103 protein-coding genes (1 of these 103 only partly in view) are annotated in these 114459 nt (G+C 51.5%); 53 read left to right on the top strand and 50 right to left on the bottom strand.

What is annotated here, in order from left to right; translation table 11 throughout:
* Together serA and prmA are read left to right on the top strand one after the other, a co-directional pair.
* Positions 1-250, top strand: partial view of a phosphoglycerate dehydrogenase gene (serA, locus tag C7B82_RS14700; protein WP_106257030.1) — the 3' end only. It extends 1331 nt beyond the left edge of the window; 250 of the gene's 1581 nt are visible here — the last part of the coding sequence; its start codon lies beyond the left edge, outside the window; the stop codon is at positions 248-250.
* 109 nt (positions 251-359) lie between these two features.
* Entirely contained in the window at positions 360-1250 is an 891-nt protein-coding gene (prmA, locus tag C7B82_RS14705) for a 50S ribosomal protein L11 methyltransferase (protein ID WP_106257031.1), read from the top strand.
* A 110-nt stretch (positions 1251-1360) separates the two neighbouring features.
* Here prmA and C7B82_RS14710 read toward each other — a convergent pair whose 3' ends face one another.
* Complete coding sequence (locus C7B82_RS14710) at positions 1361-2650, bottom strand: S-layer homology domain-containing protein (protein ID WP_106257032.1); 1290 nt, start codon at positions 2648-2650, stop codon at positions 1361-1363.
* A 935-nt stretch (positions 2651-3585) separates the two neighbouring features.
* On the opposite strand from C7B82_RS14710, the gene C7B82_RS14715 reads away from it, so the two are divergent.
* Complete coding sequence (locus C7B82_RS14715) at positions 3586-5736, top strand: NACHT domain-containing protein (RefSeq protein ID WP_106257033.1); 2151 nt, start codon at positions 3586-3588, stop codon at positions 5734-5736.
* A 13-nt stretch (positions 5737-5749) separates the two neighbouring features.
* Here the strand turns inward: C7B82_RS14715 and C7B82_RS14720 are convergent, their stop codons facing one another.
* On the bottom strand, positions 5750-6205 hold the full coding sequence (locus tag C7B82_RS14720) for a ribonuclease III domain-containing protein (RefSeq protein ID WP_106257034.1): 456 nt from the start codon (positions 6203-6205) through the stop codon (positions 5750-5752).
* 206 nt (positions 6206-6411) lie between these two features.
* Here C7B82_RS14720 and C7B82_RS14725 point away from each other — a divergent pair, with 206 nt between their 5' ends.
* Positions 6412-7224, top strand: a complete 813-nt coding sequence (locus C7B82_RS14725; RefSeq protein WP_106257035.1) for a creatininase family protein — start codon at positions 6412-6414, stop codon at positions 7222-7224.
* Between the two features lie 29 nt (positions 7225-7253).
* Here the strand turns inward: C7B82_RS14725 and C7B82_RS14730 are convergent, their stop codons facing one another.
* Positions 7254-7763, bottom strand: a complete 510-nt coding sequence (locus C7B82_RS14730) for a TIGR02652 family protein (RefSeq protein ID WP_106257036.1) — start codon at positions 7761-7763, stop codon at positions 7254-7256.
* Positions 7764-8079: 316 nt separating this feature from the next.
* Here C7B82_RS14730 and C7B82_RS14735 point away from each other — a divergent pair, with 316 nt between their 5' ends.
* Entirely contained in the window at positions 8080-8625 is a 546-nt protein-coding gene (locus C7B82_RS14735; RefSeq protein WP_106257037.1) for a gamma carbonic anhydrase family protein, read from the top strand.
* Between the two features lie 73 nt (positions 8626-8698).
* Positions 8699-8818, top strand: coding sequence for a photosystem II protein Y (locus C7B82_RS14740; RefSeq protein WP_106257038.1), 120 nt, complete (start codon positions 8699-8701; stop codon positions 8816-8818).
* A 748-nt stretch (positions 8819-9566) separates the two neighbouring features.
* Here the strand turns inward: C7B82_RS14740 and C7B82_RS14750 are convergent.
* The 3 genes from C7B82_RS14750 to C7B82_RS14760 form a co-directional block, all read right to left on the bottom strand.
* A complete protein-coding gene (locus tag C7B82_RS14750; RefSeq protein WP_106257039.1) occupies positions 9567-11321 on the bottom strand; it encodes a tetratricopeptide repeat protein in 1755 nt (584 codons plus the stop codon).
* Positions 11322-12617 (bottom strand): P-loop NTPase fold protein, encoded by a 1296-nt coding sequence (locus tag C7B82_RS14755; protein WP_106257040.1) that lies wholly within the window; start codon positions 12615-12617, stop codon positions 11322-11324.
* 289 nt (positions 12618-12906) lie between these two features.
* Positions 12907-15057 carry a polyribonucleotide nucleotidyltransferase gene (locus tag C7B82_RS14760; protein WP_106257041.1) on the bottom strand — a complete coding sequence of 717 codons (2151 nt, stop codon included), beginning with the start codon at positions 15055-15057 and terminating at the stop codon, positions 12907-12909.
* A gap of 794 nt (positions 15058-15851) precedes the next feature.
* On the opposite strand from C7B82_RS14760, the gene C7B82_RS14765 reads away from it, so the two are divergent.
* Together C7B82_RS14765 and C7B82_RS14770 are read left to right on the top strand one after the other, a co-directional pair.
* Complete coding sequence (locus C7B82_RS14765) at positions 15852-19403, top strand: DEAD/DEAH box helicase (protein ID WP_106257042.1); 3552 nt, start codon at positions 15852-15854, stop codon at positions 19401-19403.
* 369 nt (positions 19404-19772) lie between these two features.
* Entirely contained in the window at positions 19773-20537 is a 765-nt protein-coding gene (locus tag C7B82_RS14770; protein ID WP_146141160.1) for a glycosyltransferase family 25 protein, read from the top strand.
* A gap of 127 nt (positions 20538-20664) precedes the next feature.
* On the opposite strand, the gene C7B82_RS14775 is transcribed toward C7B82_RS14770, so the two are convergent.
* The 3 genes from C7B82_RS14775 to C7B82_RS14785 form a co-directional block, all read right to left on the bottom strand.
* Positions 20665-23430 (bottom strand): WD40 domain-containing protein, encoded by a 2766-nt coding sequence (locus C7B82_RS14775; protein ID WP_106257044.1) that lies wholly within the window; start codon positions 23428-23430, stop codon positions 20665-20667.
* Positions 23431-23629: 199 nt separating this feature from the next.
* Entirely contained in the window at positions 23630-24631 is a 1002-nt protein-coding gene (gene galE / locus C7B82_RS14780; protein WP_106257045.1) for a UDP-glucose 4-epimerase GalE, read from the bottom strand.
* A 131-nt stretch (positions 24632-24762) separates the two neighbouring features.
* A complete protein-coding gene (locus C7B82_RS14785; protein ID WP_106257046.1) occupies positions 24763-25854 on the bottom strand; it encodes a Gfo/Idh/MocA family protein in 1092 nt (363 codons plus the stop codon).
* Positions 25855-26039: 185 nt separating this feature from the next.
* On the opposite strand from C7B82_RS14785, the gene C7B82_RS14790 reads away from it, so the two are divergent.
* The 7 genes from C7B82_RS14790 (at position 26040) to C7B82_RS14820 (ending at position 33764) form a co-directional block, all read left to right on the top strand.
* Positions 26040-26810: a Uma2 family endonuclease gene (locus C7B82_RS14790; RefSeq protein ID WP_106257047.1), complete on the top strand. Its 771-nt coding sequence runs from the start codon at positions 26040-26042 to the stop codon at positions 26808-26810.
* A gap of 12 nt (positions 26811-26822) precedes the next feature.
* Positions 26823-28340 (top strand): DEAD/DEAH box helicase, encoded by a 1518-nt coding sequence (locus C7B82_RS14795; RefSeq protein WP_106257048.1) that lies wholly within the window; start codon positions 26823-26825, stop codon positions 28338-28340.
* Between the two features lie 733 nt (positions 28341-29073).
* Positions 29074-29592, top strand: coding sequence for a low amplitude/bright protein LabA (gene labA, locus C7B82_RS14800; protein WP_106257049.1), 519 nt, complete (start codon positions 29074-29076; stop codon positions 29590-29592).
* Positions 29593-29752: 160 nt separating this feature from the next.
* Positions 29753-31396 carry a 2-isopropylmalate synthase gene (locus tag C7B82_RS14805; RefSeq protein ID WP_106257050.1) on the top strand — a complete coding sequence of 548 codons (1644 nt, stop codon included), beginning with the start codon at positions 29753-29755 and terminating at the stop codon, positions 31394-31396.
* A gap of 96 nt (positions 31397-31492) precedes the next feature.
* Positions 31493-32020, top strand: a complete 528-nt coding sequence (locus C7B82_RS14810) for a GNAT family N-acetyltransferase (protein ID WP_106257051.1) — start codon at positions 31493-31495, stop codon at positions 32018-32020.
* Positions 32021-32118: 98 nt separating this feature from the next.
* Positions 32119-32919, top strand: a complete 801-nt coding sequence (locus C7B82_RS14815; protein WP_106257052.1) for a class I SAM-dependent methyltransferase — start codon at positions 32119-32121, stop codon at positions 32917-32919.
* Positions 32920-32927: 8 nt separating this feature from the next.
* Entirely contained in the window at positions 32928-33764 is an 837-nt protein-coding gene (locus C7B82_RS14820; protein WP_106257053.1) for a carbohydrate ABC transporter permease, read from the top strand.
* 3 nt (positions 33765-33767) lie between these two features.
* Here the strand turns inward: C7B82_RS14820 and C7B82_RS14825 are convergent, their stop codons facing one another.
* Together C7B82_RS14825 and C7B82_RS14830 are read right to left on the bottom strand one after the other, a co-directional pair.
* Complete coding sequence (locus tag C7B82_RS14825; protein WP_245939903.1) at positions 33768-36323, bottom strand: HD family phosphohydrolase; 2556 nt, start codon at positions 36321-36323, stop codon at positions 33768-33770.
* Between the two features lie 175 nt (positions 36324-36498).
* Positions 36499-37545: an ADP-ribosylglycohydrolase family protein gene (locus tag C7B82_RS14830; protein WP_106257054.1), complete on the bottom strand. Its 1047-nt coding sequence runs from the start codon at positions 37543-37545 to the stop codon at positions 36499-36501.
* Positions 37546-37945: 400 nt separating this feature from the next.
* Here C7B82_RS14830 and C7B82_RS14835 point away from each other — a divergent pair, with 400 nt between their 5' ends.
* Together C7B82_RS14835 and C7B82_RS14840 are read left to right on the top strand one after the other, a co-directional pair.
* A complete protein-coding gene (locus C7B82_RS14835) occupies positions 37946-38815 on the top strand; it encodes a peptidoglycan-binding domain-containing protein (RefSeq protein ID WP_106257055.1) in 870 nt (289 codons plus the stop codon).
* A gap of 258 nt (positions 38816-39073) precedes the next feature.
* Entirely contained in the window at positions 39074-39628 is a 555-nt protein-coding gene (locus tag C7B82_RS14840) for a sensor histidine kinase (RefSeq protein ID WP_106257056.1), read from the top strand.
* Between the two features lie 123 nt (positions 39629-39751).
* Here the strand turns inward: C7B82_RS14840 and C7B82_RS14845 are convergent, their stop codons facing one another.
* Both C7B82_RS14845 and codB read right to left on the bottom strand, forming a co-directional pair.
* On the bottom strand, positions 39752-41008 hold the full coding sequence (locus C7B82_RS14845; protein ID WP_106257057.1) for an amidohydrolase family protein: 1257 nt from the start codon (positions 41006-41008) through the stop codon (positions 39752-39754).
* A gap of 339 nt (positions 41009-41347) precedes the next feature.
* Complete coding sequence (codB, locus tag C7B82_RS14850; RefSeq protein WP_106257058.1) at positions 41348-42640, bottom strand: cytosine permease; 1293 nt, start codon at positions 42638-42640, stop codon at positions 41348-41350.
* A gap of 297 nt (positions 42641-42937) precedes the next feature.
* Here codB and C7B82_RS14855 point away from each other — a divergent pair, with 297 nt between their 5' ends.
* Positions 42938-43444 carry an Lrp/AsnC family transcriptional regulator gene (locus C7B82_RS14855; RefSeq protein ID WP_106257059.1) on the top strand — a complete coding sequence of 169 codons (507 nt, stop codon included), beginning with the start codon at positions 42938-42940 and terminating at the stop codon, positions 43442-43444.
* 84 nt (positions 43445-43528) lie between these two features.
* On the opposite strand, the gene C7B82_RS14860 is transcribed toward C7B82_RS14855, so the two are convergent.
* The 4 genes from C7B82_RS14860 to C7B82_RS14870 are packed head-to-tail and all read right to left on the bottom strand — an operon-like array spanning position 43529 to position 46038.
* Positions 43529-43990 (bottom strand): HAD family hydrolase, encoded by a 462-nt coding sequence (locus tag C7B82_RS14860; protein WP_219904445.1) that lies wholly within the window; start codon positions 43988-43990, stop codon positions 43529-43531.
* A 26-nt stretch (positions 43991-44016) separates the two neighbouring features.
* Complete coding sequence (locus C7B82_RS35130) at positions 44017-44193, bottom strand: HAD family hydrolase (RefSeq protein WP_219904405.1); 177 nt, start codon at positions 44191-44193, stop codon at positions 44017-44019.
* 41 nt (positions 44194-44234) lie between these two features.
* Complete coding sequence (locus tag C7B82_RS14865) at positions 44235-45293, bottom strand: 1-acyl-sn-glycerol-3-phosphate acyltransferase (protein WP_106257060.1); 1059 nt, start codon at positions 45291-45293, stop codon at positions 44235-44237.
* Between the two features lie 4 nt (positions 45294-45297).
* On the bottom strand, positions 45298-46038 hold the full coding sequence (locus C7B82_RS14870; protein WP_106257061.1) for a response regulator transcription factor: 741 nt from the start codon (positions 46036-46038) through the stop codon (positions 45298-45300).
* A 641-nt stretch (positions 46039-46679) separates the two neighbouring features.
* Here C7B82_RS14870 and C7B82_RS14875 point away from each other — a divergent pair.
* The 4 genes from C7B82_RS14875 to C7B82_RS14890 all read left to right on the top strand — a co-directional run bounded on the left by C7B82_RS14875 (position 46680) and on the right by C7B82_RS14890 (position 51212).
* The gene (locus tag C7B82_RS14875) at positions 46680-47915 is read left to right on the top strand and encodes a glycosyltransferase family 2 protein (protein ID WP_245939904.1); all 1236 of its coding nucleotides are present in this window, start codon (positions 46680-46682) and stop codon (positions 47913-47915) included.
* Between the two features lie 127 nt (positions 47916-48042).
* Positions 48043-50238 carry a cation:proton antiporter gene (locus C7B82_RS14880; protein ID WP_106257063.1) on the top strand — a complete coding sequence of 732 codons (2196 nt, stop codon included), beginning with the start codon at positions 48043-48045 and terminating at the stop codon, positions 50236-50238.
* Between the two features lie 96 nt (positions 50239-50334).
* Complete coding sequence (locus C7B82_RS14885) at positions 50335-50820, top strand: hypothetical protein (protein ID WP_106257064.1); 486 nt, start codon at positions 50335-50337, stop codon at positions 50818-50820.
* Between the two features lie 110 nt (positions 50821-50930).
* A complete protein-coding gene (locus C7B82_RS14890; RefSeq protein ID WP_106257065.1) occupies positions 50931-51212 on the top strand; it encodes an antibiotic biosynthesis monooxygenase in 282 nt (93 codons plus the stop codon).
* Here C7B82_RS14890 and C7B82_RS14895 read toward each other — a convergent pair.
* A complete protein-coding gene (locus C7B82_RS14895) occupies positions 51188-51898 on the bottom strand; it encodes a helix-turn-helix domain-containing protein (protein ID WP_106257066.1) in 711 nt (236 codons plus the stop codon). The genes C7B82_RS14890 and C7B82_RS14895 overlap by 25 nt on opposite strands.
* A 95-nt stretch (positions 51899-51993) precedes the next feature.
* On the opposite strand from C7B82_RS14895, the gene C7B82_RS14900 reads away from it, so the two are divergent.
* Positions 51994-52419 (top strand): MAPEG family protein, encoded by a 426-nt coding sequence (locus C7B82_RS14900; RefSeq protein ID WP_106257067.1) that lies wholly within the window; start codon positions 51994-51996, stop codon positions 52417-52419.
* Between the two features lie 13 nt (positions 52420-52432).
* Here the strand turns inward: C7B82_RS14900 and C7B82_RS14905 are convergent, their stop codons facing one another.
* The 4 genes from C7B82_RS14905 to C7B82_RS32340 all read right to left on the bottom strand — a co-directional run bounded on the left by C7B82_RS14905 (position 52433) and on the right by C7B82_RS32340 (position 56934).
* Entirely contained in the window at positions 52433-53275 is an 843-nt protein-coding gene (locus tag C7B82_RS14905) for a Tab2/Atab2 family RNA-binding protein (protein ID WP_106257068.1), read from the bottom strand.
* 311 nt (positions 53276-53586) lie between these two features.
* Positions 53587-54978, bottom strand: coding sequence for a bifunctional UDP-N-acetylglucosamine diphosphorylase/glucosamine-1-phosphate N-acetyltransferase GlmU (glmU, locus tag C7B82_RS14910; RefSeq protein ID WP_425443615.1), 1392 nt, complete (start codon positions 54976-54978; stop codon positions 53587-53589).
* A gap of 417 nt (positions 54979-55395) precedes the next feature.
* Positions 55396-56415 carry a response regulator gene (locus tag C7B82_RS14915; RefSeq protein WP_106257070.1) on the bottom strand — a complete coding sequence of 340 codons (1020 nt, stop codon included), beginning with the start codon at positions 56413-56415 and terminating at the stop codon, positions 55396-55398.
* Between the two features lie 288 nt (positions 56416-56703).
* The gene (locus C7B82_RS32340) at positions 56704-56934 is read right to left on the bottom strand and encodes a hypothetical protein (protein ID WP_181357505.1); all 231 of its coding nucleotides are present in this window, start codon (positions 56932-56934) and stop codon (positions 56704-56706) included.
* Between the two features lie 358 nt (positions 56935-57292).
* Here C7B82_RS32340 and C7B82_RS14920 point away from each other — a divergent pair, with 358 nt between their 5' ends.
* The 3 genes from C7B82_RS14920 (at position 57293) to C7B82_RS14930 (ending at position 59114) form a co-directional block, all read left to right on the top strand.
* Positions 57293-57586 (top strand): hypothetical protein, encoded by a 294-nt coding sequence (locus C7B82_RS14920; protein WP_106257071.1) that lies wholly within the window; start codon positions 57293-57295, stop codon positions 57584-57586.
* Positions 57587-58042: 456 nt separating this feature from the next.
* Complete coding sequence (gene crcB / locus C7B82_RS14925) at positions 58043-58498, top strand: fluoride efflux transporter CrcB (RefSeq protein WP_106257072.1); 456 nt, start codon at positions 58043-58045, stop codon at positions 58496-58498.
* 415 nt (positions 58499-58913) lie between these two features.
* On the top strand, positions 58914-59114 hold the full coding sequence (locus C7B82_RS14930) for a hypothetical protein (RefSeq protein ID WP_106257073.1): 201 nt from the start codon (positions 58914-58916) through the stop codon (positions 59112-59114).
* 54 nt (positions 59115-59168) lie between these two features.
* On the opposite strand, the gene C7B82_RS14935 is transcribed toward C7B82_RS14930, so the two are convergent.
* Both C7B82_RS14935 and C7B82_RS14940 read right to left on the bottom strand, forming a co-directional pair.
* A complete protein-coding gene (locus C7B82_RS14935) occupies positions 59169-60392 on the bottom strand; it encodes a methyltransferase domain-containing protein (RefSeq protein WP_106257074.1) in 1224 nt (407 codons plus the stop codon).
* 245 nt (positions 60393-60637) lie between these two features.
* Positions 60638-61855, bottom strand: a complete 1218-nt coding sequence (locus tag C7B82_RS14940) for a chromate transporter (RefSeq protein ID WP_245939905.1) — start codon at positions 61853-61855, stop codon at positions 60638-60640.
* Between the two features lie 133 nt (positions 61856-61988).
* On the opposite strand from C7B82_RS14940, the gene C7B82_RS14945 reads away from it, so the two are divergent.
* Positions 61989-62348 (top strand): DUF760 domain-containing protein, encoded by a 360-nt coding sequence (locus C7B82_RS14945; RefSeq protein WP_106257075.1) that lies wholly within the window; start codon positions 61989-61991, stop codon positions 62346-62348.
* 5 nt (positions 62349-62353) lie between these two features.
* Positions 62354-63544, top strand: coding sequence for a tocopherol cyclase family protein (locus C7B82_RS14950; protein WP_181357506.1), 1191 nt, complete (start codon positions 62354-62356; stop codon positions 63542-63544).
* A gap of 153 nt (positions 63545-63697) precedes the next feature.
* On the opposite strand, the gene C7B82_RS14955 is transcribed toward C7B82_RS14950, so the two are convergent.
* Positions 63698-64474, bottom strand: a complete 777-nt coding sequence (locus C7B82_RS14955; RefSeq protein WP_106257076.1) for an SDR family NAD(P)-dependent oxidoreductase — start codon at positions 64472-64474, stop codon at positions 63698-63700.
* A 154-nt stretch (positions 64475-64628) separates the two neighbouring features.
* Between C7B82_RS14955 and C7B82_RS14960 the strand changes: the two genes are divergently transcribed.
* On the top strand, positions 64629-65027 hold the full coding sequence (locus C7B82_RS14960) for a winged helix-turn-helix transcriptional regulator (RefSeq protein WP_219904407.1): 399 nt from the start codon (positions 64629-64631) through the stop codon (positions 65025-65027).
* A 7-nt stretch (positions 65028-65034) separates the two neighbouring features.
* The gene (locus tag C7B82_RS14965) at positions 65035-65592 is read left to right on the top strand and encodes an NADPH-dependent FMN reductase (protein WP_245939906.1); all 558 of its coding nucleotides are present in this window, start codon (positions 65035-65037) and stop codon (positions 65590-65592) included.
* 37 nt (positions 65593-65629) lie between these two features.
* Here C7B82_RS14965 and C7B82_RS14970 read toward each other — a convergent pair whose 3' ends face one another.
* A complete protein-coding gene (locus C7B82_RS14970; protein WP_339375192.1) occupies positions 65630-66601 on the bottom strand; it encodes an RluA family pseudouridine synthase in 972 nt (323 codons plus the stop codon).
* Between the two features lie 181 nt (positions 66602-66782).
* On the opposite strand from C7B82_RS14970, the gene C7B82_RS14975 reads away from it, so the two are divergent.
* Positions 66783-67247, top strand: coding sequence for a DUF29 domain-containing protein (locus tag C7B82_RS14975; RefSeq protein WP_106257078.1), 465 nt, complete (start codon positions 66783-66785; stop codon positions 67245-67247).
* Here the strand turns inward: C7B82_RS14975 and cobA are convergent.
* From cobA to C7B82_RS14990, 3 genes are all read right to left on the bottom strand, one after another.
* A complete protein-coding gene (gene cobA, locus C7B82_RS14980) occupies positions 67232-68017 on the bottom strand; it encodes a uroporphyrinogen-III C-methyltransferase (RefSeq protein WP_106257079.1) in 786 nt (261 codons plus the stop codon). The two genes, C7B82_RS14975 and cobA, sit on opposite strands and share 16 nt — an antisense overlap.
* A gap of 96 nt (positions 68018-68113) precedes the next feature.
* Positions 68114-68983 (bottom strand): sirohydrochlorin chelatase, encoded by an 870-nt coding sequence (locus C7B82_RS14985; protein ID WP_219904408.1) that lies wholly within the window; start codon positions 68981-68983, stop codon positions 68114-68116.
* Positions 68984-69089: 106 nt separating this feature from the next.
* The gene (locus tag C7B82_RS14990) at positions 69090-69341 is read right to left on the bottom strand and encodes a hypothetical protein (protein ID WP_106257081.1); all 252 of its coding nucleotides are present in this window, start codon (positions 69339-69341) and stop codon (positions 69090-69092) included.
* A gap of 295 nt (positions 69342-69636) precedes the next feature.
* Here C7B82_RS14990 and C7B82_RS15000 point away from each other — a divergent pair, with 295 nt between their 5' ends.
* Positions 69637-69855, top strand: a complete 219-nt coding sequence (locus C7B82_RS15000) for a hypothetical protein (protein ID WP_106257083.1) — start codon at positions 69637-69639, stop codon at positions 69853-69855.
* A gap of 75 nt (positions 69856-69930) precedes the next feature.
* Here C7B82_RS15000 and ald read toward each other — a convergent pair whose 3' ends face one another.
* The 3 genes from ald to thiS form a co-directional block, all read right to left on the bottom strand.
* Entirely contained in the window at positions 69931-71019 is a 1089-nt protein-coding gene (gene ald, locus C7B82_RS15005) for an alanine dehydrogenase (RefSeq protein WP_106257084.1), read from the bottom strand.
* Between the two features lie 26 nt (positions 71020-71045).
* Complete coding sequence (locus C7B82_RS15010) at positions 71046-71348, bottom strand: hypothetical protein (RefSeq protein ID WP_146141161.1); 303 nt, start codon at positions 71346-71348, stop codon at positions 71046-71048.
* Positions 71349-71443: 95 nt separating this feature from the next.
* The gene (gene thiS / locus C7B82_RS15015; protein ID WP_106257086.1) at positions 71444-71656 is read right to left on the bottom strand and encodes a sulfur carrier protein ThiS; all 213 of its coding nucleotides are present in this window, start codon (positions 71654-71656) and stop codon (positions 71444-71446) included.
* 199 nt (positions 71657-71855) lie between these two features.
* Between thiS and C7B82_RS15020 the strand changes: the two genes are divergently transcribed.
* Positions 71856-73118: a GNAT family N-acetyltransferase gene (locus C7B82_RS15020; protein ID WP_106257087.1), complete on the top strand. Its 1263-nt coding sequence runs from the start codon at positions 71856-71858 to the stop codon at positions 73116-73118.
* Between the two features lie 287 nt (positions 73119-73405).
* Here the strand turns inward: C7B82_RS15020 and C7B82_RS15025 are convergent, their stop codons facing one another.
* Positions 73406-74059 (bottom strand): nitrogen regulation protein NR(II), encoded by a 654-nt coding sequence (locus tag C7B82_RS15025; protein ID WP_106257088.1) that lies wholly within the window; start codon positions 74057-74059, stop codon positions 73406-73408.
* 504 nt (positions 74060-74563) lie between these two features.
* Here C7B82_RS15025 and C7B82_RS15030 point away from each other — a divergent pair.
* Together C7B82_RS15030 and gatC are read left to right on the top strand one after the other, a co-directional pair.
* Complete coding sequence (locus C7B82_RS15030; RefSeq protein WP_106257089.1) at positions 74564-75085, top strand: photosystem I assembly protein Ycf3; 522 nt, start codon at positions 74564-74566, stop codon at positions 75083-75085.
* A gap of 137 nt (positions 75086-75222) precedes the next feature.
* Positions 75223-75513: an Asp-tRNA(Asn)/Glu-tRNA(Gln) amidotransferase subunit GatC gene (gatC, locus tag C7B82_RS15035; protein WP_106257090.1), complete on the top strand. Its 291-nt coding sequence runs from the start codon at positions 75223-75225 to the stop codon at positions 75511-75513.
* A gap of 57 nt (positions 75514-75570) precedes the next feature.
* Here the strand turns inward: gatC and C7B82_RS15040 are convergent, their stop codons facing one another.
* Complete coding sequence (locus C7B82_RS15040; protein ID WP_146141162.1) at positions 75571-76065, bottom strand: hypothetical protein; 495 nt, start codon at positions 76063-76065, stop codon at positions 75571-75573.
* 236 nt (positions 76066-76301) lie between these two features.
* On the bottom strand, positions 76302-77156 hold the full coding sequence (locus tag C7B82_RS15045) for a DUF2267 domain-containing protein (protein WP_106257092.1): 855 nt from the start codon (positions 77154-77156) through the stop codon (positions 76302-76304).
* A gap of 559 nt (positions 77157-77715) precedes the next feature.
* Between C7B82_RS15045 and C7B82_RS15050 the strand changes: the two genes are divergently transcribed.
* Positions 77716-78735 carry a hypothetical protein gene (locus tag C7B82_RS15050; protein ID WP_106257093.1) on the top strand — a complete coding sequence of 340 codons (1020 nt, stop codon included), beginning with the start codon at positions 77716-77718 and terminating at the stop codon, positions 78733-78735.
* 58 nt (positions 78736-78793) lie between these two features.
* Here the strand turns inward: C7B82_RS15050 and C7B82_RS15055 are convergent, their stop codons facing one another.
* Together C7B82_RS15055 and C7B82_RS15060 are read right to left on the bottom strand one after the other, a co-directional pair.
* Positions 78794-80356: a sensor histidine kinase gene (locus C7B82_RS15055; protein ID WP_106257094.1), complete on the bottom strand. Its 1563-nt coding sequence runs from the start codon at positions 80354-80356 to the stop codon at positions 78794-78796.
* 196 nt (positions 80357-80552) lie between these two features.
* Entirely contained in the window at positions 80553-80870 is a 318-nt protein-coding gene (locus tag C7B82_RS15060) for a DUF3067 family protein (RefSeq protein ID WP_106257095.1), read from the bottom strand.
* 355 nt (positions 80871-81225) lie between these two features.
* On the opposite strand from C7B82_RS15060, the gene petC reads away from it, so the two are divergent.
* The 3 genes from petC (at position 81226) to ftsH3 (ending at position 84994) form a co-directional block, all read left to right on the top strand.
* The gene (gene petC / locus C7B82_RS15065; RefSeq protein ID WP_106257138.1) at positions 81226-81765 is read left to right on the top strand and encodes a cytochrome b6-f complex iron-sulfur subunit; all 540 of its coding nucleotides are present in this window, start codon (positions 81226-81228) and stop codon (positions 81763-81765) included.
* Between the two features lie 117 nt (positions 81766-81882).
* A complete protein-coding gene (gene petA, locus C7B82_RS15070) occupies positions 81883-82830 on the top strand; it encodes a cytochrome f (RefSeq protein ID WP_219904418.1) in 948 nt (315 codons plus the stop codon).
* A gap of 328 nt (positions 82831-83158) precedes the next feature.
* Positions 83159-84994, top strand: coding sequence for an ATP-dependent zinc metalloprotease FtsH3 (gene ftsH3 / locus C7B82_RS15075; RefSeq protein ID WP_106257097.1), 1836 nt, complete (start codon positions 83159-83161; stop codon positions 84992-84994).
* A 111-nt stretch (positions 84995-85105) separates the two neighbouring features.
* Here ftsH3 and C7B82_RS15080 read toward each other — a convergent pair whose 3' ends face one another.
* Positions 85106-85753, bottom strand: coding sequence for a hypothetical protein (locus C7B82_RS15080; RefSeq protein WP_106257098.1), 648 nt, complete (start codon positions 85751-85753; stop codon positions 85106-85108).
* Between the two features lie 360 nt (positions 85754-86113).
* On the opposite strand from C7B82_RS15080, the gene C7B82_RS15085 reads away from it, so the two are divergent.
* The 3 genes from C7B82_RS15085 (at position 86114) to C7B82_RS15095 (ending at position 88374) form a co-directional block, all read left to right on the top strand.
* Positions 86114-86767: a bifunctional 4-hydroxy-2-oxoglutarate aldolase/2-dehydro-3-deoxy-phosphogluconate aldolase gene (locus C7B82_RS15085; protein ID WP_106257099.1), complete on the top strand. Its 654-nt coding sequence runs from the start codon at positions 86114-86116 to the stop codon at positions 86765-86767.
* 133 nt (positions 86768-86900) lie between these two features.
* Positions 86901-87425 carry a L,D-transpeptidase gene (locus C7B82_RS15090; protein ID WP_106257100.1) on the top strand — a complete coding sequence of 175 codons (525 nt, stop codon included), beginning with the start codon at positions 86901-86903 and terminating at the stop codon, positions 87423-87425.
* A gap of 58 nt (positions 87426-87483) precedes the next feature.
* Positions 87484-88374 carry an alpha/beta fold hydrolase gene (locus C7B82_RS15095; RefSeq protein ID WP_106257101.1) on the top strand — a complete coding sequence of 297 codons (891 nt, stop codon included), beginning with the start codon at positions 87484-87486 and terminating at the stop codon, positions 88372-88374.
* 27 nt (positions 88375-88401) lie between these two features.
* On the opposite strand, the gene C7B82_RS15100 is transcribed toward C7B82_RS15095, so the two are convergent.
* Positions 88402-88917, bottom strand: coding sequence for a DUF4330 domain-containing protein (locus tag C7B82_RS15100; RefSeq protein ID WP_106257102.1), 516 nt, complete (start codon positions 88915-88917; stop codon positions 88402-88404).
* Positions 88918-89257: 340 nt separating this feature from the next.
* On the opposite strand from C7B82_RS15100, the gene C7B82_RS15105 reads away from it, so the two are divergent.
* The 3 genes from C7B82_RS15105 (at position 89258) to C7B82_RS15115 (ending at position 90956) form a co-directional block, all read left to right on the top strand.
* Positions 89258-89485, top strand: a complete 228-nt coding sequence (locus C7B82_RS15105; RefSeq protein ID WP_106257103.1) for a hypothetical protein — start codon at positions 89258-89260, stop codon at positions 89483-89485.
* A complete protein-coding gene (locus C7B82_RS15110; RefSeq protein WP_219904433.1) occupies positions 89482-89709 on the top strand; it encodes a type II toxin-antitoxin system RelE/ParE family toxin in 228 nt (75 codons plus the stop codon). Before C7B82_RS15105 ends, C7B82_RS15110 begins: the two co-directional genes overlap by 4 nt.
* 122 nt (positions 89710-89831) lie before the next feature.
* The gene (locus C7B82_RS15115; RefSeq protein WP_106257104.1) at positions 89832-90956 is read left to right on the top strand and encodes an ABC transporter ATP-binding protein; all 1125 of its coding nucleotides are present in this window, start codon (positions 89832-89834) and stop codon (positions 90954-90956) included.
* Between the two features lie 73 nt (positions 90957-91029).
* Here the strand turns inward: C7B82_RS15115 and C7B82_RS15120 are convergent, their stop codons facing one another.
* Complete coding sequence (locus tag C7B82_RS15120) at positions 91030-93345, bottom strand: hypothetical protein (protein WP_106257105.1); 2316 nt, start codon at positions 93343-93345, stop codon at positions 91030-91032.
* Between the two features lie 145 nt (positions 93346-93490).
* Between C7B82_RS15120 and C7B82_RS15125 the strand changes: the two genes are divergently transcribed.
* A complete protein-coding gene (locus C7B82_RS15125) occupies positions 93491-94978 on the top strand; it encodes a proton extrusion protein PcxA (RefSeq protein WP_106257106.1) in 1488 nt (495 codons plus the stop codon).
* A gap of 233 nt (positions 94979-95211) precedes the next feature.
* Here the strand turns inward: C7B82_RS15125 and C7B82_RS15130 are convergent, their stop codons facing one another.
* A complete protein-coding gene (locus tag C7B82_RS15130; protein WP_106257107.1) occupies positions 95212-95919 on the bottom strand; it encodes a hypothetical protein in 708 nt (235 codons plus the stop codon).
* A gap of 147 nt (positions 95920-96066) precedes the next feature.
* Between C7B82_RS15130 and dxs the strand changes: the two genes are divergently transcribed.
* The 4 genes from dxs (at position 96067) to C7B82_RS15150 (ending at position 102134) form a co-directional block, all read left to right on the top strand.
* Positions 96067-97971 (top strand): 1-deoxy-D-xylulose-5-phosphate synthase, encoded by a 1905-nt coding sequence (gene dxs, locus C7B82_RS15135; RefSeq protein ID WP_106257108.1) that lies wholly within the window; start codon positions 96067-96069, stop codon positions 97969-97971.
* 159 nt (positions 97972-98130) lie between these two features.
* The gene (locus C7B82_RS15140; RefSeq protein WP_106257109.1) at positions 98131-98730 is read left to right on the top strand and encodes a TIGR02466 family protein; all 600 of its coding nucleotides are present in this window, start codon (positions 98131-98133) and stop codon (positions 98728-98730) included.
* Between the two features lie 343 nt (positions 98731-99073).
* Positions 99074-101245, top strand: coding sequence for a prolyl oligopeptidase family serine peptidase (locus C7B82_RS15145; protein ID WP_339375193.1), 2172 nt, complete (start codon positions 99074-99076; stop codon positions 101243-101245).
* A 124-nt stretch (positions 101246-101369) separates the two neighbouring features.
* Complete coding sequence (locus tag C7B82_RS15150) at positions 101370-102134, top strand: Uma2 family endonuclease (RefSeq protein WP_106257110.1); 765 nt, start codon at positions 101370-101372, stop codon at positions 102132-102134.
* 190 nt (positions 102135-102324) lie between these two features.
* On the opposite strand, the gene C7B82_RS15155 is transcribed toward C7B82_RS15150, so the two are convergent.
* Entirely contained in the window at positions 102325-103224 is a 900-nt protein-coding gene (locus C7B82_RS15155) for a hypothetical protein (protein WP_106257111.1), read from the bottom strand.
* Positions 103225-103425: 201 nt separating this feature from the next.
* Between C7B82_RS15155 and C7B82_RS32345 the strand changes: the two genes are divergently transcribed.
* Genes C7B82_RS32345 through C7B82_RS15165 form a run of 3 tightly spaced genes read left to right on the top strand, consistent with a single transcriptional unit; the run spans position 103426 to position 104148 of the window.
* Entirely contained in the window at positions 103426-103581 is a 156-nt protein-coding gene (locus tag C7B82_RS32345; RefSeq protein WP_181357507.1) for a hypothetical protein, read from the top strand.
* 47 nt (positions 103582-103628) lie between these two features.
* Positions 103629-103856, top strand: coding sequence for an addiction module protein (locus tag C7B82_RS15160; protein ID WP_106257140.1), 228 nt, complete (start codon positions 103629-103631; stop codon positions 103854-103856).
* On the top strand, positions 103846-104148 hold the full coding sequence (locus C7B82_RS15165; protein WP_245939907.1) for a type II toxin-antitoxin system RelE/ParE family toxin: 303 nt from the start codon (positions 103846-103848) through the stop codon (positions 104146-104148). The genes C7B82_RS15160 and C7B82_RS15165 overlap by 11 nt, the downstream gene beginning before the upstream one ends.
* Positions 104149-104202: 54 nt before the next feature.
* On the opposite strand, the gene C7B82_RS15170 is transcribed toward C7B82_RS15165, so the two are convergent.
* From C7B82_RS15170 to uvrA, 8 genes are all read right to left on the bottom strand, one after another.
* Complete coding sequence (locus tag C7B82_RS15170; protein WP_245939908.1) at positions 104203-104739, bottom strand: DUF4334 domain-containing protein; 537 nt, start codon at positions 104737-104739, stop codon at positions 104203-104205.
* Positions 104740-104979: 240 nt separating this feature from the next.
* A complete protein-coding gene (locus C7B82_RS15175; protein ID WP_106257112.1) occupies positions 104980-106641 on the bottom strand; it encodes an FG-GAP repeat domain-containing protein in 1662 nt (553 codons plus the stop codon).
* Positions 106642-107022: 381 nt separating this feature from the next.
* Positions 107023-107865, bottom strand: a complete 843-nt coding sequence (locus C7B82_RS15185; protein WP_106257114.1) for a M56 family metallopeptidase — start codon at positions 107863-107865, stop codon at positions 107023-107025.
* Positions 107865-108284 (bottom strand): BlaI/MecI/CopY family transcriptional regulator, encoded by a 420-nt coding sequence (locus tag C7B82_RS15190; protein WP_106257115.1) that lies wholly within the window; start codon positions 108282-108284, stop codon positions 107865-107867. Before C7B82_RS15190 ends, C7B82_RS15185 begins: the two co-directional genes overlap by 1 nt.
* A gap of 152 nt (positions 108285-108436) precedes the next feature.
* Positions 108437-108880: a type II 3-dehydroquinate dehydratase gene (aroQ, locus tag C7B82_RS15195; RefSeq protein WP_106257116.1), complete on the bottom strand. Its 444-nt coding sequence runs from the start codon at positions 108878-108880 to the stop codon at positions 108437-108439.
* 239 nt (positions 108881-109119) lie between these two features.
* Positions 109120-109254, bottom strand: a complete 135-nt coding sequence (locus C7B82_RS34300) for a hypothetical protein (protein WP_281258983.1) — start codon at positions 109252-109254, stop codon at positions 109120-109122.
* 211 nt (positions 109255-109465) lie between these two features.
* Positions 109466-110725, bottom strand: a complete 1260-nt coding sequence (locus C7B82_RS15200; RefSeq protein ID WP_106257117.1) for a competence/damage-inducible protein A — start codon at positions 110723-110725, stop codon at positions 109466-109468.
* Between the two features lie 380 nt (positions 110726-111105).
* Positions 111106-114165 (bottom strand): excinuclease ABC subunit UvrA, encoded by a 3060-nt coding sequence (gene uvrA, locus C7B82_RS15205; RefSeq protein ID WP_106257118.1) that lies wholly within the window; start codon positions 114163-114165, stop codon positions 111106-111108.
* Positions 114166-114459: the final 294 nt, after the last annotated feature.

The following is a 114459-nucleotide window of genomic DNA, read 5'->3' on the forward strand; positions in this document are numbered from 1 at the left end:
TCCGGTTAACGTGCCACCAAACCGCTATATGCTGTTTACGCTGCACCGCGATATGCCAGGCATCATCGGCAAAATTGGCTCTTTGTTAGGCAGTTTCAACGTCAACATTGCCAGTATGCAGGTCGGGCGCAAGATTGTGCGCGGTGATGCGGTGATGGTACTAAGCATTGACGATCCCCTACCAGAACGGATTCTGGAGGAGATTTTGAAGGTGCCAGGTATTCGCGATGCCTATACGGTAACGTTGTAGCTAGTAGCTGTCAGCGATCGGCTGTCAGTCCCCTGTATCTATGGCATGGGTGACAAGATGAAGATGTCAAGACAAGCTGATGGCTAATCGCTGAACGCTGAACGCTTTTATGGCTAATAGCTGGTGGGAAATTCAGATTCTTTGTGACTCGGCGCTAGAGGAAACAATCTTTTGGCGGCTGGAGGTGTTTGGCTGTCGCGGGATGTCTAGCGAAGTCAAAGGCTACTCCTCTCTGGTGGGTGCCTATTTGCCACAGGAGCAGGCGCATGTGCTGGATCTGGCAGCATTGGCGTTGGCTCTACGCCAGGACGCTCTGTGCGTGGGGATGCCAATTCCAGCCGTACAGTGGGATTTGATTGATGAAGAAGATTGGTCAATCACCTGGAAAGAACACTGGCAACCACAGGAAATTGGCGATCGCTTCCTGATTAATCCTGCCTGGTTACCCATCCCAGAGCACACCGATCGCATCGTACTTCAGCTTGAACCAGGCGTTGCCTTTGGTACGGGTGATCATGCCACGACGCAGCTTTGCCTGGAATCGCTCGAAATGCGGTTGGGTAACAATGAGGCTGATTTAATCATTGCTGATGTCGGTTGTGGATCGGGCATTCTCTCGATCGGTGCCATTCTGCTGGGTGCCAAAAAAGCGTACGCGGTGGACATCGATCCATTGGCGGTGAAGGCAGCACGTGAGAGCCGTGACCTTAACGGCATTGCGGCAGAACGGCTGACCGTAGAACAAGGCAGCGTCGATCGTGTTGCCGAACTCATTGATGCGCCGGTGGATGGCATTGTCTGCAATATTCTTGCAGAGGTGATTATTGACCTGATCCCACAGATGACCGCGATCGCCAAACCAGAAACCTGGGGCGTGTTCAGCGGCATTCTGCTTGATCAAGCAAAACCCGTCGCCGATACCCTCGAAGAAAATGGCTGGGTGGTCGCTGCCCTGTGGAAACGGCAAGACTGGTGTTGCATGAACGTGCGGCGAACCTAGAAGGCGATCGCCCATTTCGTCAGTTGAATAGACCAGCAAAAACCCAACATCAATCGATGTTGGGTCATACATTCAATCCAATTGAAAGAGCCAGAGCGCACGACTGCCAATTATGGATTGGCGTAAAAATCGTTGCTGACTGTCAACCGCAGGTCGGCTGATGGGTCAATCAAAATGACGTTTTGGGGTGTTTGCGATTGGGGGGTAGCTTGTCCACCCGTAGCACCAGCCAGAATCGTACCCAGATCAATCTTTTGTCCCAAAATAGTTGCCAGTACAGCGCTTGTTGCCGCAGAGGTCGCCGCATCTTTGAGCGAACCGGGGCTGGTGTTTTGGGTCACAGGTTGTCCGCTAACCACCTGCGATCGTGCACTGAAAGGATACGACTGACTGCCGATCGTCACCCGTTGGGCAATAAATTGTGTGCCCAGAACCTGACCGTTGCTGGTTACTGGAATCAGTTGGCCAACAATCTCGCTGTCTCTGGGAACAACGACTTGACCTTGAGGATTCTTGAGGTCATCAACCACCCGTAGCGTCAGGTTATTGATGGTTTCGCCGGGAGTCACCACAATTTTTTGCGAACCGAGGTAGCGAATGCTAAACGATGTTCCTTGAGGCACCAGATAACGGGGATTCAGAGCTGTTTGGTTGTTCGTCGGTGTCGGATTGCTGCCTGTGGTTGGCGTACTGCCGTTGAGTCGAGCAATGTAGTTGTTGGCGCCTTCACTGGCGGCGATCGGTGCAAGCTTGCCTTGATTCACCAGCGTTTGATAAATATAAGCCGCAACATCCGCACGAGTCGCCGTTTCATTGGGGTTGAGAAAGCTGACGTTGGGGTAATTGACCACCACATTCCGCTCTGCCGCTGCCGCAACGCCACTTTTCGCATAGGCAGGGATTTCGCCGCCGTCTCTAAATGTCGCCAGAGTGGTATCGGCAGCGCGGGCGGGCGCGAAGTTCAAGCCACTGGAAAGGGCGACCAAGACCTGCACTTTCGGAATTTGCTGTTCTGGTTTGAAGGCACCATCAGGATAGCCGCTCATGAAGCCCGTTTCGTACGCTTTGCCGATCGCGGTTGCTGCCCAGTACGAGTTAGGAACATCCCCAAAGCCACGCGAAACGCGCACTGCACTGTTACTGAACGCATTTTTGACGATCGCCGCAAACTGAGCACGGGTCACGGGTGCATCGGGCTTGAACGTGCCATCGGGAAAGCCTGCAATAATTTGTCTGTCAGCCAACGTATCGATGAAGGGACGCGCCCAGTGAGAGCGGGTATCGGAAAAGTTGGCGGCACTTGCGGGCGCGGAAACCACAAACGGCGCAATGGCGCTGGAGGTGACACCTAATGCCAGCAGCACTGCACCGGTTGAAGACCAAGGACGAACATGAGACATAAAAAAACTCCGTAAACGCTGAAGCGATACTGACGAATGACACGTATTGAGCGATAGCAAAAAATCGGTTCTCCCTTGAGCGGTTGTCTAACGCTCAACGAGAATGGGTGATGCAACCGTGGCGTGTGTGTAACCTGATGACTCGGTTGCGATGGCAACGCCATTAAGCAATTAGGTATATTGACCGCAAAACGGTGACTTTGTTCCCAGAACGTTTGATTCATCTAGACTGAACCTGCCCTAAGATTCCCAATAAAAGGCAAAAAGCGATATGACACCAGTGATTGCTTGGGGGAGTCATGGGGTTGGGAGGTGGGGGGTAGGGTATCGGGTGTTGTGAATGCGAAGGCAAACGGCTGTAGGTTCTCGCGATCGCATTCTCAATGTTCTCAATGTAGACGGTTGCACTACTATCTTTTCGTGGCGCGTTCTGAAGGCAAGCAGTCGTGCCCAGAACTCGGAACGCCGAGCCTGGAACTCGACACTTGCACCTTTGACCTCGAAATATCGAGCTTAAACCTCGGAACGCCGAGCTTGGAACTCGACGGTTGCAGTTCAACACTCGAAACGCCGAGCCTGGAAGTCGATGGTTGCAGTTTAGAACTCGGAACATCGAGCTTAAATCTCGGAACGCCGAGTCTGGAACTCGATACGTGCGGTTAAGAACTCGACGCATCTTGACTCAAGCAAAAAAATTGGTGTTTAAAGTGCGATCGTTCTCCCTCGAAACAGAACGGTTCCCACTGAAAATAGGAACTATCTCGTTCAAAACAAAAATAGCCTCACTTGAAACAGAACGGTTCTTGTTTAAAGCGAGAACAGTCTCACTCAGAATAGAATCATTGCGACTTGAAAGGGCAAAGGATGCTTAAATCGTCTCCCATCAACAAAAAATAACGGTTAGTCTGGTGTTATGCCGTTGCTGTTAGCCGCTTATGACTGGATTTGAGCCACTCCTCCTGGAAGCCGCCAAGGGTTTAGCAGGACTGGTGCTGAAAACCGCCTGGGAGATGGGCAACAAACCCATTGATGAGCCGATCAAGCAGCTAATCTTTAATGCCTCGCATCGATACATTGAGAACTACGAGAAGCGGCACGGCAACCTGAAGATTGTCTGCGTGCGGATGGATGCTCCAGTTCGGCTGGATGAGGTTTACACGGCAGTTCAGCTTTTGGAACGCGCCGATGTTCGCTACTTTGAGTCGGCTGAGACGCTGCAAGACCTGTTTCGCCAGAGTGGGCGCGGGTTTGAGTTCAAAAATGCGGTACGTCAGGATGGCATTGCCGTTGCCAATCAGCATCAGTATTTGATGGTGCTGGGTGGTCCTGGTGTGGGGAAATCAACGTTCCTCCGCAAAGTGGGACTGGAGGCACTGAAACGGAAAAACGGCGCGTTTCAGCATGATTGTGTGCCCGTGTTTTTGAAATTGCAGGACTTTAAATCGAAGGAGATTGCGATCGTCGATCTCATTGTCAAAGAATTTGAGACCTGCGGCTTCCCAGAACCCAAGAAATTCACCGATGCAGCACTGGAGAAAGGTAAGCTCCTGATTCTGCTGGATGGTCTGGATGAAGTGCCGACGGAGAATTTGGATCACGCCATTGCTGAAATTGGGAATCTGGTCGATCGCTACAGCAAAAACCGCTTCATTGCCTCCTGTCGCATTGCTGCTTACAAAGGCGGTTTCCAGCGCTTCAAAGATGTGGCGATGGCTGCCTTCGACGATGCCCAAATCGAAGAATTCATCCGTCACTGGTTTCGCGCCGAGCCAGAAATCGCCACCCAATGCTGGGATTTGCTGAAGCAGTCCGAGTACGCTGCTGCTAAGGAATTGACGCAAACGCCGCTATTGCTGACTCTGCTTTGCGTTGTCTACGACGAATCGCAAGACTTCCCCAAAAATCGTGCGGCACTCCACGGCGAAGCTCTGGATGTGCTCCTCAAAAAGTGGTCAGCCGAGAAACGCCTGAAACGCGACCCTATTTACAAAGAACTCAGCCCCGAATTGGAACAATTGCTGCTGGCAGATCTTGCCCACACCACGTTTTTAGGCGATGAACTCTTCTTTTCCAAGACGTCTGCCATCTTTCACATCCGCGCGTTTCTGATGGACAACCTCAACGCACCCAAACATCTGGATGGCGAAGCGGTACTGAATGCCATTGAAGTGCAGCAGGGTATTTTAGTCGAACGAGCGAGGGATATTTACTCCTTCTCTCATCTGACCTTGCAAGAATATCTGGTGGCAAAATACATCAGCGAAGACTACCGTAGGATTGAGAAATTGGTGACAGCCCATCTCACTGATGAACGCTGGCGCGAAGTTTTCTTACTCGTTGCCGGGTTAATGGGTCGTGCCGATGATCTTCTAGAGCAGATGCAAACCCACGCCGCCATCCTCATTAACACAGATAACCTCACCACCTTAATTGCTTGGGCTGACCAAGCAACCACTGACTCAGAAAGCGCCTTTAAGCCTGTTGTCAGACGGGTAGCCGCGATTTTTCTAGCCCGTTCTCTGTTTCACTTCCTTGCTTGTGCCCTTGCCATAGCCGTTTCTCCCACCCGTTCTCTTGCCCCCTCTCCCTCCCTTGCCCTTGCTCGGTCGCTCGCCTTTTCTCTCGATCTCGCTTTTTCCTTCAAATTGGACTTCGACTTTGCCCTCGATCTTGAACGTCTCTTCGACATCGACCTTGCCCTCGACCGACTCTTCTCCGTTGCCCTCTCTGTTATCACCCAATGGGAACACATGGGAATTCTTAAAAGCGCGAATTTTTCGGTCTTAATTGCTAGTTTCAGAGTTTCCAAAGCGCAGATCTCTCATAACAATCAGAAGCCCGAAGCTGATCAAGAATTTGCCAGATGTGTTTATCAAACCGGACTGGAAGCGCTCCATCTCCAATCAGAGTGGATTGATTTGTCTGAGGAAGAAGAGAAGGCGTTAGAAAATTACTTGTATGCCAATGAACTCATGGTGCGGTGTAAGGAAGCGGCGGTGAGGGTGTCGCGGGAGACGTGGGAGGCGATCGAAGCCAGAATGTTAACGGTTCAGACCTCCGAGGTCTCTAAGACCTCGGAGGTCTAGTGCTGGCCGAACGTTATTCGATCGGAAACACATCCTTAAACAACCGTCGAATGGTTTCTCTCGCCGCGCTGAAGCCACCATCGAAGTAGATGCCACCAATCACCGCTTCCAGGCTTTCGGCAAGCACATAGGGTTGGTCGTAGGCACGCTGCTGCTTTTCGCCAATGCCCAGTTTCAGCACATAGCCAATGCCTAACGCCAAGCTAATTCTGGCGAGATTTTCTTCACGTTCCAGCTCAATTTTTCTTACTGTGATATCCTGCCGCGTCGCAGAGCCTGACCGAATCAGCAGTTCTGTCAGCACGGTCTTGAGGACAGCATCACCCAGCGTGCGATAAATTTCCTGGTCGTCGCACTCCTGGTTTTTTTGACGTTGCTCTAACGCATATGCTTTGCGAGTCAGTGCTCGTGTCAGAATGCGTTTATCGAAAAAGAAATAACCCAGTTGTTCTTCAAGTGCGGTAGACATGTTGGTTGAAGGGATAAAGGCTGAAGGATAAAGGATAAAAGTTTAGTTAGTGGTCAGCGATTAGTAGTCAGGGGGCAAAATTAACTCAAAACTCTCTAGCGCGGCAGCACGCATGCTACTCAAAACTCTCTTTCCGCTATTCTCATCCTTTAGCCTTCATACCTTATCCTTTATCCTTCAGCCTTTATCCTTTAGCCTTTCCCCCCATGCTTCACGGCTTCATTCCGCCCGATCGCTTCTTTGCGTACCTGACCTGGACAGACATTCAGGCTATGCCAGACAAAGACAATGTGGTGATTCTTCAACCTGTGGGGGCGATCGAGCAGCATGGGCCCCATTTGCCGTTGGTGGTGGATGCGGCGATCGGGCAAGCGGTCATTGGCAAGGCACTGCAACAGCTACCTGCTAGTGTGCCCGCTTATGCGCTGCCCTCACTGTACTATGGCAAGTCAAACGAACACTGGCATTTTCCAGGCACCATAACGCTAAGCGCCCAAACCTTAATCGCCACGCTGATGGAAGTGGGCGACAGCCTTTATCGATCGGGCTTCCGCAAGCTGGCGTTTGTCAATGCCCACGGTGGACAACCTCAAATCATTGAAATTGTGGCGAGAGATCTCCGTCAACGTTACGACGATTTCATTGTCTTGCCGCTGTTTACCTGGCGAGTGCCAAACATTGCGAGTGAGCTACTGACGGAAAAGGAACAGACGCTAGGCATTCATGCAGGCGATGCGGAAACCAGTCTGCTGCTGTCGATCTTGCCCGATCAGGTGAAGATGGATCGAGCCGTCGCGTCCTATCCCCAAGGTTTGCCAGATGACAGCCTGCTGAGTATGGAAGGAAACCTGCCGTTTGCCTGGATGACGCGAGATCTCAGCCCCAACGGGGTACTGGGCGATCCAACCACCGCTACAAAGGAGAAGGGCGATCGTATTTTGGCATCGCTGGCTGACGGCTGGGTGCAGACCATTAAAGATATCCATCGCTTCCAACAACCGCAGGCATGGAAGACGTGAGACCAAGAAACCGGGTTTCTGCACCAAAATTATTCAAACAGCCGGAAATAGGGATACTGGACGGGCGCACCGGGTTCTTTATCCAGATCAAAGTTGATGACGTCCCAGCAAGGATCATCTTTCGGATCAGGGCTAAATTCGACAGGCAGACCGTAAAGACGGGGACGTTGCGTATCAGACTGTCCACGCCAAGGAGTGCTGCGCTCCAGATAGGTGCTCACCAGGTCTTGATAGCGGCGGGCGATAATCACGCGCGTGGCTCGATAGCCCTGCGTATAGAGACGATCGAGGGCTTCGTGAATCTCAAACCGGATGCCATCAGGATGGGTATGTTGGCGATACCATTCATTTTCCCACCGTCGCCAGTGCCGTCCAGACTGAAGATGCACCAGTTCGCCGGTCTTAGGATCTGACTCAAAGGCACCATGTCGCTGGCACAGATAGGTATCAGTGAGCGTCAAAGCCGGAATGGTTTGGCGGCAGTGAGGGCACTGAATCTCCGGCCCAAAGATTGGGTATTGCAAGCCAAGGTTAGTCATCAAGGGCGGATATGCCTGTTCGTATCGTCACTGCCAGTGGCTTTATTATACTCTTTAGGCAATTACCTCCCCTATAGGCAATGCCACATCATTTATTTGGTGCTGCTGCGCTGGGGGAGAAAGCGGAGGCAAAGTGCAAGGAAGTGTTGAGCTTCCTGCGTTGCAGCAAGGCTATTAGGACTTACGCATTTGCCCCCAACCCCCAATTCTGGGGGCTTTAAGAGGCTCGGCCCCCCAGAATTGGGGGCTAAGAGGGCCAAATCTGACAGCTTTTGCGTCAGTCCTGACCATTCATTCTTTATAGTCATCACTCACCGTGACCAACCAACCGCAGCAGCACCCGCCTTTTTGGGCACCACCCGATCGTTCGCAAGCCGCCTTTGTTGCAGCCAACGCCACCGTGATCGGACGAGTGACGATCGCCACTGGAGCCAGCATCTGGTACGGAGCCGTTGTGCGCGGTGATGTGGAGCAGATCATCATTGGCGAGTGTACCAATATCCAGGATGGCGCGATCTTACATGGCGATCCAGGCAAGCCAACCGTTTTAGAGGATTACGTCACGGTAGGGCATCGTGCGGTGATTCATAGCGCCCACGTGGAGCGCGGTTGCCTGATTGGGATCGGTGCCATTGTGTTGGATGGCGTACGGGTTGGTGCAGGCAGCATTGTGGGTGCAGGAGCCGTCGTGACGAAAGATGTGCCCGCGCGATCGCTTGTCGTTGGCATTCCTGGAAAAATCGTACGGCAGCTTACAGACGATGAAGCTGCAGACCTGATTGACCATGCCAAACGTTACGAAACGTTAGCGCTGGTTCATGCGGGCAAAGGCACTGATTTGGGATTTACGCCTGAGGGCTAGGAAAACTTGACCATTTGAGTTAAAAATAGAATATGAGAATCATTCAAAAATCTTTAAATGAGAGGCTCCGGACATGGACATTGATCTACGCATAGCTGTCGTTCTACTTCCTCTTGCTGCTGCTGCTGGTTGGGCCTTCTTCAACATTGGTCAGGCCGCGATTAAGCAATTCCAGGGTTTCAACTCCAAATAGCCTCAAGCCTCACGGCTGCAAGGTTTGACTGAGAGCGATCGCCTTCTTTAAAAGGCGATCGCTTTTGTTTAGGGAAGGAATCATTGAAACGAGGTAAAGGCGTCCTTCATCAGGTTTCTAGTCCCTTTCGTGGACGTTGCGCAGTGAGACCGTGCGTTTCAATCACGTGCAGGATGGCAATGGAGCGGCGAGAATTTGGACACCAAACATCTTACGATCGAAGGCTCGCGCGTGAGGCTCCGAACCTCGCTGACGAGCCTTTGGAACCCAACAATGAGTCTTTGAACCTCGCTGACGAGTCTTTAGGACTCGATAATGGGTGTTGAAGGCTCACTGACGAGTGTTGGAGACTCGCTAATGAGTCTTTAGGACTCACTGACGAGTATTGGAGAGTCAACGACGAGTGTTTGGCACTCAATCACGAGTATTAGAGACTGGCTGACGAGGATCAGAAACTCATTCACGAGTATCAGAGACTCATTCACGAGTATCAGAGACTCGCTGACGAGTGTTGAAGACTCATTCACGAGTATCAGAGACTCATTCGCGAGTGTCTGAGGTGCGTGCGTGCGGTGTGCAGGTGCGGCGAGGAGGGTTTGCAGGTGGCTGGCGAGGAGGAGAGAAACCGGGTTTCTAAGCCTGGTCTGGAGGCTCAACGGCATTGCTTCGTAGAGAAACCCGGTTCTGACCCCACTAATGCTACAGGCTACCGAGAGAGGAACCGCCATAGTTTTTGGAGCCGATTTTCTTAGTTGCTGTTCTCAGATGCAAGTTTCGATCGCAACCCTTCAAGGTTTTCACGCCGACTAAGCGTTTTAGGGTGGTTCTCACCCAGTAGCCGATTACCCATTTCCAGCGCCTGTACATATAGCGGTTCGGCTTCGCTGTAGCGTCCCTGTGACTCATAGAGATATGCCAGGTTGTTAAGGCGTGTTGCCACTTTGGGATGGTCTTCTCCCAGCAGCCGTTTGTCCATTTCCAGCGCCTGCAGGCAAAGCGGTTCGGCTTCGCTGTAGCGTCCCTGTGACTCATAGAGATATGCCAGGTTGTTGAGACTGGTTGCCACATCGGGATGGTCTTCTCCCAGCAGCCGTTTACTCATCTCCAGCGCCTGCAGGCAAAGCGGTTCGGCTTCGCTGTAGCGTCCCTGCGATGCGTAGAGATTTGCCAGGTTGTTAAGGCGTGTTGCCACTTTGGGATGGTCTTCTCCCAGCAGCCGTTTGTCCATTTCCAGCGCTTGCAGGTAGAGCGGTTCAGCTTCGCTGTAGCGTCCCTGCGATTCGTAGAGGGATGCCAGGTTGTTAAGGCGTGTTGCCACATCGGGATGGTCGTCACCCAGCAGCCATTTGCTCATTTCCAGCGCCTGCACGTACAGCGGTTCGGCTTCGCTATAGCGTCCCTGCGAGTCGTAGAGAGATGCCAGGTTGTTGAGGTCGGTTGCCACAGCAGGATGGTCTTCTCCCAGCAAACGTTTGTTCATTTCCAGCGCTTGCAGGTACAGCGGTTCGGCTTCGCTATAGCGTCCCTGCGATTCGTAGAGTAATGCCAGGTTGTTGAGACTGATTGCCACATCGGGGTGGTCTTCACCCAGCAGTCGTTTCCTCATGTCTAACGTTCGTAAGTAGAGCGCTTCGGCTTTGCTGTAGTTGCCCTGATCCTTGTAGAGTAGACCGAGCCAACCCAGGCTATCTGCCAGGTCTATCTCCTGTCCCAGTTCGGTTTGTAAGTCTGCGGCTTTTTGGAAGTAGCCGATCGCTTCTCCCATCTCCTGCTGATAGTCGATCGCCTCTCCTCGTTGCAGCCTGCCTGCATAGATTTGTCCCATCTGGCTATACAGGTTTGCCAGCAGGGGGTCTTTAGGCTGGTTTGCCTCCGTTTGGGCAATCAGCGCTTTCAGATCTTCCAGGGGCAGCAGGTGATCGTCGTCTGCCGATAAGTTCAAGTCGTCGAGGACGGGACGGATTGCCTCAATCTGGCTGCTTCGCACCGCACCCGATTTCCGCGAGGTGAAGCGAAACACGCCTTTGCGCCAGCTCCAGAAGTCGGGGGCATGGCGTGCCAACTGTCCCAAAAGCTGGTGCGTCACCCAGAGGACGATGGGGAAGTGAAAGTCGCGCAATGCCTCCCGCGTCCACTGGAGGTAGCCGAAGAAAATCTCTTGCTCGGAGCGTTCCTCGCCCAGCTTGAGGAAGAAAAGCTGCTCGGTTCCGGTGATGGTGACAACCGCTCTACCGCCATTGCGGAGATACTCGTCGTCCTGGACTTTCGCTCGGATGGTCTGGGTGAGGCTGGGTTCGACACGCTGAATCGGTAAGCGATAGTTGCGGATGTCAGGGGCGAGTTCGGCTTCGTAGCGGCTGATGATGTCGTCCCGCAGGCGGCTGTCATCGCAGACGGCAAGCAGCAGGCTCAAGGTGCCTTCGCCAGCTTCAATGCTGACGATCAACTCGTCGTAAGCCTCTTCGTTTTGCTCGTCGGGGTCTACCCGGTTTGCCCCAGTCATCTAGATTAAGTCCCGATCGCTCAACAGTTCCACAACGATCGGATGCACGTCGTACCAGACCTTGCGGTTACGATACTCCAGCACATGGAGTCCGTGTAGTAAGTCCAAAAATTCTTTCTGAGTCGGGTCATCGGGCAGGAATTCGGTGTAAACCTGCTGGAGAATGGCGTAGTCCAACTTGCCGAGCCGTAGCGCAAAATCGTTTCGCAGCTTATTCACTGCTTCGTCGAGAACCTTCTCATCAATGGTGATCGCTTGGCGGGTGGGTTCGCGCCGAATTTGCAGGAGACAGCGCCGACAGGATTCGGTAGCAATGCGAATGAGTTCGCGCAGTACGCCACCACTGTAGAAAATGAGCGTTTCAGCAACGGCGCGATCGAGCAACTGATCGGGAATGCGTTTGTGCAGAATGGCACACAAAAGATCCAGCACCTCTGGCTTGGGTTTGGCGTGAGGATTGTGTGCCTCTGCCTGGGGCAGCAGCTTCAACACAGGCATATTCACGATGCGGTTATTCATCTCCGACTCCACCATCGGTAGAATCTCTTTGTCCCGTAGTGCTGCGATCGGAATGGTGTAGATGATGTGGAACGCAGGCAAACACAGCGCTTTGATATTGTCCTTAAAGATGGGTTTGACGACGGCTAAATCCAGCTTATCCAGATCATCAATGATCACCAGGATGGTTTCTTTTTTTGCCGCTGTTCTCAACGCCGCCGCAATGATGTTGAGCTGTGCAACGAGTTCAGAGGCGTTCCGTTCAAACTTCTGCTTGATTTCTTTGCGCGTACCTGCGTTCGTCAGCAGCTTGAGTTGAATGACTTCTAACAGATTGACGTTGACGGAGGCTTCCCCTTTGAGTTCTTTTACATCGGTTTGGGTTTGCTCTGCCAGCCAGCGATGGATCACCGCTTGCGTCGATTTTGGAATCGGAATCTGACTCGTTTCAGCGGCAAGCATTAGCTTCACGGCGATCGCAAACAGGATATTCACATGATCGATATCCGAGTTCTCGACCGTATCTGCGATGGAAAACATCACGACCACATAGCGATCGGCGAGTTCTGGGCTGCGGCTCAATGCCGACAGCAGTGTTGATTTGCCACAGCCCCGGTGCCCCGAAAAGACAACCTTGCTGTCAGCCGTATCGCTATCCACAATCAGTTGCACTAACTGATCCAGAATGTCCTCGCTGTAGTCCACATGGAAGCGAGCCAGAGACTCCGGGTCAAGCAATGGTCCCAGTTCGAGATTGCGGTAGGCGGTTTGAAACGCGGTCAGTAGTGGTTCAGCCATGAATAGGTGCGATCGGGATGCATACTCTATCATCCTCTATGCTTCAGAGGGTATCGCACTTTGCCTCAAAAGATTTGCCCCAAAACAGCTGTAGGGACGGTCCATGGAACGTCCCTACAAAAGGAATCTGGCAATTAGATTAGGTTTAGGACTTACGCACTTGCCCCCTTAAATCCCCCAATTCTGGGGGACTTTGATGTTCTTGCTCCCCCAGAATTGCGGGTTGGGGGGCGAATTCTGATTCATCTGCGTAAGTCCTGAGATTGTGTCTAACAACCAACAACCATCCCTATCCCACAGCGGCGGCTTCCCGTGCTGCTGCTGCCTCATCGGGGTGAATGCCCAGACGAGTGAGGTTCACACGTCCCCGGTTGTCGATTTCGCGCACCTTAACGATCACTTCATCGCCAAGATTTACTTCATCTTCCACCTTGCCCACGCGGTAGTCAGCCAGTTGCGAGATGTGGATCATGCCTTCTTTGCCGGGAAGGAACTCAACAAACGCGCCGATCGGAATGACCCGTGTCACTCTACCAACATACACATCACCCTGGTTGAGCTTGCGCGTCATGCCCTGGATGATGCTGCGTGCCTTCTTCGCCGATTCGCCATCGACCGACGAAATCGTGACAATACCAGTGTCTTCGATGTCGATCTTCGCGCCCGTTTCCTCGGTAATCCCTTTGATGGTCTTACCACCAGGCCCAATGATCATGCCGATCATGTCAGGATCGATTTTAATGGTCAGCAGGCGAGGTGCAAACAGCGACATCTCGGCACGTGGCTGGTTGATTGCCTCCAGCATCTTCGACAGGATGTGCAGTCGGGCAGGCTTGGCTTCGTTGATTGCTTGCGCGATAACCGCTAACGGTAGACCGTTGAGCTTCATGTCAAGCTGGAGTGCTGTGATACCTGTATCCGTACCTGCCACTTTGAAGTCCATGTCGCCAAGGAAGTCTTCAATGCCCTGAATGTCTGTCAGGATGCGGATTTCTTCGCCTTCTTTGATCAGACCCATCGCCGCCCCGCTCACCGGCTTGGTAATGGGCACGCCTGCATCCATCAGCGCCAGGGTGGAGCCAGACACCGAACCCATTGAGGTCGAGCCATTAGACGACAGCACTTCGGAGACGACCCGCAGCACGTAGGGGAAGTCTTCTTTCGTTGGCAGGACGGGAATGAGTGCACGTTCTGCCAGGGCACCGTGACCCACTTCACGGCGACCGGGGGTTCGCATGGGGCGTGTTTCACCCACGGAATAGGGTGGGAAGTTGTAGTGGTGCAGGTAGCGCTTCTTCTCATCGGGATGGAGGTCATCCATTTCCTGCGCATCACCAGGCGTACCTAGTGTCACAACCGACAAGACTTGCGTTAGTCCCCGGTTAAACAAGCCACTGCCATGTACGCGTGGTGGTAAGACACCGACCCGACAGGAAATCGGACGCACTTCATCCAGCTTGCGACCGTCTACTCGAATTTTGTCTTCGATCACCTGACGTCGCATGAGCGTTTTGGTGACTTCTTTGAAGGTGTTGCTCAACGCTTTGGGCGCTTTTGCAGCTGCCAGTTTGACCGGATCTTCAGCGGGAAGTTCGGCGATCGCGGCTACAACCGATGCCTTGATTTCGTCCAGCGCCGTATCCCGCACTGCCTTATCTTTCTCAAAGCGACCCAACACTTCTTTCACTGGTTGTGTGACGCGCTCTTTGATGAAATTTTCGAGCGTCAAATCAACTTCGGGCGGTTCTTCTTTGACCTGTTCAATGCCCAGTTCCTTCAGCAAGTCCAACTGTGCCTGAATCAAATCGCGCACGGCTTCGTAGCCAAAGTCGATCGCCTCAATGATGTCTTGCTCTGGCAACTGGTTTGCGCCCGCTTCAACCATGATCACACCATCGGGCGTGCCTGCTACAACGAGATCTAAATCACCCGCTTCGATTTCACTGAAGGTAGGGTTGATGACGAAATCATCGCCGACCAAGCCAACGCGTACGGCTGCCATGGGCCCGTTAAACGGTAGCTTTGCCAGCAAGACGGCGATCGAGGCTCCGGTCACTGCGAGCACATCGGGGGGCACCCGATCGTCCATCGACATCGTGGTTGCAACCACTTGAATATCATCCCGCAACCAGCCTGGAAACAGAGGACGCAAGGGGCGATCGATCAAACGACTGGTCAATGTAGCGCGTTCTGGCGGACGACCTTCACGTCTTAAAAAGCCACCGGGAATACGCCCAGCCGCATACAAGCGTTCTTCGTAATCAACTAACAACGGGAGGAAATCAATCCCTTCTCTTCCAGCAGCGCGCGTTGCAGTGACCAAAACAGCAGTGTCTTCCGATTCAATGAGGACGGTTCCTCCTGCCTGTGGAGCGAGTAAACCAACCTTCAGCCGGATATCCCTACCATCAAAGGATATCGACTTCTCAAACTCTTTCATGTATTGTGTTATCCTTCTTTGTCGCTCTTTTTGTTTTCTTTCGCAATCGTAGCATTGATATTCATATACGGCTTTTAATGCGGGCGATCGCCCAAAAGGAGCTGTTTAGACTGTTAAAAAAATGGAAAAAGCGGCTGAGCAGGCATAGCAAGCCACACACTGAAAGCTATGGCTAAGGCGTGTTTTGAGCGTTGAGTGCCTTGCCAGAGGCAATCCTTAAGACATCAAACAACCAGATAAGACTGCAGTGCCCTTACTTCAGGTTTCAGGTTGTACAATAAGAGTGATTATGCAATTGCGAATCGCGCAGCTATAGCCGATAAAGCCTACTTTTAGGATCTCGCTATGATCGGGTTTTGCGTGTAGTGGCTTTCTACCCTGAGTTAACATTGCAGCGAAGCTCTGTAATGAAATGTATAGAAACGCTTTACCCCAGCTGATGTTGTCAACGATCGAACTGGGTCTTTAACAACATTAGTTAATACGATTCTCTTTGTTTTTGAGTCATCAAGATTGGGCTGAAACATTGCCACATTGATTCGCTACGACACGCCTCTATTCCTGCTATGTTGGCGGATAGGGCGGATAACCGTGTTGACCATACGAAAGTTTTGCCAGCCAACCAGATCGCAGCCAGTAAACGGTTCTTTGGGGTGCTGCTAGAAGTGAAATTGTTCGTTTTCACCAAGAGTTGCTACCGTCGTGATTCATCACTGCATCTCAGCTACCGCCTTCCCAATGCTCCATCACACTCAACGTTCCCCTTCAGCGCAGTCTGAATTCCTTTAACGCGCATGGCAATTTTACACGGTAGCTGGTTAATCCATTCTCAAGCGGATGCAGAAACGCAAGCACATCAAGCGGCGGGAACAGTTTCCAGCGATCGCTCTACACCCTTTCAAGGCTCTCTTTTTTTGTGGGGAGAAGTCTGGCGCAGAATTGAGCCAGAGATGTTGCATGCTGGACAGTCTGACGTAGTAGTGGAAAGGCATCCGTTTGCGATGCCCCCGCTTGAGCTACTGGCTTTTTTGCGATCGCGCCAGCAGTCCGGCAAACTTCGCCTTCCAACCTCACTTCTGGAGTCGGTAGCAGAACCACCTACTGAAACGACCGTGAACGCAAAACGTGGGCGCTCCAAGCAGGGGACGACGACAGTAGTCGAGGCGGCGGCACTATCCGGTCAATGGCAGACTCGGACACTAGCCATCCCGTCTCACGTCGCGGATGATGAATGGGAGCTACCAGCAGGCACGATTGTCCCACAACATTCTGCTGCCAACGACGATCGCGATTGTTTTCTGCATCCCTGGAACGTTGAAGGGCTTCACCTGAATGCGATAGAGGCCTTAGCGTTTCTGAACTCCTTACCCTTGGGCACCGTGGATGCTGACGACCCGTTGCTCGGTGGTGATTTGCGTTTCTGGTCTCATACTGCCCGCTGGAGTTTGGATCTATTAGCGCGATCGAAGTTTTTGCCGGGACTGGAGAGGGCAGAGGAGAGAGGGAAGCAAGGGGAGCAAGAAGAGAGAGGGGAGAGGAGTATTGGATGGGCGCGGTGGCAACCGTTGCTGGATAGTGCCGTTGATCAGGTGCGGTGGAAGCATTTTGTCGATCGGATGCCCCTGGCATGTCGGATGTCTGAGGAGGAGGGCAGGAAGGCAGAAGAGCAAGAGGAGCAAAACTCAAAACTCTCTAGCTTGTCGGCGCAGAGCGCTACTCAAAACTCAAAACTCAAAACTCAAAACTCCCCCCTCGCTCTCCCCCTCCCCCTCTCTCCCCAAACGCTCCTCCAAGCCTTCATCAGCAGCACGCTGGATGCTCAGATCAGGCTACTGGCGCAGCGTCATTTTGCGGCAGCGCCTGAGAAAGCCGCTTTGGGTGTTGTGAAGGTGGCGATCGCATCACCCGTGCGGGAGTGGCTACAGGCGTTGGGGCAAGCGACGGCAAGCGTTGACGCTGCGGGACTGGATTCTCTGGAAGCCGCACTCACCAACTGGACGGCTCCGTTACAGTACAACGGAGCGCAGCAGAATCTCTTTCGCACCTGTCTGTATCTGCATCCACCGCAAGCAAGTCAGAATCAGTGGTTGCTGGAATACTTTCTACAGTCAGCAGATGACGATGATTTTCTGGTGAGTGCACTCACGATTTGGGGCAATCCTGTCGAGCAGTTGCACTATCGGGGGCGGACGATCGATCGACCACAAGAAACCCTGTTGATGGGCTTGGGGCTTGCCTCTCGTCTCTATGCACCGATCGAGCCAAGTTTACAGGAAGCACGACCCCAGTTCTGTTCGCTCACGGCACTGCAGGCTTACGATTTTTTGAAAGTCACCGCATGGCGCTTGCAGGATAGTGGTTTGGGTGTAGTGCTGCCGCCTAGCCTCGCCAATCAGAGCGGCTGGGCGAATCGTCTGGGTCTGAAAATTCAAGCGCAGTCGGCAAAACTCAACAAAGGGCAGGTACGCTTGGGGCTCCAAAGCCTGCTCAACTTTCGTTGGGAACTGTCGATTGGGGGACAAAGCCTGTCCAAAGCGGAGTTCGATCGCCTCGTTGCCCTCAACGCACCCCTGGTCGAAATCAATGGCGAATGGGTCGAACTGCGTCCACAAGACATTCGCGCGGCCCAAACCTTTTTTGCCAGTCGCAAAGACCAGACGGCACTTTCGCTAGAAGATGCCTTGCGGATTAGCACGGGTGATACACAGACGATCGAGAAATTGCCCGTCGTCAGCTTCGAGGCATCGGGGCCCTTACAAGAATTGATCACCACTCTCAGCGGCAATCGGCAAATCGAAGCACTGCCCACGCCTAAAAACTTCCGGGGTACACTGCGTCCATACCAGTCACGCGGGGTCGGCTGGCTGGCCTTTCTGGAACAATGGGGTTTGGGTGCCTGCCTTGCCGACGACATGGGCTTGGGCAAAACCATTCAGCTCATCGCCTTTCTGCTGCACCTGAAAGAGCAGAAAACCTTGGAGTATCCAACATTACTGGTTTGCCCAACCTCCGTGCTGGGCAACTGGGAGCGTGAGGTGAAAAAGTTTGGGCCGACGTTGACCGCCTTTTTGTACCACGGCGATAAGCGACCGCAAGGGAAAGCCTTTGCCAAGGCAGTGCAGGGCAAGGATCTCGTGATTACCAGCTATGCGCTCATTCATCGCGATATCAAAAGTTTGCAGCCGATCGCGTGGCAAGGCGTGGTGCTAGACGAAGCGCAGAATGTCAAAAATCCGGACGCCAAGCAATCTCAAGCAGTGCGAGAGCTTGACGCTCAGTTTCGCATTGCGCTGACGGGCACGCCTGTCGAAAATCGCCTGTCCGAACTCTGGTCGATCCTGGATTTCCTGAATCCTGGCTACCTGGGACCCAAAAACTTCTTCCAGCGCCGCTTTGCTACCCCAATCGAGCGCTATGGTGATACGGCCTCCTTGGCAACCTTGCGATCGCTCGTCCAACCCTTCTTGCTGCGTCGCCTCAAGACCGATCGTGACATTATCCAGGACTTGCCCGAAAAGCAGGAAATGACGGTTTTCTGTGGGCTTTCCTCCGAGCAAGCCTCCCTCTACCAGCACACCGTCGAGCAATCGCTGAAAGACATCGAAGCCGCTGAAGGCATCCAGCGCAAGGGCATCATTCTCGCGCTGTTGGTCAAGCTGAAGCAAATCTGTAATCACCCAGCGCTTTTCTTGAAGGAAGACGGCGGGGAAGGAAAGGATAAAGGCTCAAGGATAAAGGATAAAAATAGTGACAATGATTTAGCCGTTAGCCTTTATACTTCAGCCTTCCTCACCCGCTCTGGCAAGCTTCAGCGTTTAGAGGAAATGCTCGAAGAAGTTGTGGCAGAAGGCGATCGTGCCCTCATCTTTACTCAATTTGCAGAGTGGGGAAAACTGCTGAAAGCGCATCTAGAACGGCAACTGGGACGCGAAACCCTCTTTCTCTATGGCAGCACATCGAAGAAACAACGGGAAGAAATGGTCGATCGCTTCCAGCACGACCCTCAAGGCCCACGTATCTTTATCCTGTCGCTCAAAGCCGGTGGTGTTGGCTTAAACCTGACTCGCGCCAATCACGTCTTCCACTTTGATCGCTGGTGGAATCCCGCAGTTGAAAACCAGGCAACCGATCGGGTCTTTCGCATTGGGCAAACTCGCAACGTGCAAGTCCACAAATTCGTTTGCAACGGCACGCTTGAAGAGAAAGTACACGAACTCATTGAAAGCAAAAAAGCGCTGGCTGAGAACGTCATTGGTACTGGCGAAAATTGGCTCACAGAGCTAGACACAAATAGCTTGAGAGACTTGCTGTTGCTCGATCGCAGCGCTATCATTGGCGAAGAATGACGGCTGTCACCAGAACCCTTTGACCTTGGTTGGATAGCTGGCAATTTGTGCTCTTTACATTTTCGTTCTTTGCATAAGAAAAGCTCGATCGTGCTGCCAGCCATATTGCGGTCTATGACCATTTCTCCTTGAGTCAATGACAAGGCAGTGTATTAAAAACACGTGAAGATCAGCGAAAACACTGGTAACGCACGCAGCAAATAATTAAACTTAATCCAATCATCAACCAAATAAACTGTCAATATAGACTGATTTAGAGCCTCGTTATCCCAAACAGTAGATTGTTGTAGGCAGTCCAACCCCTCGAAAGGTTACTATTAGGGGCTGCTCGATTCTATAAGGTTAAGTCCGACTGGGTGCAGTAAGCGAATGCCTCAGTGCCACCTACCAGGCGATCATCCAATGCGACTCATTGATTATTTCGAACGTCTATACATTATTCACTTACCTGAGCGCACCGATCGATACCAGGCTCTGAGTCGCGAACTCGCTGCCATTGGTGTTGATATCAAGGGGCCAAAGGTACATTTACCACCACCACCGCGTCCACTGGAGGCAAATGGCTTTCCGTCGATCGGTGTCTACAGTAACTTTATTAGGCACCTCGGAATTCTTAAAGAGTGCTTACAGGACGGGGTCGAGCGCGTTTGGATACTGGAGGATGATGCCATTTTTCGTCGTCGACTTCGACAAGAGGTCGAGCAGGACAAGCTGATCCAACGACTGGAAAAAAACGACTGGGATTTATGCTATCTGGGGCACGCGATCGAGCAGAAGGCTTTAAGCGCTTACCCAACCGGGCTTGTACCGTTCAATGGGGAATTTATCTGGGCGCACTGCTATTGTGTTCACGCTCGGGTGCTGCCTCAGCTAGTGCAATATTTTGAAGAAACGCTGCTCAACCCTCCGGGGCATCCTCGAGGTGGACGGCTCTACATTGATGGCGCGTTTACCCTTTTTCGCCGCCTTCACCCAGACGTGGTTTGTCTGGTAAGCAACCCTAATTTATCCAGCCAAAAGGGCTCACCCAGCAGTCTGGCGCATCGAAACTGGTACGATCGAATCGCTGCTACTAAACCTCTTGTGACAGCGAGTCGATTAATTCGTGATGAGCTATGGCGGTTAAATAGCTAAGGATCTCTCTAGCAAACAAAACACCCATAGGGGCACAAGGTGAACGGGTTAAAAGGCAAGACTCTGGCAAAACATGCCTGCACCCAATGGTAATTTTTTCTTGGACATCTCCTCAGTGAAACAGGGTCTAGAGGCACGCTGCGCGATCGCGTTGGCTGACGCTTGGATTGGTGGTGAGGTAATCGTGCAACCAGGTGCAGCCACGCGTCAGTAGATCATTGAGATTCAGGTTCCAGAGAATCACCGTACCGTCCTGGCTGGCCGAAGCAAGGGTCTTCCCATCAGGACTAAAGCTGACGCTCCTGACCCAATTGGTGTGATCACTAAACGTCTCTAGCTGCTGTCCGTCGAGGCTCCAAAGCCGAACAGTCTTGTCAGCACTGGCAGTCGCGATCGTTGAACCATCGGGGCTAAAGGTCAGTCCCATAATGAAACCACCATGACCTCTCAGCGTGTATAGCTGATCGCCACCCCGATTCCAAAGCTTCACAGTGCCATCGTCACTACCGGTTGCAAGTATTTGGCTATCGGGGCTAAAGCTAACTGAGCCAATGGGACCACTTTGCCCTTTCAGCGTCGTAATCAAGTCTCCACTTACGCTCCAAAGATTGGCAGTGGCATCGTCATTGCCAGAGATCAGGAAGCGACCATCGGGGCTTAAGGCAAGGCTCAGAATGGCTCCGTTATGACCTTGTAGCGTTTTGAGTAGCTGTCCCTTAAGGCTCCAGAGCTTAAGAGTGCCATCTTCGCTGGCAGAGGCGATCATTTGCCCGTCGGGACTGAAAGCCACGCTCCACACGGTTCCTTGATGACTTTTGAGTGTTTGTAGGATCTGTCCCTTGAGGTTCCAGAGTTTAACGGTGCGATCTTCGCTAGTAGAGGCGATCGTTTGCCCATCAGGACTAAACGCCACGCTGAGAACCCGTTTTTGGTGACCTTTAAGCGTCACTCGTTCTTGACCATTGCGGTTCCAGAGCTTCACCGTATTGTCGCTGCTGCCTGTGACTAGTGTTTGTCCATCGGGGCTAAAGCGAACACTGTTCACCATGTCGCGATGCCCACTCAGCATCACAAGTGGTTGTGATTCGACCGCCCAGAGTTTGACCGTGCGATCGCCACTGGCAGAGACCAGCGTTTTGCCATCGGGGCTGAAGTTGACGCTGTTGACCCAATTGCTATGTCCTCGCAGGGTTTTGATTGTTTCACCATTCAGATTCCAGAGCTTGATGGTGTTATCTGTGCTGGCCGAAGCTAGCAGCTGACCATCGGGGCTAAAGCTCAAACTTTTGACTGCGTCGGTATGTCCAGTGAGTGTCTGTAGTGCTTGTCCAAACGCTTGTGGCGCGGTTCGATCGACTGACCACAGTTTAATGGTCTGATCTTCACTAGCAGAGGCAAGGGTTTTACCATCCGGACTGAAGCGGACGCTGATGACCGAGTCGGTGTGCCCTGTCAGCGTTTTGAGCGGCTGTCCGCTGCTTGTCCAAAGTCGCACACTGAAATCGCCATTAGCTGTTGCGATCGTTTGCCCATCGGGGCTGAACTGAACGCTAGAGACAGCAAAATCCAACGCTCTGAAGGTTTTCACCGCCTTCCCGTTTAGACCCCACAGCTTGACGTTACCATCTTCATCAGACGAGGCAATGAGTTTACTGTCGGGGCTAAAACTCACGCTCAAGACTTTAGCAGTATGCCCTTTCAGCGTTCGCAGTAGCTGTCCTTCACGGCTCCACAGGTTGACCGTACGATCGTCACTGGCAGAGGCGATCGTTTTGCCATCGGGGCTAAAGCTGACGCTGTTGACGCGATCGCGATGACCAGTGAGTGTTGCCAAGTGTTGCCCCTCACGGCTCCAGAGTTTAACAGTTTTGTCAGCACTAGCGGAGACGATCCTTTGACCATCAGGGCTGAAACTGGCACTCATCACGTAGCCCAGATGTCCCTGTAGAGTGTTTCGCGCATTCATGCCATAAACGACGTGCCGCAACGCTGCAATGACCTGTAGCTGGGTAGCGGGTGTCAAAAACCAGCCAATGTGCTTGAGCTGCTGTCCGGCTTGTAAGCCTTGAACCAGGGCATCTAGCTCCAACCCCGAAGCCAGGAGGTGCTCCGCACCAGCACTTTGGGCGATCACTTCGACTTTGTTTTTTTGCTTGAAGGCAAAGCCTGCTAAACCCAAAGCGACCACGAAAAAAGCACTGACAACACCTGTTAAAAACTGCTGACGGATGACATCAGCCTTGTGTCGGTTGGTCTCAGCTTTGCGGCTGGTGTTGATAAAAGCGCCTTGCAGTTCGCTAGGCTGTGGCTTTTTCCCCGCTGCCTTTGTCAGCCATAGCTCTGCGTCTTCCAGGTCGCTACCGCGCAAGAGAAAGCTGTCGTCCCTGATTTTTTGATCCCATTCGATCGCCCGCATTTGTAAGCGAGTGTGGGCACGAACATACTCTAAATCAGTTTCTAGTGCCGTTGTTAGGATTTGGAGGGTGCGATCGGGGTCATCGCTTTCGCGAAAAAAAAGCCAGTTATGTGTTGCTAACGCAGGATGCACATCTGCCGCATCGAAGCCTTCACGCCGCACGATCGGTACCAACCGTTTATGGTTCGCAACCGCGTGCTCAAGCTCCTGACGGCAGACTTTTGATGCCACTGAATCTGGGCTCAGCACAAAGAGGAAACTATTGGCGGCTTCAATGCCTGTCTGGATCGCTGCCCACCAGTCTTCGGTCGGCTGGATGTCTTCCCAGTCAACCCAGGGATCGTAGCCGAACTGCCGCAGCGACGCATCTAATGTCTGAACAAAGTCCTTGTCTTTACGCGAGTAAGAAATAAAGATGCCGTTACTTTGTCGATCGCTGGCGCTGCCTTGAACTGTTGTTATGCCCGTACCAGCCATGCAGTCCTCTCAAATGCCAACCTACCACCACAGCACTAATGCTCCCCATTCTCAGTATGAGAGTTAATGTGCTCTCAACGTGACAAAAGAATGTGTTCGTAATGATGAGTCAGCAGCTGTCAGCGGTTGGCTTCCTAACAGCTATCTACTGACTACTAACTACCGACCACTAACCACTAACCATTCATCTACCGCCCAATCAGTGAGCGTGCCGCTTTTGGTGCCAACTCCAGGCATGAGACAGAATCGTTTGCAGATCGGCGTATTGGGGATTCCAGCCCAGAATGCTACGGGCACGATCGCCGCTACCAACCAGCGCTGGAGGATCACCAGGACGACGCTCGTGCTCGATCGCTGTAATCTCTCGTCCTGTAATCTGGCGTGCCGTATCAATCACTTCGCGAACCGAAAAGCCATTGCCGTTACCCAGGTTAAAGATGGTCGTATTGCCACCGTTGAGCAGGTAGGACAGACCCAAGACATGCGCCTGTGCTAAGTCCGTCACGTGGATGTAATCGCGAATGCAGGTGCCATCAGGCGTGGGATAGTCGGTACCGAAAATGGCGATCGAGTCGCGTAGCCCCAACGCCGTTTGTAAAACTAGTGGAATGAGATGCGTTTCGGGGTTATGGTCTTCTCCCAAGCGTCCTTCGGGATCGGCACCGGCTGCGTTGAAGTAGCGAAAGCAAACCGATTTAAAGTCATAGGCTTTGTCAAAATCGGTCAAGACTCGCTCCACCATCAGCTTCGTCGCCCCATAAGGATTGATCGGGTTCTGGGGGTGATCTTCAGGAATGGGAGTGGTCTTGGGGACACCGTATGTGGCACAGGTAGACGAAAACACAAAGTGCTTCACTGAGGCTGCCAACATGGCTTCCAGTAGCGTGAGGGTGCCAACAAAATTATTTTGGTAGTACTTTGCAGGGTCAGTGACGGATTCACCCACGTAAGCATAGGCGGCAAAATGCATGACAGCGCTGATGTTACGGGTCGCAAACAGGTTATCGAGTAGGGCACGATCGCTGGTATCGCCTTCAATCAATTCAACCTTGAGCACCGTTTCAGCAATGTCTCGATGCCCGTAGACCAGGTTATCGAGCACGATGACGTGATAACCCGCTTGCTGGAGTGCCAGGACGGCATGGGAACCGATGTAACCTGCGCCGCCTGTAACAAGGATGGTTGCTTGACTCTGTGACATGCTGAATCGCCCGCTGCTTGATGTTCATTTATTTCTGGACTCAGTCTAATCCAAGTTTTGTGAAGACCCAGTAAATTACGTGAGTCCTCAGCCGTCAGACTATGAGGTAGTGATTTAGTTTTTTCGCGTCCCTAAACGACAACCCACCGTCCACTCTTGTGGGACTCGTGCGCCAGATCCATTAAGCGCTGCGAGTAGAGCCCATCCTCCAACGAAGGCGCGATCGCCCGTCCTGCATCAATGCCCTGTACCCAGCGATCGACAATCCGCATAAACGGTGCAATCCGACCATCCTGAAACGTTTCAGCAAATTCCAACCGTTGGGGAATCTCTAACTCTGTTAAGGGTTCGCCCAACTGACTGCCCCAGAGTTTGAAGCCGTGGACGTAATCTTTCTGATTGTCGCTGCCGAGGACGAGCGTGCCGCGATCGCTATACACTTCTAGCCAGTGTCCACGTCCCTGATACGCTGCTGCACTCAAGCACATCTGGCAGGGCGTGCCATCTGCCAACTCCAGCAAAATTGTGCAGACATCATCCGCATCGACGGGTTTTAATTGACCGCTTTCGGGATCGGGACGGGCTGGTACAGAGACACTCAAACGAGCACAGAGTTGCTTCACAGGACCAAACAACCACGCAATATAATCGAAGGCGTGGGAGCCGATCGCGCCCAGCGCCCCACCACCCTGATCCTTCCGTGCGTACCAGTTCCACGGGCGAGAAGCATCCGCGCGACTGGAGACGAGCCAGTCCACTTTAAGCAAGCGTGGTTTGCCAACGTAGCCCTCTGCCAGCAGTTCTGCCAGTCGCAGCCATGCCGGAATACAGCGAAACTCAAAATTGAGGTTAGCGACCACTCCCTTTGCGATCGCTAGTTGCTGCAAGGTTGCTGCTTCTGTGGCTGTCAGCGTCGTTGGTTTCTCGAGCAGTAGATGTTTGCCCGCATTCAGCACGATCGCTGCCTGCTCGTAGTGCAGAAAGGGGGGCGTCGAGAGACTCACACCCTGAACATCAGGCAAGGCGACAACGGCCTCGATCGTCTCACACGCATGAGGAATCTGATAGTGCTGAGCGATCGCCTCCGCTTTGGCGCGATCGCGGTGATAGACCGCCACAATCTGCGTTCGAGGATGGGCCTGAAAGCCTGGAATATGTACCTTTTGCCCAAACCCTGTACCGACGATCGCCACTCCAAGAGTGGACTGAGTAGAAGAAAGCATGTGGAATGGAGATGTTGGTTGTTAGAAAGAGTCACTGGTCAGTGGTCAGTAGCTAGTAGTCAACTCAAAACTCAAAACTCAAAACTCAAAACTCAAAACTTCCCCCTTCACCTCTCCCCCTCCCTCTTTCTTCAACCCTACACCCAATTTCCGCTACTATTGCAGGTAGCACGAGAGGAACCGCGATGTCTCCAGAAGTGGCAATAGAAACTGACTTGTCGCCGGATATAAGCAAGCTGGCGATCGAGGACGATACCCCTGTGGACAATCTCATTTCTGAAAAACAGCAACGCTTTCTGACTGAACCACTCTATAGCAATGCTTCAGCACTGGGTGGGAGAACCTTCTTGTTGGCAGCCAATGTCGGTGTGTTTTATGCCGTGCGTCAGCCGCCACTCGTCCCCGATGTGTTTCTCAGCCTTGATGTTGAAGTACCTCAAGCTTGGCGCGAAAAGAAAAACCGCACTTATTTTGTTTGGGAATTTGGCAAGCCACCCGATGTCGTGATCGAAATTGTCTCCAACAAAGAAGGTAATGAGTTAGGCAGTAAGCTGCATGATTACGCCCGGATGGGTGTGGCATACTATATAGTCTTTGACCCACTCCAGCAGTTAGGGAATGAGCCGTTGCGATCGTTTGAGCAACGAGCAGGACGCTATCAGGAAATGTCCACGTTCTGGTTAGAGGCGATCAGCATCGGTTTAACGCTTTGGGATGGCACCTTTGAAGGCAAAGATGATCGCTGGTTACGCTGGTGCAATGCTGAGGGTGTGGCGATCCCCACAGGAGCCGAAAACGCGGAACAAGAACGCCAACGAGCGGAACAAGAACGCCAACGAGCGGAACAAGAACGCCAACGGGCGGAACAAGAACGCCAACGAGCGGAACAAGCCGAAGCGAAAGCAGCACAATTGGCAGAGCGACTGAGAGCAATGGGCATCGACCCCGACGCTTAGGTAAAAAATTTCATGGCTCGGACTCCAACGCTGTCGTACGATCGCGGTACACTCATCCTCCATCCACCGCCGCGCGGCAAAGATTGGCTGGACTTTGCGACCTGGGACGATCGCGTCGAGCGGTTTCGTGTGCCAGCGATGCAGTACCGTAACCTCGTGTTGGCATTACGAGCAGCGGGAACGGAACTAGATGATCGCGCCAAAGCCTTTTATGATGTTGAACTGATCCCAAAGCTGGAGATGGAACCCTACCCGCACCAGCAGGAGGCTCTAGAGGCATGGATCGAGGCCGGACGAATGGGGTTGGTGGTCTTACCGACCGCCGCTGGAAAAACGTATCTCGCCCAGATGGCGATGCAGGCAACCAAGCGTAGCACGCTCATCATGGTGCCGACGTTAGACCTGATGCATCAGTGGTATGCTCATCTTGTGGCCGCGTTTCCGGATGTCGAGGTTGGTTTGCTGGGCGGTGGCTCCAGAGACCGAACACCGATTCTTGTTTCAACGTATGACAGTGCAGCGATCAATGCTGAAACATTAGGAAATCAATATGCGCTGCTGATCTTTGATGAATGTCACCACTTACCCAGTGACTTTAATCGTGTGATTGCTGAGTATGCGATCGCGCCCTACCGCTTAGGACTCACTGCCACGCCCGATCGCACTGATGGTAGACACGCAGATTTAAACACGCTCATTGGGCCAGAAGTGTATCGCAAAAGTGCTGAAGAACTGGCGGGTACAACGCTTGCCAAACACAAAGCAGTACAGATTAAGGTGCGATTGTCGGAGAACGAGCGTGATCTCTATGATGAACTGATCCAGGTGCGGAATCAGTTTTTGCAAGAGGCCAAAATTTTTCTGGGTTCCGTTCAAGGCTGGCAGCGGTTTGTGCAGGCAAGCGCTGGTTCTAAAGCGGGACGACGAGCCATGCTGGCACACCGAGAAGCACGCGCGATCGCCTTTGGCACTGAAGGCAAGCTGCGTGTGCTGGCAGACCTGCTGGCGACTCACTATCCCGAACGCACCCTCATTTTCACGGATGATAATGCGACGGTCTATCGCATTTCTCAGGCGTTCCTGATTCCAGCCATTACCCATCAGACAGGCGTGAAGGAACGGCATGATATTTTGACGAGTTTCAAGGCAGGAGACTATCGCACTCTGGTTGCTTCACGGGTGCTGAACGAAGGTGTGGATGTGCCCGAAGCCAGTGTCGCGATCGTCCTTTCAGGTACTGGCTCTACCCGCGAGTATATTCAGCGCTTAGGACGAGTGCTGCGTAAGGGCAAAACCCCTGACAAGCTTGCCTTACTCTATGAGGTCGTTGCAGAAGACACCAATGAAGAAAATGTTGCCCGTCGGCGTCGAGGAGAGCCATCCCGAACACAGCCGCAGCAGCTAGAATTAGTGCCGTCCCCACCGCTCTATCCCGTCAAGCCTATAGTAGTACCCCATGCGGCTGAGCCGCTCTCAGAGTGGACTGCAATACCTGTGAACCCGCCGCTAACACCGTCTGATCATGAGTAAGTAAGCTTGCTGCATTCGCATTCATGCATAATGAGATTTCACCATTTTCTCCTCATCATGCTCAAGGTAACTCCATTCGGGTTCGTTCTGGCATAGCCCTTCTCGGTTAAGCTCTAGCGAATGACATGCTTCAGCAACGGTAATAAAGGATGCCGCTAGAATTTAAACTGCTGCTTAGTTTGACTTTCAGGTTTAGTGTCTTATCGCCCTTTGATCGTGACTCTACTAGTGCCTTGGTCGCCGTAGTTCCTAACCACACTCACCCCAAAATACTAGTTTTTGATGAAGCAGGATTTGAAATTTTTTGCAATAATAAGGTCACTTAGTTGGCGTAAATTTTATCACTCTATCTTTCAGGCGTAGAAATACGATGTCAATTCCGGGTAAAGCTTCTCAAAGGCTCGGCTATTACTTTTATCTTCACCAACCTATAGTCTTAATGTTCACAGACAATCACGCATTTTATAAGTGTCTTAATTAATACATCCTCCTATAGGGGGATGTATTTAATCCATAAGTCTCTCATTGATGAACAGCTATTTAATTGAAACAGTAGCGAAGCAAAGTATCGCTAGCGCTTGCAGAGAGACCCACTTCCTGGCTTCTGCCTTTTTACGTCAACCAAGTCATTGCTTCATGACCGTAGCGTCTTTTGGGTGGCGACTTTAAGGCAAGTTGTTAGAATTGGTTATTCATTCATTTATTTCCTACAAATCTTAGGTCTTTAGTTTCTATGACTTATGCAACGAGCCGTCTTTCTATTTTTGTGGACGGGAACAATATGTTTTATGCTCAGCAAAAAAACGGTTGGTTTTTTGATCCAAAACGAGTGTTAGAGTACTTTACCAATGACCCGGACGTCAGCTTGATTAATGCCTTTTGGTATACAGGGCTGAAAGATCCCCAGGATCAGAGGGGTTTTAGAGATGCCTTGATTAGTTTGGGCTATACGGTTAGAACCAAAATTCTCAAGGAGTACTATGACGACAACTCCGGTCGTTACTCGCAGAAAGCAAATCTGGATATTGAGATTGTGGTGGATATGTTCAACACAGTTGAGCAGTATAACCGGGTCATTCTTTTTAGCGGTGACGGGGATTTTGAGCGCGCGATCGAACTCTTGCGTTCCAAAAATACCCACATTACCGTTGTCTCTACGGAGGGCATGATTGCCCGTGAACTTCGAAACGTCACCGATCGCTACATCGACCTGAATGCCATTCGCAAAGAGATTGAGAAAGCAGACTACTGAAAGGAAAAGGATGCAGGCAATCGGCTCAAGGTCAAACTGAATCTCTAAGTTTGGGACGTTAAGTTTAAGGCTCTAAGCGTCAGGCGGTTCTCCACTCCCTCTAGCCTGTACCTCTAGAATGGTGATATTGTCGCTTGCATGACAGCAGGAATCTCTACTTATGGAAACTCAACCCAATCACGATCGCGTCATTATTTTCGACACCACCCTTCGGGATGGCGAACAGGCTCCTGGTGCGGCGCTTAACATCGACGAAAAACTGACGATCGCGCGCCAACTTGCACGACTGGGTGTGGATGTGATTGAGGCGGGGTTTCCGTACTCCAGCCCTGGTGATTTTGAGGCAGTGCAAAAAATTGCTGAGGTCGTAGGCGCTGAAGGTGGCCCCATCATCTGTGGCTTGGCGCGGACGACGCACAACGACATCAAAGCGGCGGCGGATGCATTGAAACCTGCTGCACGTTCGCGCATTCATACCTTCATTGCCACGTCAGACATTCACTTGCAGTACAAGCTGAAGAAGTCGCGGGCTGAAGTGCTGTCGATCGCAGGTGAAATGGTCGCTTATGCCAAGTCCTTCGTTAACGATGTGGAATTTTCACCGGAAGATGCGGGACGCTCTGATCCAGAATTCCTCTATCAAGTGTTGGAACGCGCGATCGCGGCAGGTGCCACCACGGTCAATATCCCCGACACGGTTGGCTATACCACTCCCGCTGAATTTGGTGCGTTGACTCGCGGCATCAAGGAGAATGTGCCCAACATCGATCGGGCAGTCATTTCCGTTCACGGTCACAACGACTTGGGGCTTGCCGTCGCCAACTTCCTGGAAGCGGTGAAAAACGGCGCACGACAGCTCGAGTGCACCATCAACGGCATTGGCGAACGGGCAGGAAACGCGGCGCTAGAAGAATTGGTGATGGGTCTGCACGTCCGGCGGCAGTACTTCAATCCGTTCCTGGGTCGTCCGGTCGATTCCGAAGCGCCACTCACTAATATTGATACGCGCCAGATTTATAAAACGTCGCGCTTAGTGTCGAACCTGACGGGAATGCTGGTGCAGCCAAACAAGGCGATCGTCGGTGCCAATGCCTTTGCCCATGAATCTGGCATTCACCAGGATGGTGTGCTGAAAAATCGGTTGACCTACGAAATCATGGATGCTCAATCTATTGGTCTCACCGACAACCAGATTGTGTTGGGCAAACTATCGGGACGCAACGCCTTCCGATCTCGCCTCAAAGAGTTGGGCTTTGACCTCGCTGATCAAGAACTCAACAAAGCCTTTGTTCGCTTCAAAGAACTGGCAGACAAGAAAAAAGACGTGACGGATTGGGATCTGGAGGCGATCGTCAATGACGAAATCCAGCAGGCTCCCGAACTGTTTCGCCTCGAACTGGTGCAGGTTTCCTGTGGCGATCGCGCCCACCCTACCGCCACGATCGCCATCCGCACACCCGATGGTCAGGAACTCACCGATGCCGCGACGGGTACGGGTCCTGTGGATGCAGTCTACAAAGCCATCAACCGCGTGGTGAATGTGCCCAACGAACTGATCGAGTTCTCGGTGCAATCCGTCACCGCTGGCATCGACGCGATCGGCGAAGTCACCATCCGCCTTCGTCAAGGCGATCGCATTTTCGCGGGTCATTCTGCCAACACTGACATCATCGTGGCCTCGGCTCAGGCATACGTTAACGCACTGAATCGACTCTATGCGTCCTTGCAGCGCTCAGAAGAATCGGCAGAGAAGGTCGCGCTTGAGTTAAAGCCCAGGGAAGCAGCGATCGCGCTTGAAAGCTAGACTATGGCAGAAGCTTGACATCGCAGAGAGTACAGAAACTGGGCTCTGTGATGTCACAATTGTGGTGCCAACGGTGAAAGAGTCAAGCACTAATCGATGATTGAAATTATTGAAGCCGATCTCGGTGTATCAGCTCATGCGGTTGCCCTAGTTCAATTAATGGACGAGTACGCGCTGGACCTCATGGGTGGTGGTGAAGGTCTGTCCAACTATGTTAGAGCTAATCTCGCAACAGAGCTTGCACAGAGAAAAACGGCTCATGCCATTCTCGCGCTTGTCGAGGCTGAACCTGCGGGGCTGCTTATCTGCTTTGAAGGGTTTTCGACGTTTGCGTGTAAGCCATTGCTCAATATCCACGATGTCATCGTTGCTGCCCCCCACCGTGGCAAAGGATTGTCCAAATTGCTGCTACAGAAAGCGGAAGCGATCGCGTTGGCTTTGGGCTGCTGCAAACTCACACTAGAGGTACTGGAAGGAAACCACATTGCTCAATCAGCCTACAGGTCTTTCGGCTTTAATGGCTATGAGCTGAGTCCCCAGATGGGCAAGGCCTTATTTTGGGAGAAGAAACTGAGCGGTGGATGGATCGAAAAGCCCAGGCAGTTGAGCGATAATTGCGGTTGAACAACCCCGTTGGAGTGCATGTGCCGAGTCTCTTCGTCAGTGTTTAAATTTTCTTATCGACGTTCCATTGGCATGATCTCTGTCGCAAGTAGACTATGATGCAAGACGAAATTCTCCAGAAAGAACAGCAGTTTCATGACCAGTGGGCGGCGGTCATCGATGTCGATGGTATTCGTGTGGCTGACTATTTTGAAGCCTGTACCGCACCCGAAAATCGCTTTATTTTGAAGCAGCTTGGCAATCTGAGCGGCAAACATTTGCTCGATTTGGGTTGTGGAGCGGGTGAAAATAGCGTTTATTTTGCGACGAAAGGGGCACGCTGTGTGGCGGCGGATTATTCGCCGGGAATGGTGGATGTCGCGCTCAAGCTAGCGGCTGCGAATCACGTTGAAGTGGAAGGGAGGGTCGTGAATGCGATGGCGATCGATTTCCCTGACAACACCTTTGATATCGTGTATGCCTCCAATCTGCTGCATCACATCCCCGATCCGCGCCTTGCGATTCAGGAGATGCATCGGATTCTAAAACCAGGCGGCAAAGCGTGTTTTTGGGACCCGCTCAGACATAATCCAGTGATCAACGTTTATCGTCGCATTGCCACTGAGGTACGGACAGAAGACGAGACGCCGCTGGAGATTGGCATTGTCAACTTTGTGCGATCGCGCTTCTCCCAAGTCCAGTACGATACCTTCTGGCTGGCAACTCTGTGGATTTTTCTGCGCTTCTACCTGATTGAGAAGGTGAATCCAAACAAGGAGCGCTACTGGAAGAAGATTATTCTGGAACACGAGCGGTTAAAACCAGACTATCAGCGCTTGGAAGCGCTCGATCGGGTGCTCAAACAACTGCCACTGATGAAACGGTTTGCCTGGAATCTTGCCGTTGTTGCTACTAAGTAGGACGTGATATGACGCAACAACGATCACGGTTCTGGCAAAGAGTCTGGATCTATAGTCTCCTGGTGGCGATCGCGATCGTGATGCTTATCCCCCTGGTTTGGCTTCTTAGCACCTCGCTCAAGTCACCTACGGAAGATATTTTTCAGTTCCCGCCGCAGCTTTTTCCCAGCCAGCCAACGTTCCAGAATTTTGTAACAGTATGGAACGCTAATCCGTTTGGGCGTTACCTGTTCAACAGTACGTTAGTGGCAGTGCTGACGGTTGGGCTGAACCTGCTGTTTTGTGCGCTGGCAGCCTACCCTCTGGCGCGGCTCAACTTTCGCGGACGGGAAGTCTTCTTCACGCTGATTGTCGCCACGATCATGATCCCGTTTCAGATTGTGATGATTCCGCTCTATGTGCTGGCAGTGCAGTTGGGGTTACGGAATAGCTACCTGGGCGTCATTTTCCCCGCGATCGCCTCTGCCTTTGGGATTTTTCTGCTGCGACAAGCCTTTCAAGGTGTGCCCAAAGAATTAGAAGAAGCGGGACGGATGGATGGCTGCTCAGAACTGGGGATCTGGTGGTACGTGATGATCCCCGCGATTCGTCCGGCACTGGTGACGCTGGCAATCTTCGTCTTCATTGGCTCCTGGAGCGATTTTCTGTGGCCGCTGATTGTGCTCGATCGCCCAGAATATTACACGCTCCCTTTGGGGGTGGCGACCTTAGCAGGCACGTTTTCGCTCGACTGGCGTTTGATTGCGGCGGGTTCTGTCATTTCGATCGCCCCCATTCTGCTGTTTTTCATTGCCATGCAGCACTACATCGTGCCCACCGAATCTGGCAGCGGTGTAAAAGGCTAATCACTAAACCTTGCTGGCTGAGCTTTGAATGCTCACTGGCTTTGATGGATAAGCAATGCGCTGATGATTCGATTGTTGCCAGACTTCGACAAAGACCGCAGCGATTTGGGACATCTCCTCGCGGGTGAGACCAGACTCAATTAACTGCTTGTCTTGCCAACGGGCACGCAGAATTTTATTGATCATCGACAGCGCTTCTTTAGGAGTGGCGTCTTTGAGCGATCGCAGTGCCGCCTCGCACGAATCTGCCAACATCACAATGCCTGTTTCTCGTGATTGAGGCGCAGGTCCGTCATATTGGAACTCTGCCTCTTTGATCGGCGGCATCGACTTGCCCTGAGCGAGTCCATCTTGTACTCGTTGCTGTGCCTGATGGTAGAAGTAGGCGATCATCATCGTGCCCTGATGCTCCGGAATAAATGACTGCACGGCCTTGGGTAAGCGGTACTTCCGTGCCATGACGATGCCCTCGGACACGTGCTTTTTGATAATTTCAGCGCTTTTCCAGGGATTGTCAATCAGGTCATGCTTGTTGGGGCCACCCATCTGATTCTCGATAAAGCCCAACGGATCGTGCATCTTGCCGATGTCATGGTAAAGCGTGCCCGCTCTTACAAGCTCGACATTACAGCCGAGCGATCGCGCGGCGGCTTCTGCCAGAGTGGCAACAAACAGCGTGTGTTGGAAGGTCCCAGGAGTCTTGGCGGCAAGTTGTTTGAGCAAGGGGCGATTGGGGTTTGCCAGTTCAACGAGACGAATGGTCGTCACCAGGTCAAACAGTTGCTCCAGGTAGGGGCTAATCCCGATCGCCACAATGCTCCAGGCAAGCCCAATCAGACCATGAATCACTGTTGAACCAAGGAGTGTATAGAGGCCTGCGCCTGAAACTACATTGAACAGCAAGTAGAGCACGCCTTGAACAACACCCACCCCCGCTCCCAACAGCGCCAGTTCTTCACGCGATCGCAGCCGTCCTGCCATGAAACCACAGAGAATGCCGCCCACTGTACTAGACAGCAGGTGGCTGACGGGCAACACAGTGCCAATCGGTAAGCAGAACGTTAACAAGACCGCGACTGCAACACCCAGCGGCGAGCCGTAAAAGCTACCCACTAGCAATCCAACGGCTGGCAGATTCGTTGAAGGAACATGCAGTGCTAACAGCACGGGTGTACTTAAGGTGAGTAGCACAATCAGCACGCGATCGCGGCAACGCATCCCCGGATGAAACCGACGCTCTAAGAGCCAGTAGACGCCAACAGCGCCACCTATTACGATCCCAAAGCCCATCAAGCCAACCCAGTCCACACCACGACGGCTCAGCTTAAAGTCATCCAGTAGCGCAAAGTCAGCCGTGGTAATCGTCTCGCCAGCATGCACAATGGCCTCACCTTGACGAATAGACACCATCTCCGGCTTGACATCCTGCGCCGCTCGCTCTGCCATTAGCCGCGTCTGAATTTCATCCCTTACCAGGTTCGGCTGGAGTGATGCCAGCAACATATTGGTCGCGATCGTCTCTGCTTCGGCTGGCACCCAATCCTTCACCTGCAGTTTGACGGCCTCATCGAGAATAGACTGTGGCAACCCCGTAGGAATACCTTGTGCCAGAATCCGGTCGGCAGCTTGAAGGGTACGTGTTTGCGTTTGCCGCCATTCTGGATCAGTCAGGTTGAGTAGTGACGCATTGTAAACGGGTTTTCCCACTGGATTTATTGTCTCTGGCGCGGGTGCTTGGGGCAGAGATTTGAACGCCACAACATACCGCGATCGCGCTCGAGTAATCGCCTCCACCAGGGTGCTGTAGCCAGTAGCATCAACCGTACGACGATACGATCGCAGTTCGGTAAACGCTTTTTGCTGGTTTGCGTCCAGACCGACCGTTTTGGGTTCACGTCTAGCCGCAGCTATTTCCAGACGGGTCGGTACTCGGTTTGCCGCCGTGGCAATCTGGTTCCAATCTTGTGCAGACGCTTGCCGCAAATACGTTTGCACAGGGAGAGACAAAATCGCCGTTTTAGCGAAGGGAAAGGAACCTGCCAGTTGTCTCAGTTCATTGCCCTGGTTTAAATGCTGCTGAATCGTTTGCTCAATCCGCTCGTTGATTAACGGATCGAGCATCAGCACAGAGGTTGCCTCTTTGCGAGCAACCTTGCGTTTTTCCTCTGTGGCTTTGGTATCTTCGACAGTAGTGGCGGCGGGGGCAAAGATGGTTTGAGGCGCGGCCTTACCAACATCCAATTTGGGCGCATTGTAAAAGCGATGACCGATGACGCTGGTCAGTGAGGCAACCGTGACAGCCACCAGCAAATAAGAGCGAGAGGCACTGCCTGGAGACATTTTTAGCTTGGACACGGTTTGTCCATTCGGTTGCCCAGAAGAGCCGTTTGAACTCACTGTTAACGGTTGAGATGATCGCGTTGAAGGCAGAAGCTTGCGCAAACTTGGGTGACTGCTTGACATCTGATGCAACCGTGTCTTCCAATGTGTCCAAAGTTGCTTACTGCCCTGTAGGCTCGGTACACCCAGCGGTTGCGTCAGGCGATGAAGCAACTTCATAATGGCACCTGGTCGCCCTGTCGGCGGCAGCGACTGTAGATAGGACAGCGTGACTGAGAGAGAACGATTGCCATAACCCTTCCATTATAGAAAGCCGTTTTACCTTGAAGTAAAGCCGTATCACCACATATAGCTCTGTTAGACGCTCGATCAAGTTAGACGCATAATCAAGGTCTTACCGGGGACGAATCACCCCAGGAGCGGCGATCGCAAATCGGTTTGTTGCAGTTGCCGTATCGTAAACACCTGACCAGACAGCAAACAGATGAGCCACTAATTGATTCATCTCCTGATCCGACAGCCCCCACAGCAACGGCATTGGGCTGCCCGCACTCCATGCCAACGGCAACCCGTTGAGACTGTTGTAGGCACCGCTTAGAGCACCCGTCAAGGCACATACAACGGGCGCAATGACACCGCTACGCGCTGCTCGCAGCAGTGACAACGTTAGATCGTTGGGTGTACTGAGAAAACAGTAGAATGCCAGCGCAATCGCCCTGCTGTCCAAGTGAGTGGCCCGAGCCCGTAGCTGCTCGATCGCCATATGAAGCCCAGCACCCTGTTGGAGGAGGGTTTGAGCCTGCTCCAATGTGTGCATCAAATCTAGCAGGAGAGCCGTTGGATTGGCAGTACTCTGTTTCAGGTAGGCCACAGTTTGGGGCACTAATGCCAGGCGATCGAGGCGGTCTTGAAGCAACTGGGCGATCGCATAGCTGAATGCCAGCGCCCCAGCTTCAGTGCCAGGAGGACAGCGCCAAAGGTTGGCCGTTTGAACCAGTCGCTGCTGTTGGCTAGGTTCGTTGTCGTGAAAAAATAAGGTAACAGGAAGCATCGCCAGTGCGCTTTCAGCAGCGATGAAGGCGATAGGTGAGTGTGGTCGATCCAGCACAGCACTCATTGCCATTCTGTCAGCCGCAAGGCGAACACCGATCGCTGCCATTTCAAGTTCGTTCCAACGCCCCGCTTGAACAAGCACACGAGCACAACTGATGGCGGCATTGCCCCAAGGAGTTGAAGGCGTAGAGGACGCGCTGCCTCCAGGCATGATCCCAGGGTGCCAAGCGGCAAGATTAACTGGAGCCAGCGGCGACGCCTCTTGATTGGAGGCACTAACACCCTCTGGTTTCAAAGGTTGCCTTAACCGACTGTAAGCCCCCAGCGCATCCCCCAGCGCCGCTGCCAGCAATGTTCCCTGAAAACGGCTCAATAGCGAATAGCGCATCGATCGTCGATCGCTCCTGTTACGTCTTGCTTAAAGTGGACATCCTTGCGAGAACCATCCTGCACTGGGCGATCGTCGCAATGCGTGTGATCATCACAACAAAACGGACATTACAACAGGATCAAACCTCATGGCGCTTACCCGTTTGATGTCCTACTTCGTTTCGATCGGCCTCGCGCATTCTTTTAGAGACTCAGCCTCACTTATTGAAGCTGAGATTTAAGAAACTCTCTAGTTGCATTCGATCCTGACTCACCTATAGTAGCTCTAGGGTAAAGTCACTGGAACGAAACCGCTCCAATGAGCGTCTTTCCTCTACCCAAGATCGGCTGATCAAACACTACTTTCACCGACTAGCATCCTTAAACATCTTTCCATTCTTTACAGAAGGATTCCAGCAATGGGCAATACGCGGGCAACTTCATCTAAGCTTCAAACGTTGACTTTTGGGCTGCTTCGCCGCACAGCCTTAAGTTTACTGGCAGTGAGCTTAGGCTATACCGCACTCGTTCACGTAACGACAGCCAGTGCTTTCAGCCAAGTCACTGGTGCCGCAACCACCGACACTACTGGAACCGCCCCTACTAGTGACCTGATCCGTCCAACGTTGAAACCTGGCAGTCGAGGAGCAGAGGTGACTGAACTGCAAGCCGCTCTCAAGCTGTTGGGATACTACGGTGGTACCGTTGATGGGTTCTATGGTCAGAGCACCGTTTCGGCTGTTTCCCAGTTTCAGCAAGCGGCTGGTTTGGGTGCCGATGGCATTACGGGACCCGCCACGTGGAATCGTCTTTTTCCAGCAGCAGCAGAAATCCCAAGTACATTACCCACAGCGACGGCTACAGTTCCTAATCCAGCCGTCAACACCGTGGCACCAGCCGTGAGTGGCTCAGCATCATTCCCGGTGCCAGCGGGAGCCAGTCCAACGCCTTCCAGCAGTAAACCGACCAGCAGTTCACGCCCCGCCGCGAAGCCGGCTCCTGTCAAAGTGTCTCCAACACCAACCAAACCAGCAGCTGAAGCCCGTCCAGTCACAGCGAATACACCCACCACTGCATCCGTAACCTTGCCGACCTTAAAGCAAGGGATGAAAGGATCAGCTGTGCTGGCACTCCAAGAGCGGCTACGATCGCTCGGTCTCTTCAAAGGCACAGGTGATGGTGTGTTTGGTGCCGAAACGTTGACCGCTGTGAAAGCCGCCCAACGCCGCTTCAAGCTTGAGCCGGATGGAGTGGTTGGTGCAGCGACCTGGAGTGCGCTACTCCGATAGTACCGAGATTGCAGTTGAAAGATGGCCTGAGATTCAGTAGATTTCGCGTAGCTACAAGGTCTGTTCTGTCCATAGACTGAGTAAGCGATCGCACCCCGCCCGTTGTTGCACGGGTGACTTTGGCAACCGTCAGCAAATCTGCCAATTGAGCGCAGCTGTTGCACGGTTTTGACATCCGCTGTCAGGCAACTGTTGGCAGCTAACGGTGAGTACTGGCACTGAGCAACGGTCTGGCAGTCTTGAAGTCTTGAAGCATTTATGGCTAAGCGACAGCGATCGGCACTAGCAAAGCAAAGCCTCACTCAAGAGCTAGAGTCTGAAAAGCAACTCTCTGAAGAGGCTAACACAGCCAAAAGTGAGTTTCTTGCCAACATGAGCCATGAATTACGAACCCCTCTGACGGGCATTTTGGGCTTTTCTAGCTTGCTGCTCAAGCAAATCTTTGGGCCTCTGAACACAAAACAGCAACAGTACGTCGAGAATACTGCGGCTTGTGGCGAACACTTAGGGACGGTGACGCTGACGGTTGAAAAGACTGACGGCAGAAGGCTAAAGGATAAAAACACCTTTTTCATCTGCTTTCATGTTGCTGATACAGGGATTGGTATTGCACAACAGGATATCCCCATACTGTTTCAGCCCTTTCAACAGCTTGATAGCGGGCTCGATAAAAAATACCAGGGCATTGGTATAGGGCTGGCACTTGCCCGTAAATTGGCTCAACAGCACGGTGGCGACTTGACTGTGACGTCCGAGCCTGGGCGTGGTAGGTGCTTTAGCCTGAGTTTGCCACTGGAAGACGGTGTTTCATAGCAGGCATTGGAAAATAGCTGACAACGGTTTTAGGAGCATGGATTAAATAAAAGCGGTAAATTGTCTGCCGGTAGGGGCGTTTCGCGAAGCGCCCCTACGATCGTTAATCGCCCTGAAGCCAGTTTAGATTGGCATTATTTCTGAGTGGCTAGTTTGCAGTACAGTCGCTTTCTCTGCTTGCCACAAAACCTTGCCCTGGTAAACCGTTGCCAACACATCTTCTGGCGTCACCCGCGTCACGATCGAGGCTGGGATGTGTTGACTCGATCGCAGATGGGGCTGATGAAAATTCAGCACAGTATAATCAGCCGGCAAGCCAGTAGCCAAATAGCCATAGGTATCGCCCCCCAACACAGGACGAATATTGCTAGTCACCATTTTGAGTATGGCCTGTGGCGCGGGTTCTTTGGCATTCCCAAACTGACTCTTTGCCACCTTGTAGGTAAAATCTAACTCGGCCAATAAGTTAGGGCTGTTGAGCAAGCCGTTATCCGTCCCTAAAAGCAGATTGGCGTTGCTTTGCAGCAATGGTGCAATGGGAGGCAGCGGTAAACCAAGATTGGCATTTGCCCGTGGGTTAAGGACAACATTCACCTGCTGCTGTGAAAGTAAGGCAATGTCGTCTGCGTTGGCGACGGTTGCATGGATCACCAGGTGCGGCTGATAGAGCTCTAACGCTCGTTCGAGGTCGCCGCGGCCTGTTAGCGCCAGACTCACGTCCCGATAGCCCTCGTTCTCTAAGCAGTGGATGGCACGCAACTGCTGCTGCTGGGCGGTGAGCTGATAAATTTCGAGCCATGCTGCATCGGTCAGATCGTTCATGGTGCTTTCGGAAAACCCGTCTGCGATCGCCAAGACAGCTTTCAGTTCCGCGATCGCCTCCTTGGTCAGCCCCACCTGGTTTTGCTGTAGCTCAGCGGCTGTAAACGGCAGTTGGTTGAATTGCCCCAAAATGATCGATCGCACTCCCGTTGCCTCAGAGGCACGCCGAAGCAATTGCGAGCCGTACACGCCTTGTTCCCGAAAATCAAGATGCCCGATCGTGCCCGTACGAGCCATGTAGTGCAGATGGTTTGTCATCTGCCTGAGATGGTCTGCCTCTGGCTGTTGAGCCAAGCGACGATACTTGTAGCCATCGGGCCGAAAGAAGCCCTGCTCCAGGGTCATCCCCGTCGCGCCGTCAGGAGCAATCGCATCTCCTAGATGGGTATGGCTGTTGTACATCCCCGGCAGAATGACCAGGGCGCCCTGGTCGATCGTCTGACAGGGCGCACCGAGCACAATGGCTGCGATCGTGTCACCTTTGACCGTAAAGCGGTGACAGTGATGCGGTTCTAAGTCAGGACCGTGCAAAATAATACAGTTGGTCAGTTCTAACATAGAGCCGTTTTTGGTGAGGACTGGCTAAAAAACAACGGCAAAGTTTGGATTAGCGTTCAGCGTTTAGCGTTCAGCATTTAGGAACAAGCATTTAATCACTCCGGCATTTCCCGTAGGGGCGCACGCCCGTGCGCCCCTAACTGCAAAGAATTTGTCGATTTTATTTCATCCACGATCCTTAGAGAAAAGCTGATGGCTGACGGCTGATAGCTTAAACCCATGACGTTATTTCTTGACAGCGCCTAAGGCCGAAATGAAACGGTTTGTAGTGGATGAAAAGGCCTCAAGAGAGACGATCGCAGTGGAGGCTGGGATGTGGCTACTCCCGTGTGGAACTGCTTACCGGAGCGATCGTTCAGGCATCACCTTAACCAGGAGTGCATACAAAGCAGCCGCAACAATAATGCCATTAATGGGCGGTACACCAAAGGACAATTGACCGGAAACGAACGCAGTCGTAGCAGCGACAACGTAGGCGATAATGCCCGCCCAGTTAAACGCAGGCAGCGGCGACTCCAAAGACGGAAATTCGCTCCGATGTTTGAGCCAGAAATCAACCATGATGATGCCGCCGACGGGTGGAATCACCGATCCCAGGAAGATCAGATAGGGAATGACCTGGCTGTAAATCCCGCTGAGTGCCAGAAAGTAAGCAAAGGTTGAACCACCCAAGACAAAAAGAGTCCGCTTTGTGGTGCGAAAGAAGTTAGCACCCGCCATAGAAAACGCGTAAATGGTGTTGTCTTGAGTCGTCCAAACGTTGAGAATCAGCAGAATTAGACCCCAAAACAAAAGTCCTTGCTTTGCCATGGCCTGGATAATGTCTTCACTGCCGTACACCAGGGTGCAAAACGCACCTGCAAAAACGAGGATGCCATTGATGCCAAGGAAGGCGAACAGAGTGCTGCTGATCGCATTTTTGCCCGTATCAGCAAAGCGGCTCCAGTTTGTCGCTTGAGTGCCACCAGAGATAAAGGTACCAATGACTACGGCAAGACCCGCAGAAAATTCCAATGGTTTCGTGGGTTGGATGGCCTGCAATTGAGCGAAGCTGCCCCCATCTTTCACCGCAATGCCTAAACTGATGGCTAACAGCACCAGCATGGCTGGGACGGCAAGACGGCTCAGCCAATCCATTGCTTTGTAACCGAAATAGGCAGTGGCACAAAAGCCATAAGTGAAAATCAAGATCACCAACCAATTGAGCGATTCGGGTAGCCCAATCAATTTATTGAGAGCTTGAGCGACAAACGCGTTAGTGACCGCATACCAACCGATTTGGGTAATACCTAAAATGAAATCAACCCAACGAGAACCGATGCTGCCAAAGCTAAAGCGTGCCATCAAGACAGTCGCCAGCCCACTTTTCTGCGCAATGTAGCCCAATGCCGCACAGTAACCGCCCAAAACTAGATTACCAATGACAATCAGCAGAATTAAGTCTGGAAAGAACTTGAAGCCTGGACCAATTTGTCCACCCGCAATTAATGTTGTGGAGGTAAAGGCAAAGCCCATCAGCAGCGGTGCTAAAGACCAGATAGAGCGACGGGCCTCTAACGGCACTGTACTCAGAGGGTAGTCTTCTTTCTGGGACGATCCCTCAGCAATTTTCGGTTCAAGGGTTGCACTCATCGGAAACACCGTTTGTTTGTTGCTGGTATCTTAAAAAGGCTGTCAGCAGGGTTCTGTATTCTCTACTACGGTAAGATTGCCTTTAGAGGTGACTGTTTCACGAAAACGATCAGTTTCTAGTCTATTACCTACCGATTCCTGACATTGCCTCCAAGATTTACAGAAATCCTTACCGATATGTCTCCTGAAGCATCGATCCATGTACTCTGTACCCCAACAATTCCAATGGGCAGGTAGCTCATCAATGAGCGCAAAGTAATGATTAGACTGAATTAATCAGTTCAAAGTGAGGTGATAATGCCAGCACCCATGAACGGTTCCAATGAACCGCAAGCTCATCTCCAAGAGCAGCACTTTGAGGTCGATCGGCTGGATATCGAAATTATGGGACTGCTCCAACAAGATGGACGCATGCCCTATAGCCTGATTAGTCGAACATTAGAGGTTTCAGAAGCAACGATTCGGTATCGGATCAAACGGCTGATTGAGGAGAAAGTGATTGCTATTACGGCTTACATCAACTACGAAAAACTAAAGTTTTCTAGCATCGCCTGCATTGAGTTAGAAGTCACACCCGCCTTTTTTAAGGAAACAGTGCTCATACTAGCTGACATGGCGAAAGTGAGTTTTTTGGCGGTTGTGACGGGGCAGACTAATATTACGCTCGAATATGTGTATGAAGATAATGACGACTTAATACGCTTTTTGAACGATCTAAAAAGCATGGAAGATGTCACACAAGTAACTTCCAGAATCATGCTCAAAGTGTATAAGTCTCAATACCCGATTCAGCTAAAGCGCTAAACCGAATGAGCCATTGACCGCCCTTCAGTAAGGCATGACGCTATTAGCATTCTTACCCTTTATATGTCCCTACTTGAATCATCGTTATGCGGTTTTTGCCAAAGGGGACTGTTCATATTGGGTGAGCAGATCTGCTGGATCGTTGTAGATGGCGATCGCGCCAGCTAATTGAGCATCACTAAAACCACCACACCGAACTGCAATCGTGCGCACTCCAGCTTGATTAGCCGCTTCAATATCAAACGGTGTGTCGCCTAGCATCACTACTACATGGGGTTCCCACTGTCCTTTCTGCAACGCTGCGTTAACAATATCAGGGGATGGTTTGGAAGCCTCTGCATCGTTCGATGTCGTTGCTTCGGGCAGCAAAGTATCGACTTGCGCCACTTTCAGCAACACTTCAAGCTCTTCTGTCGTAGCCGAACTAGTCACAAGCAGGTGTAGCCCAGAGGCTTGCAGCTTTTGGAGAAGTGCTCGACTGCCGGGGGAGGCTGTTAGCTGAGACGCAAACTTAGTCAGAATCAGCTCTTTGCGGCGATCGCCGATCGCTTTGCCGAGGCCATCCTTATCATTTACGCTGGTACCAGCATTGGAATGACCTGATCACCTCCCATGCCGATGAGCGATCGTACCGTTTCATAAGGCACTGTGTGGTCATAAGCCGCGAATGCCTCTACCCACGCATGGGCATGGGCATCATTGCTCAACACCGTACCATCAACATCCAAAAGAACACCCTTCAACGTCATGTCAAACGCCTCTCATCACAATCTCGATCGTCGCACTGTACTCAGCCCGATTCATCATCTGATTGGCAGATCTCCACCCTTTCACTACCCTTTCGCCGCAGTTGATCAATCACCGTTTGTAGCTGTGATCGCAGTGCCGCTGCCATTTGATAGGTTGTGCGTGTTGACGTTTGCTTCGCGTCGGGTGCCGCTTGCTCCCATGGTTGCTGGATAGGCTGTATGTGGTACTGCAAACGAGTGCGCATTGCCCAAACACCCATTGAGGGAAACAGCACAAAGACCAGCACGAGTGGCGACAGCGGAAACAGTGGCATACCTAACCAGCGAGCCAGCCAGGGTAGGTTGAGCGTCAAAGGATGCAGCAACTCACTACCGATGCAGACGACAGGCAGTACTGGCACACGATCGCGCAGGCTGAGGCGCAAAAAGCTGGGATCAAACGTTGCCAGTTGATACCGTTGCTGCCAACCTTTACTCAACCCCCGCCAACTCTCAGGTGCGTAAAGCAAAACGCGTGCCTTGGCATGACTGGTATGAGTTGTCACAGCAAGACTTTGTCGCTCGGCTCTTACACCGCCCAGCACGTGTGCCCAGCCCCGTGGTAACCACCACATGAGCCAGGGATGATCAAAAAAGATCGGGTGTGCCAGCGGCTGTACAGACCAATCGCGTTGTCGGCTCAGCAACAGACCTAAGCTCACAAAATCCCACGGGAAGCACATGCCTGCGTGGTTCATCGCTACAAGCAGCGGCCCGTTTGCAGGCAGCCGCTCAAGACCATGCAGGGTGGCACGAAAATAACGATCGACGATCGGCGTCAAGATTTCTTCCTGAAACGCTTTTTGATACACCGGATCGGGTTCGGTAGTCAAGATCGGTGCAGACGGTTGAACCAGCGATCGCACCTGCAGCCGCAACCAGCGCAGCGCCAGCGCCAGGTAAAACCCACCTGGCAGTAAAAAGAGCCCGTACTCCAACCCGTTCCAGCCGTTCACATCGGGCTTGTAGTGCTGCCAATGGCGATTAAACAGAATCAGCCATCCGGGAGGATACCAGAGACAAAACCAATCAAACCAACCAAAGCGATAGGGCTGAATCAACGCACTAACCCGCTAACGATTCCTCGCTCTCCAAGTCTTTACCTGTTGTTGGCAGTTCTAAACAGTAGCCAGCCCCGTAGACCGTTTTGATGTAATGGGGATGGCGTGGATCAGGTTCCAATTTGGTTCTGAGATGGCGCACGTGAACCCGAATCGTTTCGATGTCATCATTGGGGTCATAGCCCCAGACCTCTTTGAGGATCTCGCTTGGCGAAACGGTTTGACCATGCCGTTGCAGCAGGCAATGCAAGAGCTCAAACTCCAAATGAGTCAGCTTCACCGTCTGCTCAAACCAAAGCGCTTCAAAGCGTTCCGGGACCAGAGTTAACGGTCCGTAATTGAGAATTTCACTATGCTTGGCAGCTTGAGGAATCCGATCGGTGCGACGCAGCAGTGCCCGTACCCGCGCCAACATCTCCTCAATTTCAAACGGCTTGGTGAGGTAATCATCGGCACCTGCATTAAAGCCTTCGACTTTGTTTTGCGTCTGACTTAGAGCCGTCAGCATCAAAACGGGAATATCGGATGTGCGCTCATCGCGGCGTAGGCGCTGGCAGACTGTAAAGCCGTCTACTTTAGGTAGCATCAAATCCAGCATCACCAGATCGGGCTGTAGCTGCAAAGCCATCGCTTGACCCTTAACGCCATCAGGCGCCTGACTGACATCATAGCCAGCCATTTCAAGATTGACGGCAACGAGTTCTGAAATTGCAGGGTCATCGTCGATGACGAGTATCCGGGGCATCGTTACAAAGGAAATAAAGTGCTGATTGCTTGTAAGTGTTAAGGCATTACGAAGATGTCTGTACAAATTATAAGCAGGGAAGCTAAATCTTTTTTAAAGAAAGGCAATCTTTCTGAAAAGAATAGTTTGGGTTGGCGTTGTTTACGCCAAGAGGCATTGAGGGACAAGCAACTGAGGGACAAGCTGTGTGCCCCTTCTAAGCTCAGTTTCTAACGCAGCGAACGATCGGCTGCGCGCTCTGCCAGCGATACACGATCGCTGGCCTGGTTTTAAGTGCTTTTGAAACCGATTGCCCTCCAGAGGTCGCAAGCTCGTATGCTGCGTGAAATGGCTAAGTTGTCGACATCTATGCTCTAGGAAGCTGGCTCCCTGGTGATGACGATCGTACAACAGCAAACCCACGTGGGCGATGATGGGTGCGATCGTCGTTGATGAGAAGCAGTGAATGTCAGTGGAACGGTAGCCTTACGCTGTGCGGCAGAATCCCTTAGAATGCTGGTGGCTTATGCTTGTCCTTATGTAGGCATTGGGGCTGCCGACCGATCAGGGTTAGCAATGTTCTCTGTGATCGGATTGTGATCAATAGACGTCTAAAATTGACCAGACTTTTAAACTAGAGAAAACCTACAGTTGCTAAAACATTGATAGTACTTGCAGTGGTGGTGGTTGCTCTGCTGGGGGCAAGCATTTATGAAGCTAAATTACGTCGCATCGCGGAAACCGCTCCCACGTTAGCGATCGCAACTAGCAGCAGTGATCGCTCACCGTCAGCCAGCAGCCAGCAGCCAGGGACGATCACCCTTCCTCTCGTTTCGGTGATCATCCCTGCCTATAACGAAGCAGACAATATTGAAGACTGCATTCTCTCTGTCTTGCAAGGAACACCGCCCTCAGCGCCACTGGAGGTTTGGGTGCTTGACGACCAGTCGAGTGATGACACACTGGCGATCGCTCAAACGCTGCAGCAAACTCTTAACGATCCCCGTCTACGGGTACTGGCAGGTAAAGCCAGACCCGATCAGCAAACCTGGATGGGTAAAAATTGGGCCTGCACTCAGGCCGTCGAGCACGCTAGAGGAGCGTTTTTATTGTTTCTGGATGCAGACGTCAGGTTAAAGCCAGGGGCGATCGTCGCTGCTCTTGAATTCGTACAAGAAAACCAGATTGATTTGCTCACCTTATGCCCAGAAGTGGTCTGTGGTTGCCTTGCTGAGTGGCTGGTGCAACCGTGGATGATGAGCCTGCTCATGGCTGGATTCGCTTTCAACGAAGTCAATGATCCCCATGCAGAGGCTGCCTTTGCAGCAGGGATGTTCATGTTTTTTCGACGCACCGCTTACGAGCAAGTGGGTGGACACCAGGCCGTTGCCGATCAAGCTGTTGAAGATGTAGAGCTAGCGCGGCGCCTCAAACTGAAAGGGCTGAAGCTTTATTACGCTATTGGCGCTAATCTGGCATCGGTTCGCATGTATCGCTCTCTGGCAGGCGTCTGGGAAGGCTGGACTAAAAACTGGCATTTAGGTTCTCGTCGTAGTCTCTATATCAGCCTCCTTTCCGCCACAATCATGCTCTGGGTCTGTGTGTTGCCCTGGTTCGGTTTGGTCGCGTTGCTTTATCAGCTGGAGACAGTCGGCCTAACGCCAGTGAATGGGTTGGCGATCGCGCTTGCAGTCACCACGATCGCCATACAGTACCGTATCCGTTGCTCGATCGAACGAGTGGCCGCCATTCCACCGCGCTATTGGTGGCTGACAGGCATCGGTGGTGCACTGGTAGCAGCGATCACCATTGTCTCTGTCATTAAAACCGAAACGGGCTGGGGCTGGACTTGGCGCGGGCGATCGCTGCAACTGCCCAATGCAGGAGTGCGAAGTTAGAGAGATTGTTGGTTCTTGGTTGTTGGTTGGTAATTGCTGGTTGTTAGAAGGAGCCCGAAGTCAGAATTCACTCAAAACTTAAAACTCAAAACTCAAAACTCTCCCGTATTCCCCATCTACCACACCGATGAAACTCGAAATTGTTGTTCAGGTTCTAATCGAAATTCTGATCGTCATCGGGCTTTCCCGCCTGGTTGGCTTAGGCTTTCGTCGGCTCAAGCAACCGTTGGTGATTGGTGAAATTGTCGCTGGAGTAATGCTTGGCCCATCCTTGTTGGGCTTGCTTGCGCCAAGTTTAGCGGCTGGGCTTTTTCCACCAGAGACGATTCCCTTTCTAAACGTGTTGTCTCAGATTGGGTTGATCTTTTTTATGTTTTTGATCGGGTTGGAGCTTGACCCAAAGTATCTTAAAAGTCAGCTTGACGTTGCTGTGCTGGTGTCTCACGTCAGCATTTTGGTGCCGTTTGCGCTGGGGACAGTGCTGTCGCTGTTGCTTTATCCGCTAGTGTCAAATGGCGGGGTATCGTTCACGGCATTTGCGCTGTTTTTGGGCGCAGCGATGTCGATTACCGCGTTTCCAGTTTTGGCACGGATTATTACAGAGAATAATCTCCAAAGCACACGCTTGGGCACGCTAGCACTGACTTGCGCCGCTGTTGATGATGTCACGGCGTGGTGTGTACTGGCACTAGCGATCGCCGTCACTCGCACCAACAGCATGGTGGGAGCCATTCCGACAATCCTGCTCTCGTTTGGCTACATCGTCTTTATGGTGACGGTGGGACGAAAGTTTCTGAAAAATTTCGCCAATTATTACGATCGCAGCGGGCGGTTGAACCAGTTTGTGCTGGCGGTTATCTACATGGGGGTTGTCACGTCAGCTCTCATTACGGAACTGATTGGCATTCACCTGATTTTTGGTGCTTTTTTGATTGGTGCCGTGATGCCCAAGCATGCAGGGCTCACGCGGGAACTGGCGCAAAAAACAGAAGATTTTGTGCTGACTTTTTTGCTGCCCATTTTCTTTGCGTATAGTGGCTTACGCACTCAGATCGGGTTGCTTAACAGTCCGTTTTTGTGGTTGTTGTGTGGACTGGTGCTACTGGTGGCGATCGCTGGCAAATATTTTGGTACCTACTTTGCCGCGCGCGTCTCTGGCATCGAAAAACGAGAAGCCTCCGCCTTGGGCTGGCTGATGAATACACGCGGCTTGACCGAACTGATTGTGCTAAATATTGGCCTTAGTCTGAATGTGATCTCGCCGCTACTCTTCACGATGCTGGTGATCATGGCGTTGGTGACCACTTTTATGACCTCGCCGTTATTAGAGTGGACGTATCCTAAACGCTTGATTCGCAAAGATGTTGTGCAGCGAACTGCCGATGCGGTCGAGCCAGATTATCGAATTTTGGTGCCGATTTCAAACCCCAATAGCCAAAAGGGCTTGATTCAACTGGCCGCGACGATCGCGCTGGGCAACGCTCAAGGATCGGCAGCACTCGCCTCTGCTGGTGTTTACCCCTTAAGCCTGATTCAGCTCGATGAAGAATACGCGTTTGGCAGCACGCCAGCCGAAGCAGAGCGGTTGATTGCTGAACGAGAGCAACGCATGGCTGAACTGGTCGAAAGCCTTGAGCCATCCTATGTTCGTTCTGTTGTGCATCCCATTACCCGAGTCGCGACGGATGTAGCACAGGAGGTAGTCAGAGTAGCAGAGAGCGATCGTGCCGATCTCATCTTGTTGGGATGGCATCGTCCTGCCTTTAGCCGTAACCGTCTGGGAGGACGTGTGGGGCAGATCCTCAGCACAGCCCGCACGGATGTCGCGGTTTTTATTGATCGTCAACAGGGATCGTTGGATAAGCTGCTGGTGCCCTATGTTTCAAACATCCACAACGATCTTGGGCTAGAAATTGCGCTACGCATCCTGGTCAACTCGCAAAACTCAACGCTTACCATTTTGAGCGTCACCCAAAGCCATCAAGCGAACGATCGCACCTACGAGTTTCGCACTCTGATGGAACAATTGCCCCCATCCGTCCGCGATCGCATCCATACGCCTCAGATTGAAGCCAGTAGCCCTATTCAAGCCGTCGTGGAAGCCTCAGCAACGGTAGACCTGACGATCGCTGGAGCTAGCCGCGAGTGGGGTTTAGAACGGCAAACGTTGGGCTTCTACGCTGACCAACTGGCAGTGCAATGTCATTCATCGCTGCTCATCACCCGCCGCTATAGTCAAGTCACTGCACACCTGTCGTCAGTGCTAGGAGCAACAGAGAATGGAACGAGCCGTGAAGCCGATCAATCGGAAGCGGTTACTTAAGAAGGGGAAGGATAAGAGTTTTGAGTTTTGAGTTTTGAGTTCAGCCTTTAGCCTTTAGCCTTCTGCCTCCTTCTAACCACTAACAACCGCTACCCAATGGGCAACCACTTTACTCTTAAATCTCTTAGCTTCTACGGTGGCGCGATCGCGTTCGTCATTATCTTATTCAGCATGGTGACTGCCTATGGCGAAGCGAACCTGAAGGCTCCTCAAAAAATCGCTGGTCGTTATCAGATTCCGGCTCAAGATCTGCCAGGATGCCTGAAGTCCGAGCAATTGATTCTCTTAGTGCAGCAATCTGGAATTTACCTGACAGGTTCCCTGCTAACGGTTGATACAGTGGATACGTTGGAGAAACGGGCTATAGAGCGTCCCTCTATGACCGGGAACTGGAAGAATCAACGGCTGGCTCTACATGGGGATGCAAGCTATTTACCGAAATGTCAGGGTGATGTCAAAATTCAGGGAGCGATCGCGCAACAATCGCTCAACGGCACACTCAACCTCAGTGCTGCCCCTGGAGATATTCCCTTTACGGCAAGGCTAGAAGCACTTCAACCCAAACAACCGCAAGGACACTGACAGCCTTGCTGCTGTAGGCACGGCTACTCAAAGAGAAGCCGCTTTGCGTCTACAACCATCAGCCGCAGGAGCTTTGCCAGCTAACCAGGAATCTAGACACCGAGCCACCCATGCAGTATGTTTTGATTATTCACGACGTCGCAGATTATCTAACCTGGAAAAAGGTGTTCGACGAAGCTTCTGATATGAGGAGAGAGGCTGGCGAACGATCGTATCAGGTGCTCAAATACCAGAACAACTCAAACAGAATTGTGCATTTCTCAATGTGGACTTCGCTTGATGATGCCAGGCGCTTTTTCGAGTCGCCAAAGCTCGTCCAAATTAGAGCCGAAGCGGGCGTCCAAGCGCCTGATTTTATCTATTTGGATCAGCTTGAAGCCGGTACTCTGTGAGTATTGTTTTGTGTCGCAAGCTGTGCCACCATCTCTGCACGAGACGATACTTCAAGTTTACGAAACATTCGCTTTAAAGCTTGCTTCACAGAATTTTCGGTAATCCAAAGTTCTGCTCCAATTTCTGCGTTGGTTTGCCCTAAAGCCACCAACTGCGCGATTTGCCATTCACGCGGCGTTAAGCATCCAGCTTTGCTGTTCCCATAACAATCGGTTGTGGCTGTTTGGTGTAGCGATCGCACCGTCGCCGCCCAAACCGATAAGTGCAAACAGATGGCACTCAAATCAGCTAAATTTTGTGTGTCAAAAGCAAGCATTGACTTTTCACGAGTGCAGCCCACGGCGCCTACTAATTGACCGCGATCGATGATGGGGCCTGCCATCACGTGCCAATGATCGGGACGGGGACAAATGACTGCCCACGCTTTGGGTGATGTCACCAAGCCTTCATGGACAGGCGTATGGCGTTCTGCTATGTAACGCGCCACAGGATTATGCTCGATGGATAGGGCCACGTTCAGAATATTTTGAAACTTTCGAGCCGCTTTTAACTGATCGAAGAAAAAGATCCCCGATCGCTTGGCCGCAAAATAATCCCCGAGTTTTGGCGCCAGGTGCGATCGCAGGTCTGCTTCACTACTGGCTTGGTTGATGGTTTCAAAAAGAAGCTGCAAGGGACTGGTCATAGATCAAGTGGTCTGAAGTGTACCTGATCGAGGTCTAGAAGCATGTAGTGGCTCAGATTATAGTCCATTAATCTTGAGCACAAAAACAACTTGACATGACACAAACTGCCATCTTCAGTCCCTTCTTTGCGACCGTGTTTCTAACACTCCTGGTCTGGGTGTATATGTATAGCCGTCGCATTCGTTTCATTATCAGTCAAAAGCTGCGTCCGGCAGATTTGACTCCCAGTGCCTTCGCACAGCTTTCACCCCCAGGCGTCTCCAATCCATCAGATAACTTAAAGAACCTGTTCGAGATTCCGGTACTATTCTATGCGCTTGTCCTCTACCTTTTCGTCACGCAGCAAGTGGATAACGTGTATGTCGCCGCCGCGTGGGTTTTTGTTGGCTTTCGTGCGCTGCATAGTGCTGTCCACTGCACCTTTAATCGCATCATCCTTCGGTTCTACCTCTACCTTTTTTCGACGATCGCAGTATGGTTCATCGCCATCCGCTCAGCCTTTGCTCACTTCAGCGTCTGAGCATGCGCGATCGCTACGCTTCTGTTTTCAGCAACCAAAAGCCGCTGTAAGTCATACCAGCATCATCGGGCTGCACCAACAGGAAATGGAGTCCTTGACTGAGTTGCTTGCGGCGCTCAAATTCTTGCCCAGCCGCAGCGACTTCAGCATCTTCAAAGGTGGTAAGAATCCAGCGATCGACCAGTCCCGCTTCCAGAATCAAACCATCGGGTGCGCCAGGAATATAGTTGAGCAAGATGGGTTGCGCTTGTTGCAGCCAGAGCGCCAGTCGCATCGCTTGCCGTCCCCCATCAATGACAACGCCGGGAATGGGAGTGGTGGATGCAAGCCCCAAATTTAGCGGCAACAGCGATTCAGGCATATCGAGAATGGGAATCATGCGATCGCTAAACGTATCGACCAGATCGGCGGTCGGCAAGACAGCAAACCGCCAGCGATCGCCCCACAGGGTCTCTGACAGCGGCACTGGCGGCAGTTTATCCAGTGCTAGTGGCTGATAGGGTTGTCCGGTAAAGCCTGCCTGCGTGGGATATTGACGTGCCCGTTCTTGCAGCCAGCGTTTGAGTGTCGATATCCGACGCGTTGGCTCCACAGCAATGCCGATCTGCTTGCCAACCGGTTCAATGAGATTAAAGGTTTGCGGTCGAAACACGCGAATGCGATCGGGCCGTGGCTGTCCTGCATCGATCAGCTGTTGCAACTGAACCAGTAGCCAGTCAGCACGTGCTTCGGCTTGAGGGCAAACCATCGCGTACTGAAAGTCCCCTACAGAATCGCAGACTAGCAATTCCCAAAGCGGATTGCCAGTTTCATCCTGTAGGGGACGACGGTAAAAATCAAGTTCCCAAACGTGCATTGGTGATTAGTGATTAGTTTTTAGAAGACTCTAACAACTAATCACTAATCACTAACAACTTCTTAAGGTAGTGCCATTATGTGAAGGCCAAAAAATAAGCAACAACTATAAAGTTGCTGTGAGAATCAAGTAATCGGCAAACAGCACCCCACAACAAAGGGTGTACTCGTTAAACGCTCCTCCCACTACTTTGCTACGAGGCTTAAGGGTCGTTAAAGGATGAGCGTAATTACTTAGAAACGCCTCCGCTGCCGTTTTCTCTTGATTGTTTCTTCAAAAAGAAAGGCCTCAAGGGGTTTTAAAGGAGTCGGCTAAGCCTCGGGTTTCGCTTTCAGTTTCCAACCGGGTTTAATGACCTGACGAGCACGGGCAATCACCAGGCAATCATCAGGGACATCTTCAGTCACCGTTGAGCCTGCAGCAATGTTAACCCCTTCGCCGATCGTGATGGGTGCCACCAGAACACTGTTAGAGCCGGTTTTCGTACGATCGCCAATTTGTGTCCGGTGCTTTTTCACACCATCATAGTTAGCGGTGATTGTACCTGCACCCACATTGACCTGATTTCCAGCCGTGGTGTCACCGAGATACGACAGATGTGCGACATTAGTGCGATCGCCCAGCTTCGTATTCTTCAATTCCACAAAATTACCAATGCGGCAGCCAGAGCCTGTTTCCACATGTCCCCGTAGATGGGCATAGGGACCAATACGCGTGCCCGCTGCCACTGTGCTATCGGTAACAACGGAGTACATCACCGTCACTTGCTGACCAATCTGGCTATGCTCAATCAAGCTACTGGGGCCAATGCGACTACCCGCCTGGATGGTTGTCTTGCCACGGAGATGGGTTTGCGGCTCGATCACCACATCGGCTTCCAGCCCTACCGTATCGTCGATCGTGATGCTGCTTGGGTCAATCAGCGTCACGCCTGCTGCCATCCAATGATCCTTAATGCGCGTTTGCAGAATGTCATAAGCAGCAGCCAGTTGCTTGCGATCGTTGATACCCAGAATTTCCTGGTAGTCTTCCACATCCACAGCCATCACCGGATTAAGGAAGTTGACTGTATCCGTCAGGTAATACTCTCTTTGATCATTGTCAGCCGTCAGCTTAGGCAACGCTTCTGCTAAGTCAGCCCACCGGAAACAGTAAACGCCCGCATTAATCCGACGATTCTGTTTCTGTGCAGGCGTGCAGTCTCTGTCTTCCACAATTTGCTGCAAGCGATTTTGACTATCACAAAACACGCGTCCATACCCCTTCGGATTGGGTAGCTGAGCCGTTAAGATCGTCGCGGCATTGTGGTGTTCTCGGTGGGTCTCCAGCAGACGCTTCAACGTTTGGGGACGCAGCAAGGGCACATCTCCATTCAAAATCAGCAAGTCGCCCTGAAAGCCCTTCAAATGCGTCAATAGCTGCTGTGCGGCATGTCCGGTTCCTAGTTGTACAGTCTGCTCGACAAACTCAATGTTCGGCGCAGCATCGTCCTCAAGGTTGGTGAGTGCCTGTGTAATGAGCTCACCCCGATAGCCCACAATGACCAGCCGTCTGGCCGTCTCAATCTCTGACAGACTACCGAGCACCCACTCGACCAGAGATTTGCCTCCGAGTCGATGAAGCACTTTAGGCAAGTCAGATTTCATCCGTGTGCCGCGTCCAGCAGCCAAAATTGCAACCGCTACCATTGTCGTCTGCGCCACCTAATTTGCTGTGGAGAAGAGTGCGATCGCTCGCGTCTGCCTCTCCGCCTCTTCACGCTCTACAGAATACCATTCACGACACTGACATAAACTTGCATTCCAGCTTTTCAGATTTTATAGCTGTTGTCACAAAGCTTAGGACATTGGGATCAAAGGGGGAGTGGGGGCGTGCCCCCAGCCAGGGTTTCCACCCCTGCACCCCGTCCTAACCAGCATGGCTATAGCTATAATTCATCCGTGACGGAGGGTTTTGTTCATCGTGTTTCGAACACGTAAGGCTTCCGTAGAACCGTACCAATTCAATATGAGAGTACACATAGCTTGCAAGGGCACGGCAATGTAGTGCCTCTACCCAACGATGAATCGGCTCTACGGAAGAACCAACAGATTTAAACACCAGCCCAGAGTCGACAGGGGTCAGGCAGGTTGGGGCACGGGTGCTAAAGCCAGAGGTAAGGCGGCTGTTTCTGTTTGTACAGAACGGATAAACTCCTCAAACTGTTGGATCAATTCAGGGTTACGCCAGCCCGTTGCGGTTTCTTCTTTCAAAATAATGAGTGCATCGATCGGGGTAAAGGCTTTTTTATAAGGGCGCTCACTCGTTAGAGCATCATAAATATCAATGATTTGAAAAATCTGAGCTAAAAGCGGAATTTGCTCTCCTAAAAGTCCGTCAGGATAGCCTGTCCCGTCCCAGCGCTCGTGGTGATGACGGATAATCGGCAGCACTCCACGCATGGTTCGCAGCGGTTGGCAGATCTTCACTCCAATGAGCACATGCTGCTGCATGATTTCCCATTCTTCCGGCGTGAGTTTACCTGGCTTTAGCAAAATAGCGTCGGGAATGCCGACCTTGCCGATGTCGTGCAGATAGCCACCCCACATGAGATCACGGATTTCAATGCGGGAGAGGCCGAGAAATTCTCCGAAGGCTTGACCGTGAGCCACGAGCCGTTCGCAATGATCGCCTGTGTTAGGGTCACGACTTTCGACCGTTTGGGCGATCGAAAAGAGCACTTTTTCGGCGTGGTCAAGGTCTTCGTTAAGACGCTTTTGACGAATCAGTGATTTGACACGAGCAGACAGTTCCAGCTGATCAAACGGTTTGGTCAAGAAGTCATCACCACCAGCTTCAATGCCTTTCAGCCGAGCGCGACGATCGTCCAGCGCCGTGACAAAAACCACAGGAGTCAGCCGCGTTTGCTCATCTTGTTTCAGACGACGGCACACTTCAAAGCCATCCATCCCAGGCATCATGACATCAAGCAAAATCAAGTCGGGGTTCGTTGCAACCATAGAGTCTAACGCTGCTGGGCCACTATCTGCCTCTAGCACGTCGTAGCCTTCGACTGAAAGCAATGCAACGGCTGTTAGTCGGCTGGAGGGGTTGTCATCAACAACAAGCACTCTGGGTCGCTCTGTATAGAGGCGGTTCACTAAAGCAGACCTCACGCTAAGGATTATTCTAACTGCTCCACAGCGCACAGTTCAGCAGGCGCTGGATGGGTTCATGGGGCAGTGAACTCCAGTATGGGCTTTTGTTTAGAGGGAGAAATCGGGTTTTCTACGGAAGTTAGTATTTCCGTGCACTGGGTAAGTTCACCAGGATTAGCCTCAATTTTGACAAACAGAATGATTGCTTAGAAGCCTACTGTTACCCAGCTATCAGGAACCTGTAGGACTTAGATAAAAGCAACTGTAAAAGTAACTGAGCGATCGCGATCGCTAAACTTCAGTTGTGATTTGAGGGTGAGGCTTGCTATGACGGTTGGAGATCTCAGCCTGAAGCGTTGGCAACCACTCGACTGAAACCTGCGGCGGTGGCAAGCTACTCGCATTACATGTGGGATCGCTTTTTTCTAAAATCTCAAGGCGACAACGGCGGCACAGCCAGTAGGATTTACCAGAGCGGATATGCCGCAGTAAAATATCGGAACATAAAGGGCAGCTTGCCATTTTATTACCAGTTGAATGTTTATTGTTAAAAAACAAGGCGCTAAGAACGTTGCTTTAAATATGACAGTCGTCTTTTCGCACGACTACAGTCTGTGGATATATTTTGTTCCACAGAGCTTCTTTCACTATTAGGATCATTGAGTGGCGAGTGATCCCCTTGACAATCCTGATGCTTATGTTGACTATTCTTGCTGTATAAATACAAAGATGCCTGTATATGTAACTACAACTTAAATTAACTTTATGCACTTGACAAAACTCTGTTTTTTTATGCTTTGTAACGGTGCTGTTTCACTGCAAGCGGCGAATTTAAGCAATATGAAGACAGCACTAACGCGTTTCAAGCTTCACTAGTCTTATGAGAGCCAGAATTGAACATGACATTGTATTTCTGCATCGCGAAGATGTGCCGGAATACAAAAAAGGCGGTTCAGTTGTGAGAAACAGCTATTTTTGGGCACTGCGATCGATCGCCGCACAGTCATATCGTCAGCGTGACTGGGAATACGAAGCAGAGGTCTGGCTTGCACTCCAGCGTATGTTACTTTCCTTTACTGAATCGGGCTACCTAGGCTTACGAGAAACGCAGTTGGAGTTTCCGGCTGAGGCAGACATTCCAGCCGTCTTAAAGCCGATCGCAACCTGGGAATGATGCTTAGGAGCGTCGATTATCTAAAATCGACAAATTACAGCAATTTTCGTTTGAATAAGCCACATCGACTGAGTGTGAGCGTCTGGTTCGCGCCTGCGAGCAGGATGCTCGATTGTGGCTGACCCATTTGCAAACGGCTGTATTTGCAGGTAGGGGCGCACGGCCCTATGGGAAATGCCGGAGTGATTAAATTCGTGTTCCTTAGCATGTAACATGGGCGCGTTAGCTGCGATACAAAGGTGTTATGAGGATGGCATGACAAGGGAGCTTGCTAAAATGCCTTAGCAGTGTCGTTTTACAGTACACAAGCAGCTTGCTTTCTGAATTCGTCTGCTAGACACTGGCAGTCTCATGGCTGCGACCCGAATCGTTGTGGAAGCGACGTTCTATGGCAACGTTCCCTGTTTCTACGATCGGAGGGGTTTGTGCAGAATTAATCGCTTCAGGAGTTACAGGATGTTAGTGACCCTCTTGCATCACGTTTTAAACGGTTTGGGTAAAACGCTAGGGCTTCTGTCTGCGATCGATCCGTCTCTCCGCGCACCGTTCGCAGTGATTCTGGGAGCCATTCCGGGGGCGCTAAGCCGTTATTATTTAACGCTGTTTTTTGCTCGGTGGTTGGGCGCTAGTTTTCCGTACGGCACCTTTGTCATCAACCTCACAGGCGCAATGGTAATGGGCTTTTTTATCACCTTGACGCTGGAGCGAACAATGACTTCACCAGAACTGCGATTGCTCGTCGCCACTGGTTTCTTAGGGTCATACACTACCTTTTCTAGCTATGAGTTAGATACATTCAACCTGCTGCAGTCGGGCAACAGAGGCTTAGCGTTGGTGTATTGGCTAGGTAGCGCGGTTTTAGGCTTTCTCAGCCTAGAGTTAGGCAACCTGCTGGCAAGGAGGGTGTCGTGATAGCGTGGAAGCCACCCTAACAACTGGCAACCCCCACCTAGACAAGGGTCTGGGAAAGGTTCCCGGTACTTATTTTGTAAAGCTTATATGAATTAGATTGCTACATGTGTAAGACTTATATAAAGTGTGCAATGGCTAAGAGCGCAACCTGCGCGCAAACGCATTGATTTGCCCTCCTTAAAAACCTCGCACCATTGAGGTTTAGGGGATCAAGTGTGGGTCCTAGCAAGTTGAAGTAACGCAGTCAAAGGTCGGTTGCAGTCTGTTCAGCAACGTTGCTGACAAAAATCAAACTGGCAGCAACCTGCTTGGCATTCAAATTTAGTTCTTTTAATCTCTAAAGTCGAAAAGTTGACGGGTTCAGTGCTCTACCAGGCGAAGAAATACGTACGTTTTGTGAGAGCATCAGGCGCATATGTCCAAACAGCGAGTCGAGTTAAATCCCGAAAATGCCGCAGTCGTGAATGAGTTGGTCACTCTGGGCTTCTTTAAAACCCCTACGATTGCTGCCAATTATCTTCTGGCAGTGATTGGTAAACGCGCACTGCATCGATTGCGAAGAAAACTAAAGCAGCGCTTGCTGGAGCGTGATGACCAACAACGCGCTGCAGAGTAAGCTTCTGCTGCCGTAGAACCGTCATATACAACGGTTCTACGGCTAATAAAGCATTTAGCAGCAACGATCAGACGGATCGCAGCATGAGTTCGCATCACTGGTGAGCGTTGCACGGTACTCTAAACCTTTTGTTTCACGGGGATGACGGACAAGATCGCGAGCACAATCGAAGCTCGCAGCCGTAGCCAATGGTACGTTAGCCTGCGGTAGGACAGGGATGATGTCTTGCTGATAGGGACTTTTCGGATCGGTATAGATCTGGAACGTTTTGTCGCAAACTGCCATCCGCTGACCGCGATAGAGCGTGTGCCCGTCATCATCCTGCACTGCTTTCCAGGGGCCTTTGTAGACTACGGCTTGATTGCGTTCCCAGCACGCGCCATCTTTACCTTTGAAGGCGCGTACGGTCATGGAGCGAAATTCAATGCCGTCAATGACCTGCCAGGGTTCTGCTTGTCGCACCAGAATCTCAACGCCGTAAAAGCCTGCTTGCTCGAACATTTCTAAGAAGGCATCTTCGCGGAAGGCTCCGGCGATGCAACCACTCCAGAGTTCGGGATCATTCAGGATCGCTGGTGTAGGATCTTCGTCGCAAACAATGTCGGAAATGACCGCTCGCCCACCTCGCTTGAGGACGCGGTAGAGTTCTTGAAAAAGCTGCTGCTTGTCCTGGGGACGGACCAGGTTGAGCACGCAGTTAGAAATGACTACATCTATACTATTGTCAGCAATTAAAGGCTCATCTTGTCGCCAGCGATCGCACTCCGCTTCAAACGCACTCAATTGATCAAGCGCAGTAATAGGGTGCTGAGTCAGCCACGCCTGGGCACGATCGCGATCCAGCGCCAGGTCTTGGATTTTCCCTTTCACAAACGAAACATTACGATAGCCCAATGCCGCTGCCATCGCATCAAGATATTTGCGCGACAGCGACAACATTTCATCGTTGAAGTCTACGCCAATGACGCGTCCTGTCGCACCGACTTTTTGAGCCAGAATATAGCAATTTTTTCCAGCCCCGGAACCGAGATCAACGACCGTTTCACCACTCTCTACGTACTTCGTTGGATCGCCACAGCCATAGTCTTTCTCGACGATCTCGGCAGGAAGTTTGGCAAGATGATGGGCATCGTACCCATCGGTAGGGCAGCAAAGCGCCGCTTCGGGCTGACGTGCCCCCGCTTCATAGCGCTGTAAAACAGCCTGTTCAACATCGTAAGCAACGGTTTCGGATGCTTCGCAGCAGGGTATCTGTTGGTTTGTTGCAATCTCAGTCATCGTGTCTTCTCGCTCAATCCATTGCTATCAGGGGTTTGCCTTTAGTGTAGTTATTTTAAGGTGGTCAGGAGTCAGGAGTCAGCGGTCAGCGGTCAGTGATTTTAAAAGTTTTGAGTCGCGCTTTGCGCCGCTGAGTCCGTTGGACACGCTTCGCGAACGCTAGAGAGTTTTGCATTGAGCTTTCTTGCGCCTCCCGCTCCCTACTGAAAGCTGATAGCTGAAAGCTGATAGCTAATGGCTTAAATTTATGCAATCCAGCCGAACTTTTGCGCTAAAAAGCCGATCGTTCCGCCTGCCAATACCAGCCAGGCAGAGTTGATTTTGAACCGAAACACAACGATCGTGCTGACCAGCGCGACGCCTATTGTTAGCCAATCAATCAGTGCTTCGCGTGCCAGCGTGTAGGTGACAACTGCCATCAGTCCCAGAGAAGCAGCATTCACGCCATCTAAAAAGCCACTTGTCCAGGGTGACGATCGAAGCTTGGCTGCCCAGGGGCTGACGATCGCCACAAACACAAAGGCAGGCAGAAAAATGCCGATCGTGCCCGCGATCGCGCCTACATTGCCCGCGATCAGGTAGCCAATAAACGTGGCAGTGGTGAAGACAGGACCGGGCGTGAGTTGTCCGATCGCCACTGCATCTAAAAGCTGCTGAGACGTGAGCCATTGCATCCGTTCCACCAAGTCTCGTTGCAAGAAGGCAAGCAGCACATAACCGCTGCCGTACAGTACAGAGCCTATTTTGAGAAAAACCAGAAACACTTGTGGCCAGGTCGCTTTACCAATGGCGGCAGTCGTTACACTGACTTGCGACAGAACGATCGGGAATGGTAACAACGCAGCGACGCCCGTATTGCCTCGCTGGATGTTCTTGAACAGCATGACACCTAGCCCTGCTAGTAAAAGCAACACCAGCTCATTGACGTTTAGAAAGAAGGCAGCGATGACGGTTGCGCCTGCGATCGCAGTCGGCAGATCTTTAATGGCAGCTTTGCCCAACTTCCAAAAGGCTTGCGCCACGATCGCCATAATCACAGGCTTCACGCCATACAGCAGCCAGCCCACTTCGGGAACGGTCTGAAAACGGACGTAAACGGCTGCTAATGCCCACACAATCAGCATGGCGGGCAGAATAAAGCACGATCCGGCAATGATTAAGCCCTTCCAGCCCGCGCGATCGTAGCCAATATGCACCGCCAGTTCCGTGGAATTAGGTCCCGGAATCAGGTTGGTGATGCCCAGCAGATCCAGCAGTTTTTCCTGACTCAGCCACTGCCGACGTTTCACGCACTCGTCATCCATCATGGCGATATGGGCTGCGGGACCGCCAAACGCGATCGTCCCTAGTTTAAGAAAAACGATCGCCAGTTCGCTCAACCGCTGTTGCCTTTGGACGCCGTTGAGCTGCTTATAGGGCATGTTCGCCGCTTCAACCTGCACTCGTTCTTGAGACTCAGCCACAGAAATTGCCTCACTCACTCACCGTGATTCTTCTGACGTTCTGGCACTGGTTCGGTATTCCCCCCTTAAACGTACTGGTTGCAGTTATGGCGAGAAGTGTCAGAATGGTTTGAAACGGATACCAAATTAGCACATGGTCTTTAACCCTGATAGCGCGAATTTTCTCGGTGCCGATGTTGAAGAACACGAGTCGAACGAACTGCTGAACTACCTTCAGCACCAGCCCCCTGAAATACTCGCACAGGTGGCAAAGCTAGTCACGCCTGATGTCAAGCAAATCATTTCGCATAATGTGCAGGGGCTAGTGGGCATGTTGCCTTCCGAAGCTTTTAATGTGAAAATCACCACCGATCGCGACAATTTGGCGGGTTTATTGGCGTCTGCCATGATGACAGGCTATTTTCTACGCCAGATGGAGCAACGGATGGAGATGGAAGACTTGCTGGCAGGCTCTCTCTCGCTGCCGTCAGACGCTCATAGCCCTTCAGATTAGATTCTGTGTCACCCCATCAAGCTAAGCCCAGTCGTCTGCAAACCCCTCACAGCGGCTACCACTGGGATGCTAGTGCTCGTCGCTTTTTTGAAGGCTGGTACTACCGCGTGACTCTGCCCGATTGTGGTCAGACCTTCGCGTTTATGTATTCCATCGAAGACCCGATCGGCGGTAAACCCCACAGCGGTGGAGCTGCCCAAATTCTTGGTCCTAACGACGAATACCTTTGCCGCACCTTGCCCAACGTGAAGACCTTCTGGGCGTGGAAACAGACGCTGGGACTGGGGCATTGGGGGAAGAGGAGAGAGGGGAGAGGGGAGGAAACAGCGGTCAGCAGTCTGCGGTCAGCGGTCAGCATTAATTCAGAACTCAGAACTCAAAACTCTCTAGCGCAGCGGCACAAAGCGCTACTCAAAACTCCTGGCTTCCTCCCGCCAGAACAATTCACCCAACACATCCACGAAGGCTATCAGGCAACGGCTACCTGGCATCAGGGCGTTTTGCATGAACCATCAGGGGCTTCGGCAGGGTGGGCGTATCAGATTCAACCTGTCTATGGCTGGGGGAATGCAACGAGTCAGCAACAATCGACCGCAGGATGGCTGTCATCGCTGCAAATCTTTGAACCGGGTTGGCAGATACTCATGGCGCATGGGCTGGCAACAGGTTGGATTGAGTGGAACGGAACGCGCTACGACTTTGTAAATGCGCCCGCTTATAGCGAAAAAAACTGGGGTGGTGCCTTTCCGCAAAAATGGTTTTGGCTAAACTGCAATAGCTTTGTAGGAGAACTGGATCTAGCGTTAACAGCGGGTGGTGGTCGTCGAGGGGTCCTGTGGTGGATGGAATCGGTGGCGATGATTGGGATTCATCACAACGGTACTTTCTACGAATTTGTGCCCTGGAATTCTCAGGTGCATTGGGAGATTCAGCCCTGGGGACACTGGCGGATGTGGGCAGAAAACAGCCAGTTTACGGTGGAACTCACTGGCACGACGGATCTTCCCGGTACACCGTTACGTGCTCCAACGGCCGAGGGCCTAGTATTTGCCTGTCGCGATACGATGCTGGGGCAGATTACGCTACGGCTGCACGATCGCCAACGCAACGAAACGCTACTCGAAGCGTACAGCGATCGTGGTGGGCTAGAAACCGGCGGCGCGCCCTGGGATGGCGTTTGGCAAAGCGCTGCTTGAAAAGCTTCCTCTCCGCCAGCTCAAGTTTAAGGAGATTTCTAGTAAACAAACTACCCGCTGTCTATGCCCTACGGGCAGGCTACGCCAACGACTCCGCTCAGCCAGCTTGCACCCTGAGCGGAGTCGAAGGGTAAAATCTTTGCCGGAAATCGCCTAAGTATTGCGTCCTGCCATCACGCCACCATCTACATCCCATGTCGCACCCGTGACCCAGGAAGTATGCTTGGACAGCAAGAAGGTAATGACTTCTGCAACATCGATCGGTTGACCAATCCGTCCGATCGGATGAAAGCTGTTGAAGCTCTGTAGCGTTGTCTGGATATCTTCTGGTTTGATAAACGCTCCGTAGATCGGTGTTTCGACAACAGCGGGTGCAACCGCATTCACACGAATTTGGTACTGAGCCAGCTCCATTGCTAAATGTTGTGTGAGTGCGTGCAAGCCTGCCTTCGCCATTGAGTAAGCCGAGGATGGGGTCGCCAACACTGCTTGATGCGCCCACATTGAACCCACATTGACGATGGCACCACCTTGCTTTTGCTGCACCATATTGCGAACAACCTGCTGTGTTGCAAAGAAAGTGCCGCGATTGAGGTTGAGGTAGCGATCGTAGTCTGCCTCTGAGTGCTCAAGAAAGGGCTGGGGCAGAAAAACACCCGCCGCATTGACGAGATAGTGAACCTGCGGGAGATGGGAAGCAATCTGCTCGATCAGTCGCAAGGTGTCTTGGCGATCGCTAATATCCGCTTGCCAGACTTGGATGCTACCGTGTTGTTCAAGCTCAGTCGCTATTGCCTGAAGTTTTTCAAGCGTGCGCCCGACGATCGTAACAGCGGCTCCTTGCTTGAGCAGCATTTCTGCAACCGTCCGCCCGATGCCACTGCTTCCTCCTATAACCAGTCCTTGTTTCTGCTTAAACTCTTGATACATGGTGATTTCCTTACTAGAGGTTATGGCGTGGGTGCAACCACAGCCAGCAGCATAGGCAAGTTAGACACGGTATAAAAGTAAGCACCTTCCAGTGAGGTACGCACTTTGGGGTCGCAATTGAGCCAGGGCAGGAAGATTTTTTTTGATACATCCAATGAATAGAGGAAAGCCAGATCACGAAACGTCAGCCGCAGCCATGTTGGAGTATATCGTTGGCTGTAAGTGGTCCATTCGCATTTTGACGCTGATCCGTCAGGGAGTAGAACGCCCTGGAGCCATTACGCGGTCGATCGATGGGCTGACAACCAAAGTACAAGGTGATTGCTTAAACAAAATGGTCAGCTTCGGGATTTTGGAAAGAATCGCGTATGCAGAGATTCCACCACGAGTTGAATACAAGCTCACTCACTTTGGGCAACGCTTCGTCTCCATTTTGGATGCCGTTTCGGAGTTGCAACACGAGATTGATACGGTTAAACAGGATCACAAACCTGTGTTAGAGACGAATGATGAGCAGCCATCGTCCAGTCAAAAGGCAACCCGAACGGAGTGAGAAAAGAGTGGCTGTCACCACAGGAAGCACATCCCAACCTGTAAGAATCCTTGCCATTTCGGGTAGTCTTCGTCAGGTTTCATCCAATACGGCTCTACTGCAAGCGGCGATCGCGGCAGCACCGACAACTGTGGAGATGAGATTGTATGGTGGACTCGGTGACTTGCCGCACTTCAACCCAGATCTTGAGCCAATGGAGCCGCCAGTCGTGACGGATCTGCGGGCACATGTGAAATGGGCTGACGGTTTAATCATTTCGAGTCCCGAATACGCGCATGGTGTACCGGGCGTTCTGAAGAATGCGCTGGATTGGTTGGTGAGTGGAGAAGAGTTTATCGGTAAGCCGATCGCCTTGTTCAATGCCTCACTACGAGCCGTTCATGCTCAAGCAGCGCTTACCGAGATTGTGACCACAATGGCAGGACGAATGGTTCCTGAAGCGTCCATCACTGCGGCTCTCCTTGGTAAAAATCTTGATGCAGCCGGAATTGTTGCTGATGCAGAGATTTTTGGTCAATTACAAGCTGCAGTCATTTCCTTCGCAAAGGCGATTGAGTCATTCTAGAAGCAATCGGTTTACAGTCTAAAATGCTCTCAGTCAATCATTTTTTTGACGTTGACGAGGCATTACGGCGGCGTAGAATCTCGACCAGCGTTAAGAAAGCCGCGGGTATGGGAGCCACAACGACGATCGCCTCTCCCGTTACGGGATGTTCCAACTGGAGTCGCCAGGCGTGAAGTGCCTGACCGGCCAGCTTCACCCCAACCGCGCGACCTGCACCGTAGACTGGATCACCGACGATCGGATGTCCCATTTTGGCGCTATGCACTCGAATTTGATGCGTCCGTCCCGTTTCGAGCGCAAACTGCATCAGCGTATAATTTCCCATCCGCTCTTTGACCTGCCAATGCGTCACCGCACGACGACCACCCTTTTCTTCAGGGATAATCGCCATCTTTTTGCGATCGATTAAATGGCGACCAATCGGCAAATCGATCGTGCCATTGTCAGCAGCAGGCGCACCATAAATCACTGCCAGGTAATCGCGTCGCGCTGTTTTTGCTTTTAGCTGTGCTTGCAAATGCTGGTGTGCTTGATCGGTCTTAGCAACCGCGATCGCGCCACTGGTGTTTTTATCTAACCGATGCACAATCCCTGGACGCTGGATGCCACCAATGCCGGCCAAGCGATCGCAATGTGCCAGCAGCGCATTGACCAGGGTTCCCTCTTCATGTCCTGGAGCGGGATGCACGACTAATCCCACAGGTTTGTTGAGAATCAGCAAATGCTCATCCTCGTAAAGAATGTCGAGAGGAATGTCTTCTGCTTGAAGATCCAGCGGTCGAGCATCAGGAACAGTGATGTCGATGCGATCGCCTGCCTGCACCATCAGTTTCTTAGAAGTACAGACCTGCCCATTGACCTGGATCTGCCCTTGTTCGATCAGCTTCTGCGCGCGCGATCGTGATACGTCAGGCAGTGCTTCAGAAAGGTAGCGATCGAGGCGTTGGTGCGCTGTCTCTTCGGTAGACGCGCCCACGGCTTCAACCTGTAGTGCAATTTGTGAGGACAATTTCTAAACCTTGCTCAGGAAACTCAACGATGTTTGCGCTTTCAAGCGGTACAGCAAGCAAATCTATTTAAAGATTTGTTGATGACGCTTATTTACTTAACCCTAGCGCATCAGCCAGCGTCCCCAAAACTGACCATGCTAGACTTCGAGCAGCAGGACTCACTTGAGCCAGGTAATTGTGATGACGGCCAAACACCCTGAAACGTCTGCTCCCACTGCTCAACTTTACGATCGAGATTACTATCTTTGGCTACAGGAAACTGCGCAACTGCTGCGGAATGGCGAGTTTGCCAGACTTGACGTAGAGAATTTGGTTGAAGAAATTGAGAGCATGGGCAGGAGTGACAAACAAGCCATTGAAAGCAACCTTGAAGTGGTTTTAATGCACTTGTTGAAATACAAGTACCAGCCTGAACGACGTTCTAACAGTTGGCGCTTTACCTTACTAGAACATCGTAATCGCTTGACTAAAGCTTTCAGAGATAGCCCCAGCCTGAGATCTTATTTTGGTCAAACCTTTGACGAGAGTTATCAACAGGCCCGAAAACTAGCGGCTGCGGAAACTGGTCTGCCAAACGAAACCTTTCCCTCAGAATCGCCCTTCACTCCAGAACAGTCGCTGGATGCTGATTACTTACCGGAGTAGTTTTCGTACGCGATCGACGCTGGACGACAGCCAGCCAAGATCTCGTGCAGGTTAACGACAGAGCCAATGACCGCAATCGCGGGTGCTTCAAAGTGTGCCGACTCTACCTGCTGCATGATCGTTGCCAACGTGCCGATGAGTTCTGCCTGTTCGGGTCGCGTGCCCCAACGCACCAGTGCGACTGGCGTCTGAGTTGACAAGCCTGCGAGCTGAAGCTGTTCTGTAATGTACGGCAGATTGTGGATGCCCATGTACACGACGATCGTTTCTGAACCGTGGGCGATCGCCTGCCAATTGACGGCTGGACGATACTTTCCCGCACCCTCATGCCCTGTTACAAACGTCACCGATGAACTGTAAGCACGGTGTGTCAGCGGAATGCCTGCATAGGCAGTCGCCGCAATGCCCGAAGTGATGCCCGGTACCACTTCGACGGCAATGCCAGCTTTGACCAGATCTTCCATTTCTTCGCCACCACGCCCAAACATAAATGGATCACCGCCCTTCAACCGGACGACGATCGCTGCCGTTTGAGCCTTCTCAATCAACAATGGCGTAATCTCTTCTTGCTTCAGCGAGTGCATGCCTCGGCGTTTGCCAGCATTAATTTGCTCTGCCTGTGGATTGATCATCGCCAGCACTGGCATACTCACCAAAGCATCATAAACAACAACATCCGCGCATTCCAGCAAGGTCTTTCCCTTCAGCGTTATCAACCCCGGATCTCCGGGACCCGCACCGACTAAGTAGACTTTACCTATGTGTTGCATGGAGTGAGGTGAGAGGTGGGAGGAGTAAGGGAGGAGGGGAACGTAAAAGTAATGGTCGGTGGTCAAAATTAACTCAGAACTCAAAACTCAAAACTTTTACCTTCTCCCTTCATCCTGTGCCAGATCGACCAGCAGATCTGTTAATTCTGAACTTGCGGCGAGGGTTGGTGCGAGGTGCAGTTTGAGGGTGGGAAATTGCTGAGAAAGGGTTTCAACGGTTTGGGCGATCGCGTCGGTAATGCCGCCAGCAAACAAGAAGTAGGGCAGAATGCCAACGTTGCGCATGCCAAGCTGTGATAGTTCCTGTAGTCGTAACTCTAGGCTAGGTGCTACAGACCAGTAAGCCGTTAAGGCACCCAACCGTTCTGCCAGAGCTTCGACAGGCTGATTGCCATTGGCGCGACGACTGCCGTGAGAGAGTAGAATCCATGCTTCCACGGGCTGTGCTGCCATGCACTCTGTCACCAGGCGATGCAGACCCGGATGAGAGCCGATCGCTGGACGCAGCTCAATCTCGATCGCATCCCCTAATGCCTGCTGTGCCAGAGCAATTTCTTGAGGAATATCTTCCATTACATGCACACCAGGGAGCAGAAAAAGCGGTAAGAGTACCAGCTTGCATGGCCTCCCTTGGGCTGTACCGTTAGCCGCGAAGGTAGATTGTACGGCACCGCTGAACTGTTCAATCTGTTTGTGCAACGGTAAGGGATTGCACTCCAGAGAGGCTGTGCTAACTAGAGGGTGAGCCCTATCAGCAGTAACTATGGTCGTAGCCGAGGAAGAGGTTGCTGTTTGAGAAGAGGGCTCAACGGCGATCGTGCTGACGGCTCCAGTGGTTGACAGAGCCTCTAAACCAGCGTGCTGCATTTTTTGGGCAAAGCGCTCAGCGAGTGCATTCATCGCCACTTGAGGGCGTGGATCACGGCTCCCATGCGAGATGAGAAGGTAAGCAGAAGAATAAGGCAAGTGTTAGAACGGGTCGCTAAGGTTATTATTGTGCTGATCAGATTTGTGCTGATCAGATTCTATCGTTGATGGCATAGCTTTCTGGTGACGACGAACCGCCCCTACGTTAGGTGGCATTTTTGCGATCGCTCAGCGATTGCCGCAAGTCTGCAATGCGAGTGTTGAACTCTGCTTCTGAAAGGCGTTGGACATTTTGCCCTGGCTCAAAGCAGAACGCCAGATATTGCATATCGCGCTCAAGTTTTCCGGTGGTGAGATTGGCGATGAGCACATCCATGCCGCCGCCTGGCGTGGCAACCACTTTAACAGGACGATCGTCGATCGCGAAATACCAGGGAAAGCCTGATGCTTGATTCATACCGTTCTTTTGGATAGCGAGGGTGTTTGGATCTTATTTTGCCTCAGGTTGAAGGGGAAGGGAGCGAGGAATGGAAACGGGAATTTTGAGTTGCTCCCCTGCTTCTGCCTCTTGCCCTCTGCCTCTTGCCCTCTGCCTCTTGCCCTCTGCCTCTTGCCCTCTGCCCTTTGCCTTCCGTCCTCTCCTAACGCTTTTGTTTAGAGCAGTTACTGAACTGATCGTTTTGTAGCTGAACTGATCACTTTTTTGGCTTAAATTGGATGAAGTCCTCGCTTGAGTTGGGTACCATGTGGCAATGAAAACGCCGAATCTTAAAAAGAAGCTGATTCTCGTTGCGGTCGGGGCAGGTGTCTTAGCGGCTGGTACTGCCGTTGGTTACTGGCAGCATAGTCAGCGTGAATGGTGCGTGCAGTTTACCTCTGGCGGTGGGCAAGAAGTCACCTACAGTCGCGGCTGTCTTAATCGTCAACGCTACAAAAAGTGGACGCTGACGGCTTTTCGGACTGAAACTTAAAGAGCTTTAAGGAGCGGTCAGCCATCGGCCACCCAATGATGTCATCATCGCTGAAAGCCGATCGCTGACCAACTGTTAGGGCACCAGATCTGGGAACACTTGCTGCACGGCTGGATGCACGAGCTGATGATTTTTTACATTCAGTCCGCGAGCAAGGGCAGGGTTGCGATCGAGAGCCTCCAGACCATAGTTTGCTAGTTGCAGCACGTACGGCAAGGTGCAGTTATTGAGTGCTTGTGTGGATGTCCAGGGAACGGCCCCAGGCATATTGGGCACTCCATAGTGGACGACACCGGCTTCAACATAGGTTGGCTGAGAATGTGAGGTTGGTCGCACGGTGGCAATGCAGCCACCCTGGTCAACAGCCACATCCACAATGACCGACCCAGGACGCATTTGCTGCACCAGTTTGCGGGAGACGAGCACAGGCGCTTTTTGTGCCAGCACGAGCACGGCACCAATGAGCAGATCAGCTTCAGGCACAACCGTTTCAATTTGGCTGACACTGCTGTAGAGCAATTCGACTCTGGAGCCAAACAGCGTTTCGAGGTAGGACAGCCGATCGACGTTGACATCCAAAATTTGCACCTGGGCACCCATGCCAACAGCAATGCGGGCGGCTTCAGTACCCACCACTCCACCACCTAAAATGACGACTTTTCCAGGCTTCACGCCAGGAACCCCGCTCAAAAGCACGCCACGACCACCCTGGTGTCGTTCTAGAAAGCGTGCCCCAAACTGTACGGCGAGCCGTCCAGCGATGATGCTCATGGGAGCCAGGAGCGGCAGCCTTTGATCGGGCAGTTCGACGGTTTCGTAGGCGATCGCGGTTGTACCAGAATCCAACAAGGCTTGCGTGAGCGTGCGATCGGCTGCCAGGTGGAGATAGGTAAACAGCGTTTGCCCTTTTTGAAGATAAGCATATTCTGCTGGCAGCGGCTCCTTCACCTTCACCACCAGTTCGCGATCCCAGGCTTCTGCCGCGCGTGCTACAAGCTGTGCACCCATTTCGCTGTAGGCGTCGTCAGTAAAGCCAGACCCTTCGCCAGCACCCTTTTCGACAAACACGGTATGACCACGATCGGTCAGACTTCTTACACTGCTGGGACTCAGCCCCACGCGATATTCTTGATCTTTCCTTTCTTTGGGAACACCAACGTCCATCTGCACCTCATTGATAGCCTTTAGCTCTAGCTTACGCTGGCAGATTTGAAATCGCTGTAGCAGTCATCAGCCAAAAACAAGTCATTGGTACTGTTGCTGACCACAACGCTATCTTCGCTGCCGGTTGGTTGCCAGCCATATTCACTGGTGATGCCAGGATGAAGGGATTCGACCTGATTGAGCATTTCGCAAAGCATGGCAGTGATCGCGATCACTCCCGTTGTTTCGTCCTCCAGCCGAGAATGCTGAAGATACGTGAGCAAAGTCATTGCACCGTTCAAGGTTAATTGTTCGATTGCCAGCATGATAGCCACTTTATAAAGAACCAAACGTGCTCCTGTGTAGCACGCTCTTATCTATGGATTCTTCGTGCGAGACAGCAATTCCCCACAAACGCTCAAAAAATACCCCCAACGGGTACTGTTTAACCGCCCCCAACAATGGTGACGATTTCCAGCCGATCGTCTGTCTCCATTTCCGTCTGTTCCCAAAACTGGCGGTGCAAAATCTCACCGTTGTACTCCACTGCGACCAGACGAGGGTTTAAGCCAAGCTGCGTGAGGAAATCTGGTAAGAATGTTTTGGCCTTGCAGGTGCGACGTTCGCCATTGACTTGGAGTGTAATTTGATCAGGCATGTGACATCCAATTTGATTTGTGAACGTTAACCAGTTAGCCTTAGCTGTTCCGTTCTATGGTTCACCTAATGCTAATGGCTTAGAATTGCTGCGGTTGGTTAACGATCACTACAACTATCTGCTGAGTGTATCTTTCTCACGATTAGGTGACAAAATTTGTGTGGCAAAGGTTCTGTAAGAGTCCCCGTCCGCGATCGCTATGACCCAAATACCAGGCATTACCCTTCGTCCTGCTGAGGATGGCGATCTGCCGCAGATTGTGAATCTCGATCGTCTGTCTTTTGCGCCCCTTAGTACCAATGCCGAAATTGAGCGGGAGTGGTATGGGCAGGGTTTAGCGTTGCCCGACCGATCGCTCTTTGTCGCTGAGCAAGGAATGACAGGGCTGGCGGTTGGCAGCTACGCTCAGTTGCGTCTAGGTGTTTGCTTTGAAGGACAGGTGTTGCCTGCAATGGGTCTTTCAGCGGTGGCAGTCGCACCTCACTTTCGTGGGCAAAAGCTGGCGCGGTTACTGCTGGAACATGCGATCGCAGACGGTCAAGCGCAACAGCTGCCGCTGATGATGCTGTATCCCTTTCAGCATGGCTTTTATCGCAAGTTGGGTTGGGCGTGGGTGGGGCGATCGCATCAATACCGGGTGGCGGCACGACACTTGCCCAGTTATACGGAGCGATCGCACATCGTGCCCTATGACCCGTTTCAACATGAGCCAGTGTTGCAGGCGCTTTATCAGAGAGCGGCCTTAAAACATAACGGCTGGCTGAAACGGTGGGATTGGCAGTGGCAGTCTCGCGTGAAGCCTGTTACCGGGCGTGAAGTCTACTGTTATACGGAGGCGGGGGAACCGTTAGGCTACGTCATTGTGCAATTTGCCCGACTGGAGCCACCGCAAAAATTACTCGCGGCGATCGTCCAGGAGTGGGTTGCCACTACACCTGCTGCCTATCGAGGCCTTGTGGGCTTTTTGGCGTCGCTGCGGGATCAGCTTTCCACGATCGTCTGGAATACGTATACCGATGATCCGTTTCCCCATCTGTTGCGCGAACAGCGACGTGATCCAGCGCTTGCAGCCATTGCGTCTGAATTTGGCTGGACGCATCATCTAGGCACGATCAATGCTGGCTTTATGTGGCGCTTGGTTGACCTGGAAGCCGCCTTTCGCTTGCGCCCGATCGCCGTACAACCATTGTTCCAACTAACCTTTCAGTTGACCGATCCCATGTTGGGCGAGCGCACGATTACGGCTGACTTTGTGGACGGCAAAATGTATCCCACAACTCAGCCTGCTGCAACACAGATCAAAACGTCGATTGAGCATTTGACCGAGTTGTTTGCTGGGTTTCGTCGATCGCGCGATTTGCTGTGGACGGGAGAACTTGAAGTGGAGGGCGATCGCGCATTACTGTCAAGCCTTGACCACGCCTGGGCTAGCACACCTCCCTTCTGCTGGGATTTTTTCTAAGCAAAATCTATTAAGACACCATCCCAACGATCAATGTACAAGCCTGCCGTTCCATCCGGTGCACGTAGTTTTGACGTACCGTTCCATGTCTACTCGTTATCAATTCCTTCTTTTTGTTCATGCTCAACTAAGTTAGAAGCAACCTTAAAGGGGGAAGGCTAATTGATCTGATATTCTCAGCGTCTTTCCCCTGCCTTTCGTGATCCAGAACTCACGTTATTTAGTCCGTGCAGGCAGACTTCGTTTATCTAGCGGCGACTGGAAGTCGCCGCTATTCACCATTCACGCTATTCTTTACCTCCGATCGCAGACGCAAACACACAGCCGTCCATTGAGACAAACAGATCGGTTAGGGTTACCTGTTTCGATGCTTCTACATGAGACGCTTCAAGGGTTGGCACCGTTGGCTGTGGAAGGGTTTTACGGAAAGCTTGGAGTTGCAAGACAGCTTGTTTCGCCAGGTCGATCGTCTTGGAAGCAACTTGCAGCAGTTCGACCTCTGCTTGACGATAGTCTGTAAGCTCGATCGCGTACAGATACACCATCTTGAATGCAGGCAGCGCGTGATAGGTTAGTGCCAGGTAGATGTTATTGACAGTGACTTCGATCGTGTGGTCCTTGCGCTGATCTGCTAGACAAGCCGTCACAATTTGCGCATGCTCTGCGGGTAAGAGTGCCAATGGTTCTCGTTGCAACCGCTTGAGCAGTCGCACAGCCGCAGGGTTCGTCTTAATCACGGCTCCATCGGGGCTGAACACCAAAATGGGGTTGGGGTTATCGCGAATAAATGCCGCCAGATGAATAATATCGGCATTGGCATAATCATGACTAGACAGGAGCTGACGTGGTTCTAGCGAGATCGGATCTAACGCGATCAATTCCAGGGGCAGGTCGGTAAACTGTCCGTACCGAGCCCCTGTAGGATCATTTTTGTCTACCATGAGATGTAAGCTCCTCAAGTTCTAAACGGTGGAGTCAGCCAGGGAATGGTGTGGTAGCCGCATCCCTGGCTTTTGCGTGGAATATAACGAACGATGAACGGAATACTAGTTGTTGTCTTCCCCGTAGTTTCACTCAAACAATCGGGTTAAACGCTCCGAGGTTTACGATGTACCAGCTCAGCTTTAAGTAGATGCCCTGACTTCTACTATGAGTGAACCGTCTCCTTCTATGAGTGACAAAAACGGTTTCTGGTTGTGAACGTCGTCTCTTCAAGGTGTGACGCCATTGACACATCGAACTGATGGCATGCACCCGTTTGGGTGACTGTTATCACACTTAAATTTCAGTAATACTGCTGTTGTCTGACGGGTTCCCGCAATGGGCAAGAAAAATTCAACTGTAGATCGGCTATGCGGTGGTTCCCAAGGGACGCTAAACTAAGGAACAGTCGAGAGCTTCTGCGTTCCTGACTGTTCTGCTCCCCTCACAACCAATTGCGGGCTATGCCAAGATCTCAACGCAACGACAACTTCATCGATAAAAGCTTTACCGTCATGGCAGATATCATTCTGAAAATGCTGCCTGCCACAAAGAAAGAGAAAGAAGCGTTTGCCTATTACCGAGACGGGATGTCTGCTCAGGGTGATGGGGAATACGCTGAAGCGTTGGACAACTACTACGAAGCGCTGAAATTAGAGGATGACGATTACGATCGCAGCTACATTCTTTACAACATCGGCTTAATTCATGCCAGCAATGGCGAGCATGATCGCGCTTTGGGCTACTATCATCAAGCGCTAGAACTCAACCCCAGACTGCCTCAAGCACTCAATAATGTCGCTGTTATTTTTCACTACCAGGGTGAAATGGCAAAAGAAGCAGGCAACGATGATCAGGCAGAAAAATTGTATCAACAAGCCGCTGAATACTGGAAACGTGCGATTCGTGTAGCACCAAACAACTACATTGAGGCTCAAAACTGGTTGAAGACCACTGGGCGATCGCAGATTGATGTGTACTTTTAAGAAGTTGTAGGTTGTTAGAAGCAGCAAGCCGATGCAACGCTTGAAGTTGATGCTGCCGATTTAGTCGATGCTGCTGATTTAAATAGAGTGGGCAATGCCCACCCTACAAGTTACTAAAGAGTTGCTGGTTTTTACTTATGCTCGATCGTGAACAAGTCCACAAAGTTGCTCATCTTGCCCGTTTGGAACTGACACAGGAAGAAGAGGAAAGGCTGACAACGCAGCTTGGCGATATTTTGGGTTACTTTGAACAATTAAATGAATTGGATGTCAGCGGTGTGGAGCCTACGACACGCGCGATCGATGTCAGTAATGTCGTTCGTAAGGATACGCTACAGCCCTACGCTGAGCGAGAGGCCATGTTGGATTCTGCCCCCGATCGCGATGGTGATTTTTTCAAAGTTCCCAAAATTGTCAACGCGGATTGATTGTATTGACGTTGTATTGGCCTGTAGAGACGTTACATGTAACATCCTTACAGATTGCTAATTCAGATACACTTCTCCATCGGACTCAATCGTGAGTGCCGTTTTATCGGTGGCAAAATCAGTCGTTTCCGTCAGCGTGAGTTCGATTGTATTGGCAGCCGTTGTCGGCACCTTTGGGCTAACCAAAAGGAACCCACGATCGCGGCGATAAAAGCTCAGACTAACGGGTGTTTTCAACGCTTGCAACGTGATCTCCGATCGTCCTCTCAAGGTTCGTACCCGTGTATCACCAATCACCTGATAGACAATATCGGCACCCGTTTTATTCATCAATTTAACGCCTACTGTTCCCTGACTAGGAGTCAGTGTCGCAATGGGTGGCTGTTGTTGACTGGGTAAAGGCGGATTGACAACTGGAGTAGAAGGACGAACCTGAGCGTTTGTCTGATCTGCAAACGGAGCAGCGATCGCAAAAAGCGCCAACAAACTACTAAAAAATACAGTTGCTGGCTTAAGGACTTTTGTCATGTTGTGCCGTTTTTTCACGTTCACAGTAACCTCTTTTATAAAGGAATAAAAGACCGAACGAGCCATGTTCTCTGTAGTGTGCTTGTTCGCACAGCGCGTTACAGGTAGCTATATATCTTAAAGACGGTCTTCCGCAAGTGAGGTTTCCAAAGCGGTTGCTTGAACCAGGTTAATAATGTGCCAATTTTGACAGTCCCTTTCATAGAGGCGTTACATTTAACGCCTCCACGGTCAATAAACGACCACGTATGACGCGATTTCTACGCCTCTTGCCAGAGACGCTGAATCGTACCTGGCAGGAAGCTTTTGATCTCCTGAATCCGATTGTCAGACAACTCATCTTTAGTTGCAGAGAACACGGCTTTCACTGCAACTTCTGGATCGACGGTGTTCTGCAAACCAGCTTCCTGCTTCACTCGAAATAAGAACGTGTCGTCTTTGATCACGAGCGGTTGTCTCACGCGACTAATGAAACGAACAAGAGGATTGGTATCTACCCACAAATCTTCAATTTCACTTTGAAGTTCTTTTTCTGTGGTTGGCTCCATCTCTTTATGCAGTTCACTTGCAACGCGATCGACCGTCTGGTTTGGCATCATGTCGCGCATTGTGCGGAATACAACTTCTGTGATGTCCCGCGCATCGTATAGATCGGACAAGCTACCCTTGATCATCACTTTTTCAAGAAACGGCGTATCTTTGGTCGCGATCGGAACAGTGGCACCCTTTTTCATTGATGCGGGCGGACTCTTTTGCATATCTTCTAGCATTTGGTGACCTTTCTCAGTTAACTCTGCTTTCTTAAAGGTAATTAGATGGGGCAGCGGACCATCAGGCGCTCCGTATGTATTGGCAATACGGAAGTCAAGTTCTTTAGCGTTAATCACATTAGGAACATCATCCTGATTTCCATAAGCATTGCCGCTAAACTCAGCATTGATGTATGCTTCCTGGTTTAGATAATCTAAATGACCAAGAAAGTCTGCGGTCGATAATTCAATGCCTGTAAAATCAAATTCATTGAAACTGACTGGTTCTAGTCCAGGACCACGATCGCCATCCTGAATCTTTTTCAGCATGATATAAACAACATCGTCTCGAATCGCAATAGGCATTACATTCCCTTGAATTCAGCAACCTATTATTCAAATGTTTCATCAGTTAGCTGCCTAAAGTGGCTGTAGTCGTTAACAGTTTTTGAATGTAAAGGCATTGTCTGATAACAAAATCGTCTATTAGACCTTTACCTGTTAAACACCCTTAGTTCCACGTTCACAGAGCAGTTAAAATTCGAACATTCATAGCACGTAGCTACACAAGCATTCACAATAGGCACCTGAATGCTATTGCGAAAGATTACGACGTGCCCTCTATCAATAGGAATTAACTTGTAGAGCAGCTGCTAGCCATTAGGTAGATTCAGTCCCGCTTTAAATCGTTAAGACGGTATTACATCAGTCTCCACGCAATCGCATCACGATCTAAGATGAAGTGACTAAAGGGCAGCCTAACTTTTTCCTCAAAGAGTTTATTGCCTTTCCAGCCTCTTTTGTTAGCTATGCTTCTCAACGCGCTTTTTAGGCCTCGACTTTAGAGTTACTACCGCTATTAGATGGGCGTGTTTCAGGGAAATCTGAGGGCGCTTAGACCAGTTGTCACTGAATATTTGACTCGATGAAACTGTCGCTTTACTGCCCTACGTGCTCTCGACCGATCGCTGACCTCAATAATGCGTCCCCGCAAGTGACCTGTGGGGCTTGCCAGCATCGCTATGGTATTGTCCACGGCAAGCTTTCCAAGCATTCTTCCATCAGTGAACCGCTGCTGTTTCTGAGCCACCATCTGCCCAGCCTCCACAAGCGCCACTACACGCTGCAAATTACAACGCCCGATCGCAACCTTAAGCAGCTTCAGTTTTCGATCCCTGGCAAAGCAGACCCCCTCCCAGTACATTACGGGGATGTGGTGTCTGTGCTTTACACCATGCAGGGATACCTGATGAAAAAGCTGGTAGCGGTCAACAACCACACTACTGGTAAGCGCTACGTGCTACCCAAACCAGTACCCAGCACGATCGAGCTCACGTTGACCCTGAGCTCGATCGTGCTGGGGCTGCTAGTGGCGTCTTTTTTCAGCGGAGTCAATGTTTTTCTCGTTTCTGTTGTGACGGCATTGGGCGTGCTCGCCTATCTCAAGGTAACGAACAGCGCTCAACTAACGAGCCCATCGTTAGCAATGCATGGACGAGAAGGGACTCGCTTAGCTGGCGATCAACGGTTGCTGGCGCAAAAACTCAAAATTGAGCAGCGCTTGGATGAAATCAATCATGAATGCAAGTCCAATCAAGGGCTGATCGATCGACTCGAAGATCTGAAGCAAAAAATGGTTACTGTCGATCAGCAACTGTATGCACCTCGTATTTTTAGAACCACGGGCGCAGTCACCATTTTGAAGCAGCAAATTACCAACAATCAGCGGCTTGTGCGCGAATATCGTCGAGCCTTGCAAATGATTGAAATTGAGATGGAAACCTCCTGGATTGCGGATCAATTGCCCGATGCCAGCAACTTCACCCGCGCCATCATGCAGAAGTTAGAGGAATTGAAAGCGATCGAAGAGCAAAATCAATTTCTTAAACTCCAACTCACTGCCTACGAAGAGGTTAAGCATCATGTCATTCCAGGATATGAGTGAAGAGAGTAGGGGCGTTACATGTAACGCCCCTACAAACGAAAACTCTTCACTCTCCCCTTCACCCTTCTTCCTGTTGCGGTAATGTCACGGTTACCGTTGTGCCCTGAGCAAGAAGACTGTCAATTTGAATGGTGCCGCGATGGTTTTCAACGATCGCTTGTGCAATGGCTAAGCCCAAACCCGACCCAGTGGCAGAGGCTTGAGTGCGGGCAAGATCCACTCGATAAAAGCGATCGAACAAGCGAGGCAGAGCTTCTGGTGGAATGCCGATCCCCGTGTCGCTCACAACGACTTGAAGGAAGTAATTGCTCGATCGTTTCAACTGCTGTAAAGCAACAGAAACCTTGCCTCCAGACGGCGTATATTGCAGCGCATTGCCTAACAGGTTGGTAAAGAGTCGTGCTAACTGGTCGCGATCAGCGTGTAGTGTACTCCAGTCTTGAGTCGATGGCTGTGTAGGCGCGATCGTGGTAGCCGTCACTGGCACTGTTCCTGATGCATTGCCTTCGAACGAACCAACCTCCGCTAAGCCGAGTGGCGTTATGCTGTTCGTAACATTTTTGGCAGATGCTTCCATAGAGCAGCAGACAAGCTCTATGCCCTTTTCTTCTGCCAGCATTTGCTGTTCTTCAATGACGTCTCGCAACAGTCCATCCAGCGGCACGCCCACGCGGCGAGACTGAACAATACCGCTGTCTTGTCGTGCTAGAAAGAGTAGATCATCGACTAGCCGCCCCAAACGCCTGGTCAACCGTTCGACCACTTTGAGATGCTGTTGCTGCGTATATGGATCGGGATCGGGATCTGCCAGCGCCACCTGGACGTTCGTCTGGATGATGGCGATCGGGCTGCGTAACTCGTGGGAAGCATCCGCTGTAAACTGCTTCAACCGCTGATACGATTCACGCACCGGCTCCATTGCTAACCCCGACAGAAACCAGCCGATCGCTGCCACAGCCGCAATCATCAGCCCAATCCCCAAACTGAGATCCAACACCAGTTGGCGGACTGGCTTGGTAACTTCAAACCAGGGATGGCTCACACGCAAGTAGCCTAAAACTTGCCGTCCGACCTCTATTCGCTCCGTGACCTGTCGCAAAATGAGCGAATCGGGAGAGACCGGAGGAGCCGTTGTTAGTTTCTGGTTGTTAGTGGTTAGTAGGTTCGGTGAGGCTGTTCTCACGTCTCTGTGCTCTTCTGACTCAGGCTGTTGGACGATCGCACCCAGATTACCGCTGTCGCCCCTGACCATATGCACCGTTTCACCCTGACTATTCAGGTTCAACGGTACGTTCAACGGTTCCGATAGCGTAGACCAGAGTAGGGCTCCGGTCGGGCTGAACCATTCCAAATCGATATGGTCGTCTTCACCAGTAGCGGCACTGTCACGAAAGCTCGCTTCTACGTTGACGCGCAGTACTCCACCTTCAGAATGCGGATTCACTGGCTCAATGACGAGCGATCGCCCAACCACCTCCACCACATGATTCAGCGTGTCATCAATCCGCTCAATCAACGTCTCACGCACGTACAGGTAAAAGCCACTGGCAAACAGCAGCAGCAGCACCGCTGTAACCGTTGTGTACCAGATTGCAAGCCGTCGCCGAGTAGTTTGAAACATAGCAATAGATTAACGCGGCGGGGGAGGGGAAGTTTTGAGTTTTGAGTTTTGAGTTTTGAGTTCAGCGTTTAGCCTTTAGCCTTTCCCCTTTAGCCTTTAGCCTTTAGCCTTTAGCCTTTAGCCTTTCCCCTTTGGCCTTTAACCTAGCCTTTAGCCTTTGGCCTTTCCCCTTTAGCCTTTCCCCCTCATCCCTCCTTCAAAAATCCTCCAGCATCCACTCAGACGCCCGTTCGCCCAGTTCGAGGGGAATACTGACAGCCTTTCCCAACCGTGGGCGATCGCGGGTTTGATGAATGGATGCTTGCACATGCTCAGCACTCCCCCATGCCTGTAGATGGCTTGCAACTTCATTTAGGTGGGCTATGTATTCAGCCTCCGTCAGCGGGAAGGACACCTGCTCTAAGTACTTCCACATGACCAAAAAAAGGATTTTGCCCTGAGTCCGCCGTAGCTGAATGTCGTAGGAACGTCCCCACTTGTCCAGCAAGACTTGGCGTAAATCATCTCCGGTCATAGCGCTGCCATTCCACAACTTTCTTTCAGATTCACACCTTCAGACTCACAAGTTGCTCTCGACTCTGCAAGGGGGGGCGAGTGGGGTCTCCTGCGATCGTTAACATTTTGTATAAAACTGACAGCCCTCTACTTAGCTATGATGCTAGCGTCAAGAAATGTAATAATCTTAATAACTTCCTCAGAGACGCGACAAGCCGCTCTGTGAGACGATTATTGCAGTGTTTGGTGAGCAGTGTCTGCAAGAGGGGCAGGCATCTGAATCCATTGGAGCGCGGAGCCAAGCGATAGCGCAACTCTTTAAGCGTTTACCAAGCCCTTGCCGAATCCCTTTCTTAACAGAACTATACGCAGTCATGACACAAATTTCTGGATCTTCGGATGTGCCCGATATTGGGCGTCGCCAATTCATGAATCTTTTGACGTTCGGTGCTGTCACTGGTACGGCATTGGGTGCCCTTTACCCGGTAGTGAAATACTTCATTCCACCATCAAGCGGTACAGGCAGCGGCGGTGCCACGGCTAAAGACGCACTGGGTAACGACATTCTGGTAAGCGATTTCGTTGCTAGCCATGCTGCTGGCGATCATGTGTTATCGCAAGGGCTAAAGGGCGACCCAACCTACATTGTGATCAAAGAAGATAAAGCACTGGCTGACTTTGGGATCAATGCCGTTTGTACCCACTTGGGCTGTGTTGTGCCCTGGAATGCAGCGGAAAACAAGTTTAAATGCCCTTGTCATGGCTCTCAGTACGATAGCAACGGCAAAGTAGTGCGAGGGCCAGCGCCATTGTCGTTGGCATTGGCACATGCAGCAGTTGTCGATAACAAAGTGAGCTTTACTCCCTGGACTGAGACTGATTTCCGCACTGGCGAAGACCCTTGGTGGGCTTAGGTCGTGAATCGTCTGCTGATTGCTGTTTTCTGCTGACTGTCTTTCGCTGCTGATTATCCTTTGCTCATGACACGTTCGTTACCGATGAAAAAGATTCCTTTAGAAAGATTGATACCGATGGCTGGTCGCTATAAGTCTGCTGTGCTGACAGTAATGGCGATCGCAGTCTTCTTAACAGGCAGTTTGTCACTACCGCAAGCCGCCTCGGCTTACCCGATTTTTGCTCAACAGGCGTATGAGAACCCCCGTGAAGCAACGGGACGCATTGTTTGCGCCAATTGTCATCTGGCAGCGAAACCAACCGAGGTAGAGGTACCCCAGTCCGTCTTACCCGACTCTGTGTTTGAAGCGGTCGTCAAAATTCCCTACGACCCATCCGTGCAGCAGGTCGTTGGCGGTGGCGATAAAGGGCCTTTGAACGTCGGCGCTGTGCTGATGTTGCCCAAAGGCTTCAAAATTGCACCCGAAGATCGCATTCCTGAGGAAATGAAGGAAAAGGTGCAAGACCTCTACTTCCAGCCTTACAGCGAAGATAAAGAGAATATCGTCGTGATCGGTCCACTCCCCGGTGAGCAGTACCAGGAAATCGTCTTCCCGATTCTTGCTCCCGATCCAAAGACCGATAAATCACTGCGCTTTGGTAAGTACGCCGTTCATGTCGGTGGCAACCGTGGTCGGGGTCAAATCTATCCCAACGGTGAAAAGAGCAACAACACGGTGTACAACGCCTCCGAAGCAGGCACCATTTCTAAGGTTGCGAAGCCAGAAGACGGTGGCTATGAAGTGACTATTCAGATGGAAGATGGCAAAACGGTAGTAGACACGATTCCGTCTGGTCCCGATCTGACCGTCTCTGAAGGGCAAACGGTGAAAGCGGGTGATGCGCTGACAGTGAATCCCAACGTGGGTGGCTTTGGTCAGGCAGATACCGAGATCGTTCTACAAAACCCCGATCGCATCAAAGGTCTGCTAGCGTTCTTCGGCATCGTCGTTCTTTCCCAAATTCTGCTGGTTCTGAAGAAGAAGCAAGTCGAGCGTGTGCAGGCAGCCGAGATGAACTTCTAGTCTCTGCACCATACTTTTATTTCTTGGGGGACAAGCGATCGCTTGTCCCTTTTTTATGTCTACCAGCACTGTGCACGTAAAATTCACTCAGATATCCGGCGATCATCACAGCAAGTACTGCACCACAGTGAGTCATTGGTTAGGATGAAGAGATGAAAGGACATCGATAGGATCTAGTCATCCCAGTTTTGGCATGATGGTGAGGGTTAGCACGCTAACGCTGACTGCCCAACCCGCGATCCGCTATTCCTGAGATTACGTTAATATTAGTTAACATCGATAGAATAGTGAAACACTCCGCACCCCTATAAAAGGAGGACAAATCCCGGTGAATAAGCGGTGGAGAAATGTTGGACTGTATACGCTTCTGGCGATCGTAGTCGTTTCTTTAGCGACAGCGTTCTTTGATAAGCAGCCTCCCAGTCGGGAAACCTGGCGCTACAGCCAGTTTATTGAGAAAGTTCAAGAAGGCAAGATTGAGAAAGTGCGGATTAGTGCCGATCGCAGTATTGCGGTGGTACAGGACGGTAATAACCGGGTTGTGGTTAACTTGCCGAACGATCCTGAGCTGATCAATATTCTGACGTCTAATAAAGTTGATATTTCGGTTTTGCCACAAACCGACGATGGGTTCTGGCTCAAGGCGCTGAGCAGCCTCTTTTTCCCAGTCTTGCTGCTGGTTGGTTTGTTCTTCTTGCTACGCCGTGCTCAGAGTGGTCCTGGTAGTCAGGCAATGAACTTTGGCAAGTCTAAAGCCAGAGTGCAAATGGAACCGCAGACTCAGGTAACCTTTGGCGATGTCGCAGGCATTGACCAGGCGAAGCTCGAACTGAGCGAAGTGGTGGACTTTCTTAAGAATGCCGATCGCTTCACAGCCGTTGGTGCCAAGATTCCCAAAGGTGTCTTGCTGGTGGGTCCTCCAGGAACGGGAAAAACGCTGCTGGCACGCGCCGTTGCGGGTGAAGCAGGCGTCCCCTTCTTCTCCATCTCCGGTTCTGAGTTTGTCGAAATGTTTGTGGGTGTGGGTGCGTCTCGCGTCCGTGACCTTTTTGAGCAAGCGAAGTCTAACGCTCCCTGCATCGTCTTCATTGATGAAATTGATGCAGTCGGTCGTCAACGTGGTGCTGGCTTGGGCGGTGGTAACGATGAGCGTGAACAAACCCTCAACCAGTTGCTGACTGAAATGGACGGGTTTGAGGACAACACAGGCATCATCATCATTGCGGCAACAAACCGTCCTGATGTCCTGGATGCGGCTTTACTACGTCCCGGTCGCTTCGATCGTCAGGTAGTGGTCGATCGTCCCGATTACGCGGGGCGGTTAGAAATCCTCAATGTCCATGCTCGCGGCAAAACGCTGTCGAAAGATGTAGATCTGGAGAAAATTGCGCGTCGGACTCCTGGCTTTACAGGTGCTGACCTGTCCAATCTCTTGAATGAAGCGGCTATTCTGGCAGCACGTCGCAACTTGACCGAAATTTCAATGGACGAAGTGAACGATGCGATCGATCGTGTCCTCGCTGGTCCAGAGAAGAAAGACCGTGTCATGAGCGAAAAGCGCAAGGAATTGGTGGCTTACCATGAAGCGGGTCACGCTCTAGTGGGCGCCCTGATGCCTGATTACGATCCGGTACAGAAGATCAGCATCATTCCACGCGGTCGTGCGGGTGGTCTCACCTGGTTCACTCCCAGCGAAGATCGGATGGATTCGGGCCTGTACTCGCGCTCCTACCTCCAAAACCAGATGGCAGTTGCTCTGGGTGGCCGGATTTCGGAAGAAATCATCTTCGGTGAAGAAGAAGTGACCACAGGTGCATCGAATGACCTTCAACAGGTCGCTCGTGTGGCTCGCCAGATGGTGACTCGTTTTGGTATGAGCGATCGCCTCGGTCCTGTAGCGTTGGGTCGTCAGCAGGGCAACATGTTCCTGGGTCGTGACATTGCCGCTGAGCGAGATTTCTCTGAAGAGACTGCCGCTGCGATCGATGACGAAGTGCGGAATCTGGTCGAGCAAGCCTATCGTCGTGCGAAAGCGGTTCTGGTTGGCAACCGCCACGTGTTGGATGAGTTGGCAGCGATGCTGATTGAAAAAGAAACAGTGGATTCTGATGAACTTCAGGAATTGCTTGCCAATAGTGATGTGAAGATGGCTTCGATCGCTTAGCAGTCGCTGTGTTCAACGTTTACTCAACGGGTTTAAGGTGGTTCTAGTTCGCTAGAGCCACCTTAATTTTTGGATTGCGCTATACCCCAATTTTTAAGCGCGTTTGACTGATTAAGCCCTGCCTGATGCGTACTCTGGAGCATTGCAGGTTTGCTCTTCAGGTCTGGGCTCTTCAGGTCTGGGCAACTGTGGGACAGCAACATCAACCACAGCCGCGATCGCTTTAGGCCTCTCCGCAACATCCCAAGCAGACGGATCTTTAACGGCTGGTTGAGTGGCACGTTGAGCAGTGATAGCGATCCGATCGGGAAGCGGCGTTGTCCCCCTTGCAGACTCTAGGTGCGGCAACCGTTCGGGCAAAGATGTCGGCAATTGACGGGCAGATGCCATGCGATCAACCGGCGTCTTAGGATGGCTGGCACGCTGAGTGACTCGATAGTCTGGCAGGTAGCTCATGTCTACCTGCGTCGTTTTGGTGCAAACGACGCGATCGCGGAGGCTGATCTGTTGCACCATGCGGCTACTCAGTGGCACAAAACGCCAGTAGCGGTGAACATCAGGCTGCACAATCACAAGCGATAGCTGTCCCTGGTAGAGAACTAAATTTCTCACTTCACCAGCTGGCTTGCCGTGCCTGTCAACCACGCTAAACGTGTCTAGCCGCTCTTTTAGAACCTGCATTTTGTTCAGCAGCAAGCGTTTCAGGCGATCATTGCTGTCTGCCAGCTGAGCTAATTTTTCTGGTGATGCGTAGTTCATTGGCTCGTACTAACCTCTTGAGCAACGGCTGGGATTGAGCAAGGACTGGAGACAGGCTCTGGCAATAGGACTGATCGCAGAGCCCCCTTACAGAACACTGAACCATATCTTCCAAATAGAAAATAGCGTGTTCAGCCAACAGAGCGAGAGCGATTGATTTTAGTTTAGTAATTTTCGGCTCACTAAGCGACCATCACACATATTGTCATGGAACATATTCTGATGGAGCTGTACGGGAGCAACCTACGATCGACCGCTGTCATCCTCGATGGAACGTCAGTACAGCGCTGACTGTTGAACGCCGAGCGCTGCTCCAGACGTGTAAACGTCTGCTTGAACCCATTCATTGTGTGCGTAATTATGACTCCTCAAGACTGGCACGCTCTCTTACAACAGTTTCGTGCGATCGCGGTCATTCGTGCGCCACAGCTTGAAAGCGGCTACCAGATGGCAAAGGCAGCAGCCGATGGTGGCATCCGGCTGATCGAAATTACCTGGAACAGCGATCGTGCTCCTGCCTTAATCCAGCAACTACGCCTGCAATTGCCCCACTGCACGATCGGTGCAGGCACGTTGCTACAGGAAACCCACGTGCAGGAGGCGATCGCGGGCGGTGCTCAGTTTCTCTTTACGCCTCATGTCGCCCCTCACTTGATCCAACTAGCGGTGGCACAAAACGTGCCGATCATCCCTGGTGCACTTTCTCCTACCGAAATCGTTAGTGCATGGCAGGCAGGAGCTAGCAGCGTGAAGGTTTTTCCCGTACAGGCAATGGGTGGTGCAGCGTACATTCAAAGCCTGCAGGCACCGTTGGGCAACATCCCCTTAATTCCCACAGGTGGCGTGACACTGGAAAATGCATCGGCGTTTTTGGCCGCTGGCGCGATCGCGGTTGGGCTTTCGGGTCATTTGTTCCCCAAGCAGGTAGTGGCTGAAGGGAACTGGAACGCGATCGCGCAACAAGCACAATCGCTGATGCACCGTCTTACGAACCCTTCTGTCAACCAGTCATGAATTTTAGCGCTCAGGTGGACTGGTGGTTATGAAGCTGCTTTGAATGTTGACGACATTGTCGGTTCTTAATCAGGATTTTCATCAAGAAAGACCGTAGACAAGAGTGTATAAAACGATAGTGAGAGCAGTGACAATGTTGCTAACTCGTGGTTTCAAGCAAAGCCTGGGCTCGCTGATCTTAACCGCTTCTGTCTGCCTGTTACCGACGCAGACGATCGCACAAGCACCTCTGGCAGCCGTGCTCTCACCCACGTTAAGCGCACAAAATGACACCATTGCGAGCACAGTCCGTCGCCTGGAAAAATCAAAGCGACGCTGGATTGAGATCAAGCTGTCCAGCCAGCGATTGATTGCCTGGGAAGGTAAAACCCCTGTCTACGCGGTTCTGATCTCGACCGGTAAAGACTTAACACCCACAAGCCCTGGAGTGTTTGCCATTCAGACACGCGATCGCTATGCCCGCATGAGAGGCGCTGATTACGATATTGCGGATGTGCCTTATACGATGTATTACGACGGCAGCTACGCCATCCACGGGGCATATTGGCATCACAACTTTGGTACGCCCGTGAGTCATGGCTGCGTTAACGTGGCAGTGAACCATGCTCGCTGGCTGTTTAATTGGGCCACGATCGGTACGCCAGTGGTGGTTCGTTAGTGAAATCGCACTAACATAGCGGGTATGCGTCCAATCCATGCCTCCTCATATACCGCTCATGTTTCTTCCACCTGGTTTTGACCAACATTCCATTGTCACAACACTCGGCACGATGGTTTACTACACGGCGGACATATCGCCCTGGGTAACAGACGATCGCGCTAACTTGCCCACCCTCGTCTTTCTTCACGGCTTTGGTGGTGGTTCTTCGGCATACGAATGGTCAAAAGTCTACCCTGCGTTTGCGTCAGAGTATCGCATTCTGGCACCCGATTTGATTGGTTGGGGACGATCGGAGCACCCAGAGCGGCAATACAAAGTCGATGACTACATCACAACGATCATTGAATTTCTGGAACAAACCTGTGATGGTGCGGTGACAGTCGTAGCATCCTCGTTGACAGCAGCGATCGTCATTCGAGCTGCGATCGCCCGCCCAGAATTGTTCAGAGCCCTAATTTTGACTGCACCAGCGGGACTGTCTGACTTTGGCAAAGACTATACACGCTCCTTCTTTGCTCAACTGGTCAGTACGCCAGTGCTCGATCGCGTCCTTTACAGCACAGGTATCGCTGCTAGTTGGGGCATCCGCAACTTTCTCGAACAGCGACAGTTTGCAAAAGCCGATCGCATCTTCCCCGAAATTGTCGAAGCGTATCTAGAATCTGCCCAACAGCCAAACGCCGAGTACGCAGCACTATCCTTTGTGCGGGGAGATTTATCCTTTGATCTGGCACTCTACATCGCTCAGCTCACGGTGCCAACAGCCATCATCTGGGGCAAGCGATCGCAGTTCACCGAACCAGAAATCGGCCATCGACTGGCGGCACTCAATCCGCAGGCCATTCGCGCCCTGCAAGTCATCGATGATGTTGGGTTAACCCCTCAGTTGGAACTACCAGCCGTGTCGATCGCCCTGATCCGCAGATTCCTGGACTTGCTAAAGTAGTGGACTTGCTGACGTAGCGTTCGTCAGCTACGCGCCCACACGAACATCAATCACATAAAGGTCTGAAAAGTCGTAGGTAAACCCTTCAAGCTCAATCTTGGTACCCGTTTTAATTTTGTTGTTGCCCAGCAGCGGACCATTCTTGGTCATGTTGGCATCACCCGCAACCGTCACGAGGAAATCCTTTGTAAGAGCCGCTTCGGGGCGAGGGTCAGGCAAGGCTTTGAGGGTGCCATTGGGCTGAGGCACTGCCACATTCCGGGGCAACTCTTTCACAGCTTTGATTTTGATATCGCCGAAGGGCTGATTCCGGATGATCAGGCTGGTTTTATCCCCTTCTTTGAGCAGTGTCTTAGGGTCTTGTGAGCCAACGCTTCGAATGACCACATCGACCTCTACAGGCTTGACGTTGGAGCTAAGCTGGGCACCCGTCAGGCTGGGCAGCAGAACACCCACAATCACCAACAGAATCACCAGGGCAGCACCAATATCTAAAATGCTGACCTTGCCAAATAAGCGACCTTTGGAGTCTACGATAGCCATGAAGTGTTGCCTCGACGGTACGGTGCTGGGAACGTTTTCGGGTTAAGCGAGTTACCACAGCATTGCTAGTTTACATGAGGAACCTGACGCTAAACGAGCCTTTAGAATCAGAGCCAGGCAACCCTGTGACAGATTATCATGACTGGCAGCGTCTGTAGCGGTTCCACGCCATAAGCGAATGGGATTCTCAGTGTAGAATGCAAATATTAATAGGATTTACGCAGAAACTGGGCTTCCTAATGCGCAGGCATTGCTTGAGTCTCTAGGTTTCGTCCAGCAACCCGGTTTCTTGCAACTTCACAAGCGATTGCAATTTGCGTGCCCACAAAGTCTATATTCCATGAATACTCTAGACCAAGTGCTCGAAACTGCTTTACAGCTATCCTACGAAGAGCAGGAAATGCTGATCAAAATTCTGAAAAACCGCCATCACGAAAGTCGTCGTCTGGAAATCGCCACGAACGCCAAACAAACATTGGCTGATTTTCATGCAGGTAAATTTCAGCACCAATCCGCCAACAATGTGATTGCAGCATTGCGCCAGTCTTTAAATGAACCAGACGCATGAGACTGCTGGTTCTGACGCCGAAATTCAAACGAGCATTCCGCAGTGTTGTCAAACGAAAGGCTGCTCTTCAGCAACGCATCGAAGATACCCTCCAGCAGATGGAGGCAGACGTGTTTGCCCCAACCCTTGGCACTCATAAGCTAAGCGGTAAACTAGACGGTCTTCAGTCTTGCTCTTGTGGCTATGACTGTCGTATCGTCTTCTCCATTGAATCAGGATACTGAAACGAATAGCGAAGTCATCGTTCTGCTCGATATCGGAACGCATGATGAAGTTTATTAAATGCGATGGTAGTTTCAGCGGCAGTTTGATCTGTCGTATTTGCTAATAATTTTTCTACTGATACATGGCAAAGGTTCGGCTAGAGAGAATTACGCGGCAGTTTGTCAGGAGCAATGCGACTCGTGAAACGAGCAACGCAGGCATTGCAGACATTACCTTTGAAGTGCCTGATGGGGCCTTTTGGGTGCTGGTTGGCCCCTCTGGCTGTGGGAAATCCACCATCCTCCGCACGATCGCAGGGCTAGAAGCCGCAACATCGGGTGACTTGTACATTGGCGATCGCCTTGTGAACCAAATTCCAGCCCGTCAACGCGATGTGGCAATGGTGTTTCAAAACTACGCGCTCTACCCGCACATGACCGTGGCCGAAAACCTTGCTTTTGGGCTGCAAATGCGACGGGTAGATGCGAAGGCCACACAGGAACGGGTCGAAACGGTCGCACAAATGCTGGCGATCGACCATCTGCTCGATCGCAAACCGGGTCAGTTGTCGGGAGGACAGCAACAGCGAGTGGCGTTAGGTCGGGCGATCGCTCGTCAACCGCAAGTCTTCTTGCTGGATGAACCGTTGTCGAATCTCGATGCCCAACTGCGGGATGAGACTCGCGCTGAGCTGAAACGCCTTCACCAGCAGGTGGGCATTACAACCATTTATGTCACCCATGATCAAGTGGAAGCGATGACGTTGGCCGATCAGATTGTCGTGCTAGACCAGGGAAGGATTCAGCAGATCGGTGCCCCCCAAACGATTTACGCTCAGCCTGCGAATCGCATGATTGCGACGTTTTTGGGCAGTCCACCGATGAATATTCTGTCTGCCGTTTACGATGGCACCGCATTTCAAATTAATGGACAGACGGTACCCTGTTCAGAGCTATTACGAGACCACCTTCAGCCGATCGCGGGACGGCTCTACGATCTAGGCGTGCGTCCAGAGCACGTTCACATCACTCCTGATACAGGCCATCTGACGGTAGAGATCAGCGTGGTTGAACCACTCGGACGAGAGGTTGCCGTGCGCGCCAATGTGCCAGCGACGGAGCGCTCGCCGCAACAAGCGATAGCCTTTCAGTGCCATCCAACCCAATGCCCTCATGTCGGCGATCGGCTTTTGCTGGGGCTAGATTTCGATCAGCTCTTTGCGTTCGATCGGGAGACTGGTGATACCGTATATCCCTCCAAACAATAGGCTCCAAACAATAGGAAGACAATCTCACGTAGGGGCGCAAGGTCTTGTCCCCTACTTTGATATCTGTAATACTTCAAAGCGCAGCCGTGAGTGAAACAGTATCCAGCGGTAGCGCAGCATTCACTAATGAAAGCAAAACGCCTGTTTGCTCCTGCCCATTCGTGGCTAAATCGCTGTGGCAGAGGTAAACCCGTTCTTCGGTACGACCAAGCAGATCGAGCAAAATGCGACGCAATCGACGTTCATTCGCATCCATCATATCGGCCGCAGTCCAGGCACGTCCCGACCAGCCTTGCAGGAATAGTGGCGCCCCAAAGAGTGAATCGACGCCGCTCAACCAGCGTGGTGAACCAGCATCCATCCAGAACTGCCAGCGATGAGCACGGCGACTGGAACGATACTGAAACACATTTGCCAATAGCACCGCATTACTATTTGGGCCGATCGGGCGAACAGGATAGGGGTTCGCAGTGACCGTACCACTCTGCAACAGCTGAATAAAGCGACTCACCGTCATGTAAGCCGGAGCATCGAACCGCTGACTGCGGCGCAATCTGCCATCCACTTCCCAGTAATGCTGAGCCGCCTCAATGAGCTGACGCAAGGCCGACAACTGCTCAAACGGCAAGGAGCCACCGCCAAACAAAAAGTGCTGAATGGCCCGATCGAGCAACGACACTGCATTGGGAATTAAGCGTTGCTCTAACTGTCCCTGCTGCGCTTCAATCCACTGCACGATCGCCTGATACGCATTACTCGCCTGATAGCCCAGTCGATCCCATCGAGGAAACGTGGTTGCAGGTAACAAACGGGGACGATCGGGGTGCGGTACAAAGCAGTAGTCAGCGAGCAACCCAGCACGAACAGGATCGATCGAGAAGGATGAAGGATGAAGGATAAAGGATAAAGGGGAGTTTTGAGTTTCAAGGGTTGAGTGTTGAGTGGGTTCTGCTTGCTGACTGCTGACTGCTGACCGCTGACTGCTGACCGCTGACTGCTGACCGCTGACTGCTGACTGCTGACTTAACACCACCAACATTTCTGCCACAGCATCCCGATCGACTAACCGCCCTAAACCGGGATAGACCAGAGTTAATAACGTCAGCAACGCACGAATAATAGGTGAACTGGTGAGGGGACGCTGATCGTTCAGAGATTCGACGGGAATCTGGTGTTTGGTGAGGATTTCGGTCAGGCTATAGCGGGCGATCGCGTCAACACCAGGAGCAATCACAGCAATGTCACGGGGCTGTAGTTGCTTGGTCTGCACGGCGTCTACAATTACCTCAGCCGTGCGACGCAGCAGTTGGGCACGGGAAGTTGTCTGGATCGCCTGGATCGATTCGGGCAAACTGGCGAAGAAAATGGGGTCTGTCACCAACGCCACGATCGCATCACCCAAGTCATTGCCCAGCGCGGGAACGGATCGTGCCGACAGCGTTTCAATCCGGCAACGGTCTGCCAACCCTGCCAAATAAGCGGGATCGGCTCCCAAACCTAGACGCACAGCGCCATCAGGATTGTAGGTAAAGAGGCCGGTGGCTCCAGCATCGAGCAAAACATCAAAAAGCGTTCGGGCGATCGCAGGGTATTCATCGACATCGTCCGCCAACACAATTTGATAGCGTTGCGCTAGATGTCGCTGATAGGTCGGGTTTGGCAACAAGTACTGCCAGTACAGTTCGGCAATGATGCCGTACGTCAGTAGACCGCCTTCCAAACACCAGCGCTGCCAGCGTTGCAGCAGCTCGCCCACATCGGCATCAGGCAACGGCAGTTGGTCTCCCTGCCCAGCCAGTCCTTGCTCTAGCATGACGGGGATATCCGCCAGGGGAATACCAGCCAGTGCCGCCAGTTGCAGCAAGTCCAGCAATCGACGTACTAACCGGACTTCCGTAGTGCCTGCCTGCTGCCCGATCGTGCGATCGAGGTCAGCTTGCCAGAGTTGCGCTGCCAGTGCTTGCTCATTTTCGGGGGACAGCCGGATGGGAAACTGCGCTTTCAGGTCAAGCTGTTGAATGAGCAGCGACCAGAACAGCATGACTTCTTCCTGAAAAAAGCCCAGCGGCGTGGTGGAGTGTAAAGGCACCTTACTTTGAGTCGCGGCAGTCAGGCGATCGAGCAAGTCAATGCGGTTATCGCCGATCGCGGTCAAAACCAGTACTCCCGGCATACTTGCGTCAGCGGGCTGCATGAGAGGCCGTGGGAGTGCCGCTGCGGCACCTTGCGTCGGCGTCGATTGCCGTAGCTCTAGAGTTCTGCCAGAATCTCTAGTAAGATCTCCAAAGCTTCTCGCACCAGATTGCGCCCAAGCGCGAAACTGGCTGACCAAAAAGGCCGTTTTGCCGCTGCGCGTGGCGCCTACAACCCAAATCGGTTCACCATTCACTAATTGCTCTCAGCTGATTTTGTTACTATTACTAAGCCCACTTGACGTTAACGCTTTGCGCTTGAGTCTTGCCGTATGGCTCCAGGCTACCAAATCTTGATCGTCAGCACTAAAGGCTCAGCATCATTCTGCACTTATTCGTGTCATGCAAACAACAATTTGGACCAGGCTGAAGCAGTCACTACTTGCTGCAAGGCAGTGGTATGAGCAAACGCCAGAACGGGCACTCGATCAGGCCTATGCAGCGACCTTGATGATTAAGTCGGTCGAAGATGAACATTTTGACGGCAACCCCATCTCGGTCAGTACTGACAAATACGGCACCAATTCAAATGCGGTTTTTCAGGAAGAACTCAGAAAATGCCTCAAGATCGCAACACTCCGTCTCTCAGAATTTAAGGCAAGCCGCTTTGTTTTCAATACGACTGATGCCTCTGGAAATGCACTCCAAGGTCCAGCATCGCTAGCGAATAAAGAACGATCGGCCATTATTTTAGAAAAGCTTAAGTTTATCGATGAAGTACTCGCAAGATATCAAGCCCAACAGTCAGAATCGCTGTCGCTTGTACCCGTCGAACAAAATGGTAAGGTTCAATTAACACCCAGTGATAAATCTCAGTTGACGCTGCGCTCCAATGCCAACACTGGCAGTCAACGCTTGAGTAACGGTCAAACAATCGATCAGCTCTATCAATCAGAATCGGTGCCGGAAGATGAGGGCATCTTCGATAAGTCAGGTGTGCTACCGCGGACGATCGCCAGCACCATTGGTCGCATCAAGCGAGATTTAGACCCCAACTCTGAGCAGCAGGTGGTAAGAAGCTTTCGGAGCACGAAGGCGAAAACGCAAACAGCCATTCGCTTTATGCTGATTCTCATTGCAGTGCCGTTGCTCACAGAGCAAATCTCGAAGGCGTTGATCGTTGGCCCCATTGTGGACTCCTTCCGATCGCCTGCTGTAACAGAACCCTTTCTTAATTTTGAGCTACAAGAAGAAGCGCTCAAAGAACTGCAAACCTTCAAAGAACGGCTTGAGTTCGACTTTTTGTTAGGCAAAGCACCCAGCTTGACTAGTGAAGTGGGTGGCGATCGTGCAGGTGGTGAGTCGGCAGTTGGAGAAGCCGCTGTTGGAGAGGGAAAAGCGACGGGTGAAGCAAACAAAACATTTACCAAGGCAGAGCAAGAAGAGCTGATTGAAGGCAAGTTAAAGGAGAGAGCCGAAGAAATCAAACTGGAATACAGTCATGCGAGCTCTGGTGCAATTAAAAACATCTTTGCTGATTTGTTTTCAGTCGCTGCGTTTGCGATCGTCTTACTCGTTAGCCGTCGCGAAGTGGCGGTGCTCAAGTCATTTATTGATGACACTGTTTACGGCTTAAGTGATAGCGCAAAAGCCTTTGTCATTATTCTACTAACAGATACCTTTGTTGGCTTTCACTCTCCTCATGGCTGGGAGGTCTTGTTGGAAGGGTTGTCTAACCATTGGGGTTTACCAGCCAATCGTGATTTTATCTTTCTGTTTATTGCAACCTTTCCTGTTATCTTAGACACCATTTTCAAATATTGGATCTTCCGCTACCTCAACCGCATCTCACCATCCGCCGTTGCCACTTACAAAAATATGAATGAGTAAGGACGTTCACTTTAAAGCATCTAAAAACTCAAAAACAGAGGGCAATCTGTCCTCTGCTTTGAGACCGAGCCAATTTTACGATTACTTGACTGATTTTGCTCATGGCCGTTCCATGCTGCAAAATCAGCTAGAGGCAGGCGCAGAAAGAACGTAATTATTCAACGCAAATTATTGCTAGATCATTGCACCGCAATGCCCCTACGCTAGGTTACTGTTTGTTTGCTCGCAAGCCCTTAATTGCGTTGAGGAATCGGTTCAGACTGTGTGGCAGGTGCAGGGGAAGACGGTGTCGGACTCGGTACAGCCGTTGGCGCTGTTGTCGGGCTCACGGACGGCGTTGTGCTTCCTGTTTGAGGTGTCACGTTAACGCCACCGGATGGGGTGAAGGGCAAAAAGGTTGGATCAACCTCGCGTGGAAAAGCGCTGGCATCAATGCATGAATCCAGCGCTTTGGCAGACGGGAGTTTAGCGGCTTGATTCAGCCCGACCACGCAATCTGAATATCGTGTGGGCAATAAACTGCGGCGGCAACTGTCGAGCACATCAGCGGCAGTGCTATCGCTAATCTCACGTCGAATATCGACTACGCAAGTCGCCAGATCTCTGGGTCGTCGCACCTGACGGCAGGCATTCAGCGCATCAGCGGGAGCAAAGGTGTTGCCACTCAGTTGGCTCACGCACGCCGAGAGGTCTCGTGGAAAAAAGGCTCTAGAGCAAGCCGATGCGGCTTCTTCGGACGAAATTTTGGCGCCTAACAGGTCGGCGGTACAACGCTCGTAATCGTTGGCAGCGATCGCCGGAACGGGCAACACGACTGCAACCAGCCCTGCTACAACACTGATGCCGGCAAGGCCGCTAACCAACGTGACACGAGACTGAGACTTTGGCTGACAGATTTGAGCTTTCACAGGTTTAGGAGCTTGGAGGGTGATCGTTTGCATAATAACAAGCTTTCTACGCTGAGTTACCACCCAAAACGGGAGGACTTGCCGCAAACATTACAATTCTGTCATCAACTTCACTAACCTGAATCTACTACAGTGATAAAGGTATACGAGTCCGTTTAGCAGTCCAAAGGATACCCCGGTATGCATCTGAGTGAATTAACTCACCCCAACCAGTTGCACGGTCTGTCGATCTATCAGCTCCAGCAAATGGCTCGCCAAATTCGTGAGAAGCACTTGCAAACAGTCGCTGCCAGCGGTGGGCATTTAGGACCTGGCTTAGGCGTTGTGGAACTGACGCTAGCACTATATCAAACCCTGGATCTCGATCGCGACAAAGTTACCTGGGATGTGGGGCATCAGGCCTACCCCCACAAGCTCATCACCGGGCGCTATGCCCGCTTTCACACCCTGCGGCAGAAAGACGGCATTGCGGGTTATCTCAAGCGCTGCGAAAGCAAATTTGACCATTTTGGAGCCGGTCATGCGTCTACCAGCATCTCTTCAGCGCTGGGGATGGCACTGGCTCGCGATATGCAGGGCGAAGATTACAAAGTGGTCGCCGTGATTGGTGATGGCGCCTTGACGGGTGGTATGGCATTAGAAGCAATCAATCACGCAGGGCATTTACCCAAGACTAATTTATTGGTCGTGCTGAACGATAACGAAATGTCGATTTCACCGAACGTCGGCGCTATTCCCCGTTATCTCAACAAAATGCGGCTGAGTGCACCTGTACAGTTTATTTCTGAGAATTTGGAAGAGCAGTTCAAGCATTTGCCCTTCGTCGGCGAATCCCTCGCTCCAGAAATTGGTCGCGTGAAGGAAGGCATGAAGCGGCTGGCAGTGCCCAAAGTGGGTGCTGTGTTCGAAGAATTGGGCTTTACCTATGTGGGGCCGATCGATGGTCATAACCTGCAAGAACTGATTACAACCTTTCAACAGGCGCACAAGCATCCTGGTCCCGTGTTGGTGCACGTGGCAACGACCAAAGGCAAGGGCTACGAGATCGCTGAGAAGGATCAGGTCGGCTATCATGCTCAGTCGCCGTTCAACCTCGCCACGGGAAAAGCGGCTCCTTCTAACAAGCCCAAGCCACCTAGCTATTCCAAAGTGTTTGGCGATACGCTGACAAAGATTGCTGAGAACGATCGCAGAGTCATTGGTATCACGGCTGCGATGGCAACGGGCACAGGTCTAGACATTTTGCAGAAGCAGTTGCCCGACCAATACATTGATGTCGGTATTGCCGAACAGCATGCCGTCACGTTGGCAGCTGGGATGGCATGTGAAGGGATGCGTCCGGTCGCCACGATCTATTCCACCTTCCTACAACGCGCGTTTGACCAGATTATTCACGATGTCTGTATTCAGAACCTGCACGTCTTCTTTTGCATCGATCGCGCGGGCATTGTTGGCTCTGATGGCCCCACTCATCAGGGTATGTACGATATCGCCTACCTGCGTTGCATCCCGAATATGGTGCTGATGGCTCCTAAGGACGAAGCCGAACTCCAGCGCATGATCGTAACCGGCATTGAGCATACGGGGCCGATCGCCCTCCGCTATCCACGTGGCAACGGCTACGGTGCGCCCTTGATGGAAGAAGGCTGGGAACCCCTGCCGATCGGCAAAGGTGAAATTCTCCGTCATGGTGATGATGTACTGCTGCTGGGCTACGGTTCGATGGTCTACCCCTCCATGCAGGTGGCCGAGATCCTCAGCGAACATGGCATTCAGGCAACCGTCATCAACGCCCGTTTTGCCAAACCGCTGGATACCGAACTCATCCTGCCGTTGGCGCAAAAAATCGGTCGTGTTGTAACGCTGGAAGAAGGCTGTCTCCCCGGCGGCTTTGGGTCTGCGATCGCGGAAGCGCTGCTGGATGCCGACATTGCTGTACCGCTTACCCGCATTGGGGTACCCGATCAGCTAGTTGACCATGCCACCCCTGACGAGTCGAAAGCCGCTCTCGGCCTCACGCCACCCCAAATGGCAGAACGCATCTTGAAGCTGTTTAGCCGTCAGCCGTCAGCCGTCAGCGTGTAGTGGCTGAGCCACCGTTGTTGTCATTGATAGAGGCGGGGTTGTTTTGCGATCGAGTCGTTGTCAATAACGTTGAGATCGCAAGACAACCGCGTTCACTTTCTCAATTCACAATTTCTCAATTCACCTCAAAAAAGTTGCAGACAAACTATAGGTGACGCCATGAACGAGGCCCGCTGGACAGCAAATCGTCATCACCTGTTTCCGACTGCATTATTTGCGTTTAACATCACAGACTATACCTCGCTTAACCAGCAACTTTTAGAGACCATTTATCAACTCAAGCAACAGGATCAAGGCGCTTCGGCATCGAACGTCTTGGGTTGGCATAGTAAAAGTAATTTATTTGAATTGGATGCCATCAAGCCACTGAAGGCAATCGTTGATGCAGCGATCTTAGAGGTTGCTCAAGCAGTTGGCTATGGTGATATTCAAGTTAAAGCGGCTAATTGTTGGGCGAATGTCAACCCTCAATACGCCAGCAATAAGATTCATGATCACGCTAATTGCCTTTTTAGCGGGGTCTATTATGTGAAAACGCCACATGATTCGGGTCAGTTGATGTTCTACGATCCTCGCAGCGCCAAGACGTTTTATAAACCGCTGGTATCAAACTTTACCGCTTATACTGCGGATGCGATCGCCCATGCGGCAGAAGAAGGGCTGATGCTAATCTTTCCAAGCTGGCTGAAGCATGGAGTCGAGCCCAATTTAAGCGATGAAGATAGAGTCAGCATCAGCTTTAATTATGTCTTTATTTAACAGTAGACGTACGAGTGGGCGTTGCTGAGCCTGGGATGCGTCGTGAATTTGCAAAGCCCTAGCCTGCAGCAAACAAGAAACGCAAAACGCTTTTAAAAGGCAACTCTCAAAGCCATAACCCTGCACCAATGTCCCATCAATTTTTTTTGATGCCTTCTAAAAAGGACACCAGAAAGCCCTATCGTAGCCAGGTAGTCCTATTTGGGAAAAGATGATGGCAGCCCAAAAGCAGCGTCTTTCCTCCATCCTTTCCTCAATGGCACTATCCGGCGATCGAGTTTAAGGCCTGATTTGATAGGCTAAGCAACCGACACAATCACGTCGCATTGGCCTGAAAACGTCTATGAAATTGTTTGCAAAAAAGTGCATTTTGTTGGTGGTTGCGATCGCGCTCTTCGGTTTGATCTGTCACTATGGACAAAGTTGCTCCTTATCCGCTGCCATGACTGACCCCAACCAAACGTTTGTGTATCCTCAACCCCGTCAGGCAAATCAGGTCGATGACTACCACGGTACACGCGTTGCAGACCCGTATCGTTGGCTCGAAGATCCGGATTCTGACGAAACAAAAACCTGGGTTGAGGCTGAGAACAAGCTGACGTTTGGACTGCTGGAGCAAATTCCCGCGCGCGATCGCCTCAAGCAACGCCTCACTGAATTGTGGAACTACGAAAAGTACGGCATTCCGTTTAAGCAAGGTGACCGCTACTTCTACTTTAAAAACGATGGTCTGCAAAATCAGAGCGTTCTCTACACGTTGAAGTCTCTGGACGATGAGCCTGTAGTTTTGCTCGACCCAAACACCTTGTCTGAAGACGGTACGGTTGCACTGTCAGGATTGTCTGTAAGTGAAGATGGGCAGTCCCTCGCCTACGGATTGTCTACATCTGGTTCTGACTGGCAAGAATGGAAGGTACGGACGGTCGAGACAGGGAAGGATTTGGACGATCGCGTGCAGTGGGTCAAATTCTCTGGTGCGTCCTGGACGCACGACGGCAAGGGCTTTTTCTACTCTCGCTACGACGAACCGAAGGAAAAGTCGAAGCACGAAGACGTTAACTATTTCCAGAAACTCTACTACCATCGCCTTGGCACACCCCAGAGCGACGATACGCTGATTTACGAACGTCCCGACCAGAAAGATTGGGGCTTTGGCGGTGGCGTGAGTGAAGATGGACGCTTCTTAATCATTTCTGTTTGGCTGGGTACTGATCCACGCAATCTGGTGTTCTACAAGGATCTGTCCGTGCCGAATGCGCCGATCGTCGAACTTATTAACACCTTTGAAGCCAGCTACAGCTTTATTGATAATGAGGGCGATCGCTTCTGGTTCAGCACCGATCTGGAGGCACCGCGCAGTCGCGTGATTGCGATCGATACGAAACAGCCCGATCGTGCCCACTGGCAAGAAGTGATTCCTCAAGCCGCCGAAACCCTTGAAGGCGTGGGCATTCTCAACAATCAGTTTGTGGTGTCTTACCTGAAAGATGCTCACAGTCAGGTGAAGCTCTTTGACCTGAACGGTACACCCGTCCGCGACGTTGAGTTTCCGGGTCTTGGCTCCGTGGGTGGCTTCGGCGGCAAACGCCATGATACCGAAACGTTCTACAGCTTTACCAGTTTCACTACACCCGCGACCATCTACCGCTACGATTTGGTGAACAACAAAAGCTATGTCTTCCGTCAACCGAACGTAGACTTCAACCCGGACGATTACGAAACGAAGCAAGTCTTCTACGCCAGCAAAGACGGTACGCAGATTCCCATGTTCATCGTCCACAAAAGAGGACTGGTGCTGGATGGGACAAGTCCCACCTACCTTTACGGCTATGGTGGCTTCGGCATTTCCCTCACGCCCAGTTTCTCGGTTAGCTCTCTGGTTTGGCTAGAGATGGGCGGCATCTTTGCGCAGCCAAGCCTGCGGGGTGGCGGTGAATATGGCGAAGACTGGCATCAGGCAGGCACCAAGCTGAAAAAGCAAAATGTGTTTGATGATTTTATCGGTGCTGCGGAGTGGTTAATCGATCACAAATACACATCAGCGAAAAAGCTGGCGATCGCAGGCGGCAGTAATGGCGGCTTACTCGTCGGTGCCTGCATGACTCAACGCCCCGATCTCTTTGGTGCCGCCCTACCAGCCGTTGGCGTGATGGATATGCTGCGGTTCCACAAATTCACGATCGGCTGGGCGTGGATCTCGGAATACGGCACACCCGAAAATGCTGACGAGTTCAAAGTGCTTTACGGCTACTCCCCACTGCACAATCTCAAACCGGGCACGGCCTATCCCGCCACGCTCATTACGACTGCCGACCACGACGATCGCGTGGTGCCTGCCCACAGCTTCAAATTTGCTGCTGCTCTGCAAGCTGCCCACAAAGGCGATGCCCCCGTCATGATCCGCATTGAAACGAAAGCGGGACACGGAGCAGGCAAACCCACTGCCAAAATCATCGAAGAAAGCGCTGATAAATGGGCGTTTTTGGTGAAGGTGTTAGCGATCGCTGAAAGCTGAGCCACAGGTATGACACGTATTGTCAAATCGCCCTTCCAGGTATAGGAGCGACCAGGTGTCGATGAACGATGCGTCCGCGATCGCTACATTACAATAGACAATGTCGGGAATCCTTACTATTCCTATGGTTTCACAACCGCTTGACACCATTCTACCCAGCACCGAAGAGCTACCGTGCTCTGATGATACGCCTGTGGATAACGAGGATCAGAACTTACTGCCCAACCTACTGCTGTTTTCCCTGGCGCTGCTCTGGTCAGACCGCATGGATTGGTATTTTGGGGTGGATATGGCGGTGTATCATACCACCGGGGTTAGCCCGAAGGTGCCTGTGGTGCCGGATGCTTTTCTGAGTCTTGGTGTTGAGCGCAAAAAAGGGGGCAAGTCGCGCCGCAGCTACGCCACCTGGGAGGAAAATAACACCCCGCCTATCCTGGCGTTAGAGATGGTTTCCCACCGTCCGAATGACGAGTATGACGAAAAGCTCGAACTCTATGCCCGGTTAGGGGTACTCTACTACGTGGTCTATAACCCAGAGTTTTGGCAGCGCGATCGCCATCAACCTTTTGAGGTCTATCGCCTAGAAGGAGAAACCTATCGATCGCAAATCGGTGAACCGTACTGGATGCCAGAAGTGGGTTTGGGTTTGGGGCGTGGTCAACAGACCATTGGCGGTATTCAACAAGAGGTGTTGCTCTGGCACAATGCCCAGGGACAGGCGTATCCCATGCCAGAGCAGCAAATGCAAGCAATGCAAGATCAACTCACTGCGGAACGCCAGCGCACAGAGGTGGAACGCCAGCGCACTGAAGCAGAACATCAACGGGCGGAACGACTTGCAGGATATATTCGATCGCTCGGTGTTGACCCAGACAACTTACCGGAGTAGGAATAGGCGATTGCCCTCAGCCCATAGCTTCAAATTCAATAATTGAAGAAGGCGCTGATAGGTGAGTGTTTTGGGTGAACGTGTTGGCAATCGAAAATAAATACGTACCAGGAAGGGAAATTCAACTTCAGACACAAGATTCTTAGATTGATTCCCTGTTGCTCTAGGGCAGAGTGCGACCAACTAATCGTTATGACGGTATATTCAACTTTGACAAAAGTTCCTTTTCAATTTTTTTACCGTCCACGTCATGATCAATATACTCTTTAAGAACTACTTTCATATAATTCAGTATTTTATCAATTGCTTCCGTCCATTTAATGCTATCGGACGCTAGCTTTTTATCATGTCCCCCATGAGCTAAATTAGATCTGGTATCGTAAAAGACTTTCATTTCTGAGAAGGGAACCTGAACTCCAGCTTTGTTTAATAAGAATGAAGAATTTAACGAGAATCGAAATGTCATCTCTGTTTTATGATTTCCACACACTATACTTTCAATGATGCTAACGGCATCAATCATTCTAATTTCACGAGACTGATCGATATCGCAACACCTTAGTAGTCTCTTTAACAGAATCTCAAGACCATGATCTTGTTTATTTTTCATTAATCTTGAGAACAATTCTTGAGACTTGCTTAAGTCATGATTACTAAGTTTACACGGGAGTTCAAAGGTAAAGTTGAATGGAGGATAGAAATGGATTGTCTCCTCAGTCTTGCTTAAAGTTTCGATACCGATGGGGCACACAAAACTGCCCCTCGTAATGATATGAAGAGCTGTGATCATTTTTCTGATCTCTTCATCGTTAGAAGATTCGATCACGTATTTCGGAGGAGGATATTCATCTACCTGGCTTGCCAGAAGACCTTTAGGTAAAGATGTCCAAATAGTGTTTCTTTGTCTTCCGTCGATTCCTTGGAATTGTGTATATCCTGTAATTTGATCATCATCGTTAAATTGTGGAGCATCTACTCCAAAATACTGATTGAGCTCACTGTTTGAGATCTCTCTGATTTGAGTTGATTCTGAAAATCTGAACTGCCCATTAAATTTTTCGATGCGGATTGATATAGGACAAAGAATCATCTTAAGGACTTTATGATTAGATGTTTTGGCTGCTTCTAGAAAACCAGTATCAGTTCATTGTAATTTTGAGTGAGAAGCCTTTGCTTATTAACAGAGATAGTCATCAACGTCTTCCATTAAAGATTCCTGTGGTGGCAATTGTACTGTAGATCATCATTTTTAAAATTGTATCAACGACAGGAAACCCAACTTAATCCTTTTTTGAACACTAATGTTATACGTCGCTCTCCCACCTCTTACCGTTCAAATTGTCTGCGATCGGATAGAGCGCGATCGCAGATGGATGAAGTAGCGCGATCGCTTACTTTGGTCAAATACGCTGACCAGCTTCAACTCACGCCTGGCAGGTATCAGTAGTCTCAATGCTAAACTCAGAGCATCATCAATTTCTCGGTGAGGTCAACATGAGCGCAGAGTTTACTCAGGTCTTTGAGCTACCCCTCTCAGAAAAATTGCAGCTTGTAGAAGACTTGTGGGATAGCATCGCCTCCGTTCCAGAGCAGATTCCTGTGCTTGACTGGCAGAAAGAAGAGCTTGCCAGACGAAAAGCCGCTTATTTGCAGAACCCAGACTCAGGCAGTTCATGGGAGGAAGCTAAAGAACGGATTCGTAACCAACACAATGGTGCTTAGAAATCTGATTATTTTGCCATCAGCAGAACGAGATGCGGCTGAGGCTTATAGTTGGTACGAAACGCAGGAACCTGGCTTAGGTGAAGAATTCCTGCGGTGCGTTGATGCTTGTATTCACTTCATCAGACGAAATCCAGAAATGTATCTGGTCGTTCACGAGAGCTATCGGAGGGCTACAGTTCGACGTTTCCCCTACGTTGTTTTTTACGAGCATTTGGATTACACAGTGATCATTTATGCAGTCTTCCACTGCTCTCAAAATCCAAAGAAGTGGCGCGAACGGCTGCCGTAAAAGCCAGGTTTTCCATTTTAGACGACTGGTGTAAAAAGATTGTTAACCCCCGCTCTACTCACGCTGCAACATGAAGAAGAATGGTTGTTCCATGCCCTTTAAATCCATGACGCTAAACACCGTATTGGCATCAACCTTGCGAAAAATGTCGTTGATCGGTAGAGCATCATAAATCATCGTCGCACTCTCTTTGCCACGATAGTTGGTCAAGCGAAGACGTGCACACGATCGATTAGTGGCAAACAACGGCAGGGCCATCTGAAAAACGCGTCCTACAGCCTCCGACTTTGGAATGGGCAGGCGATCGAGCCAACGGACTATTGGCAGCATCCAGACTGGATCAATGCTCGTCGTGCCGCCACTCATCGTTTTGAACACGAGCGGCTGGACATGCTCAGCGTCATCGAGCCGCTTGCCGTGCCAGTGGTAAGCCTCAAGTACACCATCAAGTGGATGATCCGTCGGGAAGCTCGCACCTTTCCAGGAGCCAAGCATGAAGTTGACATCGACGCGATCGAGACTATCGAAAATTTCCCAGGCTGCAGCCGTGCTTACTTTACCGGCAGCAACCGCTTCAGAAAATGTCTTCACACGTCTGATCTCCTATGGTGCAAAAATTCTTGGGAGCTTATGACGTATTAGACAGACTCTTGCGACACAAAACCAACCTGCTGCACAGTTTCGTGCCACATGTTCACACTACGATGATCAGCCTTTTAGAGTAACGGTTGCGCGATCGGGTGCTCTTACGTTCAAACGCCTGCGATTTAAAGCGCGCGATCGCGGCATTTGAAATGGAAGACGATGTGCGATCGTCCTACACTGACCCTATTATGCCTGATTTAGCAACACCGAAATTGTGTTGGAACCATTATTCGCTACTACCAAATCGAGTTGCGTATCCCCATTGAAATCACCCACACTGAGACCCAATGGATCTTTCCCTACTGTGTAATTCAGCGCCGTTTGGAAAGTGCCATTGCCCTTCCCCAGCAACACTGAAACGGTGCCAGAGGACGCATTCGTTACTGCCAGGTCGAGTTTGCCATCGCCATTCAAATCGCCTGCAGTGATATCAAGGGGAAGGCTTCCCACGGCATAGCTGGCGGCTGTTTGAAACGTACCATTGCCGTTCCCCAGCAACACTGAAACCTGGTCACGAGCATAGCCACCATTCGTTACGGCTAAATCTGTTTTAGCATCGCCATTGAAATCACCTGTAATGACACCGCGAGGATTGTTTCCCACAAAGTAGTCCACTGCTGTTGGGAAGGTGCCATTCCCATTCCCCAACAACACCGAAACTGTGTCGGTGCTACGATTGGTCACGGCTACGTCGAGTTTGCCATCGCCATTGAAATCACTGGCATTAAGACCATAAGGAAAGTTTCCTGCCGCGTAATTAACGGCTGGAGCGAAGAGGGAAAAACTGCCGCTGCCGACAATCTGCCAGTTCAAATCCCCTACTGGGGTAGTATACACGCCGCTGGACAGGGAGGTGCCGTTCATCAACCAGATGACATTTTCCCCTGTTGCTCCATTGCGCCACACTAAGTCAGAGTTGCTGTCATGGTTGAAGTCACCTACGGCTTGAATGTGCCAGTTTGGGTTTTGCACTGCGTTGGTGTAGACGCCGCTGGCCAGGGACGTGCCGCTCATCAGCCAGATGGCATTTTCCCCTGTTGCCCCATTGCGCCACACCAGATCACAGCCGAAACCGTAATTAAAGTTACCTGTACTCACAATCTGCCAGTTTTGATCCGCCACTGGGGTCGTATACACACCAGTGGCTAGAGTCGTGCCGTTCATCAGCCAGATGCCATTCTGACCCGTGGCTTGGTTACGCCATACCAGGTCAGAGTTGCCGTCCTTGTTGAAGTCACCCGTACTCACAATCTGCCAGTTTTGATCCGCCACTGGGGTCGTATACACACCAGTGGCTAGAGTCGTGCCGTTCATCAGCCAGATGCCATTCTGACCCGTGGCTTGGTTACGCCATACCAGGTCAGAGTTGCCGTCCTTGTTGAAGTCACCCGTACTCACAATCTGCCAGTTTTGATCCGCCACTGGGGTCGTATACACACCAGTGGCTAGAGTCGTGCCGTTCATCAGCCAGATGCCATTCTGACCGGTTGCCTTGTTACGCCACACCAGGTCAGAGTTGCCATCGTTATTAAAGTCGCCTGTACCCACGATCTGCCAGTTCAGATCCGCCACTGGGGTCGTGTATATGCTGCTGGCTAGAGTGGTATCATGCATCAGCCAGATGCCATTCTGACCGGTTGCCTTGTTACGCCATACCAGGTCAGAGTTGAAGTCGCCGTTGAAATCACCGGTTCCAACCAGTGACCAATTGGCATCAGGTACGGGTGTTGTATATCGCCCCACGTCTAGGGTGGTGCCATGCATCAGCCAGATGGCATTCTGTCCACTCAGTGGATTCCGGAAAACTAAGTCTTGTTGTAAATTAAGACTGACATTGTTCGACGGCATAGAGCTTACGGTTCCTAAGACGTATCCGTAAGCTCTATGCTCTGTCAAGGCAAAAAAATAAGCAACAAATATAAAGTTGTTGTGAGAGTCTAAGTAATTGACCCACAGAACCTTACAACAAAAGGAGTACTCGTTAAACGCTCCTCCCACTACTTTGCTTCTCAACACGCAAGCAGCCTATCCAAATTCACCCAACCTTTATCAGTTACCTCAACTACAACACAACTTTAGCGTTAGCGATTTGCTCACCTGTTTACTTGTTCAAGTAAGCATGAAGCTCATCGCTGAGAGTATCCATTTCATCGACAACACCCTGAAGCTTTACCACTGGGCGCTGTTGCGATCGACGTTAGCGAGGCGACGTCATTGGCCAAAGTCGAGCTAATAATGAAAGGGCACCGTCATTAGAGGCAAACACACCAGCAGCATCCAAGCCCAAACCCAGGGATTGGAGGGCTGCAACGATTCCTGCGATGACAGCAACGCATCAATGCGTTCCTCCAACCGATTGCGCGGTGTGGCGCTACTAAACGCGGCGCAAATCGTCTCAGCATAGAGTTCTGGCGCTTTCACCATCTGCACCAGCGCTTCGGCGAGTAGCAATGTATCAACGGTTTGAGCGGCCCAACGATCGGCCCGACGTTCCCGTAGCAGCAGCAGTTCTTGCCATAGCGCTTCCGTTTGTGGCAACCAGGCACTGAGACGCCGCAACCAGCCCAGCCAGAAGAACCAGAAGGTGTCGCGGTAGTAGGCGTGGGCTTGCTCATGAGTGAGCACAGCGTCTAAGTGGTCAGCGCTGAACGTATCAATCAAGCCCTGACTAAGCACCAGTTCCGATTGCCAAAAACCAACCTGCGCAATGAACGGAATCGGTGTTGCCAACAGACGGCTAGGCTGTCCTTTCAAGACTATCTGCGGATAGGTGCGCACCTGATGGAGCGATCGCCGCCCTTCCATCATCAGCTTGAACAGCATCACTCCTGCGGAGGCGAGAAAGCCTACCGCTAGGAAGTAACTAAACCAACCTTCCCACCAGCGCACCATTTGCCCCTGTGGCCCCATGCAAACCAACGCCACAGCAGTCATGAGCAAAAGTAGTGGCGGGAAAAGAAAGAGTCCCAGCGATCGTCTCCAGCGTTCCTGACGCGTGCCCTCTGTGCGCATTGCCAGCAACCGCAGACCCCAGGCGCAAGACAGCCCGAAAAACAGCAGTGTCAAGTGCATCACTGATCCTCCCTTGCTTTACGAATAGCGCGGAGTCTCTGGGCGATCGCTTCAAGTTGATCCACGCTCGTTTGATCCAGACTGTCGGCAAAGGCTGCTACCACATCAGGATTGCCCACGGCCAAAAATTGATTGAGTTGCTCATAGGCTCGCAGTGACAGCGCTTGCTCCTTTGAGACAATTGCCTGCCAGGTATAAATGCGATTCTGGCGATCGCAGCAAAGCCATCCTTTTTGAGTTAAACGCTGCAGGATCGTGGTAACTGAGGTATATGCCAGTTCACGCTCTGGGTCAGACAGAATCCGATCGTGGACATCTTTGACCGCCACCGTGCCGAGTTCCCAGACAATGTGCAGAATCTCAGTCTCTAGTGGGCCGAGAGAAAGCTGTTTCGGACGATGGTTAGGCAGTGTAGCCATCAAGCGTCAATCAAAACGACTGTCTCAGTTTACCGTGACTCGTCCGGGTTGCAGCCAGTCGACCGTTCGTTGAGATAAATTCAGTTTCTGGGCACCATCTGAAAACCACAACGTCTTCTCGTCAATAACCTGGTTGCTGCATTAGCCCTTACCTATTGAGCCTGCTTGAGATAGTGAACCAGCGCATAGAGCCCAAGGCGATAGCTGTCAGCGCCGAACCCACTGATTTGTCCGATCGCTACGGGTGCAATATAGGAGTGATGGCGAAACGTCTCGCGGCGGTAAAGGTTGCTAAGGTGCACTTCGACGGTGGGTATGGCGACTCCAGCGATCGCGTCTCGAAGCGCTACGCTAGTGTGCGTATAGGCTCCTGCATTAATGACGATGCCCTGATGCTGTCCTAGTGCCGCGTGAATCGTATCGACCAAAACGCCCTCGTGGTTAGACTGAAGCGATGAAAGCGTCACCTGGAGAGCGTCAGCGGTTTCCTTTAATTGTCGAGTGATCGAATCAAGGGTCGTAGAACCATAAATGCCTGGTTCTCTCAAACCCAACAAGTTCAAGTTTGGTCCGTGGATCACCAGAATGCTAAGCAAACGACTAAGACCTTATTCCTCTAAAACTAACTAGACCCTCACTTAGGAAAGCTAAAGCCAACAGAGCATGCGAAGAAATACAAAGTTAAAAACGCACGAACTCAGCCAGCCTGTCAAAGAACGATCGCGCTGAGATATGCATCCTAAACAGAATTGCAGATAATTACCTTCAAATAGACGTGGCAATTTGTCCAAACCAGTCTCTATTCAAGCTTCCTAACTGATTGCTAAGCAATGGGTTAGCGACGCTGAGAGTCTTTCACTGGGATTGGAATCAACTCACCTTCGGGCTGGGCCTCTGGACCAAGGATCGCTTCGATCAGCTTGCGAGCCCATTCCTTAACCTTCTCAAGCACCTTTTCAAGGTAATCCATTGAACAGATCGCTCCTTCGCTATGGCTGAACTGCTACTCACACCTCTTACCAGTGACAGTAAGACAGGTTTAGCCTGGTCACTTACCTAAGATTGTACCCAATTTATCAATTAGTTAACAGTCCGGAAAGAAACTGTGCCATTTGCATAAATTATGAGTGCCTTTTCTAAGTCTTAATCAAACGTTGCAAATAAGCAAGTAGTCGATCTAACTATTCCAATTTTATTAACAATTGTCGTCTCAGATGATCCAGAGCGGTCGCTGCGCTCAGATTGCGAATCCAGGTGCGTCCACGCAGCGCCCCAAACTGATGCTCAAAGCTCTGTACACCGTTGGGGCCAGCCAAACCAACATAAACCAGGCCAACAGGTTTGTCAGCTGTACCGCCATCTGGGCCAGCAATGCCCGTGATACTTAAACCCCATGTCGTGCCAAGGCGCGATCGTACACCCTCTGCCATTTGTTTCGCGATGGTGTGGCTAACGGCACCCTGTTCCGCCAAGTCGTGTTCGTCGACATTCAACAGCCGCACTTTGATGGCGTTGTCGTAGGAAATAACGCCGCCCCAAAAATAGCTAGAGCTACCGGGCACTGCTGTAAGGCTTGCACCCAAACCACCGCCCGTACAGGATTCGGCAACAGCAAGCGTCGCTTGAGCTGTTTTAAGCAGCGCACCAACCACTGACGCGAGGGAATCATCGTTGGCACCATAGCAATCCAGCCCACCGATTTGGCGGAGCTGTTGTTCGATCGGTGCAATCAACTGCTGTGCTGCTGCTGTTGAATCAGCGCGTGCAGAAACTCGTAGCTTCACTTCACCATGATTAACATAGGGAGCAACGGTTGGATTCTGAAGGTCGAAGAACGAGTTAACCTTTTCTGCCAACGCCGATTCGGAAATGCCCCAGAACCTGAGTGTGCGGCTATAAATCGTCGTGTTTCCCCAACCCTGACTCCGCAGATACGGTACAGCAACCTCTCGCCACATCCGCTGCATTTCTGCGGGCACACCAGGAAAGGTCAGAATAGTGAGTCCGGGTAACGGTTGCCAAATAATACCAGGGGCACTACCTGAGTCGTTTGTCAGTATCTCTGCGCCCTCAGGCAGTGAGGCCTGCTTGTGGTTGTTGGCAGTGAGGATGTGTCCACGTTGGGCAAATTTACGAGCGATGTCTTCAAGGATTTCGGGATGCTCAACGAGGGGGACACCAAAACAGTCTGCCAGGGTTTCGTGCGTCAGGTCATCCGGTGTGGGGCCCAAGCCGCCTGTGAAGATCAGCAGTTGGGAGCGATCGCGCGCAATCCTAACAACGCCTTTAATTCTCTCAGGATTGTCTCCCACAACGGTCTGATAGTAGTGAGCGATCCCAAGCTTCGCCAACTCTTGCGCTAAAAACTGCGCATTGCTGTTGAGAATGTCACCCAGAAGGAGCTCGGTGCCCACGCAAATAATTTCAACGCTTTGAGTCATGAAAAATACGGCTGAGGTTTTTAGTCGCTAGCAGTCCAACGAGGATGTCGGCACTTGTGCTGCATGATTGCATCTTACCAACCCAGTCAGTTACCAATAAGTCTCAACTCAGTCAGTCGCCTACCCGCACGCTAAACCCAAGCAAGCGGACCTGAGTGTTGACGGTTTCACCTCTGGTGAAGCCCGATCGTCCTTTTGGTACCAATACTATGATTCATCCAGTGTTCGATCAAACAAACTAGTGCAGAGCCACAGTTTAATTTTAGGGTGACTTACTTTGAGAAAGCTTGCTAGGTAGGGATTTCAGAGATTGCCAACCCTAATTCTTAGTCTTGACGCTGCACTAGTTGTACTGATAGCAAAGCTTTAGAGAGCTCGCCTCATGCGGTGACTGGTACAGGAGGGTATTGTTCCAACACCTGCTTGAGATACTTTCCTGTATAGGAGTGCGTGCTTTCGGCAACCTCTTCGGGCGTACCAACCGCAATGATTTCGCCACCCCGATCGCCCCCTTCGGGTCCCAGGTCAATCACCCAGTCAGAGCAGCGGATTACGTCCAGGTTATGTTCAATGACCAAAACGGTGTTGCCCTTGTCCACAAGCCGTTGCAGCACATCCAACAGCTTGTGGACATCGTAGAAAGAGAGTCCCGTTGTAGGCTCATCAATGAGGTACAGGGTTTTACCAGTGGCACGGCGGGAGAGTTCCGTTGCCAGCTTGACCCGTTGTGCTTCCCCACCAGAGAGCGTCGGTGCCGTTTGTCCCAGCCGTACGTAGCCCAAACCTACATCCACCAGCGTTTGCAGTTTCGCCGCTGCTTGAGGAATATTTTTGCAAAACTCCAGCGCTTCATCGACCGTCATGGCCAACACATCAGCGATCGACTTGCCCTTGAACTTCACCTGTAGCGTTTCACGGTTATAGCGAGCACCTTTGCACACTTCGCACTGGACATAGACATCCGGCAGAAAGTTCATTTCAATCACGTTCACGCCCTGACCGCCACACGCCTCGCAGCGTCCGCCTTTGACGTTGAAGGAGAACTGACCGGGCTTGTAGCCTCTGGCTTTGGCTTCGATCGTCTCCGCAAAGACATCCCGAACGATGTCGAAGGTGCCCGTATAGGTGGCAGGATTCGAACGAGGAGTGCGCCCGATCGGGGATTGGTCAATGACGATCGCCTTGTCTAACGCGCTTAACCCACCGATCGGCTCCATTTCCTTTGGCTGTGGCGTTTTGCTGCCAAAGTGGTTTTGTAACGATGGATAGAGCAACTCGTTAATGAGAGTAGATTTGCCAGAACCAGACACACCTGTCACAGAGACCAGTTTGCCAAGGGGAATATCGACATCAATCTGCTTCAGATTATTGCGATACGCATTACGGATTTTCAGCATGCGCCCATTGCCCGATCGGCGTTGAGCAGGCGTTGTAATGACCTGTCGCCCCGATAGATACGCTCCGGTTAGAGAATCGGGAGCATCCAGCATGGCTTGCAGACTGCCGTGCGACACAATGCGTCCACCATGCACCCCAGCACCGGGCCCGATATCCACGACATAATCGGCTGCCCGAATGGTTTCTTCATCGTGCTCTACCACAATCAGCGTGTTGCCGAGGTTGCGGAGCCGATGGAGGGTCTTGAGCAGGCGGGCATTGTCGCGCTGGTGTAGCCCAATACTCGGCTCATCCAGTACATAGAGCACTCCCGTCAGTCCAGAGCCAATCTGCGTTGCCAGACGGATGCGCTGTGCCTCACCACCTGACAGCGTCATCGCAGTCCGGTTCAAAGTGAGATAATCTAACCCTACATCTAGGAGAAACTGCAGGCGGGCTTTGATTTCACGTACGACAAGCTCCGCAATCTGCGCCTGTCGTGGACTTAGCTCAATGCTGTTCACCTGGTTGAGGCAATCCCGAATGGACACCCCTGTTAAATCAGCAATGCGGAACTGTCCCAACTTGACAGACAGCGCTTCGGGCTTGAGTCGCTTGCCTTTGCAATCTTCGCACGGTTGATCGACGAGATATTGCTCTAGCTTTTGCTTGTAAACGTCGGAATTAGCTTCTTGATATTGCTTTTCGAGCAGCGGCAGCGCTCCTTCATAGCGCCGTTGGTAGCCTTTGCTTTGACGATAGCGAGAATCGACTTCAATCCAAATTGCCTCTTTAGACCCGTGCAGTAAGATATGGCGCTGTTCATCCGTTAGCTGACTCCAGGGTGTTTGAATATCAAACCCAAACGCGGCTGCGACGCTACAGAGCAGAGACAGGTAGTACGTGTTGTCTTTATCAGACCAGGGTGCGATCGCGGCATAGACGGGCAAATCTGGATTCGGCACCACCAGCTCTGCCGAAAACTTGCGGTGGCTGCCTAACCCATGACAGGCAGGGCAGGCACCATAGGGCGAATTAAAGGAAAACAAGCGAGGCGACAGTTCTTCCATGACTGCACCGTGTTCGGGACAGGCAAAGTTTTCGGAGAAGACTAGAGGTGAGGGGTGAGGGGTGAGGGGTGAGGAGTCGGAAGCACCATAATCGCCACCTTTTTCGGCAGCACGGAGAGACTGTCCTGTAGGAAGTTCGACAACATTCCCTCCTGACTCCTGGCTCCTGACTCTCGACTCCTCCTGAAGAATGTCAATCACCGCAATACCGCCAGAATGCTTCAGACAGGTACCAAGGGAGTCAGTTAGGCGTTCTTCAAGCCCAGCTTTTTTGACCAACCGATCGACCACAATCTCGATCGTGTGCGACTGGTTTTTGTCCAATTCGATCGCGTCGCTGAGTTCTCGTACTTCACCGTTGATGCGCACGCGCACAAAGCCATCGGCGGCCAGGCTAGATAGCTGCTTCTTGTGCGTCCCTTTTTTGCCACGCACGACAGGTGCGAGCACTTGAAAGCGAGTGCGATCGGGGAGTTCCATCACTCGATCGACCATCTGGTCAATACTCTGGGGCGAAATGGCGCGATCGCAATGAGGGCAATGGGGAATCCCTGCACGCCCATACAGTAGCCGCAAGTAATCGTAAATCTCCGTGACGGTGCCGACGGTCGATCGGGGATTGTGGGAGGTCGATTTCTGGTCGATGGAGATGGCTGGACTCAAGCCTTCGATCGCGTCCACATCCGGCTTGTCCACCTGTCCCAAAAACTGACGGGCGTAGGCGCTCAGCGATTCTACATAGCGACGCTGCCCTTCCGCAAAGATCGTATCAAACGCCAGCGACGACTTACCCGAACCCGAAACGCCCGTGAAAACAATCAGGCGATCGCGGGGCAATTCCAGATCAATGTCTTTCAGGTTGTGCTGACGCGCTCCCCGGATGCGAATCGTATTTTGAGCGATGGCATGACTGGCAGGATGACTGTCATGCGACTCAGCTACCGCTTTCTTAGAACCGTTAGCTTTTTTGGAACCGTTGACGCGATCAGGCATAGGGGCAGGAAAAAATAATCTTTCCTATTCTATCGCTCTCAGCTCCGACTCAGAGAGGAAGAAACAAAGGCTACTTGCCGAAGTTTGTTGGTTTACCACTGCACAATTCAGCCATTAGCGGTTAGCGATCGCTTTGTTTTAAGGCTGCATTGAGCAAACGCACATCCTCTAAAAAACTGAAAAAGGACTCTAGTGAGGCTTCGTTGATGCACTCAAGTAAGTAGATCAGGCTTGAAAAGCTCCGGTATGTAAAGTTAGATGGAGGTATCGATTTCAACGATTTGGAGGTGCAGC

Source organism: Stenomitos frigidus ULC18 (assembly GCF_003003795.1).
Lineage (GTDB): Bacteria > Cyanobacteriota > Cyanobacteriia > Leptolyngbyales > Leptolyngbyaceae > Stenomitos > Stenomitos frigidus_A.

What these genes read in the sequence shown, in the direction of transcription:
- C7B82_RS15185 (WP_106257114.1), bottom strand. Translation starts at nt 107,865, where the DNA reads ATGCACTTGACACTGCTGTTTTTCGGGCTGTCTTGCGCCTGGGGTCTG.
- C7B82_RS14825 (WP_245939903.1), bottom strand. Translation starts at nt 36,323, where the DNA reads ATGAAGTTGCTTCATCGCCTGACGCAACCGCTGGGTGTACCGAGCCTA.
- C7B82_RS15190 (WP_106257115.1), bottom strand. Translation starts at nt 108,284, where the DNA reads ATGGCTACACTGCCTAACCATCGTCCGAAACAGCTTTCTCTCGGCCCA.
- C7B82_RS14810 (WP_106257051.1), top strand. Translation starts at nt 31,493, where the DNA reads ATGATTGAAATTATTGAAGCCGATCTCGGTGTATCAGCTCATGCGGTT.
- C7B82_RS14845 (WP_106257057.1), bottom strand. Translation starts at nt 41,008, where the DNA reads ATGTTAGAACTGACCAACTGTATTATTTTGCACGGTCCTGACTTAGAA.
- C7B82_RS15020 (WP_106257087.1), top strand. Translation starts at nt 71,856, where the DNA reads ATGACCCAAATACCAGGCATTACCCTTCGTCCTGCTGAGGATGGCGAT.
- C7B82_RS14785 (WP_106257046.1), bottom strand. Translation starts at nt 25,854, where the DNA reads ATGCTTTCTTCTACTCAGTCCACTCTTGGAGTGGCGATCGTCGGTACA.
- C7B82_RS15055 (WP_106257094.1), bottom strand. Translation starts at nt 80,356, where the DNA reads ATGTTTCAAACTACTCGGCGACGGCTTGCAATCTGGTACACAACGGTT.
- galE (WP_106257045.1), bottom strand. Translation starts at nt 24,631, where the DNA reads ATGTCACAGAGTCAAGCAACCATCCTTGTTACAGGCGGCGCAGGTTAC.
- C7B82_RS14750 (WP_106257039.1), bottom strand. Translation starts at nt 11,321, where the DNA reads ATGACTGGGGCAAACCGGGTAGACCCCGACGAGCAAAACGAAGAGGCT.
- C7B82_RS15115 (WP_106257104.1), top strand. Translation starts at nt 89,832, where the DNA reads ATGGCAAAGGTTCGGCTAGAGAGAATTACGCGGCAGTTTGTCAGGAGC.
- labA (WP_106257049.1), top strand. Translation starts at nt 29,074, where the DNA reads ATGACTTATGCAACGAGCCGTCTTTCTATTTTTGTGGACGGGAACAAT.
- C7B82_RS14945 (WP_106257075.1), top strand. Translation starts at nt 61,989, where the DNA reads ATGGTCTTTAACCCTGATAGCGCGAATTTTCTCGGTGCCGATGTTGAA.
- uvrA (WP_106257118.1), bottom strand. Translation starts at nt 114,165, where the DNA reads ATGCCTGATCGCGTCAACGGTTCCAAAAAAGCTAACGGTTCTAAGAAA.
- C7B82_RS14820 (WP_106257053.1), top strand. Translation starts at nt 32,928, where the DNA reads ATGACGCAACAACGATCACGGTTCTGGCAAAGAGTCTGGATCTATAGT.
- C7B82_RS14835 (WP_106257055.1), top strand. Translation starts at nt 37,946, where the DNA reads ATGGGCAATACGCGGGCAACTTCATCTAAGCTTCAAACGTTGACTTTT.
- C7B82_RS35130 (WP_219904405.1), bottom strand. Translation starts at nt 44,193, where the DNA reads ATGACGTTGAAGGGTGTTCTTTTGGATGTTGATGGTACGGTGTTGAGC.
- C7B82_RS15060 (WP_106257095.1), bottom strand. Translation starts at nt 80,870, where the DNA reads ATGACCGGAGATGATTTACGCCAAGTCTTGCTGGACAAGTGGGGACGT.
- C7B82_RS14730 (WP_106257036.1), bottom strand. Translation starts at nt 7,763, where the DNA reads ATGACTAACCTTGGCTTGCAATACCCAATCTTTGGGCCGGAGATTCAG.
- C7B82_RS14900 (WP_106257067.1), top strand. Translation starts at nt 51,994, where the DNA reads ATGACACAAACTGCCATCTTCAGTCCCTTCTTTGCGACCGTGTTTCTA.
- C7B82_RS15140 (WP_106257109.1), top strand. Translation starts at nt 98,131, where the DNA reads ATGAACGAGGCCCGCTGGACAGCAAATCGTCATCACCTGTTTCCGACT.
- C7B82_RS15145 (WP_339375193.1), top strand. Translation starts at nt 99,074, where the DNA reads ATGAAATTGTTTGCAAAAAAGTGCATTTTGTTGGTGGTTGCGATCGCG.
- C7B82_RS14935 (WP_106257074.1), bottom strand. Translation starts at nt 60,392, where the DNA reads ATGACTGAGATTGCAACAAACCAACAGATACCCTGCTGCGAAGCATCC.
- C7B82_RS14855 (WP_106257059.1), top strand. Translation starts at nt 42,938, where the DNA reads ATGCCAGCACCCATGAACGGTTCCAATGAACCGCAAGCTCATCTCCAA.
- codB (WP_106257058.1), bottom strand. Translation starts at nt 42,640, where the DNA reads ATGAGTGCAACCCTTGAACCGAAAATTGCTGAGGGATCGTCCCAGAAA.
- C7B82_RS14760 (WP_106257041.1), bottom strand. Translation starts at nt 15,057, where the DNA reads ATGAAAGAGTTTGAGAAGTCGATATCCTTTGATGGTAGGGATATCCGG.
- C7B82_RS14930 (WP_106257073.1), top strand. Translation starts at nt 58,914, where the DNA reads ATGTCCAAACAGCGAGTCGAGTTAAATCCCGAAAATGCCGCAGTCGTG.
- C7B82_RS14890 (WP_106257065.1), top strand. Translation starts at nt 50,931, where the DNA reads ATGCAGTATGTTTTGATTATTCACGACGTCGCAGATTATCTAACCTGG.
- C7B82_RS14740 (WP_106257038.1), top strand. Translation starts at nt 8,699, where the DNA reads ATGGACATTGATCTACGCATAGCTGTCGTTCTACTTCCTCTTGCTGCT.
- gatC (WP_106257090.1), top strand. Translation starts at nt 75,223, where the DNA reads ATGCTCGATCGTGAACAAGTCCACAAAGTTGCTCATCTTGCCCGTTTG.
- C7B82_RS15090 (WP_106257100.1), top strand. Translation starts at nt 86,901, where the DNA reads ATGTTGCTAACTCGTGGTTTCAAGCAAAGCCTGGGCTCGCTGATCTTA.
- dxs (WP_106257108.1), top strand. Translation starts at nt 96,067, where the DNA reads ATGCATCTGAGTGAATTAACTCACCCCAACCAGTTGCACGGTCTGTCG.
- C7B82_RS15200 (WP_106257117.1), bottom strand. Translation starts at nt 110,725, where the DNA reads ATGACTCAAAGCGTTGAAATTATTTGCGTGGGCACCGAGCTCCTTCTG.
- C7B82_RS15000 (WP_106257083.1), top strand. Translation starts at nt 69,637, where the DNA reads ATGAAAACGCCGAATCTTAAAAAGAAGCTGATTCTCGTTGCGGTCGGG.
- C7B82_RS15150 (WP_106257110.1), top strand. Translation starts at nt 101,370, where the DNA reads ATGGTTTCACAACCGCTTGACACCATTCTACCCAGCACCGAAGAGCTA.
- C7B82_RS15110 (WP_219904433.1), top strand. Translation starts at nt 89,482, where the DNA reads ATGAGACTGCTGGTTCTGACGCCGAAATTCAAACGAGCATTCCGCAGT.
- C7B82_RS14805 (WP_106257050.1), top strand. Translation starts at nt 29,753, where the DNA reads ATGGAAACTCAACCCAATCACGATCGCGTCATTATTTTCGACACCACC.
- C7B82_RS34300 (WP_281258983.1), bottom strand. Translation starts at nt 109,254, where the DNA reads ATGGATTACCTTGAAAAGGTGCTTGAGAAGGTTAAGGAATGGGCTCGC.
- C7B82_RS14885 (WP_106257064.1), top strand. Translation starts at nt 50,335, where the DNA reads ATGGGCAACCACTTTACTCTTAAATCTCTTAGCTTCTACGGTGGCGCG.
- C7B82_RS14990 (WP_106257081.1), bottom strand. Translation starts at nt 69,341, where the DNA reads ATGAATCAAGCATCAGGCTTTCCCTGGTATTTCGCGATCGACGATCGT.
- crcB (WP_106257072.1), top strand. Translation starts at nt 58,043, where the DNA reads ATGTTAGTGACCCTCTTGCATCACGTTTTAAACGGTTTGGGTAAAACG.
- C7B82_RS14710 (WP_106257032.1), bottom strand. Translation starts at nt 2,650, where the DNA reads ATGTCTCATGTTCGTCCTTGGTCTTCAACCGGTGCAGTGCTGCTGGCA.
- prmA (WP_106257031.1), top strand. Translation starts at nt 360, where the DNA reads ATGGCTAATAGCTGGTGGGAAATTCAGATTCTTTGTGACTCGGCGCTA.
- C7B82_RS14955 (WP_106257076.1), bottom strand. Translation starts at nt 64,474, where the DNA reads ATGTATCAAGAGTTTAAGCAGAAACAAGGACTGGTTATAGGAGGAAGC.
- C7B82_RS14870 (WP_106257061.1), bottom strand. Translation starts at nt 46,038, where the DNA reads ATGCCCCGGATACTCGTCATCGACGATGACCCTGCAATTTCAGAACTC.
- C7B82_RS15160 (WP_106257140.1), top strand. Translation starts at nt 103,629, where the DNA reads ATGAGCGCAGAGTTTACTCAGGTCTTTGAGCTACCCCTCTCAGAAAAA.
- C7B82_RS14795 (WP_106257048.1), top strand. Translation starts at nt 26,823, where the DNA reads ATGGCTCGGACTCCAACGCTGTCGTACGATCGCGGTACACTCATCCTC.
- C7B82_RS14790 (WP_106257047.1), top strand. Translation starts at nt 26,040, where the DNA reads ATGTCTCCAGAAGTGGCAATAGAAACTGACTTGTCGCCGGATATAAGC.
- C7B82_RS15045 (WP_106257092.1), bottom strand. Translation starts at nt 77,156, where the DNA reads ATGCCTATTGCGATTCGAGACGATGTTGTTTATATCATGCTGAAAAAG.
- cobA (WP_106257079.1), bottom strand. Translation starts at nt 68,017, where the DNA reads ATGCAACACATAGGTAAAGTCTACTTAGTCGGTGCGGGTCCCGGAGAT.
- C7B82_RS14765 (WP_106257042.1), top strand. Translation starts at nt 15,852, where the DNA reads ATGGCAATTTTACACGGTAGCTGGTTAATCCATTCTCAAGCGGATGCA.
- thiS (WP_106257086.1), bottom strand. Translation starts at nt 71,656, where the DNA reads ATGCCTGATCAAATTACACTCCAAGTCAATGGCGAACGTCGCACCTGC.
- C7B82_RS15095 (WP_106257101.1), top strand. Translation starts at nt 87,484, where the DNA reads ATGTTTCTTCCACCTGGTTTTGACCAACATTCCATTGTCACAACACTC.
- petC (WP_106257138.1), top strand. Translation starts at nt 81,226, where the DNA reads ATGACACAAATTTCTGGATCTTCGGATGTGCCCGATATTGGGCGTCGC.
- C7B82_RS15085 (WP_106257099.1), top strand. Translation starts at nt 86,114, where the DNA reads ATGACTCCTCAAGACTGGCACGCTCTCTTACAACAGTTTCGTGCGATC.
- C7B82_RS15030 (WP_106257089.1), top strand. Translation starts at nt 74,564, where the DNA reads ATGCCAAGATCTCAACGCAACGACAACTTCATCGATAAAAGCTTTACC.
- C7B82_RS15125 (WP_106257106.1), top strand. Translation starts at nt 93,491, where the DNA reads ATGCAAACAACAATTTGGACCAGGCTGAAGCAGTCACTACTTGCTGCA.
- petA (WP_219904418.1), top strand. Translation starts at nt 81,883, where the DNA reads ATGGCTGGTCGCTATAAGTCTGCTGTGCTGACAGTAATGGCGATCGCA.
- C7B82_RS14770 (WP_146141160.1), top strand. Translation starts at nt 19,773, where the DNA reads ATGCCTCAGTGCCACCTACCAGGCGATCATCCAATGCGACTCATTGAT.
- C7B82_RS14895 (WP_106257066.1), bottom strand. Translation starts at nt 51,898, where the DNA reads ATGACCAGTCCCTTGCAGCTTCTTTTTGAAACCATCAACCAAGCCAGT.
- C7B82_RS14975 (WP_106257078.1), top strand. Translation starts at nt 66,783, where the DNA reads ATGACGGCCAAACACCCTGAAACGTCTGCTCCCACTGCTCAACTTTAC.
- C7B82_RS14840 (WP_106257056.1), top strand. Translation starts at nt 39,074, where the DNA reads ATGGCTAAGCGACAGCGATCGGCACTAGCAAAGCAAAGCCTCACTCAA.
- C7B82_RS15080 (WP_106257098.1), bottom strand. Translation starts at nt 85,753, where the DNA reads ATGAACTACGCATCACCAGAAAAATTAGCTCAGCTGGCAGACAGCAAT.
- C7B82_RS14960 (WP_219904407.1), top strand. Translation starts at nt 64,629, where the DNA reads ATGAATAGAGGAAAGCCAGATCACGAAACGTCAGCCGCAGCCATGTTG.
- C7B82_RS32340 (WP_181357505.1), bottom strand. Translation starts at nt 56,934, where the DNA reads ATGGCAAGCTGCCCTTTATGTTCCGATATTTTACTGCGGCATATCCGC.
- C7B82_RS14920 (WP_106257071.1), top strand. Translation starts at nt 57,293, where the DNA reads ATGAGAGCCAGAATTGAACATGACATTGTATTTCTGCATCGCGAAGAT.
- C7B82_RS15130 (WP_106257107.1), bottom strand. Translation starts at nt 95,919, where the DNA reads ATGCAAACGATCACCCTCCAAGCTCCTAAACCTGTGAAAGCTCAAATC.
- C7B82_RS15155 (WP_106257111.1), bottom strand. Translation starts at nt 103,224, where the DNA reads ATGATTCTTTGTCCTATATCAATCCGCATCGAAAAATTTAATGGGCAG.
- C7B82_RS15025 (WP_106257088.1), bottom strand. Translation starts at nt 74,059, where the DNA reads ATGGTAGACAAAAATGATCCTACAGGGGCTCGGTACGGACAGTTTACC.
- C7B82_RS14725 (WP_106257035.1), top strand. Translation starts at nt 6,412, where the DNA reads ATGCTTCACGGCTTCATTCCGCCCGATCGCTTCTTTGCGTACCTGACC.
- C7B82_RS14720 (WP_106257034.1), bottom strand. Translation starts at nt 6,205, where the DNA reads ATGTCTACCGCACTTGAAGAACAACTGGGTTATTTCTTTTTCGATAAA.
- C7B82_RS14830 (WP_106257054.1), bottom strand. Translation starts at nt 37,545, where the DNA reads ATGCGCTATTCGCTATTGAGCCGTTTTCAGGGAACATTGCTGGCAGCG.
- C7B82_RS14880 (WP_106257063.1), top strand. Translation starts at nt 48,043, where the DNA reads ATGAAACTCGAAATTGTTGTTCAGGTTCTAATCGAAATTCTGATCGTC.
- C7B82_RS14775 (WP_106257044.1), bottom strand. Translation starts at nt 23,430, where the DNA reads ATGGCTGGTACGGGCATAACAACAGTTCAAGGCAGCGCCAGCGATCGA.
- C7B82_RS15175 (WP_106257112.1), bottom strand. Translation starts at nt 106,641, where the DNA reads ATGCCGTCGAACAATGTCAGTCTTAATTTACAACAAGACTTAGTTTTC.
- C7B82_RS14815 (WP_106257052.1), top strand. Translation starts at nt 32,119, where the DNA reads ATGCAAGACGAAATTCTCCAGAAAGAACAGCAGTTTCATGACCAGTGG.
- C7B82_RS15165 (WP_245939907.1), top strand. Translation starts at nt 103,846, where the DNA reads ATGGTGCTTAGAAATCTGATTATTTTGCCATCAGCAGAACGAGATGCG.
- C7B82_RS15105 (WP_106257103.1), top strand. Translation starts at nt 89,258, where the DNA reads ATGAATACTCTAGACCAAGTGCTCGAAACTGCTTTACAGCTATCCTAC.
- C7B82_RS14755 (WP_106257040.1), bottom strand. Translation starts at nt 12,617, where the DNA reads ATGGCTGAACCACTACTGACCGCGTTTCAAACCGCCTACCGCAATCTC.
- ald (WP_106257084.1), bottom strand. Translation starts at nt 71,019, where the DNA reads ATGGACGTTGGTGTTCCCAAAGAAAGGAAAGATCAAGAATATCGCGTG.
- C7B82_RS15100 (WP_106257102.1), bottom strand. Translation starts at nt 88,917, where the DNA reads ATGGCTATCGTAGACTCCAAAGGTCGCTTATTTGGCAAGGTCAGCATT.
- C7B82_RS14715 (WP_106257033.1), top strand. Translation starts at nt 3,586, where the DNA reads ATGACTGGATTTGAGCCACTCCTCCTGGAAGCCGCCAAGGGTTTAGCA.
- C7B82_RS15050 (WP_106257093.1), top strand. Translation starts at nt 77,716, where the DNA reads ATGAAACTGTCGCTTTACTGCCCTACGTGCTCTCGACCGATCGCTGAC.
- C7B82_RS14905 (WP_106257068.1), bottom strand. Translation starts at nt 53,275, where the DNA reads ATGCACGTTTGGGAACTTGATTTTTACCGTCGTCCCCTACAGGATGAA.